The following is a 115,343-nucleotide window of genomic DNA, read 5'->3' as shown; positions in this document are numbered from 1 at the left end:
TAAATCTAACACTTCTGTATAAGGTTTCATCCATTGATAGCCAACTGCTTTTTCTGCCTCTCCCCAAAGCCAAGCTGTTTCCTCAATAGATTTATTATAAAAAGTTTCATAGTCTTCATATCCCAATGATTTCATCCAACTATATAAACGTGTTTTTTCCTTGTACTCTTCTGTTGGAAACCAAACTGCTTGTTTCAATATTTTCCCCTCCTTAACTTTTTGAGCAAGAAAGCCCTAAATAGGGCTTTTAAACTGGATATACAGGATGTTTACGATCCGTGAATACTTGATATTTACTCATATACATTTCGAAACGTCCTTTTAACTCTTCACGTAAATTGTTTGGATGAACAATACCATCAATCACCATCTCTGATGCTAAGTGGTATATATCAATATCTTTCTTATACTCTTCACGTTTTTCAGCAATAAAGCTAGCACGCTCTTCTTCTGGTAAAGCTGCAATTTTATTTGCATATACAGCATTGACCGCAGCTTCTGGACCCATTACCGCAATAGAGGCTGTCGGTAATGCCAGGCAGCAATCTGGTTCAAATGCTGGACCTGCCATCGCATATAAACCAGCACCATATGCTTTACGAACAACGATAGAAATCTTCGGTACAGTTGCTTCACTCATTGCAGAAATCATTTTTGCACCGTGGCGAATAATACCAGCACGCTCTACTTTTGTACCGATCATAAATCCTGGTACATCCGCAAGGAATAATAATGGAATATGATATGCGTCGCATAAATTAATAAACTTAGCAGCTTTATCAGCTGAATCATGGAATAATACGCCGCCCTTCATACGCGGCTGATTTGCAATAATACCAACAGGCTTACCATCAATACGTGCTAAGCCTGTAATTAGCTCTTGAGCAAATAATTTTTTTACTTCATAGAATGAACCTTCATCAATAACTCTATTAATGAGATCTTTCATATTGAAAGGAGCATTTTGATTTTCTGGAATGATTTGTTCTAACGTTTTATCGAATTGTTTCGGTTCTTGAGGTGTAACCAATGGAGTCTTTTCTAAGTAGTTATTTGGAAAATATGAAATGTATTGTCTTGCTTGTGTAATCGCATCTTCTTCTGTCTTACATAAAACATCTCCGCATCCTGATACAGAGCAATGCATACGAGCTCCGCCCATCTCTTCTAAAGTTACCTTCTCACCGATAACCATCTCAGCCATACGAGGAGATCCTAAATACATAGATGCATTTCCTTCTACCATCATTACAACGTCGCAAAAGGCTGGAATATAGGCACCACCAGCTGCAGAAGGTCCAAATAATAAGCATACTTGAGGAACTTTACCTGATAATTTCACTTGATTATAGAAGATTCTTCCTGCACCACGGCGCCCTGGGAACATTTCTACTTGATCTGTAATACGTGCTCCAGCAGAGTCGACTAAATAAAATAACGGAACACGTAGTTTTTCAGCTGTTTCTTGAATACGTAAAATCTTTTCAACTGTGCGTGATCCCCACGATCCAGCTTTTACAGTAGAATCATTGGCCATTACACATGCAGTACGACCATGTATTTTACCCGTTGCCGTTACAACGCCGTCCGCAGGTAAGCCTGTTTGTTCACAGTTAGCAAATAATGCATCTTCTACATATTCGCCATTATCAAATAGAAGCGCTAAACGATCTCGAACAAATAATTTTCCTTTTGCTTTATTTTGTTCATGATATTTTGGTGCGCCGCCTTGTTTAATCGTTTCAACTCGTTCTTCAAATGTATTTGATTGTTGTTTTTGATCTAACATATTTACTCCCCCTTATACGTTGGTGTGCGTTTTTCCTTGAATGCTTGTAATCCTTCTAATCTATCTTTCGTATGGATTACACCTTCATACGCTTGTTTTTCCATTTGTAATCCGGTATGTAAATCAACTTGAATACCGTTTGAAATCGCTTCTTTTGCTAATCGAACAGCAATAGGTCCATTACTAGCAATTTTCTCTGCTATTTCAATCGCTTTCTCTTCAAGTAAATTAGCTGGTACAACAAATTCTACTAAACCATATTCTTTTGCTTCTTGCGCTGAAATACGTCTACCTGTATAAATTAATTCTTTCGCTCTACCAACTCCAATTAATCTCGGTAAGCGCTGTGTACCACCTGCTCCTGGTATAATTGCAAGTGTCGTTTCAGTAAGACCAAGACTTGCACATTCAGCAGCAATTCTAAAATCACAAGCTAAACTTAATTCCGTACCACCACCAAGTGCGATTCCATTTATTGCAGCAATAACTGGCTGTGGTAATTGTTCAACCATCTCCATAGTAGTGCGAATCATACTAACAGCATGGCGAACTTGTTCTTCATTCATATCGGCACGCTCTTTTAAATCTGCACCAGCACAAAATGCTTTTTCACCAGCACCAGTCAAAATAACTACACGTGCGTTTGAATCTTCACTTATTTGAGTTAATATAGTTTGTAATTCATCTAATAATGCCAAAGATAATGAGTTTGCTTGTCTTTCACGATTTAACGAAATCTTTACTACGTGAGGTGTTACGTAATCAACGGAAATGTTTTGTAATTGTAGCATCTACTCACCTACTTATCGTTTTATGTTGAAGCGCTCTATACACATGACTCGGTAATTGGATATTTAATTTACTTTGAATAAATTGACTTGCTCTCAATAACTTCTCTTCATCAATATTCGTTTGGACTCCTAACTTATGGAGCATATGTACTAGGTCATCAGTAGCAACATTACCTGATGCTCCTGGTGCATAAGGGCAGCCCCCGAGTCCACCACAAGAACTATCAAACGTTGTAATACCGTATTCTAATGATTTAACTACATTCGCTAGAGCCATTCCATACGTATTATGAAAATGCATTGCAAACTGCGAAGCATCATACTTCTTTAATAGATGTTCTAATACTTGTTCTACTTGTAATGGATTCGCTACACCGATTGTATCCCCAAGAGAAACTTCATAAATGCCGTATGAAAATAATTGATTACATAATTCGTCAACTGCTGTAACACTTATATCCCCTTCATAAGGACATCCAAATACAGTAGAAACATAGCCTCTTACCTTTTTCCCTTCGAATAATGCCTGTTTTGTTATATCTTCAATTACAACTAATGCTTCTTTAATCGATTTATTAATATTACTTTTATTATGAGATTCACTTGCTGATAAAAAAACATTCACCTCATCTACATTTTGCAAAAAAGCTCGTTCCAAACCATTTTGATTCGGAACAAGCGCAGCATATGTAACATTTGGATCCCTTTTCAGCTCAGAAAATACATCATTTGCATCTGCTAATGCAGGGACCCATTTTGGGTGAACGAATGAGGAAACTTCAACATACGACAATCCTGCTTCTGTAAGTAGTTGAATCCATTTTACTTTATCTTTTGTGCCAACAATCTTTTTTTCATTTTGTAAGCCATCACGTGGCCCGACTTCTTTAATGACAGCAAAATTAGGTAGTTTCAATTCGCTTCCCCCTATATCTCCCTATTCAATTTCTAATAATACATCTCCTTCATTTACAAAATCGCCTTCTTGCACATTAATTTTCATAACTGTGCCAGCTTCTTCTGAAATGATTGGAATTTCCATTTTCATAGATTCCAAAATGACGACATCCTGCTCTTCCTCTACTGTATCTCCTACTCCTACAACAATCTTCCAAACGTTTCCTGCCATCGATGCGTATACTTTCGTCATCATTTTTTCCCCCTTAATATTGTTAAATCTTATTTTTTAACGAGTTGTTTCGTTACAAAACCCGTTGTATAAATACCCTCTTTGAACACTTCGTCTTCCAAAACTTGCAGTAGCATTGGCGTGTTCGTTTTAATACCTTCTACTTTTAATTCTTCTAGAGCATCATGTAATTTCGAAATTGCTTCTTCACGAGTCTCGCCATGTGCAATGACTTTCGCAATCATTGGATCATAGAAAGGTGTAATCGTTACATGATTTTCTAAGAAGTGATCAATCCGTACATTTGACGGTAATGTTAAATCTGTAATTTTCCCAGGTGATGGGAAGAATGTTTTCGGATCCTCTGCATAAATACGAGCTTCAATGGCATGACCACTACGTTTTACATCATCCTGAGTAAATGATAGTTTCTCTCCACTTGCGATAAGGAGTTGCTGTTCTACAAGGTCTAATCCCGTAATTTCTTCTGTCACTGGATGCTCTACTTGTAATCTCGTATTCATCTCTAAGAAATAGAAGTTCTTCTGATCATCTACAAGAAACTCAACTGTACCTGCATTTGTATAGCCAAGTGCTTTGGCAGCTTGTACAGCAACTTCTCCCATCGCCTTTCGTGTACCTTCATCTAAAAATGGTGAAGGTGCTTCTTCGATTACTTTTTGATTTCGGCGCTGTACCGAACATTCACGCTCCCATAAATACACTGTGTTACCATGTGTATCTGCTAAAAGCTGAATTTCAATATGATGCGCATCTGCTATATATCGCTCTAAATACATTTCTCCGTTACCAAAGAAGTTTTGCGCTCTTGTTTTATTACTTTCAAACGCTTTGGTGAGCGTTTGCTCAGTTTCCATCAACTGCATACCAATGCCTCCGCCGCCTGCGGATGCCTTAAGCATTAAGGGATAACCAATTTGTTTTGCAATTTCAATTGCTTCTTCAGCAGTTTCAATATTTGTAGTAATACCTGGGACTACTGGGACATCTGCTGCTTGCATTGCGATACGTGATTCGATTTTACTTCCCATCTTCGTAATGATTTCTTCTGAAGGACCGATAAATACGATTCCTTCTTCTTTGCAACGAACCGGAAAAGACGGATTCTCTGATAATAAACCATAACCCGGATGAATCGCTTCTGCATTTGTCTTCTTAGCTATTTCAATAATTTTTTCAAGGTTTAAATAACTTTCTTGAACACGCGGTCCACCTACTAAGTAAGCTTCATTTGCCATCTTCACATGAAGGGCATTTTCATCTGCTTCAGAATAAATAGCAACAGTGCGTATGCCAAGTTTTTGACAAGTTTTCATAATACGAACAGCAATTTCCCCGCGATTCGCAATTAATATTTTTTGAAACATAGTGATTCCTCCCTTTTATCTACATCCTAAATGTCTAGCAATTACGAGACGTTGAATTTCAGAAGTTCCTTCACCAATTTCTAATAGTTTCGCATCACGAATATGTCGTTCAACTTCATATTCACGCATATAACCATATCCACCATGAATCTGTACTGCTTGATTCGCAATACGGCTTGCTGCTTCCGATGCAAATAGTTTTGCCATTGCCGCTTCTTTGCCGAAAGGTTTATCGTTATCTTTTAACCAAGCTGCTTTATGTACTAAATTGCGTGCTAGCTCTACTTCAGTCGCCATATCAGCTAATTTAAATTGAATCGCTTGGAAATTAGAGATTGACTTTCCAAATTGTTGACGTTCTTTCGCATATTGTAATGCACGTTCAAAGGCTGATTGCGCAATACCAACTGCCAATGCAGCGATTGAAATACGCCCTCCATCAAGTGTATATAAAAATTGTTTAAAGCCTTTATTTACATCACCAAGAATATTTTCTTTCGGTACACGAACACCATCAAGTACGATTTCACAAGTATTAGAAGCGCGAACACCCATCTTATCGTAAGGACTTGAAATCGTTAATCCTTCACTCGTAGTAGGCACGATAAATGCAGAAATACGTTTTCTACCATTCTCTTCAATACCGTTGACAGCGGTTACAATAATTGTATTTGCATACTCTGCGTTTGTAATCCAACACTTCTCACCACTGATTACATACTCATCACCATCTAATACCGCTTTCGTTTGAGTGCCACCTGCATCAGATCCAGCATTCGGCTCCGTTAATCCGAAGGCACCTAATGTTTTACCTGACGCCATTGGAACTAAATACTTTTGTTTTTGTTCTTCTGTACCGAAATAATAAATTGGAGAAGCACCTAATGAAATTGTTGCAGCATAGCTTAAACCGGTGCCACCACAAGCGCGACCAATTTCTTCAACTGCTAACGCATACGATACCGTATCGCCACCTGAACCTCCATACTCTTCTGGGAATGGGATGCCTAATAATCCTAGTTCGCCCATTTTTTGAAATGTTTCATATGGAAACTCTGCAGTTTTGTCATAATATACAGCTTTCGGTGCGATTTCCTTTTCAGCAAAGTCACGTACCATTTCTTTAATCATTTGTTTTTCGCGAGTTAGAGTAAATTCCATTCCGCTACACACCCCTTATCGAATATTGAGTTTCGACAGCGTGCGAGTTTCTACTACAAACATAACAACTTAAAAGACAAGAATATTAGTTAGACAATTGCTACAATTCTGTCATAACTTAATTTTAAAACAGATTCTGTACTAATGCACAAAAAAATTCCTACATTGTTCTACAACAACATAGGAGGTTTTGTGTCGAATTATGTAATTTATTGTTTAATAATCTCTACCTTTTCCGGAATCAGAAATTTCTACTAATGCTTCAGGGTATGGTTCGAAATATGTTTGTCTTAATAAATACTTTTCATCAAATCGAATAGCCCATGATTTTAAAATTGTAAGTAAACTACTAAGTGGTATTTTCTTTTCTGCATACTTTTGTAACAGTTCTATAAAATGATCTTTTTCTTGTTTTTTTAACTTTGTTTTAAAATATCCAAAAATGTGCTCGCATACATTTACATTCGATGTATAACGGGGCGTACGCATAAATAATTCATATAAAGTCTTCTCATAGTTTTCAAATACCACTTCAATCTTTTCATTTTTTTGATTTGCAATTATACGCCCTAATTCCTTTTGTTTCACCTGATTATATGCCATAAATAAATATTTATTGTCCGACTGAAACGATACAAGGTCTTTTATATTTTTATTATGTTTAATCATTTTGTAATATGCGATTGTAAATAGCCTTGTAAAGAAATGCTCTCTAATAATAAAATTCGACAATCTACCTTCCTCTTCTATAGGAAGATGCGAAAATTTTTTTACTACTGCTCCGCCAAATAAGCCCGATCCTTTTCCCTTTGCTGGCGCTTTTTCAAAACCAGAATAAATTTTCACATCACGCGTACCACAACTTGGTGAACGATTCTTTAAAATAAAACCATCCACATCCGATATCGTTTGTAAAAAGTCATTTGAAAACTGCTCCATTTTTTCAGTTACATCTTCTCGTGTCGACGGTTGCACAAGTCTATTCTCACCATTTTCTTCTACAATTCGTATCGTTTCACGAGGAGTCCCCAATCCAATCTCGACTTCTGGACAAACAGGTATAAATGTAACAAATGGCTGCAAATTTCGTATTGTTACATCTGGAATCATCTCTCCATTATAACGACAAGCATCAAATTCTAAACATTTACTTACGACGATTGTTGGTTTTGCAAATTGTCGCATCTCATTACCTCCTTAGTGCTAGCCCGTATAATATAAATTGTACTAAGATTAACATTTTAAGCAAAGTTTGATTCATTTATTTTTATGAGAAATATATATCCAATGATATATTAACAATCATTCAACTCTATTTTCTATAAATGTGCGCCCTATTAATGAGGGTTTAGATATTGTGAAATGAATAATACACACATGCTTCGGAGAAATTAATGATTAAGAAAGGAGGGATTGTTATGAAAAAGAAATTATCATCTATTTTAAGTGTTTTAGCACTATCTATTATGTTTTTAGGTACATCTACGCAAGCTGAATACGATGGAAATAATATGAATAGAGTTAATAACACTGATATTTCAACTCGAGTAAATGACAATAACTTAGACAGAGTTAATAATGATGTAAGAACTCGAAATGTAAATACAACAAATGATTTAAATGATAATCGTGATAAAAATAATAATTGGGCTTGGCTTGGTTTATTAGGACTAGCAGGATTATTAGGTCTTAGAAAAAGAGACAAAGAAACACGCTGATTTAGAATATTTTTAGTAAACAAGTACTTATTTATCAAAAATATATAATGAAAATAAATCGCCTTTTTAAAGGCGATTTATTTTTACTTAAAAGTAATGTATGTAATTCACACTTCGACGATTAAATTCGTGGAGTTAATCCATACAATATAAATTGAATCGTATTTTCAATTTCCATTTCATCATCCCATTTTTCTTCAGGCAATAATAAAAATCTTGTTAAGAGTAAACCTAATACAGCTGATAAAGTAAGACGTAGTACGGAAGATGGTGGTATCTCAATAATTTCCCCTTCTTCTTGAAATTTCACAATCAACTTTTTGAAATGTGAAAACAGTTCTGTTTCTACTAATTGCTGTATTTCATTTTTTAGTTCTGTTTGGAATGGCACCTCTTGAATTAATATTTTTATCATAGGAAAGTGTTTTTGAGCAAATTTAAACCTATTATGAATTACAACCCTTAAAAGTCCTTCGTATGATTCATACTCCGATTTAAATATTTCTTTTGCAAAGGTTTGTACAAAAAATGGTGCAGCGAACTTAGTTAAAGTTGGCATTACGACCGCTAGTAATAAATCTTTTTTCGTCTTATAGTAGCGGAAGATTGTTCCTTCCGCTACACCAGCCCGTTTTGCAATTTCACTTGTTGAAGTTGAAGCGTATCCTTTTTCTCCAAACATATCAACAGCCGCCTCTAATATTCGCATTTGACGTTCATTTCGTTTATCCGTATTAGTTGCAGCTATTAATTCCTCCAGCCAATCCTTCTGCATTTATAAAGCTCCTTTTTGTCATTATTATATTTTGCGATGTTTCTTTAAAGCAAATACATTTCCTACTGCAAATAATATTGAAAAAAGTAATAATACAGTAAGATCTAATGCAATCTCTGTAAACCCTTGATTCCGAATCATCACTTGTCTCATTGCGTCAGCGCCGTATGTGAGCGGAAATAATTTCCCTAACATTTGTAGCCACTTGTTCATAGATTCCATTGGAAACAATCCAGAAAAGAAGATTTGTGGCACAATAACAAGCGGTATAAATTGAATCATTTGAAATTCATTATTTGCGTATGCCGATAAAAACGTACCTAATGTTAGTGCAGTTAAAGAGAGCATACATGTAATAAGTAGCGTTAGCCATATAGAGCCAGCTACATATAAATCTAAAATATAAACGGAAAAACTTACGATAATAATGGATTGTATAAAGGCAAAGATTCCAAAACCAATAATATAACCTGCGACTATTTCCCATCTTCTTACTGGGGTGGATAATAACCTTTCTAGCGTACCACTTAAACGTTCTCTTACGAAGGATACACCTGATAATATAAATACAAAGAAAAATGTAAAGAAACCAATTAATACAGGACCAAGCCCATCAAACATCGTAAAGTCTTTAGAGCCATGTAAATAATTTACTTCAGGTTTCATAATCGATACATCATTCTTCTCTGTGCTTTTTTGCAATACTTGAAGTACAGCACGATTTTTTGACGAATCACTACCTTCCAACAGAAGTTTCATTTTTCCATTCTCTATTCGAAGTATTGCATCTACCTTTTGTTTTTCTAACTCAGAAATCGCGTTTTCTTTACTGTATTCATAAATTGACGCTTCTTGATTTTTCATCACTTTTACTATTTGAGCGGGCATATCAACAACAGCAATTTGCGGTATATAGTCTTTTTGTGTAAACACTAGCGATAATAGCCAAAGTAATAACATTGGTGCCCCAAACATCATCGCTAACGAACGCTTATCTCGAAAAAATTGGCGAATAATACGAATGATTACACCAGTAACTCTCATGATGGCACCACCTCTTCCAACAAAAAGACATCTTCAATCCGTCCAGATGACACGCGTTTTTTTAATTCTTCAGTTGTTCCAACCGCAACTAGTTTCCCTTCTCTAATTAACCCTAGACGCTCACAAAATTCAGCTTCATCCATAATGTGCGTCGTTACTATAATCGTTGTACCTTTCTTTTTAAGTTCATAAAATTTTTCCCAAATCGTTTTTCTAAGAAGCGGATCTATCCCCACTGTAGGCTCATCTAAAATTAATATTTCTGGTTCATGGAGGAGTGCTATTGCTAATGATAAGCGTTTTTTCATTCCACCTGAAAATTGTTGTACTTGCTTTTTCATATACTGTGACAATTGTACAAGTTCAAAAACCTCTGCAATTCTTGTCTTTTTACGTTTTCCCTTTAGTCCATACATCGTTGCTATAAAATCTGCATTTTCATATGCTGACAATTCTTCATATAATGCATCCGCCTGGGCCATATAACCAATTCGTTTCATTTCATTTAAATTAGGCATATTAGTATTATTAACAAGCACTTCACCTTTCGTTGCCTCATTAATACCTGCAATCATTTTAATGAGCGTTGTTTTCCCCGATCCAGAAGGTCCAACAAAACCAAAAATCTCTGCTTTTTCAACTTGCAATGAAAGATTGTGTAACACTTCTTTTTTTCCAAAACTTTTTGATACAGTCCGTAAAATAATTGAAGGTTGTTGCACGTTTCATCCTCCTTTTCCAATAAAAATGAGTGAGTACTCACTTTTATTTTACTCTTGCTTAATTATATGTCAAACTTCGTTGATTAGTATGTATGTTCAATCACCGATATTAAACAATGAAACAGAGTCGACATTAGAATTTCATTTCCTAAAGTCGACTCTGTTTCATTTAAACTATAAATTTCACTTTACGTTTTTAAATTCATATACTTCCGAATTCTAGCAACGTCTAAAGAATATTCAATAACTAATTGCTGTAACGGTAAAATAACTGTGTCAGGATATAAATGTGCATATTGTAATGTTTCTGCATATTTTTCTAACCTTTTTTCTAAATACTTTATTATTTGATCAGGATGACTTACTAATAAACATTTACAATAATAATGGATTTGTTCCTCAATCGCCGTGTATTCTTCAATTTCATATTCTTTATGCATGTGTACACCCCTTTAAGTTTTTTATATGAATTACTTATCACAATTTTCACTCGACAAATTTTAAGTTTTTTGATTATTTACACTATAACAAACACTGAGGGTCAAATTTTGTTACTTTATGTAACGTAGAAAATTTTTAACAAAATTGTAATGTTTACTCCTGCAAAATACAGAAAGCCCCTTTACTCATTTTTGTATAAAAAAAATCGTACAGCTTAATTTAGCTGCACGACTACAATTTCTGGCCTATTCAAAATCCTTTGCGGAATGATACTATTTCCTAATCCTCTACTCACTACCATTGATGTATTTTGTTCTACATATAAACCCGCTGTATATTTAGGTAAAACACCTTGATTTGGCGCAACTAATCCTCCGATAAATGGCAATCTAACTTGCCCTCCATGAGCATGTCCCGATAAAACCAAATCCAACCTCTCATTCGTATATTCCTTTATAAATTCAGGCCGATGGGATAATAATACATTATATTTATCTGGCTGCATTTCAATTTTCGCTTTTTTAATTTCATCTATTATAATATTTCCTTCATCACGGTTTCCAGTAACAAACTCTGGATCATCAATACCTAGCAAGTTTATTTCTTGCTCACCCTTTCGAATGCCTACATGTTCATTCCTTAAAACATTGACATCATATTTCTTCAACTCTTTTTCTAAATTGTTATACTTTCCAGACCATTGTTCATGGTTTCCTGTCACAAAATATACAGGATATTTCTTTACAATTTCTCGTATTAATTGCATACTAACTTCTGCATCGTATGATTTACTGTCAATTAAATCCCCCGTAATCGCAATAATATCTGGGTCTATACTTTTTATTTTTTGAATTAACACATCTTGATTATCGCCAAATTTTTTATTGTGTAAGTCTGAAATTTGTAGAATTTTATACCCTTTAAAAGAGGATGGTATTTTACTAGAGGTTATTTTAACCTCAGTTATACTTATTAAATTGTTCTGTAAATATAAAAAGATACTACAACCTACTAATGTAGCAATAAGTAATATACTTCTTTTAATCTTCTTGCTCATATTCCCTCCTAAAATCTTCATCAATACTACAATTCTCAAAAACATTTCAATAGATTATTCTTTTTATCTAACGGTTCTCTTTTAAAGTGAAATCGATTTAACTACGATAATCAAGTACAAGTTTCTAATTTTAGGAACTGAAGAACTTATATCACTCTGTTGAAGTAAACATGCCCGGTTCTGTTCTAATCGTAACTCTATCATATAACATTAAAGCCGAAATTCCCAAGTTAAGGAATTTCAGCTTTTTGAGTTCGTATGAATATCTTAGTTTTAGTTCTATGTATCTTGCTGTTGTACATCTTAGTACATACCAGTTGTCTCTCTATATGTGGTGAGTTTTTTATCTTTTTCAATAATCAACTATGTATAAAACATTTAACTTAGTTAATACCCTTAATGAATATCATGCTTTTTAAAGTTTCCGCCTTGTACTTCCGCAACATCATATACAGTGACAAAGGCATTTTCATCAATTTCATGAATAAGTTCCTTCATTGTTTCTAAATTTTAAAATTATGTAGCGTCATTCCATTCAGACTTCAATATTGAATATTGATATTCATCAATCCACTGCCCTTTTAGCATGTAATTCTGTAATAAATGACCTTCTCTCCTCAACCCCACTCGTTCTAGTACAGAAATAGACTTATTATTTCGAACGTCCGAAAATGCAATCACTTTATGTTTCCGTAATGAATGAAATATGTAATTCAGTAAGGCACAAACAGCTTCAGTTGCATAGCCTTTCCCCTGATATTCTGGAGAAAGAGTAAATCCAATTTCTACGATGCGAGGTTCATTTACAAGTGTGTGAAGTGCACAATCTCCAATTATTTTGTTATTTTCAGCCAAAGCAATTGCGAACTGGAACCAAGTACCTGGTAGATTAGGATTATTTTTAACTTGTTCATTTACAAACGTTTTAGCCTCATGATATTGATAATTAACCCATGACTGAAATTTAGCCACTTCTGGATTAGAACGATAAAAATGAAAGTAGTTAGTGTCATCCATACTAAACCTTCTCAAAACAAGACAATCTGTTCTCCAAAAGACTTGATTGTCATTCTCCATAACTATTCACCCTCTTTTCTACATTAATTATATCTTTATAATACATAGGTATAAATAGTTTACATGCTTATAAAAAAAGCGATTCTTTTCACATTAAAAAGAATCGCTTTCCAAGTTCTTATTTTTAATTATATTACATAAAGAATTGAAAGATTTTTACTTAAGAGCCTTAACTATAACTTCCGTTGCCTCTGCAATGAGTTGATTATCATAGGTAGCCTCTTTCTCATCTTTACTAGATAAAATTGCGATGATAATTGGTGCTCTATTTGGAGGCCAAACGATAGCAATATCATTTCTTGTCCCGTAACTGCCAGCACCTGATTTATCTCCAACTACCCAGTCAGTTGGTACGCCTGCACGAATAAGTTTGTCCCCTGTAGCATTTCCTTTCATCCACTCTGTAAGAATTTTACGTTTTTCAGCTGGAAGTGCATTTCCGACCGTAAAAGCTTTAAGATTCGTAGCAATTGCTTTCGCTGTACTAGTGTCACGAATGTCTCCTGGAATAGCTTCGTTTAATTCTGTTTCAAAGCGATCAGACATAGTAACCCGATCCCCCATCTTTCTAAGCGCTTTTTCATATCCTTTAGGTCCGCCTATTTTATTAAATAAAATGTTCCCTGCAGTATTATCACTTGAACGAACAGCAGCCTCAGCAATTTCTCCTAGTTTCATTCCAGTATCTACATGTTTCTCTGTAACAGGTGAATAATCCACTAAGTCTTCTTTCGTAAATGTGATTACTTCATTTAATGTATCAATTGAGTTTTGCTGTAGTAATACTCCTGCTGCTAAAGCCTTGTAGGTTGATGCGAAGGCAAATCTTTCGTTAGATCGATAAGAAATTGTTTGATTTGTACCAGTATCAATCGCATATACACCTACCCGAGCATCAAATTTTTTCTCAAGTTGAGAGAACTCTTTATGCGTCGCCTGATTTTTATGTTTCACTTGTCCAGTCTTTTCTTTCGCTTCAACTTGCAGTGCCCCTCCTGTAAAAGCTTCTAGGCTTGTAATACTTAAACCTAATATACCAACGCATATTCCTATTTTTAGCATCCTCTTATTTTTCAAAATCATCATTCCTTCCAAATTTTTAGCACCTTTTTATACGTACACATAATAGACAATCACCGAACCAAATTTGTTCCATAAACTAAAAAAATTATAGCTAGTATGAGAGTTATTAACAAAATAAGAGATAGTAGCTACGACGCCTCTATCTCCTATTTCATATTTCATTTTTTTACTTATAAATGGCTTTATATGAACAGGGTCTTTCCCTGAGAAAAGTACTCTAATTTTGCTTAGAACTACCTGTACTAGTAGCTTCACCATGTATACGTTGCTGTTTTAAATCAAAGTATACATCTAATACTTCCTTTCCGATTATAGAATTAATTCCATTTTTATCATCATGAAGCCATGGAACTACTACGGAAAATGCTACTTCTGGATTATCATATGGAGCATATCCAACTAACGTTAAGTTGTAACATTCCATACGTTCTCCTTTTGCATTTCTACCAATCGGGTCATCTCCACCATATACAGTTTGGGCTGTTCCTGTCTTTCCTGCTGGTTTATATGGCGCGTTTTTGAAATATTTCACGCCAGTTCCATCACCTTCTTGGAATACCCATCTAAACCCTTCTTTTATCCGATCAATATGTTCTTTCTTCATATCAATTCGATTTAATACGACAGGCTCTATGGAACGTATAACTTTGCCAACCTCTTCTTTTATTGATTGTTCTCGTATTTCTTGTACAATTTGAGGTTGCATTCTATAACCACCATTCGCAATCGTTGAAATATATTGCGCTAATTGCAACGGCGTATACGTATCATACTGACCGATAGAAAAATCTAGTAAAAATCCAGGTTGACTATCTACTTTTCTCGTTTGTCCAATTATTTCATTCGGTAAATCAATACCTGTTGGGACACCTAAACCAAATTGCTTGAAATAATAGCGCATCGTATCAAATGCACCTTGTTTAATATCCAATGAGCCATTTGGTACGTAATTAACTCCCGCAATTTTTAAAGCTGTCTGGAACATGTATACATTCGAAGATACTTGTAAAGCCCGTAAATCATTAATATTACCAAATCCGGATACATTCCACGATTTCTTAGCTTGTGTACCTTTAAATTTCATCGGCGCGTCATAAAATTGATCTCCTAGATGTATTGCGCCTGTCTCATATCCAGTTAATAAAGTAGCACCTTTTACAGCTGACCCTAGCTCATACGAAGTTGTCATGTTTCCTAATGCCAAATCCTCAACCTCTATTTTCCCTTCTTTTTCTACAATCTTTTTGCCTGCCATTGATAAAATTTGTCCGTTATTTGGATTCGTCATGACAACAAAAGCTCGATCGAGCAGTGGCTCTGAACTCTTAAAAGCTCTCAAGTTTTTCTCTATACTTTCTTCCACTTTCTTTTGTAATTCCATATCAATCGTTAATGTTAAACTATTACCACTTTTTCCTTTAGAGATTATTTCTGTGCTAACAATGTTTCCTGATTTATCAGTAATATTTTTCACTTCTTCTTTTGTGCCGTGTAATACATCTTCATATCGTTGTTCAATATAACTTTTTCCAACACGATCATTACGGTTATATCCACGTACTAAATAAGAATCTAAATTTTCTTTCGGTAATCCTTCTTCACTACTCGTAATATTTCCTAATACAGAACGAAATAAATTACCGTTTACATAATTACGTTCCCAATCAACAGTTGCATCTACTCCTGGAAAATTCGCAAGATTTTCGCTTATCCGCGCATACTCTTCATCTGTTACATCTTTTTTAATGATTTGTGGTGTTAGTTGATAACCTGAACTCATTTTACTTTTAATAGCTAACACCTTTAAATCTTGTGCTGTTAATTCTGCTAATTCTACCTCTGTAACACGACCTCGTCTTAAGTCTTCTATTTTTTTATCTAACTCTTTTCCCTCTATACCCTTTTCTTTAAACTTTTCTATATCTTTCTTAGTAATCTTTGTCTCCGCACGTTTCGAATTCAACTGCATCCAAAAATCTTTTTTATCGATATCTGTTAATTTATTTATATCTTGTTCAGGCATTTCAAGTACTTTCGCCAAGTCTTTTGCTGTTTTTAAAATATCTTCACTCGTAATTCCCTTCACCCTTGTATACGTAATTGTGCGAAGAGATTTATTATTAACAACTGTTTTCCCTTCTCGATCTAAAATTTGTCCACGTGGAACTGGAATACTAGTTATTGCATTTTGACTACTTTCCACTTGGTTCTTATAAGCCTCTCCCTCAACGATTTGTACCTTTCCTAGCTGCATAATAATAGCTGAGAATAGTACAAATATGCAAAGGAACATTATATTTAATCGAATAGATATATATGTCTTCTGCTTCTTGCCTTTTTGTTCTTTCATAAATCCTCCATTTAATCCTTTCAGAAATTGCTACAAATACTAAAAGCATTCCTTATATATTAGATACCGATAATCGGTTATAAATATCGCCTCAATTTTTTGCTTCATCCTTGTAAGCAACCATTCCTTTTCGTTTAGCTACGGAATTAATAACTCTCCCTTCCTGTTTTCTCTCTATTTTTTTGCCACTTGCATGAGAAGTGCTAAACTGTATAATGACTCTTATTAAACTTACATATAAACTTGCTAGTAAATTTTCATGCTAATTATTCCTTTCTTCATGCTGTAATACTTAATAGACAACCTAAACAATAAAGTTGTTCCACATTTACAAAAAAAATAATTAAATATAAGATGAAATAGGCTACATAAGGGAGGGTTATATGTTACATATAAAAAGATGGAGATTTTTTGCGGTTTTTTCTATCGTAGGTTTGATTTTACTAATTTTATTAAAAATCAACTTCATTTCAATTACTATCGCAACTTCTTCAGCTGAAAGAGGAAAGATTTTTGATCAAAATGGTGTAATACTAGCTACAAATAAGAAAGTTAAGTCTCTATATTGCACTTCTAATGACGAAAAGCTATCGAAACAAGATACATCAAACACATTAGCTTTTTTTAATCAATTTTCAAGCGAGTTTCAACATGATATTTCTACAGAGAACCTAAAATCTCAATTACAACAATCTTGTAAAAAGCAGACTATGAATGATATACCGTTATACTCTGATATAACTGAGAATGAACTTGCATTCATAAACAAAAACAAACCCAATAATGTAATAATTAAAGATGAATGGATTCGATATTATCCTAAACACGAAATTGGTTCACAAGTAATTGGGTATGTAGAAAATGACCTTAATTCAAAGCATAAGGCTGTTGGAAAAAGCGGGATTGAGCTGCAATATGAAAATGATTTAAAAGGAAAACCAGGTAAAACTCTTATTTTTAAATTGAATAATAAAAAATTCTTATGGAATATTCAAAAAGTACAAAAAGGTAAAGATGTACGGCTAGCTTTAGACTCTGAGTTGCAGCAAAAGGCAGAAGAAGCATTAAGATCTCAAATTAAGAAAACACCTGATGCTAAAGCTGGTTATGCTGTAGTAAGCGATGCAAAAACTGGCGCAATTTTAACTATGGCCAACACGGCAGTTTTTGATCCAAATATATTAAATACACGTGTATCTTCTAGAAAAGAAAACATTAACTCTCTTTCGCAAAATAAAGCAATTCAAAAATTAAAGTATGGTGAATCTTATGTAAATATGGCTTCTACTATAAAACCACTCACTATTTTAATTGGATTAAACGAAAAACTTTTTCAACCCGAAGATACTTATTTAGATAAAGGTACTTTTCAGTATGATAGTCAAAATAACATTACGAATGCACCTGGAACACCAACAGGTGAGATTACACCGAGGCAGGCTATCATTAATTCATCTAACACATTTATGACAGCAAAAGTAGCTCTGCCCTTATTCAACCAAAATAATGGAAATATAGAAAAAGTAGCACATATATGGACAGATTATTTAATGCAATTCGGCCTACGTTCTAAAACCGGGATTGATTTGCCCTTTGAAGAAGACGGACAATATGAATTCCATCCATCTAATAAATTTGAAAATGGGATTTCCGCTTTATTAAATGCCTCTTGGGGAGGAAATGAAGTGCATACTCCTCTTCAACTCGCTCAATATGCAGCAACATTGGCAAGTAAAGGTGATAAATATAAACCTCAAATCGTAAGTGCCATTATTGGTCAAGATGGTAAGGAAACAAAAAAGTTTAAACCCATTTTAGAAAGTTCAAATCGTTACCCGATGAACTTTTGGAGTGTCGTGCAAGGTGGAATGAGTCAAAATATAGAGGAAATTAAAAAGTTGCCCTTTGACGTCGCAGGTAAAACAGGTATTACAGGTTTTCCAAATGAGCAAGAAAGAATGATAAATCATTCTCTTTTCATTGCTTATGCTCCTACTGAAGATCCACAAATTGCCGTTTCTGTCGTTATTCCTGGTAGTAATTCAGAAAAAAACATCGCTGCTCTCGTTACATCAGAAGTTTTAAAGTCTTGGAATATACTTCAAAAGAAGGATAAAGATAAAGAGGAAGGTTCATTAAAGTGAACCTTCCTCTTTTACCATATAGATTCTATATTCGTTATTTCCCATATACCTTCATGATTCTTTTCAAACATGAAAGAATATTTAATATCAGTTAAAATATACTTTTTTTGTACATATCCAGTAGTATCACCGTTAATAGTCGATATTTTTATATATCCATCATTCTGCACTTTTTCCGGGATCCAAGCTTTTACCATTTCATTAGATACTTCATATAAAACTTTTGATTCTCGGTTTGGTTCAGCTAAAATTTTCGTTTTGTTTCCAGTAACAGTTGCATATATAAAGTGTTCTTGCTTTAATTGATTACTTTCTGTCATTCCACTTGGCACTTTGTAAACTTTCTTCTTATCATTTACAAATTCTCCCCCCATTGCAAGGGCGACTTGCAACTCATGAAAAATATCTTCATCAAGCTTCAATTCATCCTTCTTATAACTCTTCCCTTTAAATAGAACTTCATCATTTAACGCTTTGTACAAGTCATTTTCATTTTTTGAGTTCGTACTTTGATATAGTTCATTCATAAATTGTTTTAGTGATGGATCTTGAGCAGACTCATCTTTTGTTTTAGGCTTAATTTGAGTACTACTTTGTACTGGTGATTTATTATCATCAGGCCAAGGTTGTTGAACAATGAAAAATAACATTGTACAAACTAAAACAACTACAATAGGTAATGCTTTTTTACGAAATGGTCTTTTATGTTTTACAAAATCCACTTCATTATTTTCGTATATAGACTGCTTTATTTTAGAAATAAATTCTTCTTCATCTTTACGATTCTCCATTGGGCCTTTTTTTATCTTTCTATACCAGTCAGGATTTTGTTTATTGTTCATCACTACTACCCTCCCCTATTAATTTTGAAACCTTACTTCTTGCTCTACTTAATCTCGATTTTACAGTTCCAATGGATACTCCTAATGTTTCAGCCATTTCTTCATAAGATAATTCATATTTTGCGTCCAATATAATTATTTCACGGTGCTTTTTAGGTAGTTTTAATACAACCTTCCACACATCATTCATTTCTTCTTGGTTAAAAAATTCTTGTTCTGCTGACAGGGATTGCTTATCGTCACTAAAAAATCCTATTAAAGATATCCTTTTAAAATAAGAGGATTTCAAATAGTTTATTGCCGTATTTCTTGTGATTTTTAATATCCACGTTTTAATAGATGACTCCTTTCGAAATGAATTCCAATTTTTAAACACCTTTATAAATACATCTTGCGTGATATCATCTGATAAGTGTGGATCTTTCGTAATAATAAATGAATAATTCCATACATCTTGCCAATAGTCTTTTATAACATAGTCCAGCTCATCATGATTACACTTTTCAATAAACGTCTGTTCCATTTCCACACCTCAAACTTATTTGAATAAACATAAAAACTGCCCTCACTTTTATTATGGTTTCAATATATAGACAAGATACAAGTTTCATTTGTTCCATTGTTTATCTTTTTTCAAGCAGAATAATACTACTAAAAAACAAGTAAAGCATACAATGATAAAATTCTACTCATGAAAATCTGTTTTTTGAATTTAACGTAACACTCCACTTGTCCATTTCAATTTGCTATACTCTTCTATTTACCATTAGCAATGCCAACTTTTTAGAAATGAAAATTAAGATAAGGTATTAACTTTCTAGAGTCGCAGCAAAAAAGCATTCTCGATTAGAAAGAATGCTTTTTTGAAATTTAATTGTTCTATATTTTCCCCAATTTATATCTTTGAGTTAAGCAAACATGTAATAAATTTAGTCAAAAAATTCACCTTATAATTAAGTATTATTTCTGAAATACATGTTTTACTTTTTCACCTGGAACGTTACTTCCTCCTCTTCCTTTTACATCTTCAATCATCATTGTAACAATCATGTCTGGCGCATTTGCATCGAAAGCTGCGAACCATCCCAGTTCTTTTCCGTCTGCTTCTTTCGACTCTTTCAGTTCTGCTGTACCAGTTTTACCAGCAAGCGTTACACCATCAACCTTTGCAATTCTCCCTGCACCATCAGGGTCATTAATGACTTTGATTAATGCACTCTTTAATATCTCTTGATTCTTTTTAGAAACCACATTTTCTTTCCAATTCCCTGCTACTTTTGCTTCTTTTAAAAGATGTGGCGACGGAATATTCCCTTCATTCACAATCGGTGCATATGTTAATGCTAAATGAAGTGGCGTCATTAATACTTGTCCTTGTCCATAGCCCGTGTCTGCTAGTTGAATATCGTTTTTTATCCCATCTTTTGCAATGATTGAAATAGGAAATTCGTATTCGATTGGTAATTTTTCATGAAATCCGTACTTTTTAAATTCCTTTACATACTGATCTTTTCCCATTTTCAAAGCTTGTTGAGCAAAATAAATATTATCAGAGTACTTCATTGCCTTATCAAAATCAATTGGACTTGCATCCTTTACACGCGTTACATAGTAATTTCCCCAAGACGAATCTTTTGTCCACTTCAATCCTTGAATTTTAAATTCTTCCTTCGGATTTATTGTGTTTGTTTCCAAACCAATTGCACCTGTGATCGTTTTAAATACGGAACCTGGTACAAAAGCTTGTGTAAAGCGATTCGTCATTGGTAGTTTCGAGTCGTTACTCCATGCTTCTCGTTGGGCTTTCGATGCTCCTCTAACTATTATATTTGGATTATAAGCAGGGCTACTTACAAGTGCGATTGTTTCACCTGTTTTAGGATTGACCGCTGCACTAGACCCTGCTTCATTTTTCATCTCATTAAAGATTTTTTCTTGAATTGCAGCATCAATTGTTAACGTAACATTTTCTCCTTCTTTTGCTTCTTTTTTTGCTACGTTTTTAATCTCTTTCCCATTCTCATCTTCTATAAATACGCGTCCACCCTTTTCACCACGCAATTTATTTTCTAACACTTTCTCTAAACCGGTCTTACCTACTAAATCATCCGCTTGATAACCTTGTTTTTGAAGTGATTTTAACTCCTCCGCATTCACCTTTCCTATATATCCAGTTAAGTGTGCCGCTGCTTCACCTAATGGATACGTACGAATATTTACTGGGAGAGATGAAACTCCTTCTAATTCAATATAATCATTCTGTCTAGTTCCCTCTTTTAAAATACCAATTGGTACAAAGGAGTCTGGTTTTATCCATTTTGCTGTGAGCTTTTGTTCGACCTCTTCTATAGACATATCAAGTAATTGTGCTACTATTTCTTTCGTTTGCGCTGCTGTTTCGCCTAGTTTCTCTGGAATAATTCCAACCTCAGTTGCTTTACCATTCGTTGCAAGCCCTTTTCCATTGCGATCATATATTTCTCCGCGTTTTCCTTGCTCTATTTGCATACGTACTTTGTAATCTTTTTTCATACCTGGGAAAATGAAGTCTGGTGTCCAATCTATTTTCCAAGACTCTTTATCTTTCACAAGTTTTGCTTCGTGGATGAATGAAACTGGTCCTACATCCGTATCCATCTTAACTTCAAAAAGAAAAAGCTCTTTATCTTTCGTATTCTCTCCTTTCATTTTAACTTTTAAATTCTTAGCTCCAATCCCCTCATAGATTTTTTGATATTTTTCTGTGAATTCTTTTTTAGAAATCGATTTTTTTGCATGATCTGATAAATGATCATACATATTTGCAAATTTTTTATCATTCCATAAATTGATATATTCTTCAAATGCTTGTTTTGGCGGTTCGTTTTTATTACATCCTACCAACATAACTGCAACACAAACGAAAAGCAGCATCCATAATTTTTTCAATTCAATCTTCTCCCTTATTTAAAAATGATGATTCCTTTCTTAATTTATTTAATAAAAAATGTTTTAACGCTTAATAGACAGTGTAAGTAATGACATTGTTCCATATTTTAAAAAAATAGACCTAATTGGAATTCATCAGAAATTAATAGATACAAAAAAACGCCATACTTTCTGTAAATTTCTACAAAAAGAATAGCGTTTTCTTATTTTATCTTTCTATATATGCTATACCGTGAGCTCCTTGATTTACAGAAGGATCTGCATTTCGATCTCCTGGATCAACTTCAATGGTATGAACATTCTTGTAATTAACTAAATCTAATACACTTATTGTCCCTGATCTAAGGTTAGAAACAAATCCAACCGTTCCGTCCGTAGAAGAACGCATTGTAATTGGGAGTAAATCTACTTCTATTGTACCTAACACATTTAACGATTCTCCATCAAGAACAGAAACATACCCTGGTGCTGGAGAAAACATATTTCTTGTTCTCTCTCCATTCTTATTCTGAAAACGCGTATGTCCTACCAATACTTTCCCATCATTCGTTACATGAACCGGAGTAATTAAATCTGAAAATGATTTTGTCTTTATAATTTTATCGGTTTCTGTATTAATGATGCTAAGTGTAGGTTGCTCCTCTTTGTAGTCTCCAAGTAAACATGGTGAAGGGATGTAAACTCGATTACCTTTAGGAGAAATAGCTAGTTCTTCACTACCATAGGGCATAGATACTTTTCCAATTAACTCCTTATCATGTGTATCTAAAACCGATATAAAGGGCGCCTCTTTATTAGAGGAATATCCTTTTGTACCATCTGGATTCGTTACAAACCAATGTGGACCTGCTGCTTCTGTAGAGATTCTATCTAGCACTTTTCTCGTGTTAGGATTAATAATTAAAATTCCTCCTTCACCAGATTCAACACTTACATACAATAAGTCTTTTTTTTCATTATAAACTAAACCATGTGGTGCAAATTCCGGCGAGATATCAATGATATCAATTACTTTAAATTGATCAATATCGATAACTAAAATTTCATGGCTTTTTTCCGGATTATTTCTATAAAAACCTGAGCGATAAGTAATACTTACATATAACAATTGACGCTTAGAATCGAAACATAATTCATGAGGTTCTGTAACTGGAGAATCTATAACCCCTATTCTTTCAAAATTTTTCGCATTGAAGAAATGGATTTGATTACCGCTGGAGCTAACGACCGCCAATATAGGATTATTTTCTTTAGAAATATTCATTAATTAAACCCTCCTTGTTATTTGTTCCAAATTTCTTAAGCTCCATAGAAATCAGCATATTTAAGTAATTTGTATTATTACTAAGACAAATTATAAACAATTTTCACCTCCTTTCATTTAAATTAGTTTAACTTATAATAAGCTAGACTAACTTTTATTCCGTAAAAATAAGTTGAATTTAATAATCCAACGTATTTATCTACCTTCTCCAACTTTAGCTTTTATACTTACATGTATTTTATTTAATAACCTTCCAATACTTTACTCCTAAATTAATGATGCACAAAAAGCACAGAAAGTAAGTAATTAGCGAAATACCATTTCTTTGTCTCGTGCATTATCAGATACTCATAACATAAGTAAATCAAGCTTAGCTACCATTGAATCAGTTTCCTTTGCTGCCGTTTTTTTTTAATTCATTCTGCGTACAGCTCTATTCTTTGGGGAATCTTTCTATAGATTGACAAATTTGCTTCAGATTCTTGTTTTTTATTGCTCTATTCCTGTGTTGAAAAACTAATTATAATTAGTTAGCTTAACTAACTATAATTATAAATACATTCACATTTTATCGCAAGAGTTTTAAGAATCTTCGAATAAATGAATAGAGAGATAGAATTATTTTCATCCTAAGATACATAATCTTAAGTTGATAGTGATGCATAACGAGAATTTCGTACGTTAAGAAAAAAACTTGCTACATATGTATGTAAATTTTAATTGCCTACTAAAAAATAACGTATTTACAGGATGTATGAAAATTATACAAAAAGTAATAATTCATCGTTTACCCAACAATAGATAATATGGATAAAGAAAAAATACTAGAGAATATCACAGTGTAGTAGTCTCCTAGTATCTTTTCATAGTATTTTAACGGCTATGCAAATGAGGAGGGATAAAAAAAGACCTCTTACGGAAAGATAAGAGGTCATCAAGAAGATAAAAATGTTGTATTTGAAACACGCGAGTTTCTAATTCACATCATAACACAATATATTTATATATTCAATATATACATAAAACAAAGGATATATGTTCAAAAAACACACGGAATATTAATTTGGAACAGTATGTTTTATTCTTTTAACCTATTTCTTCTACAATGCCGTAATTGTAACAATGGATGGTCTCCTCTATATACTGATGAGCAATTGTAGCAAGTTTTTCTAAATTCTCTTCCGTTACCTCATGAATAAACAGAACAAAATTTCTGTAGGATTCGGAGTCTGTTGAAATGGAACCATCGATCCGTTATGAAATGTTGAGCTTGCATCTCCTAGATTCCATGTAAATATTCGCTAATTCCAATCCCCTTTCGTGTCTATTTTATGTTTAATATAGTCTCGTACCGTACAAACGGGAAATGTTGTTAATTTGAAAAGAGAGCGGAATAAAATTTCTTTATCGCCTCTGTTCTTTCTTTTGTATGATAGAAAAAACGGAGAAAGATGGAATTTTATCTATCCTCATAACTTGTTAGAAAATTCTAATTTGATTAAATTGAAAGAAAATGATATATTGATTTTAGAATAATAATCCAATTAATGGATGACAACCTAATACCTGTAAGTGGACTATGACAATGTCAGATAAACGGGAGGAATTTAATATGAAAAAATTATGTTCATTTGCTTTAATCGGTGCCTTAACCTTTTCGGGTTTTATCGTTTTAGACAGTACGCTACCTGATAAAGCGCGCGCTGAAGTAAATACGATTAAGCAAGCTTCAGCTGTTGTGGATGATTGGCCATGGCAGACGTATTTCTTATTGCATCACAACGTGGACTATCTACAAGAATTAGCCCCTGGTACGTTAAAACAAGGTGATACGTTTGATACGACGGTATATATAGGCGGAAAAGATGTAGGTGTTGTAAAGATTTATCGATTGAACGGAGAAGGTAAATTGCAACGCTACAAAACCATTTCTGCAGGTGAGGCTGGACACCACTACTATTCTAGGTTCAAAACACCAATTACAACGGTTTACACACCAGGTACATATGTGGCAGTACTAAAAGTAGACAATTCATATTATTATGGTGGCTCCTTCCAAATTACAAAGTAAAACATATAGGTATTATTTGTCTGAAACGCACTGGGTTACGGTGCGTTTTTGTTATCTAACGAATAAATGATCACGCGGAAAGTCAAAGCATATTATCGAAACAGAGCTGAATGTGATGAAAATTGTAACAGTTAATGCGGATGCAACAATCCATGTTGGTATTTTAAAAGGGATGACAGGATGTGTTACTAGTTATGATGCGGATACTGGGATGGCCGAAATCTAATTGGATCCATTTACAACGGTTATAATTAGGTCTGTATTTCTAACGCAATAAGGTTTGTATAGGATTCTTTAGAAAATTAATATTTGATTTTTATAGTGACTCAATACATTCTATGATTAAAACTAAGTTACATATTTTAAAATCATCACCAGGAGAATCTGCAAATTTACGGGTTCTTATTTAAAACATAATGCCAGAAAAGCTGAGGTGAATAAAGTGCAAAGTTTAAAATCTTTAAAACGTGACGTATACATTTTTCTTCCATTGTCTATTTATTTTTCCTCCATTTTTATTTCATTCTATATTATAGAGAATACATTCAACTTGCTAAGTTTTTTACCAGCACTTGGAACCCTGTATGTCTGGCTAACTAGTGTGATAGACATTAAAAATAAAAATTACAAAATAAAATAAAAAAGCATCTGAACTAGATGCTTTGCTCTTAATGTTATAGAATATTGACGCCCATGACCATACAGCTACCAAAAACAATACATACCAAACCTAAAAATATTAAAAACTCTGGCAGATCAAAATGTTCGAGTAACGCGCCTATTAATAATAAAAAGGGATATACTAGAATTTCAATCCAGGTTACGCCCCCTGCTTTCTTTATTTCTCGGTAAGATACAACGCTGACAAGTAAAACGCCTACTACAATCAACCCTATTCCTAACATCATCCATTCACCCTTTTGAAAATTTAGTATTTCACTTTCATATACTGCTCTTTTACGAGCACCAATAATTCCCTCAGTTTCTTCTCTACAGGATGTTCTTGATTTTCTGGTACTTCTCTCCCGTATGATGAGAAGCTTTGTGAGCAAGCACTAGTTGTAACTGCCAATTTCGCGTATGAGAATGTATGCTCATTTTCTTTACCAATGTTTTCAGTAGTGCCTCCATTTGAACCAACGCGTATACAGCTTTCATCAAGTTTGGTGCGCTTACCTTCCTTGTTAACCGTGTAATACGTGTCATTGACTTCCCCATATTTCATATCGGCTGTAGATGTAACTGCGGTCCCGTCTGCAGAAAAAGTGACGACACGAAATCCATCTTCTTCTGGCAACAACTCAGCTCCTGGAACATTGTATATAACCAAAAGGTCTCCTTCGTATGCTTCAGGAATGAGATAGATTGTATCTGTAATGTCTTTTCCGAATCGGATACAACCGCTTAAAAGAATCATAATAAAGATCCCGCAATACATTATAACTTTTCTCATAGAGTCTCTCCCGTTATGTGTAAGAATGTATAGTATGTATTATATAATTCAATATATTTCCTTGGATAGAATAAGTTTCTAGTTTGAAGGCGATTTTACTATTGTCATATAAAAGAGTTATGTCAGTGGATGATTAGCACAAAGAGAAATGGAGTGAATTGATGAGCAGACGTTTTGCATTAACATATGAAAATAAGATTTTGAGAAAGATAATAATTACCGTAAGTATTGTCATACTCGTTTTCATTGCAACAGGGTGTGATTCTGTCCAAAATGAGGCAAAGGATGTAACGGATATTCCACTTAACAGCAAACTAGATTCCCTTATTTCAGAAAGTATCATTGCCTGGAATCAAGACAAATTAAATCATACAGAAAAACAATTTGAGACGCATGTAATCTATGGAACTGAGATGAAGGATGAAAAAATGTATGTCTACCTCCATTCCCTCATGCAAGGATATAACCGCGAAACACAGACAGTTCCTCAAGCAGGACATTTACTTCCAGTCCGTGTGACAGTCACAAAAAATGGGGATGATTACATCATTGAAGATTACCGTGAACCAGGAGATGGTGCTGAAAATGAACCTACTTTGCGCAACATGTTCCCGAATAAGTATGCGGATCAAGCACTTGCTATATCAATTAAAATAATACAATCATTAGAATCTCGTATGCAAGAATCCGTTTCTAAGTGGCTGGAAGAAACAAATAATGAGAGACAAGAAAGATAACAAATATACTATTTATAATCGAATACAAAACAAAAAAGGAGAGAAATAATCTCTCCTTTTTCGACTTTATACCTAGCATTATTTGTTATATCCACCAAGTTGCTGTTCTGCCATAGCAACGAGACGTTTTGTGATTTCTCCACCTACAGAGCCGTTCGCTCTTGCAGTTGAATCCGCACCTAATTGTACGCCGAATTCTTGTGCAATTTCATATTTCATTTGATCCAGTGCGCTTTCTGCACCTGCAACCACTAAAGAGTTGTTACGATTGTTTGCCATCACATATCACCTCCTGTACGTTTAATATGCTACGAAACAAAGAAAATATTATTGGTAAATAAATCCATTTATAACGTGTACTTTCAACCATTTTACTTTTCCATTACAATTTCAGCATAATAACAGTACCAGTTTTCTTTATTTGCATGAGTTTACAGAATGTGAAATATGATTATGAAGAGTTTTATTTTACAAAAAAATTTATCGATGTAGTTGTATTGCAAGTTCTTCTAAAATATTGACAGATAATATGCCGTGTATTAAATTCAAAATATTTAAATATTAAGGAGATGAGTGACAGATGTCAGTTAATAAGATAGAAGAATATTGGTATATGTACTCTAAAGAAAATGAGTTAAACATGAGTGTTCCAGATGCATGGATGTTTGGAGATGGTTCCAAAGAAATGGGAGATGAATTAGGAAGTTTAGTAGTTAAAGGAATCAAAACAGGAACATGCGCTGCACATTGTGTTTATGAGCTTGAAGGGGAAGAAATTCAAAAAGTTGGTCAGTACGATATTGTATTGGATGGAGACAATAATCCATTAGCAATTATAAAATATACAAAGATCGATTTACTAAAAATGAATGAAGTAACAAGTAATTTTGCAAGATCTGAGGGTGAAGGCGATTTAAGCTATGATTATTGGTATAGTGAGCACGTTAAATTTTTCACTTGGGAATTAAGTCGGTATGGACTTACTTTTACTCCAGACTTAATGCTCGTTTGTCAAACGTTTAAAGTAATGGATGTTTATAAAAATTAAACATGAATGAAAATCAAACATGTTTATTTTATATTATGTTTTTAAGCATTTCGTCATGTAAAAAAACAAAATCCCCTTAATACAGGGGTTTTGTAATCTATACTGTTCATAATCCTTAGTAAACCGCTGATACTTTTTGGATAGTTCATACTCAATTTTATCGTACGCCATTGTACCTGCTAATTCTTTACGTGTCTATTCTTCAATATATCAAAATAATATAATCAATTCCATCATCTTAACGCCTCGCTATTTGGTTCAAAACTAGAGCCATTCGTGGATAAAACAGAACAATATGCCATACTTATCCTTTATTGTTCCTTTATACCTTTAGTAATTGTGTATCGGTAAGGCTTATCGCCTTCTCATACAACTTTGGATGAAGTGAATAGCTGAAAATAAAAGGAACTCTCAGAATAAAGTTTTTAATCAAGTGCGTTCCTTTTATTACTTACTATTTAGCCTACGTACATATTACATAGTGTATTTTTTATCCAATAAATTGGATTAAAACCTGGTTAAACTTTTCCCGCTCTTCCCAGAATGTGCCGTGACCACTGAATTGAAAAGGTACAAGTTGTGCATTTCCCAATAATTTTTGCGTCTCTTCTCCCTTAGTAAATGGAACAATTTTATCGTGAATACCGTGAATAATTAGCGTCTGTACGTTTATTTTACCAAGATCGCTATACACATTTTCATCTCTCAATGTTCTCATAATCGCAGCTGTCGACCAACTAGCCGCTTCCAATCCTAACTGTAGAAACCATTCGAAAAATGGTCCAGTGATTTTCTGAAAGAAAAATTGATCTGTTACACCCTGCAACATATTAGGGCGATCGTTCAGTGTGTCTGTAATGAACTTATTCGCAATCCCTTTTTCCACACTAGTTGGAGATGCAGCACCAATTAGGACTAATTTGGATACTCCAAATCCTTGATAACGAGCCATATAACGAATTGAAATTGCACCACCTGTGGAGTGTCCTGCTAGTGTGACATCTTTAAGCTGTAACGCTTTAATTACTACTGCTATATCATCTGCCAATCTATCAAAATTGTATCCACTGTATGGTTTGTCTGAATTGCCGTACCCCCTCCAATCAATGCCTATACATCGATATCCCATTGCTGGAAGTACATTGTACTGATATTCGAATTGCTTATGGTTTAATGGCCAACCATGTATAAAAAGTATTGTTTTCTTACCTTTCGGATTTATATCTTCTACAAAAATTCTTACATCAGATTCAACAGGTATTAAGTATCCCATGCAGACTCCCCCATGTAATAAAGATTCCCTCTACAATAAGATATTCAGTTTAAGAGAATCTATGCTGTTTCAAGTCTACTCTACATTGCCCTAAGGACCAGTTCGACTACAAATAATGATTCATGAAATTCGCGTTACGTATACAATCGCAACAGTTGTGTTAGAGAGAGATCCTACTTTCAATTCCTTCATTTGTAAATAAGGTGTTGAAAGTTTTCTACGTACTAAATTTAAATTTACATCTAAATCTTGGACAAATGCGATTTGCGGACCCACAATATTGTATTCAATTTCTGCTTTTGAAATATCTCTTTTTTCTTTCTTTGACACATTTACTAACAAACAATTTAATTTATCTGTATTGAACTGAATAAGTATATAGCCATTTAAAATACTATCCTGAATATCTTCCATTTGATTTGTTATTTTTGAATTCTCAAAGGGTAATACAGACTGAATATCTTGTAACGAATCGAAGCTCTTCTCTTTTATATAAGTCAAAACCTCTTCATGAAATATATTTACATCGATTAATGTTCTAAAATATGAAATGACTATAGCGGAATTATTAGAAGCAATTTCCAACGTTATAAAATCTTTAGATTTTTTAGTAATTTCATTAAATCCTGCAAAGATTCTATAGAGTAAACAGATATTCTTTCATGTGGTTTCAATTGATAAATACCCTTCCTTTCAAAAAGAACCTATATATAGTTTTTAGAAATTTCTATTTTAAAAATGAGGGATATTTATATGTCAATATGCTCATTAAAAATAATGCCTTTTTAACTAACTTAACCAAAATTAGTTAAAAAATGTATTACAAGTAAAAATTTGAAATGTCTCCAAGAAAAATTACAATATTAAAAACATCCTTTCTTTTGGTTCTAAAGAAAGGATGTTTTTATAACAGGCTTTTTCAAGTGTCTATTCTATAGGGTACATTTACCAGTGTTCTTCTCTTTATTATTTCATTAAGTAACATTGGCATTACATTCTGTATGGTTTCTTAAAAAATTTCAGTAAGAGAATATCTTAATTTTGAAGTGTACAAATAGGGAGAGTGACTTCAACTGTAGTCCCCTTATTCATTTCACTCTTAATAAATATCTTTCCCTGATGTGTTTCAATGATTTTATAACAGATCATTAATCCTAAGCCAATCCCCTCTTCTTTAATACTATAAAAAGGTTCTCCGAGGTATGGTATACGTTCTTTTGGAATCCCACACCCTTGATCGATAAAACGAATGCTTACTTGATTATTATCAAGTATATTTATTTGAATCAGAATTTCCCCTCCCATCGGCATAGATTCAATTGCATTTTTTAATATATTAACAAATACTTGTTTTAATTGATTTCCTTCACATGAAATCAATGGAATACCAGGGTTAAGATCGATTCTAAATTTTATATTATGCATCATTGCTTGAGGTTGTAGTAGCATTAAAACTTGATCCATTAGCACACTAATGTTATTAGGTTGCATTTTTACTACCTGTGGTTTGGCTACCGCCATAAATTCAGTTGTTATGCTCTCTATACGCTCAATCTCTGATGATACTATATTAATATAACCCTGATTATTCTCATTTTCCGTTGATTTTAGTAATTGCATGAACCCTTTCATTGCAGTTAATGGATTATTAATCTCATGAGCCATTACAGTCGCTAATTGTCCTACAACAGCAAGTTTTTCAGATTTTCGTAATAATTCTTCTGTTTTTAGCCGTTCAGTGATATCACGAGAAATACTTAGAAAAACTTTTTTACCATTTAAGTTAAAAACACGAACACTAAACTCAGTTGTTATTACTTTTCCTGTTGGAAAAACATATTCATCTTGCAAAGTGAAGAAAGTTTGTCCTTTTTTAATTTTTTCTAATAACCTTACGATTATTTGAGAATCTTGTGGTACTATATTTGAAAATGATAATGAGAGCAACTCTTCTCTACTATATCCAAATCTTCTACACCCAACAGGGTTTACCTCAATAAATCGACTTGGAGCATTATCTTCATTCAGCTCTACTACATATACCGCATCAGTTGCTTGTTCGATTAGTGCACGGTACTTCATTTCACTATCTCTTAGTTGCTGGTGTAATCGATGCCGTTCTCTTTCTGCTTGTTTTCTTTCAGAGATGTCTCTACATATTGCTGATAAAGCTATCACATTTCCTCTTACATCTAGTATAGGAGAAACTGTCAGACTGATATCAAGAAGACTCCCATCACTCCGTTGTCTAACAGTTTCTAATCTAGTAACCACCGATTCACCTGTTAGAATTTTCTGAATATTTTTGAGCGATTCTTCCATTAAAAAATCTGGTACACAAGGTAATCTCTTACCTATGATTTCTTGTGATGACCACCCAAATATCTTTTCATAAGCTTTATTGGCTTGTAAAATATGCCCTTCTCGATCAGAAATGGTAATAGCATCTAGATTGTGCTTTATAAATGATTCTAATAATTCTTTGGTAGCGCTTAATTCTGATTCTACCTTTTTCCTTTCGGTTATATCAACTGTAGAACCAACAACTTCAATAACTTGTCCATTTCTTTTAATCGGCCTAAGCGCAATAAGAATAATAGTTTTATCATTTGGCCAAGGTAATTCAAATATAATTTCTTTTCCTTCCCATGCCTTAAGATAGTACTTCATCAATTGTGGAACTAAATGTGGAGGAACAATAGAAGCATCAATAGTACGTAAGCTTTTTCCTACCACCTGTTCAGAATAAAATCCGTTTTGATAATAAAACTGTCCATCACATAAAGTGTGTATAAAGTGCTTACCCACTTTTTTAAATTTAAAAATTCCTCCTTGAAGCTCATGTACGGTATCTGTAAGTTCTTGCTTCGATTTTTTTAATTCTCGATTCATTTTAGATAAGTCCCGTGTTAAATAATACAATCTCTGGTAGGCTTCCATAAGAAATAGCCCAATTAAAAGTCCTAACGCTATATATAATAAGCCTCCTTTGTAAAGTAATGTAATATTAAATAATACGCCAACTAACCACTTTATTCCAATAAAAACAGAAAAATATAAAGATGCACTTTTAAAAGGATGTAGTTTTTTAAAATAAGTTTTAAAATTAGAAAATAGAATTCCCATACATAAATAAGCAATCACAGGAGGTTCCCAATACCCTCCAATGTAAAATATACGCATTAAAATTATGCTAATTAACGTAATCCAACCAGCAATACGGCCAAAGTAAATAAAAGATAGAATAAGAGGAACAATTCGAAGATCGTAGGAAAATCCCATGTATGGAAAAGAAAAGAACATTAACGTAACTGCAATAATCCCTCCATAGAGCTTTTCGAAATATCGACTAGAATTAATTGTAAACACTTGAATAAATATTGCTGCGCTAACTAATAAAGAAAAAATAGAAAGATTGATGAAATAATCTTTAATAATCATGTAATGTCCCTCCTTGCATTAAGTGTATTCGACAAAAAAACTAAAAATCCTACAAATAGTATAAACAGTTCAAATGCATAAAATTTAAACTAGGATAAAATCTAGAAAAGAAAATAAGGCGAACAGCAGATGAGATATTTTAATGAAAAATAGTTCAAAAAAGATAATAGTAACCGTTGACTACTATTATCTTTTTTCTTTAAGTTATCGTAATATGTCTGAAACTCTAAGGGACGTGGTATGTCATTTCATCGAACAATGATTATATGCCGAGTCATAAATATAGAAATTTCAGCCGTAATTTTTAAAAAATAACACAAAAAACAAATCTATCTTTGAAAATGGAAAAAACCTATATAAATGTCAACTAATCTATGTACAAAAACGTTCACTTAATTTTGCATAAAATTACTCCACTTAGGAAGCGAAGTAGTTCTTCAGGGTCGATAAGAACACCTGTAGATGCTTCAGGATAACTACATAATTGTATGCGTAATGTACTTGAAACCGTTCGGTAAAACCATACACATAATACAACTAACTCCATGGTTCAATATTTACTTTTTCGTTGAACAAATTCTTTTTCTTGAGCAAAGTATTCTAGGATTTAAGGAGATTTTCAAATTAACTTGATGTCTAGTTTATTGTCCAGCTTTAATTACTTCGTTACTTTTCAGATTCAGTTCATTATATTTTGTACTTTGTCTTTATATACAACATATTCTTTACCATCCACTACTGCTACTACCGCAAATTCATCATTTGGATTGAATGAAAGCCAATCAGCCCACATGTTAGTATTAGCCCCTCCACTCCACATATTATGAACAGTGTTTTTAGTTAAATTCATAACTTTATAAGACGCATTTGGCGCATTTGTTCCAGTCTTTATTTCAAAAGTGTATGCGTTATGAATTTTTTTATAAAAGTAGAAAACGTTTGATGGACGAAGCTGATTCAAAAAATCCTGTTCTTTTTTCTCTGCAATTTTTATCCCTTCTTGCAAAGTGACAACATCTGTTTTTAATGTTTTCCAACTGTTTTTCGCTGCATTCAAGCTAGGGGTTAAGAATTTATATTTATTTTGATCAGCTTTTTGATCAGCTTTATCAATATGTCCCAGTACACCCGAATATTGAGAATCTAAATCCTCCCATTGCGTAGACATATAAGTAAGAGCAGTGATAGCACTATCAAGCATACTATGCATATCACTAATATTATGAAATGCAACTCCAACTACACGATTCAATGTTATTTTATAATCTACAGTCTGACGCAATTTTGCTAATTCAGGTTCTAGCCAACCTAACTTACCTCTTGCATCACCTATCATGATGCCACCAGCAATCAAGGTTGGAATAAAGGGGATTTTCACCATGTCTAATCCCTTAGATTCTATGTCTTTCTGATATTTTACTTGTCCTAAAAGGTCCTCTAGACGCTTTTGGTCAGCCTCCACATCAGCACCTTGGTTTTTTAAAATCGATTGCAATGTCTCTTTATGACTTCCAAATGTTCTAACATCTTCTCCAATAGCATTTTTTAATTGAATTAATTCTTCTATTAATGCTTTTGCAGACTTTTGATTTTGTTGAATTCCCCCCTGTAAATCTGTAATCCCTTTTTTTAAAGTATCTCCATTTCCATTATTAATCGCCTCTACTAATGTTTCATAATAATTTTCAAATTTTGTATCGTATTCTATAATGCCTGTCAATGTATCAAAAAGCTGTTTTTTTACTTGTGTATTCCATGTAACAGCATGTGCTCTTGCATTCTTTTGATCTTGTACAATTTTACTAGGTAAATCTGCATTTCCATTAATAGTTATTCCTTCAAAACTCACATCTGGATTATTAATTAGCAAATAAGAATATTCATTCATAGCTTTTGCAAATAAACCAGCATCTTGCAAAGCTTTTTTCATCTGTTCTTCATTTGCTGAAAGAGATATATTTTCATTGTTCGTTTGTTCAATTTCAATCGCAAAAGTTTCTAGTGGTATGACTGCATAAGTAGTTGTTATAGTTAAAAACGCTGATACAGCGAGTAGTTTATTAGGGATTTTTTTCATCATTTCGTATTCCTCCTATATAAGGTATGGTTTCAAGTTCTAATCTTATTAAAAAGCGATGTCTTTCAAAATGAGTTCTACATCTTTTATCAGTATCGTTTGAACTTTCTTTAGCAGCCTTCAAATCATTAAGTATTAAAGAAAATGTATATAATCTGCTTCAAATTAACCGATTCTGTTGCAAATTTTAAAAAAGCAATTAAACTACAAGGTTATTTTTTATTCGAATCATACTTATATATAATTGAAAGGCGAAGTCTTTAATGAGACTCCGCCTTTCTGTTATATAAGGATTTATTAATTATTACTTTTCTGTTTAACAGTGTAATCATAGACTTTCTATGTTTTAGTTCACTTTACAACAGAATTAATATTTCCCTATTTTTGTGGAGTAACTGTTTCCACTTTTAATTCCTTTATTCCTTCTTTTAATGTAACGGCATCTGTTCGTAATGTTTTCCAACTATCTTTCGCTGCATTTAAATTAGGTTTTAAGAATTTAAATTTATTTTGATCCGCTTTTTGAGCTGCATTCTCAATATGCCCTAGAACGCCCGAATATTGAGAATCTAAATCATGCCACTGCGTTGACATATAAGTAAGAGCGTTAATAGCATCATCAAGTGCCTTGTGCATTTCATTAATATTACTATAAGCAACTCCAACTACACGATTTAATGTTACTTTATAATCCACGGTCTGACGTAATTCTGCTAATAAAGGCTCTAACTTACCTAAGTTGTCTCTTGCTACTCCCACTATAATACCGCCAATTATTGGTAGACCCAAAATAGCACCCTTCATTACATTAAACCCATCAGATTCTAATTGTTTATAATAGTTTACTGATCCTAATACTTCTTCTAGACGCTTTTGATCTGCATCAACATCTGCACCTTGGTTTTTTAGAATCGATTGCAAAAGATCTTTATTGCCTCCAAATGCTCTAACATCTTGTCCAATAGAGTCTCTTAATTTAGTTAATTCTTCTATTAATTGTTGTGCGTACTTTTGGTTTTGTTGAATTTCACCTCGTAAATCTGTAATTCCTTCTTTTAAAGTTTCTCCATCCCCTGTATTAATCGCCTCAACCAATGTTTCATAATAATTGTCGAACGTGGTATCATATTCAACAATACCAGTCAATGTATCTAAAAGCTGTTTTTTTACTTTCGTGTCCCAAGTAACAGCATGTGCTCTTGCATTCTTTTGATCTTGTACGATTCTACCAGGTAAATCTACATATCCATTAATAGTAATTCCTTCAAAATTTACATCAGGATTCTTAATTAACATATAAGAATAGGCATTCATAGATTTTGCAAATAATCCAGCCTTTTGCAAGGTCTCTTTCATTCTCGCTTCATTTGCAGAAAGAGCCGTATCTCCATTGTTCGTTTGTTCAATTTCACTTGCAAAAGTTGCTACTGGTGAGACTACAGAAGTTGCTGTCATAGTTAAAAGAGCCGATGCGACGATTAGTTTGTACGGGATATTTTTCATCATTTTATATTCCTCCAATATAATTTTTCATTTTCAGTTCTATTCCTGTTTAAAAGCAATGTCTTTTGAAATGAATTCTGCATCTTTATGAATATCATTCCAACTTTCTTTAGCAGCTTTTAAATCATCCGGTATTAAAGAGAATTTGTGGTCTTGCATAGAATCGATATTATCCAGTAAATCTGTATAATTTGCGCCCATTGTATTCCATTGCTTTTGAATATTTGTTAGAGACAATATCGCTTGATCTACAGTCTGGTACAGATATGCCAATGTTTCTTTCGCGTTAGTAAGCGAAAGAACTGCTTGATTAGCACGATCTGCTTTCATACTTAATTCTCCGATTTTGTTAGAAATTTCGTTATAGGAGTCCATATGCTTAGATGCCGTGACACCAGCCGCAGTTCCTAGACCGATACCAGCTGCTCCAAGAGCTGAAAGTCCACCAACAACAGCCGGTGTTGCTGTACCACCAGTTACAACAATTACAACCGCTCCTCCAATAGCTGCAATAACTAAAATAGCTGCTCCCAATCCACCACCAATTGACCATGCTAATACATCATCAAAATGTTTTTTCTGAGTAGAACGAAGTTGCTCAATTTCAGCTTGAAGTTGTGGGATCGTTGCCTGTTGACCTGCTAATATTGCAGTTAATCCACCTTTCCCATCTGGACCACCAACATTATTTTTAAAATCTGTAGAATTTTGATATAGTTTCCCTTTGAAGTCTTGTAGCATCTTAATCACATCTGTAACTTCTTTTGAATTTGTATTGATTGTAGTAATTAAATCATTTATACCCTCTTTTAGACCTGCCTTATCTTTCTTTTGTACAGTTTCTACTAATGTGTCGTAATAATTTTGAAATTGTTCATCGTAATTTACAATATTACGAGCAGTTTTTTGAATCTGTGGCTTCGCTGTATCTAACCAGTAATTCGCATTGATTCGTGATAGCTCTTGATTAAGGTGAATATTTTTGAGCAACTCTCCCCCCTCTGAGCCTAAATCAATATTAGATAAATTTACATTTGGTTGCTTAATCATTGTTTTTGCGTATAAATCCATTACTAGAATATGAGATCCTGTTTCAGCTAATGCTTTCTTCAGTCCTTCGGGGCCTAATGCATAATTGCCTACTTTTTGTTCTTGAGCGGTCGTTTCTTGTGCAAATGCATGAATAGTGTTACCGGTAGTAGCAGTTATAACAGTTGCTAATGTAGCTAAAGTTAGTACTTTGAATGGAAATTTTTTCATGACTATTCTCCTTCTTTCGCTAAATGCTTATAATCTTTATGAATTCCGAAAAAACGCAATATTAAAATTTATATACTTGTTCTTCAAGGTAACTTATTACATTTTTTAATTGTCTTAATGTATCTTTTTGAGACTGCTCGCTAGTTGTATCAACATTAGTAGATAATTTTGTAATGCTATTTTTTATTAGATTTAAATCTTCTTTATAGCGCTTTAGTAGATCAAGTTCTACATCTACTTGATTTGCAAACGTATGCAAATCATTTTGTGTAAGAAGAAGCATTGATTTTTGTAAATCAGCTATTGATAGTTTCGTTGTTAAATCATATATTTTTTGATTTTGTTTCTCTAAATCATCTAAATATGCTCGCTGTTCTGCTGTTAATTTATTTACTTCAGCAAAAACGCCAAATGTTTTCTTAATCTTTTCGGTATCAATGACCTTCATCAGGTCATACTCTTGTGTTTTTGCTGCGGCTGCGGCTGCTATTTCACCTTGTTTGCTTTTCTCAATTGCTTCACGAGCTGCTTTTTTTGCTGATTCAATCTCTAGAGCAGTTTTACCTTGCTCTGTTGCTTCTTGCACTGCTTTTTTCTCTGCTTCTAGAATAGAGTTGTTAATTTCTTTTCCTTTGTTATACGCTGCCACCCCTGCTTGAGCAGCTGGTTCAATAATTTCTTTTGAAAGACTATAAACTTCTTTGAATATAGCAAATCCCTGTTCATTTAAAGCCCCTGGTATTAAGGCAATTTGCTGTAAATCATTTTGAATTGCTTTTTTGGTATTTAATATTTCATTTTTTAACTGGTCTATTTTTCCTGTTCCATCTGTACTTAGTATGCCTTGAGCAGTTGCCACATTGGTATCAAAATCTTTTAATTTTTTATCAAGCTGTAATTTAAGATCTGTTAATTCATTGATTTGCCGTTGCGTATTTTCTTGATTCGTCATAGCCATTTCTTGAAGTACTTCAAGTCTATCCGAAAACCCTTCTCTATCTTCTTTATTGTCTACAAACGATTTTAATGTCGGGTAATAGCTATTAAATTTTGTTACAAATCCTTTACTTTTTGAATTTAATAGAATTAACTGTGGATAGAGTTCCGATGACCATTCCTTCATATCTTGTTTGATTAGGAATTGATTTGTATTTAAAGCTGTGACTTCCTCTAACTGTACATTAGGACTCATTAAAGATTGATCAATATACGTTTGGATTAATTTAGATTGCGCACCTAATTTTCGTAATGAAGAGGAAATATCCATGCCTTCCTGTTGAGTTTCCGCTTGAACGATTGGTGTTGCGAGAGTATTGATAGGAATATTTCCTCCAGTTACAATGGATGTGACTAATAATCCTGTAATTATTTTAGTTTTCATTCCGTACACTCCTTTACCATTGTTTTTATAACTTAATTCATATAACTTGTATGACCTCTCTCGTTGTAAACTGATTAAGAAGGAGAAATCTTTCAGATAGGATAATATCGTTATTTTTTACTTCTAATAGAATGTAAGGATTTTACTTACCTCTCACTTCGATACTCTATTTTTTCAAATATAAATAACAAAAATTTATTAACTATATTTGAATCAAGCACCCTATGAATAGTAAATGTGTAATTCTTCCCTAGAATTGCGGTTTAACTTACAGAACCGCGAGAATCAATAAACCAATGCTTACAGTTAATCTTGCCATAACATTGTTTAATTTAAATTTAATAATATTACTCTTAGTTTTATCAGCAAACTCCTTACTAGACTACAAAAGGTAAAATTATACTGTACATCGCTTATACTTTTATTGCGGAATAACTTCACTTTTGTTATGCAGAAACTTAGAACACGTTTATTACAAATTTGATTCTTGACCTCTTGTTAATAAATTTACTATTTAGAATATTATTAACGACATAATGTTACTTACAACTTCACTATAATTCCTATTAGCGTAACCTTCTCCTTTCTATCTGGTCATACCAGTTATGTTGTTCATTAAAACATTAAATTTTTAATGCGTAAATAGAAAAATTTTGTCGATTAAGCTCGATAATTTACTGTTAAATAAAAATATGCCCCGGAAAAAATTATATAAATATAGTTATTCATAAATTTCATTTCTGTAATTGTAATGATTACAAATTAATGTGTATACGGTTAAAAATAACTATTTTCGCTCAACCAAGAAATTTTATTTTAGAAAAAATACTTATAGAATAATATAATAGGTCTTTTTATACTTTTTTACCTTTATTTAGTTATGTATAATTGCATAAAATGTAGATATATTTAGTAATATATGTTATATTGTTGATCTTTTTACAAAAAAACATCCTAATATCATTATTAATAAATATATAATATGAAGATATTAGTCTATAAACTTATCTTCGTTATAAACGTAGGTTTTAAATGACAAAAAAGCTACAAAGTTTCCTTGGAGCACTTTGCAGCCTTCTATCTTTTTGTTTCCTTTAGCAAAATAATGGTTAGTGAATTTTCATTTTTTGGGATACTTATACCCATGTTTAAGTCTTTACATTGGAGACAGCAGATAACAAGCTTATATTACTGTATATTTTTCACGGTACTGCCTGGGAGTCATGCTAGTGATTTTTTTGAAAACTCTTATAAAATAACTTTGGTCATTAAAGTTAAGCCACGCACAGATATCTGATAACGAATAAGTAGTGAGTGTTAATAATTTTTTTGCTTCTTCCACTCGTTCCCTTTGAATATATTCGCTTAAAGTAATTCCCATTTCTTTTTTAAATAGTTTAGACAGATAAGTAGGCGTAATTTCTAAATGATTAGCAAGTTCATTCAGAGATATTCCATCGTAAACATTTTTATTAATATGTTTTATACATGTAGTAACTGCGTAAGAATACTTTTTTGCATTGTATTCTTTCACACGATCTGCAAAAGTACGTAAAGCATCCCCTGACAATCGCTTTACAGATTCTACATTATCTAATTGTTCCAGGGTTTGTATATATAAAATACTATGAGCAAAAGCAATATCTGGTGGCAGGTTTCCTTCTATTGCATATCGAGTGGCTAAGGTAATCGCAATAATTCCAAGGTTTTTTTGATTCCTGAGCGGATCCTCTATTAGCATAAGTTCAACATCTTCTTGCGAAACCGCATACATATACTGTATTAACTTTTTTTTATTGCCTTCTTTAATAGTCGAAAAGAAATCATTTACTAATGCCATATTGTGCGTTTTAGGTTTGTTTTGTCGGCGTTTTAAAATATATAAATCAGGTTTCACATTTTTATTAGGAATTTCCTCTAGTACTTTATTTTTTTCCAAGACAATATCTACATCTAACTTTTCATTGAAAATCATGTAATGTAATAAAATTCCCATATCAATTAATGTAGTTTTTTTAATCTCAGATAAACACTGATAATAGGCAAGTCTTTCTTGAATGTTATCATTTGATTTAAATTCTTTCTGAAATTTTATGATCATATCATCTGAATCTTTTGGATGTATAGTAGGACCGATTATAATAGTCCCTTTAATATCATCATGATTTTCTATATGAATTAGAACAAAATTTTCAAGATAGTTGTTACTTCGAAAAAGTGGCAAGTTAAAGGGATCGTTTTCTTGATAAATATCACTAAGATGTTCTTCTTTTGAAGAATAAAAAGGACTACAAACATTATCAGATGTAGAATGATATAAAATTTTTCTGTCTGCAGATAAAATATGTACAGGGGCATTAAATGCTTTATGTGCAAGATCACACAAGTGTTGTATATCGATAGAAGTATTCATTACATTCTCCTTTATAGATCCATAAAATATATTCTGTTAGATATAATTCACGACAAATAATACTATAAAATATCAAATTAGTACAATTCACAACAAAATATTACTATATCTTTTTTATAAAAATCATATATTATTTAATTGTAGTTAGCATCTAAACATCAGAGTAGATAAGTAAATGAAATAAGTTAAGTTCTTTTCTTAATTCTACAAGATATAATTATTGAACTTGAGAAAACAGTGAAGTACTACAAAATACAGTGGTAGTCAATGCGAGGACCAAGCTGGAAAAAGATTTAAAATACAGCGAAAGTAACAGGAGATACTGTACCACCGCAAGAAACAACAGTCAAAGTTCCAATTCAATCACTTATACAAATTGAATTCAAAAAAATAAATACTGCTAATTTAAATATGAAACTGAAAAACTATTTTGCTCCAAATTTTAAAAAAAGATAATAAAGAAGTTGTGAAATTGGAAACAGATGAAAGCGATACGGTTATTTTTGAAGCACTATGCTTTGAAAAGTACAAGGTGGAGGAAATTCAAGTACTCAACTAAACATAAAAAAACGAATGGAATATTCAAAAAAATGACACTATATTACTGGTCGCAACATTAGTTTTACTTTCCACAAAAGAGGAAAATATATAGACTTTACAAATACTAAAAATAGCAAATTAGATAGTTTTATTACCTCATCACATAAAGTGAACCTTTAATCAGTGGGGGTTTTGTTCATCCCCACTGATTATTAGCCCACACCAATCTGGCTTTTACGGACAGTTGATCCCCCACCTAACTTCTTTGCTTCCGCTGAATTTTGAGGTGGGGGTCTTACTGCCCAGCAAACAGCGAGATAAACTTATTATTAATTTCCAAATACAATAGTTGTTAATCAACAAAAAACTTCAATAACCAAGGTGCACAGTAAATTGACCTCAAAACAATAATTACTACAATATCAGGTTTTGCTTATTCTATAAAAAAGAAATATCACTTAAAAACTATTCCTTTATATCGATTTAGACATAAAACATTTTATTATATCGGCTTAAGTATTATGGAATTAAAATTGTGAATAACACCAAAACTCTTTTAAGGGCTCATACATCGTTCTTATTGAATTAATTATCTTTCGATACCTATGTCATTAACACAACTAAAAAAGGTTATTACAAGGGAATTTGAGAGGTTTTTTTCAATTCCAAAAATTTATTTTTGTAAATTAAAGGAAAAATAATCCGTATATATATACGGATTATTTTCTTAGAGTATACAATACTTTATTTTTAAATTTCTATAACTTTAAAAAGTGATTACTACTAGAATAATAAAAACCAAACCTTTCTCAACATTAAATTGAGGAAGGTATGGTTTTAAAGCACATAATACTTACAATTAGCATTATAAGCAAGATCCACAAATTGCATCAATTAACTCACCAGTTATCCAACGACTGTCTGATGATGAAAGAAAACCTCTAAAAACTAGTTGATAATCTTTTAGAATTTAACTTTCCTATAATACTCTTTGCTATGTCTTCAATATTTTCATTTAGAAAGAAATGACTACCTTCAAAAGAATGAAAAGTACACGTTTTACTTGTATATTGCTTCCATTTTATTACTTGATCATATGTAGTAAATTCATCATTTTTCCCATTAAATATAAAAAAATCAATATCACATGGTTGTATATTATTATCATGAATGTATGTCTCGACAATCTTAAAATCTGCTCTTAAAATAGGGAGAAAAATCTCCATTAATTCTTCTGATTGAAGTACCCCAGATGGTGTACCTCCCATTGCAATAACTTCTCTTTTAAATTGTTCATTAGGAAGATTATATCGGATATTTTTTATTTTACTATTTGGATGGTTTCTACCGGACAAAACAAGAAATTCAGGTAATTCGTTATTAGAATCCTGTATTTTCCTGGCTACTTCATAGGCAATCAAACTCCCCATGCTATGCCCGAATAGAATGTACGGCGAAGCATCTATTTGCTTAACTATACTAGTGTAGGCATCATTTACGGCCTCTTCCATACCTTGGTACAAGCTTTCTTCAATTCTATATCCTCTGCCAGCTAATTCTATCGGGACTACTTCAATATATGGATTAAAGTAATTTTTCCATTTTGCGTAGTTAAACGCAGATCCCCCAGCATGTGGAAAGCAAAAAAGTTTAGTCTTCTGCATTGATTTTCTCCTTACTTTCAAATTTGTATATAGTTTGGCAAATTGTATAAATGTCTTTAATTATTATCTCTTGCGGAAATTCATCTCTTGTTGCACAAGCAGAGAACTTATAATTTGGATCAATGTTATATTGTTTAAAGTAAAAGTTTTTAGGTATATGCTTGTATGAAATTGAAGTTCGTGATTCTTTTTTTATAGAGAATGAATTTAATGGGGTATAAAGCCCTTTTCCAATCGTTTTTATATAGCTTTCTTTTAATGTCCATAAATCATAAAAATAATTAATTTGTTCATCAGAATTCATATTAGATATATCATAAAATTCTTCCGCTGAAAAAAATTCTTTTGCTAATTTAAAAGCCTCTATTTCTGAAACTTTTTCTATATCAATACCCACATTAAAATTAGCAGTAGTACAAACCACCCATTCTCCTGAATGAGACACATTAAAATGAAAGTCAGAAAAGTTTTCAACAAAAGGTTTTCCATACTCATTATATATAAATCTAATTTCTTCATTATTAATTTTATACTTTTGGCAGATTAGAGATCGGATTAGTAAATCCCCTATCAGGGTCCTATTAATGTCGCATGAATTTAATAATCGCTTCATTCGCTCTTTCTTCCCATTTGAAACCAAGTTACTAAGTTTCTTAAACAAATGACTTTCAATATTCTTTGGTATTTTCACAGCGTGAATTTGTATGATAAATCACGTCCTTTTTTAAAGAATGGCTTCATATATGAACGTTACAGAAACTCAAATTAACTTTATTAAATTGCATATACAATAGAAAAGGTGCATATTTACATATCAATGAAAATATGCACCTTCCCTCAGTAATATCATCAGGCATTCGCTTCTATTACAAAGATTTCTATGTCTCTACCAATTACTTTTTACATTATCCCCTTAAAAAGTAATGCTCTTAATATATTCATTATTCCCTACACTTGATATGCAGGTATTGGTCTCCCCTTTTCGTTCATTGCTTTGCATCTTTTATACTCTCTACTTTTCCGTTAATAAAATGGACTTCTCTTTTATTCCTTCAAATTCATTTAGTAGATACATAGCTATTTTTTCAACTGCAGGTGAATCTACTATTTCCTCATGTGATCCAGGGACTGAATACCTATTTACTCTACCTTTTAATAAAGGTCCCCAATCTGTAAACAACTCTTTTCCTTCCTCAGCACTAAAGTAGAGAACTTCTCCAGAGTATGGTATTAAATCATGCTCTGCCATTAAGTTCAGGCATTTCCTATGAGCATTGATAACTTGCTTCAAATTCATAAGATCTGCATCAGGCGGGAGTACTCCCTCCATAATTAATCGCTCCACAAGCATATCTTGTTTATGGATGAGGCCTTCTTCCTGCTCAGTAAAATCTCTAGGAATGAAATGCTCATATATATATGAGAGCATTTCTTCTCTTGTTTTATAGTCCTGCTCTGAAGGTACTTTAGTATCCATTAGTATCAACAACTCAACTTCCTCACCTTGATTCTTTAGTACAGTTGCGATTTTATAAGCAATTGCACCGCCTAAAGACCATCCTCCAAGACGATATGGACCTTCTGGCTGAACACGTTTTATTTCTTCGATGTAAAGTTGAATTACTTCCGGCAAAGTTAACTCGTCAATTTCTTTCTTTTCTATAAGAGGATTCTGTAAACCATAAAATGAACAATGGTTCTTAAGCAATCTTGCTAGTTGAATGTAACAGAATACATTCCCCATAAACGGATGAACGCAGAAGAAAGGTCTTTTCTCTGATTCTTGTAGTGGAACTAGCGCTACTACTGATTTCGTCATATCATGCTTATCACGAATAAGGCATGCGATTCCTTCCACTGTTGGATTCTTAATCAATGTAGACACCTTAATCTCTTTTCCAAACTTCTCCTTAATTTTTGAAACTAATTTAATTACAAGGAGAGAGTGTCCTCCTCTATTAAAGAAATCATCATTTACATAGACATCTTCTATCTGTAACACATCCTGCCAGATTTCAATCAACTGATATTCAATTTCATCCCTTGGAATGATTGGTGTAGAGAAGTTATTTTCTCTATGAATAGTTAAATTGTTCAATGCCTTTCGATCAACTTTGCCATTTGTTGTAAGAGGAATCTCGTCTACCTTAATAAAGTGAGCGGGAACCATATAATTTGGTACTTGTGTCTTGAGATATTCACGCCACTCATGCATACTACCATCTCCAACTACATAAGCAACCAATCTCTGCTCTCCTAATTTATCCTCTGTTACCAAAACTACTGCTTCTTTTACCAATGGATGCCTCTCTATACTCGCTTCAATCTCTTCAAGTTCAATACGAAAGCCCCTAATTTTCACTTGATTATCAATTCTTCTCAAGTAATCTAAATTACCATCAGGTAAATAACGAACCAAATCTCCCGTACGATATAAACGTTCTTCTTCATTAAATGGATGACGGATAAATCGCTCTGCTGTTAATTCTGGGCGATTCAAGTATCCTCTCGCTATACCTGCACCCCCAATATATAGCTCACCTGTTACACCAACTGGAACAGGTAACAAATTTTTATCCAATACATAAGTTTGAACGTTCGGCAACGGACGTCCAATTGTTACTCTCTTACTATCTTTTTTGATATAATAACACGTTGCATCAACCGTACATTCTGTAGGACCGTATACGTTATAAAAATCAATTTTTTCGGTCTCTACTAGCTGTTCCCATAATGACGGCATGATTGCTTCACCACCGACTAATATCTTACTTGGTACATGAACATCAGCACTTATTTCTAGCAATCCTCCATCTATAAGTAATTGAAGTAATGAAGGTGTCATATCAAACATTTCCAATTTATTCTCCCTAATATAGGACACAAATTGTTCCGGATTAGTGCGAACTTCACTTGGGATAATATATAAACTTGAACCATAAAGCAACATTTGTAATTGCTGAATAGATACATCAAAGGCAATTGACGCATTCAAACCGACGCGCATATTACTAGGTATGTCATGTGAGAAAACTTCTTTTTGTAAACCATAGGATAGGTTTATTACAGAATGGTGCTGTACTAAAGCCCCCTTTGGATTCCCTGTCGAACCAGAAGTATAGATAACATACGCTAAGTTTTCCCCTGTTACCTCACATATTGGTGAAAGTTTGCTTTCTTGAGAAAGCATTACTTGGTCCCTATCTAGGCAAACTGTCTTGATGTCTTTAGGTATCCATCCTAGTAATACCTCATTTGTAACTAACACTTTAATTCCCGTGTCTTGTAAAATATATTGCAGGCGGCTTTCTGGATTCGATGGATCCAATGGAACATAGGCTGCTCCAGCCTTCCAAATTCCCATGAGACCAACAATCATCTCAACTGATCGATCAAAGCAGAGGCCAACTAATGACTCTGTCCCAATTCCACATTTCTGTAAATGATGGGCTAATTGATTAGCTCTTTCATTCAGCTCTCGATACGTTAGTTGCTGTTTTTCATCTACCACTGCCACCGCGTCAGGTGTACGATTTACTTGCTCTTCGAATAGTTGATGAATTACATTCTCACGTGGATAGGATATAGCATTATTATTCCATTCTTCCAATAGCTTTCTTTGTTCAGCCTCCGTAATATATACTAGCTCCGATAGATTTTGATCAATGTTTTTGAGCATTTGCATTAACACTTTGTGTAAATGACCCAGCATTCGTTCAATGGTTAATCTATTAAACTTACTACGGTCATACATTAACTTTAACGATAACTGGATTCCTGGAACTACAGCCAATCCTAATGGGTAGTGGGTTTGTTCTTCCCCTTTCAATTCACCAATTTCCAGATTTTCTGAAGATTCTTCTTTCACTGGATAATTTTCAAACACATATAAACAATTGAACAGCGGTGTACCTCTAGGAACCTCACTCCACCCCTGAATCTCTGTCAAAGAAGCATACTCATATTGTCTTCTTTCTAACTCTTCCTCTTGTAACTTCTGCAACCAATCTATTACTTTTATATCATCAATCAATTGAATTCGCGTCGGTGACGTTGTAATGAAAGGACCTACGATGTTTTCAACACCAATAATCTCCGTAGAACGCCCTGAGCTTGTTACACCAAAGACAATGTCATTTTCTCCACTATATCGGCTCATGAGATATGCCCATGCACCTTGAATTACTGTACTTAAAGTAAGTTTATTTCGTTTCGCCCATCCTTGTAACTCTTGAGTCTGCTCTTCTGATAAATACGTAACCTTCTCTGTGTAACCTTTTTCTTCCTCTTTACTTTCTAAGCCCAGTAAAGTTGGTGCAGTAAAACCTTTTAGCTTCTCTCTCCAAAATTGTTCCGCCTGCTCCTTATCTTGTTCTCTGAGCCATTGGATATATTTCTTATATGGTGAGGATTTAGGTAACTTTACAGCTTCTCCATTCATTCTCTTCTGATAGACTGTAAGTAATTCATTAAAGACCAATGGTAAACTCCATCCATCCAGTAAAATATGGTGATGTGTCCAAACAATCCGATATTCTTCCTCACCTTCTTGAATGACAGTTACCCGCATCAATGGTGCTTTATCAAATTGGAAGGCTTGTTTTCGATCTAATTCCAAAAAGACTTTTCTTTTTTCTTCTATCTCTTCACTTGTCATTGTACTCCAGTCTTCTTTGTTCACTTTAAATGGGATATTTTCATACACCACTTGTACAGGCTCTTCAATTTCGTCCCAAACAAATGCTGTACGAAAAATTTCATGCCGCTGAATTACAGATTTCCACGCCTGCTCAAAAGTAGGAATATCCATTTCCCCTTGAATCATAAAACTCAATTGCACTATATACGGTGCAACATGTTCATCCCCTTGATCATGCAATGTGTGGAAGATCATACCTTCTTGCAAAGGTGATAGTGGATATAAATCAGTAATCTGATTGTTCTTTCCACGATGCATTTTATTTAGTACATTTGTCAAACCTTGTTGGCTAAGATTAGCCATTGCAAAATCCGAAATGGTCAGTGCAGATTCTCTATCTGAAGATTGAATCAATCTACTCAGTTGATATAGCATATTCTGTGCAATACTTTGAATCGTTGATTTGGCAAATTGTCCAACATTGTATACCCAAGTGAACTGAAGTTTTCCATCCGTTACAACCCCAATTACATCAATTACATGCGATCGCTTGGAACCGGCAGCATGATCTAAACGCTTAAATTCGTTCTCTGGAATAAACATTGCATCGCTAGAAAACATTTGGTCAAATTGTCCAAGATAGTTAAAACTAATAGACGGTGTATATTGGGAGCTTAATGGCTCACACATTGTTGTGTTCATGTAACGCAACACCCCATAATCAACACCCTTATTAGGAATTTTGCGAACTTGTTCTTTAACTGCTTTTAATGCTGCAATTGGCGTATTAGCATTAGTAATATTTAAATGAACTGGGTAAATACTTGTAAACCATCCCACGGTTCTCGATAAATCAACATCTTCAATAATCTCTTCTCGACCATGTCCCTCTAAATCTACGCTTAATATCGGCTGCCCCGTACATGCTGCTTTAGCTTGTACCAATGCTGCTAATAATACTTCATTGATTTGGACACGGTGAGTGCTTAAAGTCTCTTGCAATAACATACGGGTCTCATTCTCGTTTAACACCACAGTAATTTCCTCAGTTACTGCGCTTACTGGATTACTTATAGTACCATCTACTGGCAGTATAACTACGTCTTGTTCAACCTGCTGCTCCCAGTAATGTAGCACTTCTTTTGATATTCCAGTTTGAGCGTAATGTTGCAATTTCTCCGACCATTCTTTAAAAGATGTACTCTTCATAGGTAATTGAATTTTTTGCCCTTGGACCGCTTGCGTATATGCTGTTTGCAAATCTTCCAATAAAATTCGCCAAGAAACACCATCCACGGCTAAGTGATGAATTGTCCAAAATAATCGACCAGTCTCCTCACCTTCATCAAAATACACCATTCTCATTAAAGGACCATCATGTAAATTCAATCTTTCTTGTGCAACATTAATCTCTTTTTGAATAACTTCATGCCAATCCGCTTCCGGCACTTCGTCTAATGAAATGACAGTCAGCATCAATTGTTCTTCAATTCCTTCATTCCACTGTTCCCAAGTCCCATTAGGTAAACGTTCATATCTTAAACGCAGGGCATCATGATGAAGTAGAAGGTTACGCGCTGCCTTTTCCAGTGATCCTATGTCCAATTTTTCTTTCGTTCTAAAGAACATGGATTGATTCCAATGATGTGGATTAGGATGATTTTGTGCAAAAAACCTTTGCTGAATAGGTGTAAGTATCGTCTCTCCAGTTATAATTCCTTGTTCAGCTTGTACACCTTGTTCTTCTTTGACTACTTTCGCTAACTCAGCAATCGTTTGGTGTTCAAATAGTTGTTTTGGTGTCAACTGTAAACCAGCTTGCTTTGCGCGAGAGACAATCTGAATGCTAAGAATTGAATCTCCACCAATTTCAAAAAAGTTATCATAAATACCAATACGTTTTGAACCTAGCACACGTTCCCAAATGATAGAAAGCTTATGTTCACGTTCATTTCTTGGGGCCGCGTAGCCTTCTTGTATTCCTTGATAATCTGGTATAGGTAACGATTTCCGATCAACCTTTCCATTTATGGTTAGCGGTAATTCTTTCATTTCGACAAAGTAGGAAGGTATCATATGGATTGGCAGTTTTGTTTTAAGATACTCTCGCCATTCTTCTACACTACCTTCGCCCACTACATAAGCTACTAACCTCTTATCTCCCGACTGATTTTCCCTAACTATTACAACTACCTCTTTTACCAAGTCATGCTCTTGTAAAGTCGACTCAATCTCCCCAAGCTCGATTCGAAATCCTCTAATCTTCACTTGATTATCCATTCTTCCTAAGTAGTCTATATTACCATCAGGAAGATATCTCACAAGATCGCCTGTTCTATATAACCTCTCGCCTTCTTTGAATGGATGAGAAATAAATCGTTCGGATGTTAACTCTGGACGATTCAAGTACCCCTTTGCTAGACCTACTCCTCCGATATAAAGTTCCCCCATCACACCAACTGGAACTGGCAACCTATTACTATCTAATACATAAGTTTGGACGTTAGGCAATGGACGCCCAATTGTTACTCTCTTACTATCTTTTTTGATATGATAGCATGTTGCATCAACCGTACATTCTGTAGGACCATATACATTATAAAACTGTATTTTATCAGTCTCTACTAGCTGTTCCCATAATGACGGCATAATCGCTTCACCACCAACCAGTACCTTACTTGGAACATGAACGCCATCGCACGTTTCTAACAATCCGGCATCTATAAGTAATTGAAGCAATGAAGGTGTTATATCAAAGATTTCTAACTTGTTCTCCCTAATATAAGCTACAAACTGCTCCGGATCACTTCGTACTTCATTCGGAATAATATACAAACTTGAACCATAAAGCAGCATTTGTAATTGCTGGATAGATGCATCAAAGGCAATTGACGCATTTAAACCGACATGCATGTTAGATGGTATCTCATGTTCGAAAACCTCTTTTTGTAAACCATGCGACAAGTTTAGTACAGAATGATGCTGTATCAAGACACCCTTTGGATTCCCCGTTGATCCTGAAGTATAGATAACATACGCTAAGTTTTCTCCTGTTACTTCACATTTTGGTGAAAGAATGCTTTCTTGTGAAATCATTGCTTGATCCCTATCTAGACAAACTATCTTGATTTCTTTAGGTATCCAGTCTTCCAATGACTCGTTCGTAACTAATACTTGAATTCCAGTGTCCTCCAAAATATATCGTAGACGACTCTCTGGATATGATGGGTCTAATGGAACATAGGCTGCTCCAGCCTTCCAAATCCCCATAATACTAACAATCATCTCAACTGAACGCTCAAAGCAAAGTCCAACCAATGATTCATTCCCAATCCCGCATTGCTGAAGATAGTGGGCCAATTGATTAGCTTTTTCATTCAGCTCTCGATACGTTAACTTCTGTTTTTCATCTACCACTGCTACCGCATCAGGTGTACGATTTACTTGCTCTTTAAACAGCTGATGAATCGTACTTTCCTGTGGATATGCTACAGCATCATTATTCCACTCCTCCAACTGTTTTTGCTGTAATCCTGACAATATAGGCAACTTAGCTAATGATTTATCAGGATTCTCCACGATTACATTCAACCAGTTCCCAAAATGTTCAGCCAGGGATTCAATAGTTAAACTGTCAAATAAATCAGTTCTATAAACAAAAGTAAGTAATAAACCCTCTTCCACTTCTGCAGCAGTTAAACTTAAATCAAACTTAGCGATAGGAGCATTACTTTCCATTACTTCTATATTTCTTCCATGTAGTTCTGGTAGCTTCTGTCCCGTATTTTGCAAAGTAAACATGGTTTGGAAAATCGGAGAATGGCTTGTATTTCGTTCAGGTTGGATAACCTCTACAATTTTCTCAAACGGAACATCTTGATACTCATACGCCTTCAATGCTTTTATCCTCACTTGAGACAACAACTCTTGAAATGCCGGTGCATTACTTAAATCAGCTCGATAAACCAATGTATTGACAAAGAAACCAATCAGCCCTTCAATTTCTCGATAATTTCGATTTGCAATTGGGCTGCCAACAATAATATCCGTTTGTCCCGTATAACGAGCAAGGAAACTTTGATACGATGCCAATAAGGTCATGAAAAGTGTGGCCCCTTCTTGACGACTTAGTTCGTTTAATTTATCCAGTAATGAGCGCGATAACAAAACATTATGAGTTAATCCATGGTGGGTTTGCACTGGCGGACGCGGACGATCCATTGGCAACATTAAGACTGGTAACTCACCGGATAATTCTTCCTTCCAATACGCAAGTTGTTGATATAGTACTTCATCTTTCAACCATTCTCTTTGCCACTGAGCAAAATCGGCATATTGAACTGGTAGTGGTTCCAGCTCTGCTTGTTTTTCACCAATCGCATTCTCATAAAATGCCATCCATTCTTGAAGCAAGATTTCCATCGACCATCCATCTGAGATAATATGATGCATATTACATAGAAGAATCCATTCTTCTTCTGAAATTCTTATGAGTTTCCCACGGAACAATGGCCCTTTTTCTAAATCAAATGGAGATTCGACTTCAGTTTGAATCCATTGCTCCAACTTTCTTTCTCGCTCCTCTAATGAAAGCTTAGTTAAGTCCATTTGCAGAAGCGGACGGAAAACGTACGGTTGAATCTGCTGCATAGGATGGCCATCCTCTTCATAAAATACAGTCCGCAAAGATTCATGACGCTCTATCAACTGATTCCATCCCAACTCCAATGCCTCAGGTAACCAATTCCCTGTAAGACGGCATGCCATTGGCATATTATAAAGTGCACTATTAGGTGCAAATTGATCAATAAACCATAAGCGCTGTTGGGCATAAGACAGTGGAATATTTCCCCCTCGTTCCATCGGCATCAATGGTGGAATTTCTCGTTTTTCGCTCCCCTTACGTAACTGATCTATTCGTTTCGATAATGCCTCGACCGTTGAATATTCGAACAGTTCACGTACTGGCAATTTGCTTTGAAAGACTTCCTGTAAGCGTGAGACCACTTGTGTAGCAAGTAGAGAGTGACCACCAAGCTCAAAGAAAGAATCCTGAACATCAATGTCTCTTATTCCTAGCACTTGACTCCATACTGAAGCAATAAGTTCTTCCAGCGGAGTTCTTGGGTATACAGTATTTTCAGCGGATTGTTCACTAAGTATAGGCAATGCCTTCAAATCAAGCTTTCCATTCGGTGTAAGTGGTAAAAATTCCATCTCAATAAAGTTTGTTGGAACCATGTAATTAGGTAAATGTGTTTGTAGATGTTCTCGCCATTCATGGACACTTCCTTCACCAACTACATAAGCTACTAATCTCTTATCACCTTGATTATCCTCTCGCGCCAATACAACAGCTTCTTTCACAGAAGAATGCGCCTGCAAAACAGCTTCTATTTCTCCCAATTCAATCCGGAAACCACGAATTTTCACTTGGTCATCTATACGTCCATGGAACTGGAGATTACCATCAGAAAGATAACTTGCTTTGTCTCCTGTATAATAGAGACGTTCTCCTGACTTGAAAGGATGTGGAATAAATTTTTCCTTTGTAAGATCCGGACGATTAGCATATCCACGTGCAAGGCTCTTCCCTCCAATATAGAGATCTCCAATTACACCAATTGGTACTAGCTGAAGATGAGAATCTAACACATAAACTTCTGTATTCGCAATCGGTCGACCAATCGATGGCGTACCTGTTGTCACTCCTACAGGTACGTAACAATCTGTGGTAACAACGGTATTTTCCGATGGACCATACTGATTAATTACCGCAAAAGGAATATTGTTAGATGGATACTGCGTTAATTGATCCCCACCAGTAATGATAAAACGAAGCTCCGTTTTATCTGGCCAAGATAATTTCAATAGTCTTTCCAGAATAGGCGTAGGTGCAAAACTAACTGTTATTTGTGAATCGATGAGCCAGTCCCTTAGCGCTTCTGGATTAATTCTCAGTTCCTCTGTTGACAAGTAGAGTGCTGCGCCAGCAGTTAGATACGGCCAAATCTCCTGGACAGCCGAATCAAAAGCAACCCCTGCAATCTGAGTCGCACGATCCTCTGCTGAAATATGATAAACTTCTTGATGCCAAGAAACCATATTCATTAATGAGCGATTTTCAACCATGACCCCCTTCGGTTTTCCTGTAGAACCAGAGGTATAAACAATATAGGCTAAGTTCTCTGGATTTATTTGACGTGTAGGTGCGATTACGCTTTCCACTGTTAGTTCTTCTAACCTCACCATTTCGATGTGTGCGAAATGTCCTTCTTGTCCTTCCGCCGTCACTACAAATTGAATTCCTGCATCTTCAATCATGTATTCTAACCTTGATTTTGGATATAACGGATCTAAAACAACATAAGCTCCACCAGCTTTTAAAATGCCTAGTAAACTTGCCATTAGCTCAGCTGACCTCGGAAGATAAACTCCTACCACTGACTCTGGGGCTACTCCCTTTCGCCGTAAAACATTTGCCAACTGATTTGCTTGTGTATCCAGTTCACCATAAGTCCACTGTTTTGTTTGATCAACTACCGCAATCGCATCCGGACGCCTTGCTACTTGCTCCTCAAATCTGTCGCAAATAAGACCCTGATGAGACATTTCCATTACAGTGTCATTCCATGTTTCTAATAACAAAGTACGTTCGGGTTCTGATAGCATGCTCAGGTCATGCAACGGATTTTGTGGGCGATGAGAAACTTCATGTAGCCATTTCTCAAAGTGTCCTGCCATCCGTTCAATAGTAGTAGCATTGAATAAATCCTTATTGTACTCAAAAGTAAAAAGTAATCCCTCTTCCGTCTCAGTTGCCATTACACTTAAATCAAACTTTGCAATTGGACTATGGCTTTCTATCATTTCAATACTTCTACTAGATAACATCGGAAACTCTTGTTTCATATTTTGCAAGATGAACATAGTCTGGAAGATTGGCGAATGACTTGTACTTCGTTCCGGTTGCACAACTTCTACAATTTTTTCAAATGGAATATCTTGATATTCATACGCCTTCAATGCCTTTTGACGAACCTGATATAGTACATCTTGAAATGTCGGTCTACCACTTAAATTAGCTCGATAAACCAGCGTGTTAACGAAGAAACCAATTAGTCCTTCAATTTCTCTATAATTCCGATTCGCAATTGGGCTTCCGACCAGGATATCTTCTTGTCCCGTATAACGAGATAGAAAACTTTGATATGCAGCTAAAAGCGTCATGAAGAGTGTAGCCCCTTCTTTTCGACTAAGTTCATTCAATTTATCATGTAGCGTGCCTGGCAGAACCAGAGTGTATGTCGACCCGTGATGAGTTTGTATTGCGGGACGCGGGCGATCCATAGGAAGTTGGAGTACAGGAAGCTCCCCAGACAATTCTTCCCTCCAATATTGGAGTTGTTGATCAAGCACCTCCTCCTTTAGCCATCCTTTTTGCCACTGAGCAAAGTCAGCATATTGAACCGGTAATGGTTCAAGTTCCGCTACCTTTCCATCCGTTGCTTTCTCATAAAATGCCATCCATTCTTCAAGTAGGATTCCCATTGACCATCCATCTGAAATGATATGATGTAGAGTACAAAGGAGTATCCATTCTTCCTCTCCCACATGCAAAATACTTGTCCTGATTAATGGACCTTCTGTTAAATCAAATGGCACTTCTGTTTCTTGTTGAATTAAACGTTTAACTTCTTCTTCTTGATCTTCAGAAGAAAGCATAGTTAAATCCGTTTTCGGAATTGATTGAAAAGCATACGGTTCAATTTGCTGTACGGGTTGACCGTTCACTTCGTGAAAGACCGTCCGCAGTGATTCATGACGTTCTATTAGTTGATTCCATCCCGTTTCCAATGCTTCAAGTAGCCAATTCCCTGTAAGGCGGCATACCATTGGCATATTGTAAAGGGCACTATTAGGTGTAAATTGATCAATGAACCATAAGCGTTGTTGGGCATAAGATAGTGGGATAGCTTCTCCTCGTTTCATTGGTATTAGCGGCGGAATCTCTCGTTTTTTATCTCCTTTACGTAACTGATCTAGTCGCTTTGCCAGTGACTCCACCGTTGTATATTCAAATAGTTCACGTACTGGTAATTCGATTTGAAAAATTCCCTGTAAACGTGAAACTACTTGAGTAGCTAGTAGTGAATGACCACCGATTTCAAAAAAGGAATCCTGAACATTAATATTTTTTATTCCTAACACTTGGCTCCAAACGGAAACGATAAGCTCCTCCACTGGTGTTCGTGATGAAGTAATATCTTCACTTATGAACTGTTCTTCTAATTCCAGTAAGGCTTTCCGATTCACCTTACCATTTGGAGTGAGTGGCATACCTTCAATTTTGAAAAAGTATGCCGGAACCATATAATGTGGCAGTTGCTTCTTGAGATATTCACGCCACTCCCCAGTATCGCCTTCACCCACTACATAAGCTATTAACTGCTTATCTCCTGGTCGATCTTCCTTCACCAACACGACTGCCTCTTTTACAGATGAGTGATCATGTAAAGCTGCTTCAATTTCTCCCAATTCAATTCGGAATCCTCTAATTTTAACTTGGTTATCTATTCTTCCAATATATTCTAAGTTACGATCATTCATATATCTCACCAAGTCACCCGTTCGATATAATCGTTCCCCGTCCTTAAAGGGATGCGGAATAAAACGTTCAGTAGTTAAATCCGGTCGATTGAAGTAGCCACGTGCTAATCCTACTCCTCCAAGGTAAAGTTCCCCTGCCACACCAATCGGGACCACTTGTTGATATTGATCTAACACATACAACTCTGTATTATTAATCGGACGACCAATCGGAATAAGCATTGGTTCTTTTTCTAAATCACAATCGTAATAAGTCACATCCACAGTTGCTTCAGTAGGACCATACAAGTTAATTAACTTTGTTTGCTGAGCATTGTAAAGGATCCCCTTAAACCGGCGAACCTGCTCAGTGTTTAACGCTTCTCCACTAGTAAAAACTTGAATTAAAGACGAGACATCCCTTTTCGAATTATATAGTTCCATATAATCTAAGAAAGTAGATAACATCGACGGAACAAAGTGCATGGTGGATACACGGTATCGTTCAATATACTCCTCAATCACCGCAGGATCTTTCTCTCCTCCTGGTGGAAGTAAACAAACACGTGCTCCTACAAATGACCACCAAAATAATTCCCAGACAGAAACATCAAACGAAAACGGTGTCTTTTGTAGGATTGTATCCTCCTCAGACAATGGGTATTTTTTCTGCATCCACTGTAGGCGATTGATAACAGAATGATGTTCAATCATTACCCCCTTTGGATTTCCCGTCGAACCCGAAGTGTATATAATATAGGCTAAGTTATTTGCTGTTACTCCACTTACCGGAGTTAAATTACTCTCTTTAGAAATCATCACTTGATCCCGGTCTAAACAAATTGCTTGAATATCTTTAGGTAACCAGTCCTGTAGTGCCTCTTTTGTTAACAGCACTTGAATTTGTGAATTCTCCAAAATATATCTTAGGCGGTTTTCGGGATAACTTGGGTCCAGTGGGACATAAGCCCCACCTGCCTTCAAAATCCCAAAGAGACCAATAATCATATCAGGAGAACGTTCAATACATATACCAACCAATGATTCAGGTCCGATACCTCGTTTTTGTAGAAAATGTGCCAATTGATTCGATTTTTCATTCAGTTCTTGATACGTTAGCTTTCCACCCTCATAAACTACCGCCACTGCATCAGGTGTCCGTGCAACTTGCTGCTCAAATAGCTCATGAATCATACGATCATGACCATAAACTACGTCCGTATCATTCCATTCTTCTAGGAGTTGTTTTTGCTCAGTATCCGATAACATTGACAGCTTTGTATATGATTCATCTGGATGATACGTGATTTCATTTAGCCAGTTCTCAAAATGTACTGCCATACGTGCAATGGTACTACTATCAAATAAATCCGTGTTGTATTCAAATGAGACGAATAGACCTTCTTCCACTTCATAGGCAGTTAAGCTCAAATCAAATTTAGCAATAGACATATTACTTTCTACCATTTCAATACTTCTATCAGGCAAATCTAGTCGTTCTTGTTTTATATTCTGTAGCGTAAACATGGTCTGAAATATAGGGGAATGACTCATGCTTCGTTCAGGTTGCACAGCTTCTACCACTTTTTCAAATGGGATATCTTGATATTCGTATGCTTTTAACGCCTTTTTCTTTGTTTGGTTCAAAATCTCCCGAAAAGTAGGGGTGCCACTCAAATCTGATCGATAAACCAACGTATTAACAAAGAAACCAATTAATCCTTCTACTCCCTTATGGTTCCGATTTGCAATCGGGCTACCAACTAGAATATCTTTTTGTCCCGTATAACGAGCAAGAAAGCTCTGGTATGCGGCCATTAAAGTCATAAATAAAGTAGATCCTTCTTGTCGACTTATATCCTTCAATTGACTGAGCAATTTATAAGGAAAAATCACATGATGCGTAGCCCCAGAGTAAGTCTGCTTAACCGGCCGAGGTCGATCCACTGGCAGTTGTAAGATAGGAAGCTCCCCAGACAATTCTTCCTGCCAATACGTAAGCTGACGATTTAGCACATCACCTTGCAACCACTCCTTTTGCCACTTCGCAAAGTCTGCATATTGAATGGATAATGAACTTAATTTAGCAGGATTTCCACCCATTTCTTCTTCATAGAAAGCAAGTAATTCATTAATGAATATACCAATGGACCAAGCATCAGAAATAATATGATGCATCGTACACAGTAATAACCATTCATCCTTCTCTAATTGAACAAGCTGATTACGAATTAAAGGACCATTCATTAAATCAAATGGTTCTTGCGCTTCTCTCGCAATTAAACTATCTACCTCTTTTTCTTTTACTTCTGGAGGAAGTTGAGAGTAATCTCTTACAGGTAATGCTCTAGGAAGGAATTCGGCAATTTGTTGCACAGGTTGTTCTCCTACTTCTTTAAAAACAGTTCGTAATGATTCATGGCGTTCAATGAGTCGATTGAATCCCTTTTCTAATGCTTCAGGTATCCAATTTCCTTTTAGATGCCATACTGTTGGAATATTATATAAAGAACTGTTTGGGTTAAATCTGTCCATAAACCACAAACGTTGTTGTGCATAAGACAACGGGAGTGCTTCTTTATTCTCCTTTTTTTGCATTTGCTTCTGAAGCCATGCTCTCTTCTCAGGAGAAAGTGAACTCAGCTTTGCAAGTAAATCACTTCTCATTTTTTTACCCCTTCCTCAATCAAATTACTCTCGAATATCCCTTGTGCTTCTTCCTCTGATAGCTCCTCTAATTGCTTAAGTAGTTCCAGTAATTCTTCATCATTACTCACTTCTGCTTCTTTTTGAACATAGTCTTGAAGACTTACATTCTCCTTACTATCATTCTGCATTTCTTGATTTTTGTTATCGAGCAATTGATCAATCTGTTCTGCCAATTGCTGCACCGTATGAAACATAAATAAATCATGCAATGGTATCTCGATTTCAAAAGCCTCTTTAAGATTGGAAACAGCTTGCGTAGCGAGTAGTGAATGGCCACCAATTTCAAAAAACGAATCTTGAATTCCGATGTTTTCCATACCTAAAACTTCATGCCATATTGAAACGATTGTTTTTTCCGTAGACGTACGAGGAGCAATATAACCACTTGCTATCTCCTGTTTCTCTGGTGCTGGTAAAGCCTTCCTATCAATTTTCCCATTAGGAGTGAGTGGAAATGCATTTAATCCAACAAAATAGGCTGGGATCATATAATTTGGTAGTTGACCCTTGAGATAATCACGCCACTTTTGAGCATCTCCGTCTCCTACAACATAGGCAATCAAACGCAGATCGCCAGGATAATCTTCCCGCACCATCACAATAGCTTCGTTAACTAGTGTATGCCTTTGTAATGTCGCTTCAATTTCTCCTAGTTCAATCCGGAACCCACGAATTTTTACTTGATGATCGATTCGTCCAACATACTCCAAATTTCCATCCGGCAAATACCTTACTAAATCTCCAGTCCGGTATATTCGCTCTCCTTCTTTAAACGGATGCGGTATAAAACGATTTTTCGTTAAGTCAGGGCGCTTTAAATATCCACGTGCTAATCCTGATCCACCAATGTACAACTCACCAACTACACCAATTGGAACCATTTTTTGTTCAGCACTTAGTACATATACTTCTGTATTGAATATTGGTTTACCAATCGGTGGAACCCTATGCATGACACCCTTTTCTAATTCCATATACGTGGAATACGTAGTATCTTCGGAAGGTCCATATAGGTTGTACACCTTTTCAATCGTATTTCTCTCGTATAAATCTTGAACAAGCGAATATGGCAATGGTTCTCCAGCCAAATTCATCACCTTTACCGAAGAAGGTATTGTTTTTGCTCGAACCAGTTCCTTTGCTGCCGATGGCACAGTATTAACCAAAGTCACACCTTTGGAAGACAACTTCTCTAGATGTAGCGCATTTTCAGTGACAATCACCTTACCACCCATCGTTAAGGGAACAAATACTTCAAAAACGGATAAATCAAAAGATAGCGAAGTTGAAGCTAACACTCCCGCTAATTCCTTTCGGGAATACGTGTGATGCGCCCAATGAATCATTGTTACTGTATTCCTGTGCTCAATCATTACTCCCTTTGGATTTCCAGTGGAACCTGAAGTATAAATAATATAGGCTAAGTTATCGCCCGTCACTTCACTCGTACATACCGTAGTTACTTCTTGTTCTATTTCTGCTCGATTACGATCAATACAAATCACGTTGACGAATTTAGGTATAGCCATTTTTTGTTGTAACTTTTCCTGTGTCACCAGTACCTTTATTTGAGCATCTTCTAAAATGTACTGCAGTCGACTTTCCGGATACGCTGGATCAATTGGGACATATGCTCCTCCCGCCTTCATAATTCCTAAGAGACCGACAATCATCTCGGATGAACGTGTAACGCAAATGCCAACTAATGATTCGCATGTTACACCATTTTTTTGTAAATAATGTGCCAACTGATTCGAGCGTTCATCCAACTCTCGATATGTTAGTTCTTCATCTTCGCACACTACTGCAATTGCTTCTGGTGTTTTTTTCACCTGTTCTTCAAACATTGTATGAATCGTACTTTCTTCCATATCTATAACACGCGATTTATTCCATTCCTCTAGTAGTTGCTTATATTCTACTTTCGATAACATATTCAGTTCTGATAGTACACATTTTGGATGAGAGACAATTTGATTTAACCAATGTTTAAAATGACTTGCCATACGTTCAATGGTTGTATCATTAAACAAATCAGTATTATATTCAAAGGTTAGTGATAATCCTTCTTCCGTCTCAGAAGCAAATAAACTCAAATCAAATTTGGCAACAGAAGCATGGCTTTCCATGAGTTCCATTTGTCTTTCAGATAGCTGAAGAAACTCTTGTTTCGTATTCTGTAAAGTAAACATAGTTTGGAATATTGGTGAATGACTTGTATTCCGTTCAGGTTTTACGGATTCTACCACTTTCTCAAATGGGATGTCCTGATACTCGTATGCTTTTAGCGCTTTTTTTCTTACCTGCGACAAAAGTTCTTGGAACGTCGGATTTTCACTGAAATCAGCTCGATAAACCAACGTATTTGCAAAGAATCCAATTAATCCCTCAATCTCTTTCACATTTCGATTAGCGATTGGGCTTCCAACTATAATGTCGTCCTGTCCTGTATAACGAGAAAGGAAGCTTTGATACGCTGCCATCAATGTCATAAATAAAGTGCACCCTTCTTGCAAACTTAAATCTTTGAGCTTTTCCTGTAGGGAATTCGCCACTATTAAGGACTGACTTGCACCACGATGGGTTTGAACTGCAGATCGAGGACGATCCATCGGTAATTGTAAAACCGGTAGTTCCCCAGATAATTCTTCCTTCCAATATTGAAGGTGCTGATTCAAATTCTCCTCTTTTTGCCATTCCTTCTGCCACATGACAAAATCTGCATATTGGATAGATAACTCCTTCAATTCCACTGGTTTTCCGGTTAGTGCTCCTTCATAAAAAGCCATCCATTCTTCAAGTAAGATTCCCATTGACCATCCATCTGAAATAATATGATGCATCGTACAAATGAGAACCCATTCTTCCCTGTCCACTTTCAATATTCGTGTTCGAATCAGAGGATCTTGTCCAAAATGAAATGGTTCCTCAGCTTCGTTTTGAATGAGCCGTTTCATTTCTCTTTCCCTATCTTCCAAAGAAAGATCTGTTAGATTCGTTTGAGGAATATGTCTGAACACATGAGATTGAACCTGTTGAAAAGGTTCACCCTCTTGTTCTAGAATTGTAGTCCTTAATGATTCATGACGCTCCAACAATTGATTCCATCCGACCTCCAATGCTTGAATTGACCATTTACCTGTTAAGCGACACGCTGCATGAATATTGTACATAGCACTATTTGGCATTAATTGATCAATAAACCATAGACGTTTCTGCGCATAGGAAAGTGGGATAACTTCTTCTCGTTTCATAGGTACAAGAGGAGCAACCTCTCGTTTTTTATCTTCTTTTCGTAACTGATCCACTCGTTTCGCCAATGCTTCCACTGTATCGTGCTTGAAAAGTTCACGTAATGGAATTTTAATTTGGAACAGTTCTTGCAATCTAGAGACGATTTGAGTAGCAAGTAGTGAGTGCCCACCACGTTCAAAGAAGGAATCCTGAATACCAATATTTTCTGTTCCTAACACTTGACTCCAAACCGAGGCAATAAGCTCTTCCGATGGCGTCCGGGGTAGCACATTTAAATCTTCAATAGCTTGCTCATCAGGTGCTGGCAAGGCCTTTCGATCAATTTTCCCATTCGGAGTAAGCGGGAAGTGTTCTAACTCTATAAAGTGCGCTGGAATCATATGATTTGGTAATTGGTTTTGTAAATACTCTCTCCACTCTTGGGTATTTCCATCGCTTATTACATATGCAACCAATCGTTGATCACCTGGACGATCTTCTCTAACTAATACAACAGCCTCTTTAATAAACGAACATTTTTCTAAAATGGCTTCAATTTCTCCTAATTCAATCCTAAAACCACGCATTTTGACTTGATGGTCCATTCTACCTATAAATTCTATATTTCCATCAGTTAGATATCTTACTGAATCTCCTGTTCGATATAGTCGTTCTCCCAATTGGAATGGATGCGAAACGAATTTTTCAGCAGTAAGATTCGGACGATTTAAGTATCCACGTGCTAAACCAGCACCACCAATATATAACTCACCCTCAATTCCTATTGATTGCAAGCGTTGATTTTGGTCTAATACATATAATTGCGTGTTCTGTATTGGCTGCCCAATAGAAACAAATTCTTGATTAGGCTGAATATCAAATGCATTGACATAAATAGTGGCTTCAGTTGGCCCATAAAAGTTGGTTAATTTCACTTGTCCACTATAATTCCATTTTTGTTGAAAACGTCTAACTAACCCTGAACTTAGTTCTTCTCCACCAGAAAATACATGGCGTACGGACGAACAATTCATGTTCAATTCAATATGATTGAAGTAATCTAAGAAAACAGATAACATCGAAGGTACAAATTGAACTATAGTAACCTGATGTTGTTTAATCACTTCAGCTATAATAGAAGGATCTTTTTCTCCACCTGGAGGTAGGAAAGATACACTTGCACCAACGTGAATGCCCCAAAACAATTCCCAAACAGAGACATCAAATGAGAATGGTGTTTTCTGCAAGACCACATCTTTTTCAGAAAGCGGATATTTATGTTGCATCCATTCTAGATAATTAATTACTGAATGATGCTCAATCATTACTCCCTTTGGATTCCCTGTAGATCCTGAAGTATACATAACATACGCTAAATTTTCTCCTGTTACACCACTTATACATGGGGTTGTTTCTTCTTTTTCAATTGCAGTGTAATCTTTATTCATACAAATCGTTTCTATATTTTCAGATACAAACAAATTTTTAGAATTCTCTTCCGTCACTAGTACTTCGATTCCAGCATCCTCTAATATATATCGAAGTCGACTCTCTGGATAAGTAGGGTCAAGTGGAACATACGCTGCTCCTGATTTTAGAATACCTAATAACGCTATCATCATTTGTAATGAACGTTCCATATATACCCCAACTAGAGACTCTGGGCCTACACCATGCTTTTGTAAATAATGAGCTAACTGATTTGCACGCTTCTCCAACTCTTTATAGGTAATTTGTTCATTTTCGTAACTAGCCGCGATTGCTTCCGGTGTTTTTTTTACTTGCTCCTCAAACATCGTATGAATCATGCCTTCAGCCGAATAATTAACTTGAGTATGATTCCATTCCTCTAGTAACTGTATTTGTTCTTCTTCTGTTAAATGAGTAATTTCAAATAGTTTTGAATCTAAGCTCTTCGTCATCTGAATTAATATTTGCAATAAGTGATTCTGAATCCGATTTATTGCTTCTTCATTAAAATAGCTTCGATCATACATCAACTTTAAAGTAATTTTCTTACCGGGCATTACAATGAGTGTTAAAGGATAATTTGTTTGTTCCGTGCTTTTAACATCTAGTAATCTTAAATCATCATTTCTCTCATCTTGAATTGGATAATTTTCAAACACATACAAGGTATGAAATAAGGAGCAATTTCGCGGAACCTCACTCCAGCCTTGAACATCTATCAACGAATTATACTCATACTGTCTTCGTTCCATTTCTTTCATTTGTATTTTACGAAGCCAATCTACTACTGATGTATTATCCGTTAATCGAATTCTGGTAGGTAATGTGTTAATAAATAGCCCCACCATATTCTCTGCTCCTATTAAATCAGTAGGACGTCCAGCGCTAGTTACGCCAAATACGACGTCACTGTCACCGCTATACCTACTCATCAAATAAGCCCATGCACCTTGTACTAACGTATTCAACGTTAATCGATTATTTCGTACCCACTTTTGTAAACTCTCAGTAAGTTCCTCAGATACTTGATAAGCACACTCTCCATAACCCTTCTCTTGTCCTTCATCCTTTCTTTCCATTGCTAATGGAGTAGGTGCATAGAACCCTTTTAATTCTTCTTTCCAAAATTCCTCTGCTTGACTTTGATCTTGTTTATTTATCCATTGAATATATTTTTTATAAGGAAGAGATTTAGGAAGATTCAACAATTCTCCCTTTATCATCTTGAGATAAACTTCCATCACTTCACTAAGGATCAATGACACACTCCATCCATCTAGCAAAATATGATGATGTGTCCAGATAATTCTCGTTTCCTCTTTTGCTTCTTTAATCGCAGTGACTCTCATCAATGGTGCTTCATCCAATAAAAATCCTTTCCTACGATCTGCAGTCAAAAACTGTTGTAATTTCTTCTCGTTCTCCTCATGCGAATAGGTACTCCAATCCTCTTGATGAATAGTAAAAGGAAGACGTTCGTAAACTGCTTGTAGAGGTTTTTCTACTTCTTCCCAAACAAATACTGAGCGCAGAACCTCATGTCGTTGAATAACATATTCCCAAGCTTTTTCAAAAGTAGCAACATCCAATTGCCCCCCGAGCAAGAAACCTACTTGTACAATATAGGAAAAAGAATGTTCATCATCTTGATCGTATAAAGTATGAAACAGTATTCCTTTTTGCAAAGGTGATAAACCATATATATCAATAACGTCTCCCATTTTTACACCCTCTTCTTTGTTAATTTAAGTAATACTTTGCTTAAGCTTTCTTCCGTAAGATCCTCTGCATCAGCAAAATCTGATACCGTAAAAGCAGACTCTGTTGTTGGTTTATTTATAAGTTGACGGAGATGCCTTAACATACCATCTGCTATCACTTGAATTTTTAATTTAGAAAACTGTTCCCTACTATACATCCAAATAAAATGTAACTTTTCATCTTTCACCATTCCGATAACTTCAATTAGATGAGATGGTTTGGAATCTGGAGCATGATCTAAAAATGTAAACCCTGCCTCTTGCACAAACAAAGATTCCTTTGAAAACACCTGATCAAATTGGCCCAAATAGTTAAAGCTTATTGAAGGCTTTTGCTGATAAAACGGAAGTATTTCTTTATTCAAGTAACGTAAAATACCATAGTCAACTCCGCGATTTGGAATTCGACGTAATTGTTCTTTGACAGCCTTTAACCCTTCAATAGGTGTCTGAGTTCCTTGAAAATTGAGATGAACGGGATAAATACTCGTGAACCAGCCCACTGTCCTTGATAAATCAATACCTTCAATCATCTCTTCTCTTCCGTGTCCTTCTAGATGAATAGAAACAGTTTGCTGATTTATACAATCAACGATAGCTTGTCCTAATGCCGTTAATAGTACCTCATCAATCCTTGTCTTATGAGTGACTAGAACTTCGTGTAACAATGTTTGTGTTTCTTCTATTCCTAGAGTCCTCGTCACTTGATCAATCGATTCTTCTGTTGTTTCTTGTATTGGATAGTCCATTGGAATTTTCATCGTTTCTTTTTCTACTTGTTCATTCCAATAATTTTGTACTTCTTTTGAAATACCCGAATCACTGTATGTCTGGAGTCGTTCAGACCACTCTTTAAAAGATGTACTTTTCGCAGGTAAGCGAACTTCTTGACCTTGTTTCATCTGGTTATATACCACCTGTAAATCTTCCAATAGAATCCTCCATGACACTCCATCTACTACTAAATGATGAATCACCCAGAATATTCGATCATTTCCAGTCAAGTTATCTTCAAAGTACACTACTCTCATTAACGGACCAGTAACTAAATTGAAACTAGCTTGATTAATGTTCATCTCTTCTTGTATTATTTTATTCCACTCTTTTTCATTAACTTGATTACGTTTTACAACATGGAGTACTGACAGCTCATCAGTCCCTTCATTTCTCTGCCTCCACGTTCCGTTTGGTAACTGTTCGTACCGGAAACGTAAAGCATCATGATGTTTCAGTAAATTTAATATCGCTCCCTCTAGTAATTTCACATTCAATCTTTCTTTTACTCTTAAAAGCATTGATTGATTCCAATGCTCTATATGTGGATGTTCTTGCTCGAAGAACCAGCACTGAATTGGAGTAAGAGGCACATCACCTATCACAATTCCCTGCTCCGCTTGTACTCCCTGCGTTTCTATAGCCACTTGTGCCAGCTCAGCGATAGTTGGGCATTCAAACATTTGCTTTGGAGTAAGTTTTAACCCCACTTGACTTGCTTGAGATATGATTTGAATACTGAGAATCGAGTCGCCACCAATTTCAAAGAAATTATCATAGATTCCCACCTTTTTAACACCTAATACTCGCTTCCAAATGGTAGTCAGTATCTGTTCGTTACTATTCCGAGGGCCAACACATTCACTATTAATCTGCTTTTCCTCTGGCATAGGTAAGGCCTCACGATCAACTTTACCGTTAGCTGTAAGTGGAATAGCTTCCATCGCCACAAATCCCGAAGGAACCATATAACTTGGTAGTTTCGCTTTAAGATACTCTCTCCACGCATCTACATTTCCATCTCCTACAACATATGCTACTAATCTTTTATCGCCCGGCTGATCTTCTCTTACAATTACAACTGCCTCTGTTACAGATGCATATGTATTTAAAGTAGACTCAATTTCCCCAATCTCAATTCTGAAACCACGTATTTTAACCTGATGATCAATTCTTCCACGATAATCTAGATTCCCATCTGGCAAATACCTAGCTAAGTCTCCTGTCCGGTATAATCTTGCTTTCGGATTACTACTAAATGGATGAGATATAAAACGCTCTGCTGTTAATTCAGGTCTATTTAAATATCCACGTGCCAATCCTGCTCCACCAATATAAAGTTCACCATCAACACCTATAGGAACAGGTTGTTGATAAGCGTCTAGTATATACACTTCTAAATCGGGAATCCGTTTTCCAATATTACTTCTTGAAGCATGCTGCACATCATCTAGAGTAATTGGATAATATGTAACATGAACTGTAGTTTCGGTAATTCCATACATATTAATTAACTGTGGTTTTTTCTCCCCATACCTTTGAAACCACGGTAACAAGCCAATAGGTTCTAACGCTTCTCCGCCAAATATCACGTAACGCAGCTGCAAATTTTTATTCTTATCTTCTTGTTCACACACTCGTATTAATTGGCGGAATGCGGAAGGTGTCTGATTTAGAACTGTGACTTCTTCCTCCACCAATAATTGATAAAAATCCTTAGGTGATCGACTAATCCAGTACGGAACAACAACTAATTTCCCACCATATAATAACGCTCCCCAAATTTCCCATACTGAGAAATCAAATGCATACGAATGAAAAAGCGTCCAAGTATCTTTTTCATTAAACTGATACAAACAATCCGTCGATTTAAATAACCGTATAACATTGTGATGCTCTATCATAACGCCTTTTGGATTTCCCGTTGATCCCGAAGTATAGATCACATATGCCAGATTTTGGGGACCGACACTAGAAACCGGCAAAGTCTTACTTTCTTTCCCAATCTCATCTTGATCACGATCCAGGCAAATCGACTCAACATTTTCTGGTAACCAGTTCAATTCTTTTAAACTTTCTTGCGTTACGAATAACTGAATGCTAGCATCTTCTAAAATATATTGAAGTCGCTGCTCTGGATATGTTGGATCAAGTGGAACATAAGCCCCACCAGCCTTCAAAATTCCTAAAATACCTACAATCATTTCGAGGGAACGTTTAACGCACAGTCCAACTAAAGTATCAGGTCCTACTCCCTTTTTCTGCAGATAATGAGCTAACTGGTTTGCACGTTCATTAAGCTCCTTATAAGTAATTTTTTCTTTTTCATACGTAACTGCAATAGCATTTGGATAAATCATCGCTTGCCGTTCGAACATTTCATGAATAGTTACTTGAGGCGGGACATCCAGTTTAGGATTGTTGAACTCAACTAAACTTTTTCTTTTATCTTCCTCAGAAATGATTTCTATTTCAGCCACCTTCTGCTTTGGGTTTTCAAAAATATTTTCCAGTATCACTAGCATAACGTTAAAGAATCGTTCTATCTCTTCCTTAGAAAATAGCTCCTCACGATAATCAATATGTACATGTAAAGAGTCTATATCAATTAGATTTTCAATATGAACTGCAAAATCTTGTACTTCTTCACGGTTTGGAATCCATAGTGAGTCACCACTTTCATCACGATCCCTATAATCAATCGTAGTTCCGAAAAGTCTCACATTACTGTTATTCTCTTTATTAATCTGCTTTAATAACAAATCAAATGGATATTTCTGGTGTCTTAATGATTTACTTTGTTTTCTGGACACTCTACTAATAAATGAAAGTACTTCTTCTTCTGGATCAATATCCATTCTTAAAGGAACTGTACTCACCATCATTCCAATCAATTTTCGTTCCATTTTACTCATACGGTTGCCGTAAGCCATTCCTAAACCAATATCAAGCGATGAGGTCCACCGATACATGGACAACGAAAAAGCAGCAACAAAAAGAGTATATAAACTATTTTTGTAATATTCAGAAAATTTTTCTATCTTTCTCTTCAAATGTTCCGTTAATATAAACGTCTCACGTGATGCTTTTGTACTAACTTGGTACGTATTATAAGGCTTCAATCCAGTCACAGATGGCAGTGTTTTAAATTCCTCTAACCAAAATTTTTGATCTTTTTGAAAGCGACTACTATTCAAGTATGTTTGTTCGTTGGTCAGAAATTGAACATATGAATTTTTAATTTCGCCTTCCTCATTCTCGTTATGCATGTCATAATAATATTTTGCAATCTGCTCAGTAAATATTTGAATTGATAAACCATCCATAATAATATGATGAACATTTCCAAAGACTGCACATTCATTATCGTTTAATTTTATTAAAGCGAAATAGTATAAATTTGAATTAAATAATGTAAACGTTTCTTTTGTTTTCTGCTCAATCCATTCCTCAAGCAAATTTGTATTCTCCACATTACTGAAATCAAAAAACTCAAATTCTTGTTCTTCATGTTTAGTAAAATATTGTTTCGGTTCCTGATGCCCATTTTCTTTTAACCTAATGCACAGACCGTCATTTTCACTGATAACGCGATTCACAACTTGGTTTAATTTTGAATAATTCATTTTTCGATGAAGTTTAAATAAAAATCTTAAATTACATATTCCTTTATCAGAATGAACGACTTCTGTATACCATATTCTTCGCTGCGGATGGCTTAATGGATAGCATTCCTCATTGGTCATAAAAATCTTCCCTTCAAAAATTATTTGCTCTTATAGGTTCGTGTTTATGTTTAGCCCATAAATATTTCTGCAGTGAAACTCCAATTACTCCAATAATAACAAGCCCAATCCCTCCATAAACATAGAGTTGAGTTACTCCAAACAAATGCACTAATGGACCACTCATAGCAGGAGAAATAATTAGAACTGCGTTTGTTAAACTGCTTTGTATACCAAATACTCTTCCTACTTGATCTTGATCGGATTCTATTTGTAAAATGACTTGATTAGATACAAGCATCAGCCCACTTCCGATACCAGCGATAAAACTAATTAAATAAGCTAAAACGAAGACCGTACCGGGCGTTATCAAACCAATCCCCCCAAAACCAATTCCCATTAAAACCATACCTCCACATACTACCCAGCCATATTGAAATTGTTTTAATTTCTGAGTTAGTAATGCACCAAGTATTCCACCAAGACCAATAATAGAAATGATATATCCCATTTTACTTTTATCATGTGGGAATAAGCTCTTAAATAAAGTTGGGAATTGTGAGTCTACTAATTGTAATACTGCCATGGCTATTGTAACGAAAATCATGGTTGATAATATTATCCGATTAGATAACACATAACCCCACCCTTGTACCCAAGCAGTCCAAGTACTTTGTTTTTGCTTTTCAACAAATTCTTTCGATATAGTTTCTTTAAATTTTATTGTGGGTATCAGAACTAAGGTAGCTAATAAACAACTTATAGCTCTTATAATGAGGCAGAACTCTGGTTGAAACCAGCTCAGCAACATGCCCCCTATAAGTGGGCCTACTATCTTTGTACCCTGCTCTACTATTCCGTTGATACTTACTGCTTTAGTAAGCAAGTCCGGGGATACAATCTGTCTTGTTAGTGTTTGCTGTGCAGGATAATAGAAAACAATAAAAATGGAACGAATCATTAATGCCACTAAGAGCCAGTGGATATCTTGTACAAATAAAAGAGCAATTGTTATTAGACCAACCATTAGATTACAGAACATCATAATTGGAATTTTTCTAAAACGATCCGCAATAACACCTGCCCATGAGCCAAAAATAATTCCAGGAAGTGCATATGCAACAGGAATCAATCCAATCATAGTAGGATCTACTTCCCATTCAAACCCAACTATAGTCATAATCGCTAACATATCAATAAAAACACCAAGCATAAGCAATGAATAGGCAGAGAAAACTTGTAAATAAACCCCATTTCCTAATAGGCCTTTTGAATCAGTAGTTTTCATAAAAGCAAGCTCCTTAGGTTACTAATATAAACGCTTTTGCGTATAAGGTACCTCTTTATTAAACCTAATTAATCATTATTGACATCTCACCTAGAATTTAACTTCGTCAAAACTCAAACCGGTATTATTTTTCGTATATTTAAAATAGTCAGACAAACGAAAGCGTACCTATTCCTTCATTTTTATATCAACTGTTACAAAATATATCTTTACCTTACACTAATAACAGCTAAACGTTGCCTTAATATAACCCTTTACAGTCGTTTACACATTCAATTCACATCCTTTTTAAAGTTGGCTTTTTTCTATCTCAAATACTATCACACAAATATTTCACCTACTATATTCATAAAGTTGAAATATTTGAATCAGAAAATTCGGATAAAAAACCAAATCCACAAATCATAACAAACTATTATTTAGTTATATTTTCATTTTATAGTTAGCTTTAACCATAAGGGTATTAAGAATTAAGTTTTTTAATTTTATTAACATAATAGTTTAAAGAGACCGTAAATCCAACTAAACAAAAAAAATATACAATAAAGTATATTTTTTCTAATCCTACATATTTTCTATGCAAATTAATTCCAATAACTAAAGTTGATAACAAAAATATAATATTACCAATCACTAATGTACTCATAACAAGAATTGAATAATATAGTATTAATACTTCTGCACCTACTACCTATTCTATTTATTGGATATTTATACTTCAAAAAAATTACACATCATTCACAATTAAGATACATACCCAAAATATGATTTGAACGTTTTATTATATTTTAAGATAATATAAAATCAGTTTTTCTATAAGAGAACTTAATTTTTATGTAGTACGAAACTGTTAGTAATACAGTATATACTAATTTAGTTATAAAAACATTTAAAGACCACCTATTTCCATAAGTGATCTTTCTTTGTGATTCTGTATTTGTGCACTACTGTAGAAATATATCGTAGAAACGCTTTGTTTGCTAAATGTTTAGTTCTTTCCATTTACTAAAAAACATAACTTCATACACTTAATATCATATTCGTTAAATTGCAAACTATTATTTTGCCTTCTGTACAGGCAAACTACTAAAAATTAATTCAGCAACTTTTACATATCCTTTTGAGTTTGGATGAATTAAATCCTTAGACCAAAGCGTATTATCATTAACTAAATGATGATTCCAAAAATCAACATGATGAAGCTTATACTCTCTGCTCAGTGAATGTATAACTTCATTTGCCTCTAATAATTGTTCTTTTATTACTTGTTTTTTTTTAGAAGCAAAAGGAAGCCTAACTGTAAAATCTGGAAGGTTTGCTATAATAATATCAGCCCCTGCTTTACTTAATGTATTTATCATAAATTCCATATCGTTCTTATATGCATCGTGATTCCAACGTCCTTTTAAAACATCGTTTGCCCCTGCAATGAGACTAACCAAATCTGGATTAAAAGTTAGCGCTTTTTCCAATTGCTGCGAGCGAATTTCTTTAGTTACTAACCCACGCTTTGCAAAATTGGCATATTCTATATCGTTTTCACACAGTTGAACAAAATGATCTACCCAGCTTTTTAATGCAATTCCCTCAACTTCATCCCCTATCCCCTCTGTAAAACTATCGCCAATTGCTACAAATCGCTTCCACATATGTATTCCCCCTTTATTATTAACCATATCTATACTATACAATAGCTCACACCGTAATTGTTATTTCTAAGTGGTTTTCGATTTCAATTATATTCCACTTTACTATATTTATATTTAGAATCCAAAATTGACCGATTCCTAAGTATACTTAAGAATCGGTCATATTCATATATTTACTAAAGAGATAAAATCTATCTAGAAATTATACTTTTTTCAAAAAATTTATTGTTCTTTGTTTTGCCCAGTTGATACATTTCTTTTCGATTAAATGATATGAAACTATAGAAAAAAGTAGTGTCATTGCAATGCACAAAGTAAGAAGGAAAAAGATAGGTATCTTTGTATACAAAAGTTTAAATAATACCATCATGATTGGAAAATGACACAAATAGATACTGTATGAAATTTCTCCTAAATATACAAATACACTCTTATTTAAAAATGCTTTTACTTTTAGGTTACTCATAGCCATTATAATAAATATACTAACCCCCATTACGACACCCCAATCTTTTAATAAGAAAGTTGTATCATTACGGGAAAAACCATAAATTAAAATGGAATATAAATATAGAATAATCCCTAATGCAATAAGAAATCCTTTTTTAAATTTTTTCATGTTCCTATATGAGTAGATAAGTTTTTCCTGATACTTAAAAAGTAACATTCCAACCATAAACATAGATGTAAAATGCAGTGTATCAGCATAACCATTATAAAATCCTTCAGCTTTCCCAATATGCAACATATTAAGAACAACACTAATTAAAGAAAAGCTCAATGCAAATAGTATCGTTTTCTTCCAATTCAGTTTATAAAAAAGAAGGAATAACAAAGGAAACACAATAGATATACGCATTTCTTGAGCCAATGACCAAATAACTGGATTATAATTTTCCGTAAAAAAGTTATTAAGAAGCACAAAGTGGTTTAGAATATCTAATTTTGTTATAGACCCTTGCCACCTATCATAGAACCAATCCCGTAATCCTACCACTTCATACGACGAAAATAAAATAAATAAAACAAAGGTAACGATTATCCAAAAATAATAAGGAATATAGATTCTTACAAATCTCTTAATTAAATATCCCCAATAATTTGTTTTTGAATGATAAAGTGCCATAGATAACACAAAACCACTTAGTACATAAAAAACGATAACAGCTTCCCCACCCGCCCATAAAAACCTAAGCGGGGAAAATTTAATAGAATTAGGCAACGATGGTAGCATTAAGCAAAAATGTCCAAATACCACAGTAAGTGCCGCTAACCCTCGTATGGAATCTAATTCTTTTATTCTCTTACTCATAAAATGTTCTCCTTGTAAATTGTAAATTTTGCTGTTCATAAAGGCCAATATAAGAATGTAGTGGGAGAATTGTACATATTCTTTCTTTAAATTCCTAATATAAGCAGTATAAAGTTAATTTGACCTCCATTTCTTTATATACATAATGTAAAACAAAATATTTAATACAAAGAAAAGATTTTATTAAATTTTTATAAAGTGAAACATTTAGTTGTATCCTATAAAATTAGCTTTTTACTATATCAATCGCACTATCCCACATACCACTAAAAAAAGATCCTGTTTTACGTATAAAACGTGTAAACCAATTTGCTTGTTCCACATCAGATTTTGTTACAAGGTCTATTTGTAATGATTTACCTGATAAGAACCCAGGATCTGTAGTATCTTTAGGCGAGATAATCATTTTACTAATTGTTACACCTTTTTTAATAGGCACTTCTTGTTTTTTATTCAATACTTTAAATTCTTTTTTATAAATGTCTTTATTGCCCTTCGGCATTGGAAGTGAAACAGCTTGCTTCGTTTGAACTACTACATCTTTGTCTTTTGCATTTGCTACTCGCACTGTTTCATGCCCTTTTACTACTGAATCTTTTCTGTAGACATTCTTCACTTCAAAATTCGCAAATCCATAATCGTATAATTTCTTTGTTTCATCAAAACGTGCCGTATGAGATTTTGCTTTTATCACTACAGAAATTAGGCGCATACCATTTCTTTCTACTGTACCAGTGAAACAATCTCCCGCTTCTGGAGTCGTTCCTGTTTTCAAACCATCTACACCTTCATATTGCTTAATTAAACCTTTTAACATCCAGTTAAAGTTCGCCATATCAATTGGATATTTACCACCCTCTTGGAATGTTTTTTTAGGAATTTTTGCTGTATTTAATATTTGGGGGAAATCTTGAATAAGACGTTGTGCTAAAATTGCACAATCCCTTGCAGACATTTTATTTTTCTCGTCTAGAGTTGTCCCTTCTGGATGATATCCTTTTAAATCGTGATTTGTTAAGCCTGTAGAGTTTACAAATTTATAATCTTTCATTCCAAATTCTTTCGACTTATCGTTCATCATTTTTACAAAGTTGACTTCTTTACCAGCAATCTCTTCAACTAAAGCAATTGTTGCACCGTTTGCAGAGTAAATTGCCATTGCCTCATATAACTCTTTTACCGTATAAGAGCCACCATTTTCTAATGGAACGTTTGATAATGAGCGATCTTGCGAAATCTTATGTGCATATTCAGAGATTTTAACTTTTTGATCCCATTTAAGTTTTCCTTTATCCACCGCTTCATGAACTAAGTATTCGCTCATCATTTTTGTCATACTAGCAATTGCCAATGATTCATCTGCATTTTTTTCATATAAAATTTTCCCGGAATTTGCTTCTATTAAAATTGCTGATCCTGCTTCAACCTCTATAGCAGAAACTGTTTCCGCTGCTGCTCTTCCAAATGTAACGAACATGCTACAAAATAGTGTAAGCACTGTTACTATTGCAATAAATCTCTTGCAAAACATACCTTTCACTTCTGTTACCTCCAATATTTTTATACTCAAAAAAAGCGTTATTCTAACATAATCTCAAAAAATAGACAGTGTTCTCAAATTGTATATACATATAAGACATTAGAATCGCTTTCATATAGACCATCTCATCCGACACTTTTAGGTACCCTAATACTTTGTATTCCCACACATATCACTATTTTTAATCCCCTTATATTTTTCAAAATGATTCGTACTTTCATATTTTTTAGGATTACAATTAATAGACAATCTAAATAATACATTTGTTCCACATTTACAAAAAATAAAGTGAAACTTTAATCAGTTGTGGTCTTACTGCCCGTTAATGCTTTATTAGCTATCAAGGATTTTAATTACTCAATTCAGCTATTTGCTAGACTTATATTAGAGATGAATTTTCTTTAGTCTAAACTATTAGTTTTTTGTAATAAAAAAACTACACCCTATACTGGATGTAGTTTTTCTAACAGATTTATTTATTTTTCACTTCATTTTTATAAAAAGCAAATAATGGTTCGATGGATGGACTAGATAACAGCGGAATTGCCTTCTCAATCAATTTCCTATCCCAATCAAACCAACGCATTTCCATTAACATGTTTATTTCTGTATCAGTGAATCGTTTCTTTATTTCCTTAGCAGGATTTCCACCAACTATTGTATACGGCGGAACATCTTTACTTACGACAGATCCTGCAGCAACAATTGCCCCTTCACCAATAGTAACGCCAGGCATTATTATAGCATTCATTCCAATCCAAGCATCACTTTTTATGACTGTATCACCCTTAGGTTCATATGATTGTTCAATTTGCTCAGCGAATGGATATACTGTAATCCATTCTGAGTGATGATTATGGTTACCACCCATTAAAATGACTACTCCACTTGCAATGCAAACATAATTCCCAATAATGAGTTTATCAAGATGCCATCCCATCTGTTCAATTGGATTAAAAAGTGCTTGAGACTTAGCATCCCCCCACAAATACCTTACACAGCCATCTTCAAAATTTTGATGACTATAATAGCCTGAATAATAGGAGTACTCTCCCACTTCAATGAGTGGATTTGTTACTATATCTTTTATATACTTTGTTTCTGACCAATGATTAAATAATGGATACTTCATAACTTTATTCCTCGCTTCTAAGTATTATATATTTTGCTATTTACTTAGAAGCTTACTACGACAGCTACATTTTTTAGCTTTCTCAAACGACGAATCATTATCTTCAAGCCTTTCTTTTATACTAAAAAAAGCATAACGCAATACATTACACTAGTCAAATTGTGTAATTTTGAACACATCTTAAACAGCGTAATACTGCAATAAGAACATGAAAACACTCTAACTTTGATCCAAATAATATATTGATTACATTCAGTTTATATTTTGTAAAAAAATTTTAATTGCCATGACAAAGCAAACAATAACCACTATTGGTCGTATTAATGCCGTCCCTTTTGTAAGCACCATCTTCGCCCCAATATATGATCCTATAATTTGACCAAGCATCATAATCAATCCAATTGTCCAATCGATTTGGCCAAAAATAATAAAATACAACAAAGCAGCGAAATTACTTGTAAAATTCAAAATCTTAGCATTTGCAGTTGCCCGTGTAGCACTATATCCACATAAGAGAATGAACGCTAAAGCAATCAAGCTACCTGTTCCAGGGCCGAAGAAACCATCATAAAATCCAAGTAACGGAGCCACTGTTAACGCAAACAACAACATACTTATTTTTCTCGGTCGATCTTCGTTTGCTATATTTGGAGATAATAGAAAATAAAGACCAATAATAATAAGTAAAAAAGGTAATATCATAATTAGATATTCTGCCCGTATCTGTAAAACAAGCCATCCACCGAAAACGGATCCCAAAAAGGTCATTAAGATGGACAAACGCATATCTTTGAGATTAATTTCTTTCTTCTTAATAAAAATCATTGTTGCCATGAGGGTTCCGCTACTCCCTTGTAGTTTATTAGTTGCTATCGCTACAGAAGGAGACATACCTACTAATAACATTATCGGGATAGTTATCATACCACCGCCCCCAGCAATTGTATCTATCCATCCTGCTAATACAGCTACTAAAAATAGTAGTATGAGTAATTCAATAGTAAAATCCATACAAAGAATAGGGGCAGGCTTGAGCTATTATAACCCAAACCTCCCCATCGCCCCTCCTCTCTTTAAACTAGTTAATGATATCTGTAAAGTAACTTTCTTTCTGATCACGTAATCGGCTGGAAACGTACTGCCTGCAAACAATTCTTCTTCCGTACTTATTATCTCCAATCGGGATTTTATATTCTTCCTCAGATAACCTTTCCCTACCATGAGTTACATTTGCTTGTTTATCATAGTATGAATTTGGAATAATTAATAAATCTTCAGATGTAAGTGGAACCTTATAAGTGGGCGTTGTTCGTAAGAGTTCTAAAAATATGTCAAATTTCAATTTTTCTTCTTCACTTTCTCCCACATAAATCAATCTATTTTCTGCTCCATTCAAACAAGTTGCAATAATATCACCATTATCATCCAAAAATATAATTTGGTTTATTTCCCCTACAAATCCAGATATTTCACCATCCGCCATTCCTGCAATATGAGCAATAGGCATTTTACTTATCGCCAATATATCATCTTTACTGAAGTGATTTTCTTCAAGATGCTTTTGAAGTAATTTTGGCGTTCCAATATGAGTTTGAGTTTTTAAATTTAACACTCCTTTTAATAAAAGAGCATCAACTCTAGTAAATTTTCCACAAGTAATTTCAGACACTATTTGTTCCACGGATTTATTAAGTCTATTTGATACAATTTCTAAATTCGTATTGAATGTTTTCAATCTTGCTTCAATATCTGATTGGTCTTTCATATCTGTATACACTGTGGCATCGTTATGTTGATAAAAGTTCCCACCACCGGTGCTTGCACCGACATTTCGCAAAACTTCATCGTTGTTCAAAGGGGAAATGAGGTGAAATCTATTTTTCCCTGCATGTTCGGATGGGTGAATTAAAGCATCATAATTAAAAAGTGTGGCGAATAGCCATGTGACCCATTCTGCATAAAAATATTTTTTCATTCTATCGTCTTCGTCTTCACCATAATTAAAACCTTTGCGATTCTCCCCAGGTAATAGGGTTTCCATAGGATCACATGGAATATTTTTAATAAGAGTAGGTGGTACGTTCCCACCACAATTCGCAACTTTTATCATATGTAGTAGTTTTTTCATGTCTGAATTCGAAGTTTTCTTTAAATAATCAATCAAACAATTAAGCCACTCTCTTGAAAAGCTTGCAGCTATTTCTTGATCACAAGTATAAGGATTATGAGTTTTTAATTCATGGTCTATTAGATTCTTCATTTTATCCTTCAATACATTAGGAATGCTAATTTCTTCGATTTCTGTAATCTGCAGTGTTCCTTTATTCATTATAAAACCTCCGTTGTTTTATTTTTTCACACCATATCTTCTATTGAATGAACTACCTACTTCTTTTTTGCTCCTTTGCTTTTCTTCAAAGCTATTAGAACTACCAATTTACAAATAAAAAACGTGGAGTATAAGAGATTTCTTCTTAGTCACATTTCCCCCACGAATCTCCGTTAAATTGGCAAATTTAATTTGAAAATCTGATTCATTTTCTAAAGTTTTCCTGAGTTTAAAATCAGAATTTTCAAGATAAATATATTAACACTAAAAATATAACACGAAACCAAAAAATGTAAATAAATAGTTTTTTTATAAAAAATAGTCAGACTATTCATAAGGTAATTCGTATTTCATTGAACCAACTACGGCCTCTCAATTTTATTGATAACAATAAAAAGGTCCCCTAAATGGTGATAGAGGACCTTTTTCCAAGTATATTCTATTTTAAATTTCTTACTTATCTTTTATTTTAAAAGATATTGCTGTAACTTCTTTATTAACAGTTCCATCCCGTTTGGACTTACAATAATCTTCCCATTCGCTAACGAAATATTGCTGTCTGAAATATCCCCTGTAAGTGCACAAGCTCTTGGTGATTGATATTTTCGTAAAATAATCTGGTCCTCTTCTATAAACATTTCAAGAGAATCTTTTTCTACAATTCCTAAACTCCGTCTTATTTCCATTGGAATAACAATACGCCCCATGCTATCTGCTTTACGAGTAATTCCTCTTGATTTCATAAAATGCCACCCTTTATATTTATCTAATATTACGGTATTTATTTTAGCAATAAATAACAATTAGGAATAGTTCGTATTACAGTACTTTTTTTAGGAATAAATACCAATTAGGAATAACTTATGTTAGAATTATTTCTTGTTTATTCTTGATTTTTAATATATTTATCCTTGATCATTTTTATATATTGTTTTCTTTCTGTTAATTCAAATATAAATAATGCCTTTTTTATGTATGTTAAACCAACTTCATTAGAGTGCTGAACTTTTAATAAAATTGCACCTTTTTCAAAAAACAATTCACCTAATAAGTATAAAGTATTCATATTTATAGCTAATTTTATGCCTATTTCACTATACTTTATTGCTTCTTCATATTGATTTGCAAGGTGTAAACATTTTGTTAACGTATGAATGAGTCTTAATTTGATTTCTTTTTCTCTAGGGAATTCTATCTTATTAAAATTAATTAAACTTTGTTTTAATATATTTATGCTTTTCTCATAGTCTTCATTTTCTGCATGTATTATAGCAATTGAATTCATTATGCTTATTTCTTTTTCTGATAAAAAGTTACTACTACTTAGGGTTTGTTTTAGTGCTCTATTTAAAATGTCAAAAGCATTAATTGTTGCTCCATTTACATAATATATAGCAATCGCTTCATGCCATAATAGAAATTGTTTATCTTCTTTTGAGTGGAAATTATTTTCGTTTTTCTCTTTTTTCACTATTTCGTAAAGCTCATTATATTCTTTTTGTTTCACACAATCTCTCATTACACATTTTACATTTTCAATATATTTTATTTTTTTGTTTTTCGTTAGCGCAAATATATAATTTGGATCAATACCAAGTCTTTCAGATAATTGATACAACAATATGCTAGATGGATAAATAATACCTTTTTCTATCTTACTAATTTGGCTTTGTGAACATATTCCATGACATAATTCAGATTGTGACATGTTTTTTTTCTTTCTAAGTTCTTTAATAATAATACCAAGATTGTAGAATTCCATCTTTCCTCCCTCAAATGTAACACTTTATGAGTATAAGAATATTTTCCAACTTTTAATGTAATGTAAAATTAATATAGTTACAATTACTAATTATATGGATTTATAGTTTCTTTTACAAACTTGTATCACAATACGAGAAATTATTAAAATATGGTTCACTAATAATCAATGGGAGTTTTATTCATCATCACTGATTATTAGTCCACTCCAGGTAGGCTTTTACAGGGAGTCCGACTTCTTTGCCACATCTAAATTTTGAGGTGGGAGTCTTACTACCCGCAAATAGCCAGATTAAAATAAATATGGTTTTTCACCTTTATTTCTTTTAATAGTTTCTTTTGATTTTTATATAGATAATTTCGAAGGAGCGTATTTTATGAAAAGAATGTTGACCGAAAGAGAGTTAGAAGTGGCTATTTATGTAGCAAAAGGATTTACAGATGTAGAAATTTCAAAAAAAATATATGTTACCCCTCGAAGAATTTCAACGATAATTAATCATATTAAAGAAAAATGGCATATTAATTCTAGAGTGGAATTAGGTATTTTAGTTTATCATTATGGTTTTATAGATGCACCCTTATTTTCAAATAAAGAAAATCATTTATTCGAAAAGGTTGCACAATAATTGGCCAAGTATAATGTGTTCATTTACAAATAAAAACAGAAAAGTCGCTGAACTTTTATTATTTAAGGTAATTCTGAAGCTGATGGGCATGTATGGCTTGCTAAAAGAAAAAATATAGATTGTATTTAGATATTTTAGTAAGAATGATTGTACCAGAAACTTTTAAAACCCCAATAATAGAGGACTCTTTGGATGTTTTATTGAAGGGATTCAAACGACTTTTAAAAGGTAAAAACATACCTTTAGACAATGTTTCTTCTTCAACAGCAAGTATAGCTTTTAATGTAGAAAATCCATCCATTTTGATTAAGCTTTTTTCAAAAAGGGTGGGTTTCTTCAGTTTATAGGAAAGGTATACTTAACTCATAAAAATTACAATAAAATAGGTAAAAATACCATCGCATCTTTACCTATCCTATAGATAAACAGGTTTTCATAAGAAATAGAAAACTCCACTGAACACTATAAATATATTATTTTAAATTAATTGGTTGTTGTTGAGTAATACAATGGATCATACCACCATTTTTATAAAGCTCTCTTACATCAATCCCCACAACTTTACGATCAGGATAAAGTTTTTGAATCATCTCATTTGCTATTTTATCATTAGGATCATTATAGTTAGGAACTAAGATAACTTGATTCGCTATATAATAATTAATATATGAACCTTTATAATCAAGCTGCTTCCCATTTTCTAATGTAACATTATTCTTGCTTAGCGGCAGATATACATACTTGTACTTATTCCCCTCAGCATCTTTTGCCTGCAACAACTTGTTAATATCTTTATCAGACGTTCCCCATTCAGCTAAATCTTTTTTGTTTAATGTTATAATAGTAGATTTATCGTGGAATTTTGCAAATCCATCAATATGAAAATCAGTAATATCTAAGTTAGGTACTCCATCTAACCAAATAAAATTTGTTACCCCAAGGTCACTAATATATTTTCCAATATCTTTTTCTGACAATTTTGCATTTCTATTTTTATTCGTCACAGCACTTCTAGTTAGTAAAGCAGTTCCATTACCATCTAATTCAAATGCGCCACCTTCAAGAACAAATTTATTCCAATCAATTCTTTCAATTCCTAACTGTTTACTAAGATTCTCACGAAGACGAGCATCTTTCTTATATGGTGTTTTCTTTCCCCATCCGTTAAATCCTGGGTCTAATATCTTTAGATTTTTGTCATTATCATAAACAAAAATTGGTCCAGTATCTCTCGCCCATACATCGTCAGTAGGTGCGATAAAGAAATCAATTTTCTCCATATTTACCCCGTGATCTATTAAAACCTCAGTAATTCTTTCTTTTTCTTCTTGATCAAATGCAACAATATGAACTTTTTCGCCTTTACTTAAAGCATTTGTCATTTGAATCCAAATTGGCTCTACTTCTTTCTGATATTTTTGCCCATATGTAAATTCATGAGGCCATTGTAGCCATGTTCCTTCATGTTTGTTTTTTTCATCTGGCATTGTATACTTTCCTACTTGTTTTCGCACCTCTACTTTCTTCATATCTTTTCTTTGCGTTTTTTCAATTTCCTTCGCCTGAACTTTCTCAATCCCCTTCCCTAGAGCATAACCACTGAAAATAGATGTGGTTAGTATAGCACTTATACACAAATTCGTTATTTTTTTCATTTCTTAACCTCCTTTTCTGTCTTACTGTAAACCTTTACATAGTGTGAAGGTCAAGCTTTTCCGTTTGAATTATTTAAATATTTTAAATGTGAAGTGTAATTTGAATCGAACTTTATACAAAACAAGTAAGAATCAACTATTTCTACTATAATCATCATTTTTTCATAAAATCTTACACTCTTTTCTTATGTTATTCTTTTTATACTATGTACTGTATTATTTTCGAAAATAATACAGTACATGAAATTTCATATTAAATACATATTCATTTATTTATTGATTTGTTTATTCAGTTTATATTTAACTATTCAAAAGCAGTTACAATTCTCTCTTTCATTTTCTGTAATACTTCACTGCTCAATACTTTTTGACCAGCAGGAAGTTTTAATATGGCAGCGGCACCTTTACTAAGGTATATTTCTTGATCATTATTTTGATTTACTACCAATATTCCTTGTCCTTCAAATTCGAAATAACTAATATCTTTTGTTTCATTTGTATTATTCTTTATTGCTGTATATAATCCATATAAATCTTTACTTCTATTTTCTCCGCCCGTTCGAATCGGTTCAATATCATTCGCAACAATTAGTCCTTCTGGCTGCTCACCCTTCATAATAAACCACAACTTTTCATTTGTTGGTAATAGTAAATGCTTAAATTCAGAGCTATTTAAAATTTGCTGTGCTGGAATTGTTTCATAGATTGGTAACGAAAATGGAGATGTTGTTATTTTTTCAAAGCTTAAATTTTCAGAAGAACTTCCCTTACTATATTGATAATCTTTTAATGCGATCGATTGTACCGATTCACTTTTATTTTTTGATGCATAACTAATTTTACTAGCGAAAATAATAACGGTCATTAAACACATGCACGGTATCACAAGCTTAAGTAGTTTTCCCATTTATGAACCCCCGCTTTTAATATTATTAGTTTGCATGGATATTATAAACAGTTTCACTCCACCAAAAATTATTATTGTTATGGAACGTACTGAAATTATGATTATAATGATCACCATACCAAGGGTCCATGTACGTTATATAATCTGTTCCATTTGTCCCTTTATAAAATCCATCAAGTACTACAAAGTGTCCGATGTTAGCTCCATTTTGCCACATAATGAGTGCAATCATCGGCTGATTACTATTAATTTGACTTTTGAGCCAATCATACGATTTTGCTCCAGAACTTATAGCTGAGCTAACACCATATCCCGATAATCCATATTGTATTTCACGTGAAGTTGCAGGATTATTATATGATCCACCCTTAACATACCTAACGTACTGATCTTGTGAAGGAGTTTTCCCAAAATAATTTAAAACTGAAACCGAAGTGCCTGCCCAACACCAATTTGATCTTTCTTGTAATATGTTAGGTACAGATAATTTACGATCTATTGATGTATTTGGAGGATTTCCATTAATATACGCTGACGTTACATATACTTTTTTTCCATCTTTAAAATAATAAAACCAACGATTATCTGAATTTCCTGTCCAGTAATCTTTAACCGCTTCACCATACTCCCATCCTTTAAAAGATACTTTTGTATTTCCGGGAATCACATCTACAATATTTGCATTCAAACTTTTTGCCTCTCTAACATTTACATTCAATGGAGCTGTTGTTCCTGTAAATTCAACTTCCTCTGCTATTATTTTCTGAACACCAATAAAACTAAATGTGAAGAACAATAAAAACATACAAACAATAAAATGCTTTCTTCCCTTCATTTCTCCACCCCTTCATCAGTACTAAAAAACATCAACAATTCATCCTTATTAATTGTTCAAGCTTAATATTACATACTAACGAAAAATGACTTCTCATAAAGTGAAACTTTGATCAGTAGTGGTTTTATTCATCCCCCACTGATTGTTAGTTAAACCAATCGGGCTGCTCTGCAAATAGCGGGATAAATTCCAATACAAAAAAGGAGCCTATAAATTTTTATAGGCTCCTTTTTATTTCGTCGTTATTACTTAGCTAATTCTTTTGTACCCTTCATTACATCAATGAAGAATCCCCAGTTATTCACTACAGAAGAGATACTGATATGTTCATCTGGAGTGTGGACGTTAAAAATGTCTGGTCCGAATGAAATTGCATCTAATTCAGGCATTTTTTGAACGAATGCGCTACACTCAATCCCCGCATGCACAGCGAAGATTTCAATTTCTTTATTGTATTTTTCTTGATGCACTTTTTCAAATAAATTACGAATTTGTGAGTTTGGATTGTATGGCCATTCTGGATACTCTGACTCTATTTCAAATGTAGCACCAACTAATTCAGCAATATATTTGATTTCTTCTGCAACATGTTGTTTTAAACTACTTACAGAACTTCGCACTTCGTTACGTAATTTAATTTCATCTTGCAACGTTTCAATAACGCCTAAATTTGTTGAGCTTTCTACAAGACCTTTAATATCCATGCTCATACTTTGAATGCCATTTGGAATTAAGAATAATGATGAAATAAGCTGCTTTTGTGTCTCTTTAGCAAATACTTTTTCAACTTTTTCATCCAATTTTGTCAGTGTAACATGAACATCTGGATCAACAGCACGCATTTCTTCTTGTAATACACGTGTCCATGATTCTAGTTTTTCTTCTACTTGTCCTACATCTTCTGTACGAATTAAAATTGTAGCTACACTTTCACGCGGAATTGCATTCGTTTTTAATCCGCCGTGAACTTCACTTATGTTAAACTCCGTATGTGCTGATAAATCACGTAATACTCGTCCTAATACTTTGTTCGCATTACCGCGTTGTTTATCAATTTCCATACCAGAATGTCCGCCTTTTAGACCACCAACATATAGACGGTATGCATCCATATTCGCTGGCGTTTCATCCCAAATTACGGGAATTGTTTCAACAGCTTTCGCACCACCTGCACTACTTACAAGTAATTTATGATCTTCTTCAGAATCAATATTTATAAATATCTTTCCTTCAAAATGATTTGGATCAATAGCAAAAGCCCCGCCCATTGTCGTTTCTTCTTCAGTAGTGATAACGACTTCAAGTGCTGGATGCGTAACTTCTTTTGAATCTAATAAAGCTAATGCATACGCAACTGCAATACCATTATCAGCACCTAAAGTTGTTTGATTTGCATATAACATATCCCCAATGATTCTTAATTCAATTGGATCTTTTTCAAAATCATGTACTGTTGCTTGATTTTTTTCGCAAACCATATCCATATGACCTTGAATAATAATAGCTGGTACATTTTCATAACCAGCTGTTGCTTCTTTTTTAATAATGACATTTAATGCTTCATCTTGAATGACTTCTAAGTTACGCTCTTTTGCAAAGCCCACTAAATAATCACTAATTTCCTTTTCATTACCTGATCCTCTAGGAATCTTTGAAATTTCTGCAAAATGATAAAATACAGGGTGCTTTGTTAATTGTTCTAAAGTAGAATACATTTTTCAAGCTCCTTTCAAAATGAAAAAATAGTATGTAAGTCTTTTATCATTATACCATGATTCATTATTTTACCTTTCTTTTAACTTTTATTGTTCATTTTATGTAAAACACTCTTACAACATTGTAAGGGCATTGTAATCTATATCGATTTTTCTCATTTAATAATAGCCGTATACTTTTTAAAGAAACACATTAAAGGAGATAAAGAAAATGAAAAAGTTTTTAGCAATTATTACACTATGTTTATCATTTTCTAGTTTTACTATTGGCTGTGAGAGAGCGTCACTAAATAGAATTGGTAAAGATGTATATTACATGCAGATAAAAGGCGAAGGAACTATCGAAAAGGTAGATGGTAGAAACTTACGAAACTATACGCTGCCCGCATATGATGAAGATGGCGTCAAAAAACAAATTACATTTAGAAGTACAAAAAAAGAAAACAATCATAAATTAAATGCAGACGCGTTTTTACGCCTTTATGTAGATCAAGATGATAATAATAAAAATGAAATATCATCAATTGAAGTAAAGTCCTATGAAGAGATTCAGAAAGCAGATTTGCCTGAAAAAATAAGAGAAAAGTTTACTATTAAATAAAAAAACAAAAGAAAATGCTCTATGCATTTTCTTTTGTTCTTTTCACCTGTATATATTTTGAACTACTATTATTCATCAGTTTCTCTAACCGATTTATATTCTCCGTTAATGCACCTTTCACAAGAGAGAAATCTGTATTGGATTCTTCTTTTTTTTCTTTAAAAAACGAAGACTTTTGTACATTGACTTCAGCCATCTCTTCTCCCCCTTTTCAAAAAGATACAACCTTTTATTTATATTATATAGCAAATGTAGAAAGAGTGTACACTTATGATTTTCTTTTTAATTCTTCTTCTAATTCTTCTACTTGCTGCAACGTATCCCCTTTTATTAAAGAGAAATCTGTTGTATCTTCGTTATCTTCTTTAAAAAAATCATTGTCATAATCTTTTACCACTACAATCACCTCTACATGCTAGTGTAGGAATGATTGTCCAATTTTATTCAACTTTGTCGGATTTTGTTTTTAATTTATGTATAGAAGAAAAGGACAGAAAAAGATTCTGTCCTTATTTACTAAAATAACTATGATGTATTGTTAAATTATATACATTTTCAAAATCCCGATCTTGCAGGTTATTTTTCTTTCCATCAATAACAATGAAAACGTCACTTACTATTTTTGCTGGTATAATCCCGACATTTTCTACTTGCACCGCTTTCTGCTCATTCAATTGCTCGATATGTTCTAACGGAACGATAATACTAAATTGCGAGCGAATACCACGAAAGTTTGTATTTAACTCTTTCGCGGCTTCAAAAACAACAATTTTCGCGCCAATCTTTTCCCCATATGAATCTAAAAATGCATTTAAGCTCTTTGTATATTCCTCTTCCGTATGCCATTCCATCGTACCGAATACTGATGGATTAACATTTTGAATAATTGTCGTGTATATTTCTCCTCTCGCTTTAGATGCAATTAATGATCGTTTTATCGATTGAACTGTCTTGCCAATATCACTAAATTTCGCACCCCATATTTCTGAAATATTAGGTGTTAAAATGAACGCAATATCAACAAAAATAACCATCGCAGTAAACATCAAAAGATTTTTCCAGAGGGTTAAATCGATTCCTTTTATCATGAAATACACAGTGACAGATATGATAAACAAACCATACCAAGTCTTTCTAATACGTTGCTTTTTCTCCTCGTACAACTCCTCATTTTTCCAAAAAAAGAAAACAAGGACTACAAAGACAATCGCTAAAACAAATAAGCCAATTCGAATGTTAGAGATCATTAATCACATCACCCTCCATTCAAAAAATACTCACGATATCATTACATGCGCAAGTTGCTCTCTTTATGACAAAAGACGTGGACAAGCTTCTAAAATTAGCTACATCGCATATATATTAGAAGGTACCACGTCTTTTATCCTGCTATTTGTGGGCAGTAAGACCCCCACTGATTAAAGTTTTACTTTACCATGAGTCTATATTGTATATGTAGACAAGCATTCATTTCAAATTTTCGTATTAAAAAGAAATATGTTTCGGAATTTCCCCTTCAGGTACTTCTCCATCCATACTTAAATAATAATGACGAATCGGACGTAAGTTTTCGTCTAATTCATAAACAAGCGGAATGCTAGTGGGAATATTTAATGAAACTACACCATCACTTGAAAGGTTGTCTAAATATTTTACTAGCGAGCGAATTGTGTTACCGTGTGATGAAATAATTACTTTATTACCACTTTTTAATGTCGGCGCAATTTCTGAATGCCAATAAGTAAGTACTCTCTTCTCCGTATCCTCTAAACATTCAGTTAATGGAAATTCACCTTTTTTGAGTGTTTTATATCTTGGATCATTCGCTTCATATCGAGGATCGTCTTCAGTAAGAGCCGGTGGTCTTACATCAACACTTCTTCTCCAAATATGAACTTGCTCCTCACCATATTTTTGTGCAGTTTCATCTTTATTCAGCCCTTGCAATGCACCATAATGTCTTTCATTTAGCTTCCAAGATTTATGTATTGGGACCCAAGTAAGATCCATCTCATGAAGTACAATCCATAACGTCCGAATTGCGCGTTTTAATACAGATGTATAAGCCACATCAAAAGTATATCCGTTTTTCTTTAATATTGCTCCTGCTTCTCTCGCTTCACTTAATCCATTCTCTGATAGATCAACATCTGTCCATCCAGTAAAGCGATTTTCAAGATTCCATAAGCTTTGTCCGTGACGAATAAGTACAAGTTTTATCATTATAATTCCCCTTTCGGAAATGTGAATTTTATTGTTCCATTGCGTACACGTATAAAGTATCTAGTAATGTATCTTTTTATCCATTCACTCTATGACCACATCATAGTTGCCAAATGTATGGATAAAATTTGTTCTTTTTCAAACGATAAAAACAGAAGTTTTTTCATTATTTTTGATCGACTGGTAGTTCACGTTTCGTTATCCAAGCATCAAAACCTGATCGGCTATTTGCCATTTCATTCATAACTTGGTGCCAATTGTCCTCACATGATTCACCAAATTTTGAAAAAATAGCACCCATTTGTTGTCTTTGTACATCACTCAGTTTTTTCTCTAAATCTGTACCTTTTTCTGTTAAAGACAACTGTTTCACACGTCGATCATGCATAGCTTCATTACTCTCAATTAAGCCCTTTTCCACAAGTTGACGTAGCGGTCCGTGGAGAGCTTGTTTACTTATTTCTAATAGTGATAATAACTCATTTACACTTATCCCTGGAAAACGTGCGATAAAAAATAAAATTCGATGATGTACTCGTTGAATGCCATATTCTTTTATAATTTCATCTGGCTTTTCAGTAAATGTTTTATATGCAAAATAAAATAATGCTAATGCCTCATTCATCTGTTCTTCTTTATGTTGTGTCATCTACTTTCCCCCTGTATGTAAATTATACCACAATCTAGTAATGAATATTTTAATCAACGCATTAGAACTTATTTAGTCTATTGAAACATTCATTGCATAATTAGGAGATGATTCATTTGAAAAAACAATATACTGTAAGTACATATTTATTGGATAGACTACATGAATTAGGAATTGAACATATATTTGGGGTTCCTGGTGATTATAATCTTGCCTTTTTAGATGATGTGGTAGCACATGAAAATTTAAAGTGGATTGGCAATTGTAACGAATTAAATGCTGCATATGCAGCAGATGGGTACGCTCGCATAAAAGGAATCGCTGCTCTTATTACTACTTTCGGAGTTGGAGAATTAAGCGCTATTAACGGTATTGCTGGCTCATATGCGGAAAACGTGCCAGTTATAAAAATCACGGGTACGCCACCAACAAAAGTTATGGAAAATGGAGCAATCGTCCATCATACGTTAGGAGATGGAAAGTTCGATCACTTTTCCAATATGTATCGAGAAATCACTGTGGCACAAACAAATGTAAAACCTGAGCATGCTGCTGAGGAAATTGACCGTGTTTTACGTGCATGTTGGAATGAAAAACGCCCGGTTCATATTAATTTGCCGATTGATGTATATAATAAACCAATTAATAAACCTACAGAACCAATTTTATATAAACCGATTTTAAGTAATAAAGAAGCGTTGGATAAAATGCTACTACATGCCACTTCAATAATAAATAACGCCAAAAAACCTGTAATTTTAGCTGATTTTGAAGTAGATCGATTTCACGCTAAAGAAAATTTACATCAATTTGTAGAAAAAACTGGGTTTCCCATCGCGACGTTAAGTATGGGAAAAGGAATATTCCCAGAAAAACACCCTCAATTTATAGGGATTTATACTGGTGATGTAAGTTCTCCGTACTTGAGAAAAAGAATTGATGAATCTGATTGTATTATTAGTATTGGTGTGAAGTTAACTGATACTATTACAGGCGGCTTCACACAAGGTTTTACAAAAGAACAAGTTATAGAAATCCATCCCTACACTGTGAAAATTATAGATAAAAAATACGGTCCAGTTGTAATGCAGGATGTTTTACAACATTTAAGTGATTCAATTGAGCATCGTAATAAAGATACCCTTGACGTTAAGCCATTTATTTTAGAATCATCACCTTTTACTGAAGAGTTCATTCCAAAAGCACAAATGGTCACACAAAAACGTTTTTGGCAGCAAATGTACCATTTCTTACAAGAAAACGACGTCTTAATTGTAGAGCAAGGAACACCTTTCTTTGGTAGTGCTGCTATCCCTCTACCTAATAACACTGCATATGTAGGACAACCGTTATGGGGATCTATCGGATATACACTGCCCGCTCTACTTGGTACACAGCTCGCCAATTTATCACGGCGCAACATTTTAATTATTGGTGATGGTTCTTTCCAAGTAACTGCCCAAGAGTTATCAACTATACTACGTCAAAATTTAAAACCGATTATATTTTTAATCAATAACAACGGATACACCGTTGAACGTGCCATTCACGGCCAAAACCAACCTTATAATGATATACAAATGTGGGATTACAATAAACTATCAATGGTATTTGGGTCAGAAGAAAAAAGTCTAACATTTAAAGTAGAAAATGAAGCAGAATTAGCAGAAGTCTTAACAAATATAACTTTTAATAAGAATCAACTTATCTTTATTGAAGTTATAATGAGCCAAAGCGATCAACCTGAATTGTTAGCTAAACTCGGGAAAAGATTTGGTCAGCAAAATTCTTAATATAAAAGCATAACCTAATTATACAATTGGTAGTGTAAAACTTGTTTTGAGAATAGTTTCGACACTCAAAATACATAAGGAAAAGGATGGAAAGCACCATCCTTTTCTATTTTAAGAGCATTCTTCGACTAACGCCCCGTATGACAAGCAAAAATTCTTAATCCATCTTTAACTTTATAGCTTTTGTCGCAATAAATGTTTTAATATGCTTATCTAATATCCTTGTTCCACCAAAATCATCCTCAAAAAAACCTGTTATAACAAAACCAGCTTCAATTTGGCCTTGGATTTGGTCTTCTAAAGTATGCGCATATTCTATTGTTTGATTTGAATCGATGTAATCTTGAACTTCATCCTCTGGTAAATAATCCAATGTTGATGAAGGAATTGAATGTTTAACATCAAGAATACCTTTTTGCTCTTGGTTATCATCAAAAATCCATAGTAACGGATTTGTAAATCCAGCAATAAGAATACCTTTATTCTTTAAAACCCTAGAAACTTCATCCCATACAAGATGAACATCTTTTACAAACAAATTAGAAACAGGATTTATAACAATATCAAAATATTCATCCTCAAAATCACCAAGGTCTGACATATCTCCTTGTACTGTTTTCAAAGTCAAACCATCCCGTTTTGCTACCTTTTCATCTTGTTCCAATTGCTTCTTAGATATATCAGTAACTGTTACATCTGCTCCAGCAGCAGCTAGAACAGGTGCTTGTTGTCCGCCACCTGATGCTAAGCAAAGTATCTTTAATCCATCTAATGACTTTGGAAACCACTTTCTAGGAACTGATTTTTCCGTAGTGACTGTAATCTCCCATTCACCTGATTTGCTTTTCTCAATAACCTCGCTACTTACAGCCTGCGTGTATCTAGAACCTTCTTCAACCTTCTTATCCCATGCATTACTGTTTTGTTGTGTAATATCCATTGCGATTAGTCCTCCTAACGATCTAGTTGGATTTTAAGTGTAAACTTATTAACTATTTATGCTTTCCTTTTTCTATTAACCCGCCTGATAGTTCATACATAGTTGTCTATATTTATATTAACAGATAAACACTAATAATTACTAAAAATTCTAAAAAGACACAAAAAAAGCATTCCAAATCTGTTGACAATTGGAACGCTTTTTTATGTTATTTAGTTTTTCAAGCTTTTAACTAAATCCATTAAACAAATAAGCTATGCTTTTTCTTTTTTATTCAGCAAGAGTTAACTGCCAAGATACACCATACTTATCATTTAACCAGCCAAACTTTTTACTAAACGGATAAGAACCTAAAGGCATGAGAATTGCTCCATCCTGCGCTAGTTTATGAAAGACCGTTTCAATTTCTTCTTCTGTCTCACAAGTTACATAAAGAGACATAGCTGGAGTGAATGTAAAATTATGATTTACATAACTATCAATACACATAAACTCTTGGCCATTTAGCGTAAAAGTTGCATGAATTACAGTTCCCTCTTTACCAGGTCCATTTTCATCGTAGCGAGAAATACTTACAATTTCCGATTGATCAAATAGCGACGTATAAAAATTCATTGCTTCTTCAGCTTTGCCCTCAAACATTAAAAACGTAGTAATTTTTTGATTTGCGTTACTCATATGGAGACAGCCCCTTGTTATGTATTTATGTAAAACATACGTCACTCAAAAACCGAACGTATATTCCTATTAATATATTGTCTATAAAAACGATGAGTTTGTCAATTATCTACTTTATTATTTCTTCTTAAATAATGCTGTCCAAAGAAATGATTCTCCAAACATTTCATTCGGTTGTTTCATTTGTTTCATCCTTCTAATCTCAATTACCTCAAATTCTTTAAATATCTCTCTTAACTTTTCTTCCGAGTATGCAAGACCACCTTGTAGACTCCATTCTCTATATACGTCCCAATCTGTTATTTCTGATCCATTTCGCTCATCTAAATCGCCTGCTGCAAAACATGTTAATCCGAAATAACCACCCGATTTTAATGAGTTTTTAATTAAATCCACATAATTTATTCTTCTATGCGGTGGAATGTGATGCAAACAGCCCGAATCATATACAAAATCAAATTCGTTTTGAACCTCTAAATTAAAAATTGAATCACAAATAAAATGAATTTCTACCCCTTTTGCCAATGCCCTCTCTTTTGCCCAGTTAATGCCTTCTACAGATAAATCCACTGCTGTTACATCAAATCCTTCATTCGCTAGATAAATTGCATTTCTACCCGGACCACATCCAAGTTCTAATACTTTCCCTTTTAAAACTCTCTCTTTTTGTATATAAGAAACTAGATTCTCATCTGGAACATTTTCAAAAAACGGAACATCCTTTTCTCTATTCTCATAAAACTCATTCCAAAAGGGTTCAGCAGGTCTTAATAATGAATCAAGCATTTTTAAAATATCTTCTTGTGTGTGTAACGTTTCACTTTTCATTTGTACCCTCCATATTTCAATAGTCAGAAAATCATTATATAACTATCCGAACATTCGTACAAATTAAAGCTCCACATTTTATTTTTTCTTTATTTTTTAATTACTTTAAATACGGTAAATGAAATTACAAACTTTACTCTTATGGTGCAAATGCATACCAACCTAATCTTAAAATACAAAAAGAGCCACAAATTTTGTGACTCCTTCTGCATTAATAATTGTATCAGGATTTTTTATTATATATATCGATTTCTCTATTAACAAACGATATAACTCTTCATCCCAATTACCACTTCATACTTTAACGACCACGTCTTTGCTGACCTTGCTTTGTACTACCTTTTTTATTACTTGGCTTATTAAATGATCGGTTATTTTCATTTCTAGAACTATTTCTCGAACTATTTCTTGAATCACTTCTCGAGCTATTTCTCGAATCACGTCTTGATTCACTTCTTGAACCTTCGCGGCTATCTCTTTGACGATTTTGACCTGATTTCTTCGGAGCCGGCTTTGGTACCGGTTTTCCATTTTCATCTACACGTTTTATCTTCGGTTGTTCGATTATTTCTCTTTGTATTGGTGCACCAAGCGTTTTTTCAATTTCTTCTAAATGTTTTTCATCTTTCGCTGCAACGAACGTAATTGCAAGACCTGATCCACCTGCACGTCCTGTTCGGCCAATGCGGTGAATGTAACTTTCTACATCTTCAGGGATATCAAAATTAAATACGTGCGTTACACCATCTACATCAAGTCCACGAGCTGCTACATCCGTTGCGATTAAGTACTGAATTTTAGCTTCGCGGAAACTCTTCATAACTCTTTCACGTTTCGCTTGAGGTATATCACCATGAAGTTCAGCACAATTATAACCTAGTCCTTTTAAATTATCATAAAGCTTACTTGCTCTAACCTTTGTACGACAGAAAATAACTGCTAAAAATGGCTGATCACGATCCATAACAAAACGAAGTGCATCTGGCTTTGCACGATCTGTTGTCTCAATGACACGCTGTTCAATTGTATCTACCGTTACTTCTTCACTTTGTACTTGAATCATTTGCGGCTCATCCATATAACGTTTCGCCAATTTTTTAATATCTTTTGGCATCGTTGCTGAGAATAACATCGTTTGTTTACTACCAGGTGTCTCATCTAAAATATCTTCAATATCATATAAGAAACCGAAATAAAGCATTTGATCCGCTTCATCTAGTACAATCGTTGAAAGATTACTTAAATCAATTGTTTCACGTCGTATATGATCTAATAATCGTCCTGGTGTCGCTACAACAATATGTGTATTACCTTTTAATTTTCTCAATTGTTGTGCTACATCTTGTCCGCCATATATCGCTAGTACATTAATATCTTCTCTTTGAACAAGCATTTTTTTAATTTCAGTTGTAATTTGCAGGGCTAATTCCCTTGTTGGTGCAACAATTAAAGCCTGAACATCACTAGACGCTGGATCGATTTTTTCTAAAATCGGTAACACGAATGCTAACGTTTTACCCGTTCCTGTTTTCGCCTGCCCAATAATATCTTTACCTGACAGAATAACAGGAATTGCCTTCTCTTGAATTGGTGTTGCTTCTGTAATTCCATTTTCACGTAATGTATGATTAAAAGTTTCACTAATTCCTAATTCTAAAAAGTTTTTCAAATAGACCACTTCTTTTCCTTATTTTTCACATTAGCTTTCATTGTACCATTTGTTTCGCCAAATATGAAAAATAAAAAAATTCTTATCTTCTTTTTTTATATTCATCCTGTACTAGATGAACAAATTCTTTTTGCTTTTTCTCAGATTTTATTAATGCTTCCATGTTAGTAGAAGACAAAATGAACTTCTTAATTTTTCTATTACTCCAAATTAAACTTGTATACTTCGGATCTTCATGTAGATTTCGAAACCACTCTAATTCACTTAATTTTGCAATATGGTGTTTCAATTTCATGTCATTTCGAGGATAAAATAAAATGATATCTGCTATTACATCAAATAACGAACCCATCTTCTCCCCCCCTATACATATATATTTCAAATTTACGGAAACATAGTTAAAGGGTGATGGAATTGAACACTACATTCATAAAGATATTTTTCATATTTTTCTTACTATATTTTCAGTCGACCTCAATTATTATGGCAAAATCTCGAACAAATGTGATAAGTGAATTTAAACAAGCTTTACTCAAAAATGATAAAAAATTAATGCAGTCATATGTAACAGCAGGAGTTGAACTACCTACTTTCCAAAAGGAAAAACCTATTCATGAAATTAAAATAGTACCATCTCCAAAAGAAGATACTACAATTCTTATTTCTTATTTCAAAGGCACTAATGATGAATTTACTGTCGGTTTCATTTTAGAAATAGTAACAAAAAATAATAAAATATCTCAAATCAATCAAATTTATGATGGGAATCCACTTATGAAAGAAGCTACTATCGTAAAAGAATATGAAATGAAGTGTAAGGAACATATACTTACTCCTACAAAATTCCCGTTCGAAATTCACGAATTTCAAGGGTACATTTATAACGATTACTTAAACCTCCAATACTACAATGAAGATATTAATGAGATTTTTAAAATCACTGTTTCACCAGTTCAAAACAAATTAGGCTTCTATGTACCTAGTGGAGCTAAGTTCTACAGCTTAAAAAATAATATAAAAGCATTATATAATCCTCATTTTGATTCAGCATATGAGCTTATCTTTCAGCAGAATGGTTTTCAATATACAATTGCAATTGGTAACAAACGCTATATACAAGGTAAATATAACGTAAAGGATTTAATTCAAATTGCAGAATCTATGAATTAAAAAACCAATCTTTTCTATATCAAAAAGATTGGTTTTTTATTATTTTATACAGTAAGCTTTCCTCCATGATAGCAATAATACTGTGCTGCTTTAAAACTTTTAATCCTATTTAAAGACTGTTCCGCCCTTTCTATATCTAAACAAAAATTCGGATTAGCTATAACTAATTCTCGATTCTCTTGAACCGCTGCATCTCCTGTAATTACACAGTCTAAATTCGGAAAATATAATGAAATATGCCCCGAGGTATGTCCTGGCGTTGCCACTACTTGACATTCATTATTCAAAATCATTTGACCATCATGTACTTTTTCATCGACGGAAATATGTTTTATATTTTTTAACTGTTGTATAAACCATTTGCCAAATTCTTTTTCTTCATTTGGCATACGTTCTAACATTTCTTCAGCTTGAACTAACCTCTCTGATTTTATATCACCACTAATATAGTTAGATTCAATTTCACTAGCAATAACATTAATATTTGGATATTTCACTTTAAAATCATATACAGCCCCTATATGATCATCATCATAATGGGTAATAATTATATTCTTTAAGTTTTTCATCTCATATCCATGTTTTAATATTGCATTTTCAATTAAAGGTAAAAAACTTGGATATCCTGTATCGACTAACGTTAATTCATTATGTAATATAATTAAACTTGGATAAATACATTGTTTTTGCCCGTTAAATTCGAATTCAATTGGTAGTTCTATTATTTTCATTTTTCTTCCCCCATACCGCTTATAAAATGCATAATAATAACTAAATCATTCACATACATCTTACAATATATATACTATGTAGCGGAACACTGTGAATCGTTACATAATCCACATTATATTATTTTGAACAGGTATTCCCCTATTTTTATGGAAATATATAATTAAGAAAAACAATAAAATTGATTAATCTCTCTCTTCTTTGTCCATCCTTTTAAAAAATCTATGTTTTTGTAAAAGGAGTGTTTATATGGAGAAACAGACCCTTTGGAAAAAGTTCAAAAAAAGCTCTGTAAACCTCGGTAAATCCAGCGTATATGAAAGTATTATTTTATTCTACACAATGAAAAAGAAAGAATTACCTACTAAAGCGAAATTCATAATATTAGCCACTTTATCTTATTACGTATTAGCAATTGATTTCATTCCAGATATAGCTGCTATTATTGGGATCGGCTTATTAGATGATGTTTTAGCAATCGCTGTAGCGCATAAATATGTGATGCGCCATGCAGATGCTGAAATTCGAGAGAAGAGCAAAGTAAAGATGGAGTCATTATTTACTTCAGCACAAGCATAATTAAACTATCTAGTCATTTACCATGAGAGCATTGCAGAATAAATTCCTAAACAGTAAAAGAATTTCTCTTAGTCCTCAAACCGTAAACAAATAGGGTGTCAGCACTTATTCCTAAGTTCTGGCACCCTTTTATTTGTTCTTATTTCTATCTGTTATACAGTTGCATGTGTCCCCTTATACAAAACTGCTATTGCCGCGACTATAAGGATCACACCCATAAAAGCAGGTGCAGCATGACCAAGCGATACATAGATTTGCCCTCCAATAATAGGACCAATCATTCTTGCTAAAGCTTGAATAGATTGGCTTCCACCTTGAATCCTTCCTTGTTCACTAGAACTAACAGACTTTGAAAGCATCCCGTTGAATGAAGGTCCGAAAATTGAATCCCCAAAACCATACATCAGCATCCCAACGATAAGTAGTGGATAGAGTGAAAACAAAGCTGATGCCGCAATAGAACTGTATCCTATAATCTCCGAAACCATCCCAAGAATTGCTATTTGTTTATCACTAAGCTTGATCAAAAGCTTTGGCATGATAAAACTTTGTGAAACAATGTCTTGAAAGCCCAAAATTGAAAACATAAGTCCGATTAATGCAGGTTTCCAACTGAAAGTATCCATTGTAAATTGCGTGAAAATTGCTTGTAAAGATCCGTTAGGTATCCAAAGTAAAAACGCTGAGACAAGTAACCACTTTAAATTTTTCATGGAAAGTATGTTTGCTAGCTGTGCAAAAGGATTTAACCTTACAAAAGTAATCTCTTTCAACCTATTATTTTTTTCAAGGCTCTCAGGCATATATTTGATTCCATATACAACATTTATTAACGTTATGATTGCACCAAAATACATAGGTACAGTATCACCAAACTTGGCAAGTATCCCCCCAATGGTTGGGCCAATGATAGTTCCCGCACCTACAACTGCACTCACCCATCCAAAGTATTTCGTTCTCTGCTCTTTTGGAATAATGTCTGCAAAATATGCGAAGATAGTACTTATGCTCCCGCCTGTTATTCCTTCTATTATGCGTCCAGCAAATAGTACCCATAAAGCTCCTCCTATACCAAAAACTAAGTACCCAATTGCAGAACCAAATAAGCATATTAAAAGTAATGGACGACGCCCATATTTATCGCTTAAAGCTCCGAGTACTGGGGCAGCTAAAAACACGCAAGCCGCATATACGGAAGTTAGTAGTGTAACAACTAATGTTTGTTCTTCTGGATTACTTATATATGGCTGTACTAAGAATGGAACTACAGGCATGATGATACTGAAACCTATACCACAAAGAAATACAGAAATAAGTCCGAATAGTAAAGCATGTTTATCTATGTTTTTTTCAGTTTCCCTTTCATTTTGTGATCTAAATATAGACATTTAACTTCTCTCCTTAAAACATTTTTGTTGCTGCGTCAACAAAATGATAACCCCGTTTTGTTGATTAGTCAACAAAAATAACATAATAAAAAAGCAGCCTATTCTCATTAGAGTAAGGCTGCCTTTTCATTATTAAAATGTATTACGATTTAATATGTATACCTTGTTTCTTTATTTCTGCATCCAAATGTCTACTATACTTTTCCACAAAGCTAATTATACTGTTGAATTCTTCTTCAGTTACTTGCTCAAATACAGCTTTATCCCGCTCTTGAAACTCTTTATGCAAATTTTCATGGATTTTATAAATTTCTTTCCCTTGTTCGGTAAGCCTAAAATAAATTTCTTTCTTATTTTCTGACTTTTGGTAGCTTTCAACAAGGCCTTTTTGTATGAGCTTCTTAGTCATTCTACTTATAGCACCGCGAGTCACATAAAAAGCCTCTGCGAGTTGTGTCACGTTAGAATCTGCATTGTTTTCAATATATTCAATGCAGTGGACTTCAGAAGACTTAAAACCTTTAAGACCTTCTTCCATCTTATCTTTATTAAGCCAAACCAGCTTATTATATAATTCCCTGAAACCGTTCATGACCTGTTCTTCTTTATTCATGACCTGCCCTCCTCACCGCTCATTAGCATATTAAAACTATTATATTAAATTTCTGCTTATGTTTCGACAATATTGAAATAATTATTGTAACATTCAAGATATGTGTAAAAATTGGCGCTTAAATAAAACAATTCATTAAACAGCAAATTTATTGCTACTTACAGTAAACGGTAGACAAAAAGTAAGAGCTAAGATCATTTCTCTTAGCTCTTCTTTTATAAAACTATTTCACTTCATTAGCGACAAAAAAGTGCTCACATACACTTGATATGCGCTGTAAGTCCACGTTCCCACCGGATATAACAGCTACTACTTTTTTCCCTTTTATATAACTATCAACTTTTCCTGCAAGAAGTGCAGCAGTTGCTAATGCACCTGCACCTTCTACAACAGCTTTCCCACGTTGTAATAAATCTTTCATCGCTACTTCCAGTTCTTTTTCTGATACAGTTACAATATCATCTACTAATTCTTTTACAATTTCAAATGTTAATTCCCCTGGTATTTTAACTGCGCAACCATCTGCAATAGTAGGTGCCTCATAATGTTTTACGATTGCTCCTTTATCGTAAGATGCCTTCATTCCATGAACATTATCTGCTTGGACACCAATTATATTAATCGATGGATTAAAAGATTTTAATGCTACAGAAATACCAGAAATAATTCCGCCTCCACCTATTGGTACAATAACAGTATCTACATCCCACATATCATCAAGAATATCTAATCCAATTGTACCTTGACCAGCCATTACCTCTACATCATCATATGGATGTAAGTATGTCTCACCTGTTTCCCTTATAATTTCTTCACATTTTGCCTTTGCATCATCAAAGGTTTCACCATGTAAAATCACTTCAGATCCATATCCTCTAGTTGCTTCAACTTTCGCCTGCGGTGCAGAAATTGGCATAACAATTTTACTCTTAATACCGAGTAAATGAGCAGATAATGCAACTCCTTGTGCATGATTACCTGCTGAACATGCAATTACACCTTTTTCTTTTTCTTGATCCGTGAGCCGCGACATTTTATTAAATGCGCCACGAAATTTAAAAGAACCCGTTAATTGCATATTTTCTAATTTCAAATGAATTTCTCCGCCCGTTTTACTAGTCAAGTAAAAAGATTTTACTAATGGCGTTTTACGAGCATTTCTATCTAGAATCTTGTGAGCTTTTTTAATATCGTCTATATGTAATGGTAGTTTTCTAGTTATCATACTTACACCTCTTCCAATGTTCTATTCCTAAGTTTTCGTAAGTCGTAGCTCCTTTATACGAAAAGAAAAAGTCTTTATATATGTACCCCACTCTGAAATAAACACATTTGCAAACAATTTAACATCCTCTTCATATCACGTTCTTTATAATGATTCAGGCATGCAATTTGGATCCAGTTATTCTTTTGTAAATACGCTGATTCATAATGGACAATATATCCTTGTAAAGCTAACGCATCACCTACCGTTTTAGAAGACTGACCTTCGCTTAATTGAATTGTAAATATAATTTTCGCGGCATGTTCTTTAGGTGAAACAAGCTTTAACCCCATATCAGTAATAACTTCTTCAATATACTCGTATGTCTCTTTAATTTTTACAAATACCTTTTCATCTTCAAATCTCTTCAACGCTTCTTGCAATGCATAAATTAAATTCCATGATTGTGAGTATGGAATGCTTTCATTTTCTTCATACATACCAATGTCCATATAGGCCGGCACAGCCTCGTTTATTTTTACAATGTGGTTATGAAAAACGAAAGAAATTCCTGTATATGATTTAATCGCTTTACCGCTAACACCACTTGCAAAATACACATCCTTTAAGTCTAATGGTATTGCTCCAATTGAGCTTATGCAATCTACACATAGTTTTATTTGATTCTCGTTACAAAGAGTGTTTAGCTCGTTTAAATCGTTTAACATTCCAGTAGATGTTTCATGATGAACAAACCAAAGCCATTCATAATTTCCAGTTGTCATGATTTCTTCTAATTCGGTATAAATAAATGGATCTCCCATTTCCTTTTTATAAGTATCAAAATGTAACTGTGCTCGTTTTGCATGTCCAACTAATCTATTACCAAATTCCCCATTTGTTAATACTAGTCCTTTCCCTTTTAAAGAACGTAACTGTAAAGCGATCGCATCATTTGCTAACGTCCCTGTTCCTAACATAAGCTGTACATGTTTTGCTTTTGTCATGTAAAGTAACCGTTTTTTCACATTGTCCATCATCACTTGAAATGACTTAGAGCGATGCGAAATAGGCCGCGTAGAAAATGCCTTTCGAACGTTCTCTTCAATATCTACTGGACCAGGTAAAAACGTATATTCTTTCGTCATAATCCCCCCAACGCTCGATTCTTCAAACATAGCAGGGGTAACATACATTGGCTGGAAGGCCGCTTCTTCTGTACCAACTAACGTATGGAAAACTTTGAATCCCATTTGCTCATATAAAGCTAGTTCACGTGTTGTTGCAGAAATGAGTGCTAATTCATATCCATTTAGAAGCAAATAACGATGTAGAAAACGGATTAATCCTAACAACGCTCTTCCATTCCTATATTCACGTTCTACTGAAAGTAAACGAATTTCATACACTTTTTCTCCATGCTCTTGCAAATAAACATCTAAATTTGAAATTTTATAATCTAACGAGAATGGTCGTTTTCCCCGCACCGCGACCATACCTACTAATCTATCCTCATCTAAACAAATTAAATATGTATTTTCTTCATGAAACCGATCTATACGAAACCGGTCTTTCGTTTCTTCATGTTGCGGAATCTCTTCTACAAAAGTTTTATAATTTAATTTATGTATACTTTCAAATTCCCAATCTTGATCAGCAACTTTATAAATTAACCCCATGCCTTATCTCCTTTATCTATTTAATAAAAAATGATAAGTGGAGATTATCCCCACTTATTAAACATTTATTTTATTCTCGATTTACATATAGAATAAGTACAATAATCATTCCACTTAAAATAGTCGTAACAACAGAATAAGAATAAAGAATCATACAAATTGGTAAACAAGCAATCGTAATTAGTCCTGGCTTCGTAAATCCTTTGAATATTAAATAAAATACAATAAAAATGCCTATGAGGGTAAGCGCTATCAAATAATCAAATGCAATTAATCCTCCAATAAATGTTGAAATACCTTTACCGCCCTTACCTTTAAATAAAACTGGGTAAATATGTCCAATAATAACGGCCAATAATGTTAACATTACGAATGTAGGGTCTTCAAACAGATATTTTGCAACAGTAGCAACGATTGCCCCTTTAATCGCATCCCCAAAAAATGTAGCGATGAAATACCCTTTTCCATATACGCGCCCCATATTTCTTGCGCCAGGATTTCCGCTTCCTTCATCCCTAATATCAACGTTATGTCTCAATTTTGTTACTATATAAGCGGTCAATATGTTTCCAATTAAATAAGAAGCCACCAAATATAAAAACTGCATACTATTAATCATGTAATCATTCACTTTCTAAATAGGAATACATATACAATATTCAATTACTACGTATATTGTACGTTTTTAACATACATCCCTTTATACATTTTAACATCATATTTTTACAAATCATACAAAAATTCTCATGCGCTATTTTTAAAAATATATATCCCTCATTAAATAATATGTTCCTTTCACTGCCATTTCTGCTTGTGATACGAATGTAATTTCTTTCATACTTTCTTCACAGCATTTCTTAAATACAGCAAATATTTCAGGAACTAAACGCAATATACTGCCACTTACTGCAATTGGAGTTGAGCGCTTAAATTGCATCTTGTTATAAACATCTACCGTAATTCTTGCTAATTCCTTTCCAGCTTGCATCATAATTTCATGCGCATCATCATTGCCATCTCTCGCTTCCTGAATAACTAATGGGGCGATTGCTGCAATTTTATCTTTAGAAGAAGTATATATTAAGCTTTTTATATGAGACGGTGTCAAAAGTTGAAACTGCCTTTGAATATTCAAACTCAATGGACAAAGACTGATTCCTTGATCGAACTGAATTGCCATTTTCTTTAAAGCTTGTAATGCAATCCAATATCCGCTCCCCTCATCTCCTAAAATATGTCCCCATCCACCGCTATACTGATATACTTCTCCTTTTTTTCCTATACAAATTGCACCTGTACCACCTATAGTTAATATTCCATCCTTACCTTTTAAAGCAGCTGCATGTGCGATCATTGCATCATTAAAAATTTCAATTTTTGTTCCGTATTTCTTTTTTAAACGTAATGTTAATTCATTTGTATTCGCTCCGCTTATACCAGCTAATCCTAAACAAACACAAATACAATGCCCATTTATTAAACTCTTCTGGCATTGATTAATTGCTTCCATAATATGCACAAGAGCTTCTTCAAAATCTATTAATATGTTTCCAAAACCACTGGTAGCTCTTACAAGTTCATTTCCGTCTTTATCAAATGCAATTGCCTCGGTCTTCGTTCCCCCGCCATCTACTCCAATCATATACTTCATATGTTCGCCTCATTTTCATCTGCGTATGGAGGGAATGTTATATTCCCTAAAATTATGGAATTCTTAGCACCTGTTGCGCTCGGCACATTACTCGGATTACGATGATACGTTTCGTTTGCTAAAATAGCAAATGCAATTGCTTCTTTCGCTGCTGAAGAATGACCAATATCTTCTTGTATACATATGCTACATTTCTCTTCTCTTAATCCATTCCGTAACATTTCAACAAGTGTATTATTATAACTTCCACCACCACCTAAAATCACCTCATCAATTTCATAATACGGCAAAATAAACGCCTTATAATGATGAACAATTGAACATGCTGTAAACATCGTGACAGTTGCCAATATATTTTCTTTACTATGCTTTTTAAATCGATTCAATAATTCAGTCACAAACGCTTCTCCAAACTGTTCTCTACCTGTTGATTTTGGTGGTTTCATGTTCAAAAATGGATGGTTCATACAGTATGTTAAAATTTCATCTACAACTACCCCCTGCTTTGCAATCCAACCATTTTGATCATATGGTACATGAAATAATCTTTGACATACTTCATCGGTTACCATGTTGCCTGGTCCAGTATCAAAAGCAATAACACTCTCTTTACTTCGTTTACTTGGAACCACTGTAACATTACCAATCCCACCAATATTTTGTAGTAGTCTATTTTTAGTTTGATGCCGATATAAAATAATCTCTGAATATGGTACAAGTGGTGCACCTTGTCCCCCTGCCGCCATGTCCATCGTTCGGAAATTCGAGATAACCGTCGTGTTCGTTTCATATGCTATTACTGCTGGTTCCCCAATTTGCAATGTTGAAGAAATAATATTCCCTTCTTGCTTTGGCTGATGATAAATCGTTTGTCCGTGAGAGCCTATTAAATCTAATTGTCTCAAAGGAAAATTGGCCTCTTTACAAACTTCCTTTACAGCATTGGCGAAGCATAAACCAAGTTTAAAATTTAAACTACATATAAGTTGGACATTCGAAGTTTCAATTGATAACGCTTGTTGGATCTCATTTTTCATATCATTACAAAATGGAACAGTAGTAAAATGGATGAGTTGGATTTTAGAATCTACACCACTTCCTTCTATATGAACGAGCGCTACATCTATTCCATCTAATGAAGTACCAGACATTACCCCTGTAATATACATAACGTGCATGACCTCCTATTTACTAAAAAACAATCATGTAAGTAACGAACGTACAACAAATCGAAAACAATATAAATCTAAAAAACAACTGAGCTTTTGATGCAAACGATCCATCAATGAAAGAAACAACTACCGTAAGCAAAACGCTTGCCGCAATACTTGTAACAAGCCAGATACTATGCATTTGTGATAGATTTAGCATGCCTAATAAAGGGACAAAAAGTAAATTTGCACAAATCACTCCAAATAATAATAAAAATACGCCTTTATAACTAAATTTTATATTCATTCTATTTCCCCCTTTCTAGTTTTAATGTGAAAGAAGTGATAGACAAAAAGTCTATCACTCAAAATAACAGCGTGCAGATTAAGGATTAACAGATTCCCCGTCACCATTTTTTTCAATTTCAAGCATATTTTTGTCGTACATTTTAAAGAATGGTAAATAAATAAGGAACGATATTGCTATATTTATAAAAACTAATACAATCGCACGCCAATCTCCACCTGTTGCTAAATATGCACCAATTGGAGCAGGTAGTGTCCATGGCGGCATAATATGCGTTGGTGTTACAAATCCCATCGCAGTTGCTGAATATGCAACAGTTGCTGTTACCAGTGGTGTAATGATAAATGGGATAATTAAAATTGGATTTAGTACAATCGGTAATCCGAATATGACTGGTTCATTGATATTAAAAATACCTGGAACAATACAAGTTCTTGATAATGCTTTCGAATATTTCGATCGACCAAATATAATCATAGCTAATACAAGCCCTAACGTCGCACCAGAACCGCCAATCCATATAAACCATTGATATAACGGCTCTGGTGAAATAAATGGCAACTGATCTGCTCCACTAGCAACTGCTTCACCATTTTTCCCTAGGTATACTTCCCATAATGGCCTAGCAACAGTTCCAACAACCGACACACCATGGATTCCGAATGACCAAAAAAACGTAATTAAAAACACTGGAATCATTACACCGAAGTAACTATCCCCAGCTTTTACTAATGGTGCTGCTAATTTATCAACAACATGGTGTAAATCAATGCTAAAAACGACAGTTACTAGACTCATTATAATAATAACGAATGCTGCAGGTATAAGTGCTTCAAATGAACGCGATACAGATGGCGGTACTTGTTCTGGCATTTTAATCATTACATTTTTCTTCTTACAAAATCTTAAAATCTCTACGGATAAAATAGAAACAATCATCGTCACAAATAATCCATGACCTCCGAGATTTGTCATCGGAAGCATGAATCCTTTTTTATCAATTAACTCAGGCGTTAATGTTAAAAGTAGTGAACATACTGCGAGCTGTGCTCCTGATAAAGCATCTAATTTATAACTTTTCGCTAAATTATATCCTATTCCAAATGCGATATATAAAGACATAATAAACATGGTTAAACGATATGGTATCAATATACTTGTTTGATTCTTTAATGCCCAAACTGATATGAAACTATCTTTCGGCAGTGGTGGAAATGCTACTATTAAAAAGAAGCTTCCTACTATAATAAATGGTAACGCCGAAATAACTCCATCACGGATTGCTTGTAAATGTCTCTGCTCAGAAAGCCTTGCCATCGGTCCAGATAAGTTTTTATCAAGAAACGTGACAAACTTATTCATAACGTTTCCCCCTAACTTATTAATTCATTTACAGTTTTTAATAAAGTCGGGCCACCAAGCGGTGTGTATGCTTGCGGCGGTATGATGCCACACGGAATAGATTCCTCCTCTGCAAATTTTTTTACAGAGTCAAATCGGTGTCTTATTTGAGGTGCCACCATTACGACATCCCAGCCATTCTTTACTTCTTCCTCTACCTCATTCGTTCCAATTGCATGCACTTCCATGTTCACACCATTTTTCTCCGCTTCTTTTTTTAAAGCGTTTACAACAATTGCACTGGACATTCCTCCAGAACAGACGAACAAAACTTTCATTTATTAATCCTCCTATACTTATAATTTATTACCCTTCAAATGAAAGGAAGTTTCACTTTACTAACAAGCATATGAAGTAGTAAATGAATTTAGTTATAATGAAAGTAAATTTCATTAAAAATATTTTTCCTATTAAATTAATGTTTCAATATGCAATTTTCTCTATTGCAAAGTCAACCTCGCCTCATATATTATTTTAAATAATCATATGATAGGGAGGCGTATAAATGATCGTTAAACGTTTATTAATGATATGTTGTATCGTCATCTTGTTCATCCCTTTCTCTTTCATTCCCCCTCACTTTACTTATGCTGAAGTAAATACTACGTACAAAAAACATGAATTACGTGCTGTATGGATTGCATCTGTTCTGAATATTGATTGGCCCTCAAAAACTGGCTTACCCATTGAAAAACAGAAACAAGAATTTATAAGATTATTAGACAATGTAAAAAGCACTGGTATGAATGCAGTTGTTGTACAAATTAAACCAACCGCTGATGCTTTCTATCCTTCAAATTACGGTCCTTGGTCTGAATACATTACAGGAACACAAGGAAAAGATCCTGGTTATGACCCGCTCGCATTTATGATTGAAGAAACTCATAAAAGAAATATAGAATTCCACGCTTGGATTAACCCATACCGAATAACGATGAATCACACCGATATAAATCGATTATCAAATAATCACCCTGCAAGGCAACATCCCGATTGGGTTGTCACTTATGGCGGAAAGTTATATTACAATCCCGGTATTCCGGAAGTGAAAAAATTTATAACAGAAGGCGCTTTAGAAATCGTACAAAATTACGATATTGATGCGCTGCATATGGATGATTATTTTTACCCATATAAAGTAGCCGGTGAAGAATTTCCAGATCAGAAAACATACGAAACATATAATAATGGTAGATTTACAAATATAGAAGATTGGCGACGTAATAATGTAAATGAACTTGTAAAAGATTTAAATACTGCTATAAAACAAGAAAAATCATATGTAAAGTTTGGCATTAGTCCGTTCGGCGTATGGCGAAATATAGCTGACGATCCCACTGGCTCTAACACAACCGCAGGCCAAAGAAACTATGATGACCTTTATGCTGACACACGTGAGTGGATACAAAAAGGATATATTGACTACATTACACCGCAAATATATTGGAATATAGGTTTCACCCCAGCTGCATATGACATATTAGTAGATTGGTGGGTTAAAGAAACAAATAACAAACCGCTTCACCTATACATCGGTCAAGCGGCCTATAAAATTAATAATAACTCCGTCCCTGCTTGGTCTGATCCAGAAGAATATCCAAAACAAATTGCATTAAACCGGCTATATCCTGATATAAAAGGTAGTATGCATTTTAGCTTAAAAGATATTAATAACAATCCACTCGGAGTTAAAGATAGACTTTCAAAAAACATATATAAACATCCTGCATTAATCCCGCCTATGCCTTGGCTTGATCATGATCCACCAAAACAACCGACTTTAAAAGGCGCCATTCCAAGAGATGAAGGTATTGCAATCGGTATCATTGACAATAGAGATAATGATTCTGCTTATTACGCTATTTACCGCGTGAATGGGAAAAATGAAGTGGATATACAAAACCCAAAAAATTTACTTACTACTGTAAGAAAAACAAAACTTGGAGAAATTTATGTAGATAAAACCGCTATTTCTGGAGAAACGTATACGTATGTCGTAACTGCAGTTGATCGATTGCATAATGAAAGTGTGGCTTCTAGTCATACTACCGTTAGAGCAAAATAAAATCTCATAAAAAAAGCGCCTTAAAGCTGTGATACTTAGCTTTTAAGGCGCTTTTTGTTATTTATTCTTAAACTTCTCAGTCGCTGCCCTCATCTTCACATTTAAATCGTGATCAATCGAGTCGCGAATATCTCGCTCTACTACTTCCATTTCTTTTTTGAAATTTTCCAAGTAGATCTTCAGTTCTTCTTCCTTCTCTGGTCTTTGTGAAGGTGGTAATTGTACTACCAACGATAACATGGCCGTTAAATCTTTCATTAAGAATGTTTCAAGTTTATGTTGTTGTTCAAACATGCGTTGCTCTTGATAGTACGGAAGTGCATTTAATACCGAAATTGTAATATCATCAACCGTTCTTTGTAATGAAGGATTTATTGAGCGTTTATACGCTTGAATTGTATTTAATGCGTCTGGATAACGGTCATAAAAATACAATTTGTAAAATGATAAGTCTGTCGGTTTTACAGTTTGCTGCGTTTCTTGTCTTAAGAAATCTTTCACTTTCATCGCAGCCACATCAATATCTTCATTCGTAAGCTTTTTCGTAGTTTTTGCCATTACATGCACTTTTTTCTGCTTTTCTTTCGGTAACATCGAGAAGACTTGCTCTCTCGTCCGTTGACCTGATGCACAAAATAGAGTATTTAATGTATTTTGTTCTTTCTTTCCTTCGGTGCGAATCCAGCGATAAAACAGTGGATGTTGTGTAAATTCTTGTAGAAACGGTATTGATTTGTTTGATATCTTATCTAAAGAATCTTGCGCTCTTTTATATGGCTTCGTCCATGAAAAATACAGTTTCCGCCCGAAGTATACGACTAAAACAACGACAGTAAATGCTATTAAAAGCAATGTACCGAGTAGTAATAGTACTGTTTGAATGAAACTCATTTGTTCACCTCCTCTAATAATCCGTTATTTCCTTGGACGCTGAATGAGTTTCTGCTTCATCTCATCATTAAATGTGTCTAGTTCAATAACGAACTTCTTGCTTGACTCAATAATACGTTCTGACGATTTTTCAGATGCTTCAATTGCAGCGAACACATTTTGGAATGATTCACGTAATTTATCCATGCTAATAGCAGGGTTTTCAAGCAATTTCGTCGTTTCTTCTGTATTTTGTTTTAACGCTTGAGAATTACTTAATACCATCGATTCAATTGCTTCATTCGTCGCATTTACGGCATCAATTGTTTTCCGTTGATTCGTTAATGCAAGCTGAATAGCAGCTGAAACTGTTACAACGTTTTGTGTCATCGTAATCGCATTACGTATCGCCTCTGTTAATTTTTCATTATTTTTCTTAATGATGTCTACAGAAGCTATAGATTGTAATAATACACTTTTCGCTTGCTGCATATTACGTGTACGTACAAGTATCTTTTCTAATGCATCGTTAATTAATGGAATATCCCTTTGACGCTCTGGGTTTTGTTTCTCAGCTTCAAGCATGCCAGCAAGCTTTTTCCCTAAGTATACTTGTTTATCAAGAGCATGAATTTTATCGTGCGATTGTTCTTTTAACATTTCAAGACCAACTGTATCCTCTTGTAAGTTATCACGACCAATTAGAAGGGATCTAATAATTTCCTCAATTTGCTTATCTATAGATTGATATTTATGCACGTATGTTTCAAGTGGATTTTTCTTAAATACTTTAAACATAATTTTCTTCATACCACTTGCTTTTAATGAATTCGGATCAAGCTCTGATACTACTTTGCGTAATTCTAACAATGTATTTGGAATTTCTTCATTCTTTCCATTCATCATCGCTGTGACAGGACGTTTTAAAGCTGATAACGTTTGTCCTGCTGCTTGTTGCTCTTTATCCCCTAAATCTCCTAGCTGAGACAATACTTTTGATAAATCTGTATTTTGCTCGCTATTTAACTTTTGTACATAAAGATCAGCTTCTTTATTTAGTTCCTCTAATTCTGCATCTTTTATAACTGTATCAACTACTACTTCTACATTATTATCTTTCACAATGGATACAGGTTCTTTTTTCTCGAGTTCAGTCAACAAAATCGCTCCTTTATATATATGTGCGAATTTATATGCACTATATTTCATCTAATATATTGTATTTCATTTGCAAACAGCCTATATGAAATCAATTTTCAAGAAATACCTGCTTATGCAGTCATTCCCTGTTTCTTACTATAAGTATACCTGTAAACAACATAATTTTCCTCAGACTTAAGACCTAGAGGCCGACATGCTGAAGGCGGATTCTTCGTATGTTACGTATATAAATTACGTCCTTCCCATACTACTGCACGCAACCTTTTGACATACACCCTTTTTCAATGTGATAATTATATTACACTCAATCCTATTTCTTCTTACGCGCTACAAATGCACCCTTTTGAAATGCCAATAATACTGTTTCAAACATTTCATCTTCTTCAATCATTTTTATAAACTCAACTAATTCACTCGCATGAGAAGTAGCATTATCGACAACAAGAAGACCTTGTGGTTGTAAAATGCGTTTTATATGTTCAAGCCACCACATGTATTGCGTACGCTCTGAATCTAGGAAAATAAAATCAAATGAATCATCTAGTTGTGAATCTAAAAATGCCCCTGCTTCTTGATTGTGAACATCAATCCTTTGTAAAAGGTTTGCCTTTTCAAAATTGACAAGTGCCTCTCCAACTCGTTCTGAAGAAAGCTCTACAGTTGTTACATTTCCATTTGTTTCTTCTACCGCATTAGCCAACCACAATGTAGAATAACCATTAGAAGTTCCAATTTCTAAGATATTTTTTGCATTACACCCTTTTACTAAAATTGATAAAAATTGCCCCATCTCACGAGAAACATTCCGTAATTTTTCTTCCCGTATTTTTTTATTCCGATCATGCTCTTCTCCATATTGTTCAAGTTGAAGTAATAATGAATCTAACGTATCCATTCTTTTCATCGCCTTTCCAAGCAATATGATGAAAAAGCTCTTGCTGCCCGTCTACTTTTATTATATGCGAAACGAAATCCTTTTTCCCGTTATATGACAAAGATTTATAATTTTTTATAGCATATTGTTTCGTTTTTTGGTAAAGTTAATTTCTACGTGCAATTATTCCATTCATATTATTTCATATTAAAATTGCAGTTATTAAATTATATAAACCCCATTTAAATGAATCGGTATTTCAAATTCAATTAAGCGCCCTTTTCGGACGCATTTTCTTTGTTTATATATTTCCAGAAGAAAGGATGCTTACAAATGAACGTGATTAGCTTAGATGCTGCTCGAAAACGAAAGCAGCATAAAAAATTAATGATTACTATACCGATTATTACACGTATTTATGAAGAAGACGGGGAAATTAAATTTGAGGTAGCTGGCGAAAAAGATGTACCTCTTGAAATGTTAGAAAAATAATAAAAAAACGCATTTCTAAAGAAATGCGCTTTTTTATATTTTTACATTTAAATGCATAAGTTTTTCAGGATTAACCATCATATAAATATTTGAAATCTTCTCATCCTCAAATGCAAACGAAAGAACATACGTTACTTTATTATTTATTGTAACTATAACTCCTGGTATACCATTTACCATTTTAAAATCAACAGTGTACTCTTCTGTCAATCGTTGTGCAATCCCAAAGAACAAGCGAATAATTCGATCTGCAGAATAAATCGGATTGATCGCAGTTGTAACTTTACCGCCACCATCAGCTTTGAATATAGCATCTGTTTTTAATACTTCCAACATACCTTCCGTATCCCCACACTGTAATGATGCTACAAACTTTTCAACATAAGAAGCCATTTTCTCCGTGCTTAATTTT

At 34.0% G+C, this 115,343-nt stretch carries 86 protein-coding genes and 3 pseudogenes (2 of these 89 running past the window's edge); 13 read left to right on the top strand and 76 right to left on the bottom strand.

Annotated features, from left to right (window positions below; genetic code table 11):
* The 8 genes from AC3EMB_RS12445 to AC3EMB_RS12410 all read right to left on the bottom strand — a co-directional run.
* Positions 1–198, bottom strand: partial view of an AMP-binding protein gene (locus AC3EMB_RS12445; protein WP_071730016.1) — the beginning only. 1,743 nt of this gene lie to the left of the window's left edge; only the first 198 of its 1,941 coding nucleotides appear in the window; it begins with the start codon at positions 196–198; the stop codon falls past the left edge of the window.
* Between the two features lie 49 nt (positions 199–247).
* The gene (locus AC3EMB_RS12440) at positions 248–1,789 is read right to left on the bottom strand and encodes an acyl-CoA carboxylase subunit beta (RefSeq protein WP_000886755.1); all 1,542 of its coding nucleotides are present in this window, start codon (positions 1,787–1,789) and stop codon (positions 248–250) included.
* Between the two features lie 2 nt (positions 1,790–1,791).
* On the bottom strand, positions 1,792–2,580 hold the full coding sequence (locus AC3EMB_RS12435) for an enoyl-CoA hydratase (protein ID WP_488517716.1): 789 nt from the start codon (positions 2,578–2,580) through the stop codon (positions 1,792–1,794).
* Positions 2,581–2,584: 4 nt separating this feature from the next.
* Positions 2,585–3,496, bottom strand: coding sequence for a hydroxymethylglutaryl-CoA lyase (gene mvaB, locus AC3EMB_RS12430; RefSeq protein ID WP_000775436.1), 912 nt, complete (start codon positions 3,494–3,496; stop codon positions 2,585–2,587).
* Positions 3,497–3,517: 21 nt separating this feature from the next.
* Complete coding sequence (locus AC3EMB_RS12425; protein WP_001987345.1) at positions 3,518–3,733, bottom strand: acetyl-CoA carboxylase biotin carboxyl carrier protein subunit; 216 nt, start codon at positions 3,731–3,733, stop codon at positions 3,518–3,520.
* Positions 3,734–3,759: 26 nt separating this feature from the next.
* Positions 3,760–5,097, bottom strand: a complete 1,338-nt coding sequence (locus tag AC3EMB_RS12420; RefSeq protein WP_000486742.1) for an acetyl-CoA carboxylase biotin carboxylase subunit — start codon at positions 5,095–5,097, stop codon at positions 3,760–3,762.
* A gap of 15 nt (positions 5,098–5,112) precedes the next feature.
* Positions 5,113–6,258 carry an acyl-CoA dehydrogenase gene (locus AC3EMB_RS12415; protein ID WP_000397279.1) on the bottom strand — a complete coding sequence of 382 codons (1,146 nt, stop codon included), beginning with the start codon at positions 6,256–6,258 and terminating at the stop codon, positions 5,113–5,115.
* A gap of 216 nt (positions 6,259–6,474) precedes the next feature.
* The gene (locus tag AC3EMB_RS12410; RefSeq protein WP_088021974.1) at positions 6,475–7,443 is read right to left on the bottom strand and encodes a YbgA family protein; all 969 of its coding nucleotides are present in this window, start codon (positions 7,441–7,443) and stop codon (positions 6,475–6,477) included.
* 233 nt (positions 7,444–7,676) lie between these two features.
* Here AC3EMB_RS12410 and AC3EMB_RS12405 point away from each other — a divergent pair, with 233 nt between their 5' ends.
* On the top strand, positions 7,677–7,976 hold the full coding sequence (locus tag AC3EMB_RS12405) for a WGxxGxxG family protein (protein ID WP_000728156.1): 300 nt from the start codon (positions 7,677–7,679) through the stop codon (positions 7,974–7,976).
* Between the two features lie 121 nt (positions 7,977–8,097).
* Here AC3EMB_RS12405 and AC3EMB_RS12400 read toward each other — a convergent pair whose 3' ends face one another.
* The 9 genes and pseudogenes from AC3EMB_RS12400 to AC3EMB_RS12360 form a co-directional block, all read right to left on the bottom strand.
* The gene (locus AC3EMB_RS12400) at positions 8,098–8,751 is read right to left on the bottom strand and encodes a TetR/AcrR family transcriptional regulator (RefSeq protein ID WP_088021973.1); all 654 of its coding nucleotides are present in this window, start codon (positions 8,749–8,751) and stop codon (positions 8,098–8,100) included.
* 24 nt (positions 8,752–8,775) lie between these two features.
* Entirely contained in the window at positions 8,776–9,795 is a 1,020-nt protein-coding gene (locus tag AC3EMB_RS12395; protein WP_088021972.1) for an ABC transporter permease, read from the bottom strand.
* Positions 9,792–10,517, bottom strand: coding sequence for an ABC transporter ATP-binding protein (locus AC3EMB_RS12390; RefSeq protein WP_088021971.1), 726 nt, complete (start codon positions 10,515–10,517; stop codon positions 9,792–9,794). The genes AC3EMB_RS12395 and AC3EMB_RS12390 overlap by 4 nt, the downstream gene beginning before the upstream one ends.
* Positions 10,518–10,705: 188 nt before the next feature.
* Positions 10,706–10,957, bottom strand: coding sequence for a hypothetical protein (locus AC3EMB_RS12385; RefSeq protein ID WP_000548621.1), 252 nt, complete (start codon positions 10,955–10,957; stop codon positions 10,706–10,708).
* A 215-nt stretch (positions 10,958–11,172) separates the two neighbouring features.
* Positions 11,173–12,015, bottom strand: coding sequence for a metallophosphoesterase (locus tag AC3EMB_RS12380; RefSeq protein ID WP_053564455.1), 843 nt, complete (start codon positions 12,013–12,015; stop codon positions 11,173–11,175).
* A gap of 396 nt (positions 12,016–12,411) precedes the next feature.
* Positions 12,412–12,513, bottom strand: a pseudogene (locus tag AC3EMB_RS12375) (DUF2179 domain-containing protein); the annotation flags it as partial.
* Positions 12,514–12,531: 18 nt separating this feature from the next.
* Positions 12,532–13,092: a GNAT family N-acetyltransferase gene (locus AC3EMB_RS12370; protein WP_048656286.1), complete on the bottom strand. Its 561-nt coding sequence runs from the start codon at positions 13,090–13,092 to the stop codon at positions 12,532–12,534.
* Positions 13,093–13,248: 156 nt separating this feature from the next.
* Positions 13,249–14,175 (bottom strand): class A beta-lactamase Bla1, encoded by a 927-nt coding sequence (gene bla, locus AC3EMB_RS12365; protein ID WP_016512811.1) that lies wholly within the window; start codon positions 14,173–14,175, stop codon positions 13,249–13,251.
* Positions 14,176–14,392: 217 nt separating this feature from the next.
* On the bottom strand, positions 14,393–16,525 hold the full coding sequence (locus AC3EMB_RS12360; RefSeq protein ID WP_327895352.1) for a peptidoglycan D,D-transpeptidase FtsI family protein: 2,133 nt from the start codon (positions 16,523–16,525) through the stop codon (positions 14,393–14,395).
* A 383-nt stretch (positions 16,526–16,908) separates the two neighbouring features.
* On the opposite strand from AC3EMB_RS12360, the gene AC3EMB_RS12355 reads away from it, so the two are divergent.
* Entirely contained in the window at positions 16,909–18,669 is a 1,761-nt protein-coding gene (locus AC3EMB_RS12355) for a peptidoglycan D,D-transpeptidase FtsI family protein (RefSeq protein WP_089171042.1), read from the top strand.
* A gap of 11 nt (positions 18,670–18,680) precedes the next feature.
* Here AC3EMB_RS12355 and AC3EMB_RS12350 read toward each other — a convergent pair whose 3' ends face one another.
* The 4 genes from AC3EMB_RS12350 to AC3EMB_RS12335 form a co-directional block, all read right to left on the bottom strand.
* Positions 18,681–19,511 carry an SH3 domain-containing protein gene (locus tag AC3EMB_RS12350; protein WP_366986392.1) on the bottom strand — a complete coding sequence of 277 codons (831 nt, stop codon included), beginning with the start codon at positions 19,509–19,511 and terminating at the stop codon, positions 18,681–18,683.
* Positions 19,501–20,034, bottom strand: a complete 534-nt coding sequence (locus AC3EMB_RS12345) for an RNA polymerase sigma factor (protein WP_141544860.1) — start codon at positions 20,032–20,034, stop codon at positions 19,501–19,503. The genes AC3EMB_RS12350 and AC3EMB_RS12345 overlap by 11 nt, the downstream gene beginning before the upstream one ends.
* A 437-nt stretch (positions 20,035–20,471) precedes the next feature.
* Positions 20,472–22,439 (bottom strand): penicillin-binding transpeptidase domain-containing protein, encoded by a 1,968-nt coding sequence (locus tag AC3EMB_RS12340; RefSeq protein ID WP_423099039.1) that lies wholly within the window; start codon positions 22,437–22,439, stop codon positions 20,472–20,474.
* 208 nt (positions 22,440–22,647) lie between these two features.
* Positions 22,648–23,703 carry a YncE family protein gene (locus AC3EMB_RS12335; protein WP_423099037.1) on the bottom strand — a complete coding sequence of 352 codons (1,056 nt, stop codon included), beginning with the start codon at positions 23,701–23,703 and terminating at the stop codon, positions 22,648–22,650.
* A 1,612-nt stretch (positions 23,704–25,315) separates the two neighbouring features.
* Between AC3EMB_RS12335 and AC3EMB_RS12330 the strand changes: the two genes are divergently transcribed.
* Entirely contained in the window at positions 25,316–25,774 is a 459-nt protein-coding gene (locus tag AC3EMB_RS12330; RefSeq protein WP_023521971.1) for a DUF5065 family protein, read from the top strand.
* A 674-nt stretch (positions 25,775–26,448) separates the two neighbouring features.
* Here AC3EMB_RS12330 and AC3EMB_RS12325 read toward each other — a convergent pair.
* Entirely contained in the window at positions 26,449–26,682 is a 234-nt protein-coding gene (locus tag AC3EMB_RS12325) for a hypothetical protein (RefSeq protein ID WP_002152897.1), read from the bottom strand.
* A 20-nt stretch (positions 26,683–26,702) separates the two neighbouring features.
* Entirely contained in the window at positions 26,703–27,227 is a 525-nt protein-coding gene (locus AC3EMB_RS12320) for a DUF6843 domain-containing protein (RefSeq protein ID WP_001233337.1), read from the bottom strand.
* A gap of 161 nt (positions 27,228–27,388) precedes the next feature.
* On the opposite strand from AC3EMB_RS12320, the gene AC3EMB_RS12315 reads away from it, so the two are divergent.
* Complete coding sequence (locus tag AC3EMB_RS12315) at positions 27,389–27,964, top strand: peptidase M56 (protein WP_242806454.1); 576 nt, start codon at positions 27,389–27,391, stop codon at positions 27,962–27,964.
* 78 nt (positions 27,965–28,042) lie between these two features.
* On the opposite strand, the gene AC3EMB_RS12310 is transcribed toward AC3EMB_RS12315, so the two are convergent.
* Entirely contained in the window at positions 28,043–28,243 is a 201-nt protein-coding gene (locus AC3EMB_RS12310; protein ID WP_000002881.1) for an alpha/beta-type small acid-soluble spore protein, read from the bottom strand.
* Positions 28,244–28,544: 301 nt separating this feature from the next.
* Here AC3EMB_RS12310 and AC3EMB_RS12305 point away from each other — a divergent pair, with 301 nt between their 5' ends.
* On the top strand, positions 28,545–29,012 hold the full coding sequence (locus AC3EMB_RS12305; RefSeq protein ID WP_025118480.1) for an ASCH domain-containing protein: 468 nt from the start codon (positions 28,545–28,547) through the stop codon (positions 29,010–29,012).
* A 490-nt stretch (positions 29,013–29,502) separates the two neighbouring features.
* Here AC3EMB_RS12305 and AC3EMB_RS12300 read toward each other — a convergent pair whose 3' ends face one another.
* The 8 genes and pseudogenes from AC3EMB_RS12300 to AC3EMB_RS12265 all read right to left on the bottom strand — a co-directional run bounded on the left by AC3EMB_RS12300 (position 29,503) and on the right by AC3EMB_RS12265 (position 42,360).
* The gene (locus AC3EMB_RS12300) at positions 29,503–30,285 is read right to left on the bottom strand and encodes an alpha/beta fold hydrolase (RefSeq protein ID WP_000540875.1); all 783 of its coding nucleotides are present in this window, start codon (positions 30,283–30,285) and stop codon (positions 29,503–29,505) included.
* Between the two features lie 126 nt (positions 30,286–30,411).
* A pseudogene (locus AC3EMB_RS12295) lies at positions 30,412–30,959 on the bottom strand (spore germination protein); the annotation flags it as partial.
* 361 nt (positions 30,960–31,320) lie between these two features.
* Complete coding sequence (locus AC3EMB_RS12290; RefSeq protein WP_053564470.1) at positions 31,321–33,726, bottom strand: PAS domain S-box protein; 2,406 nt, start codon at positions 33,724–33,726, stop codon at positions 31,321–31,323.
* Between the two features lie 679 nt (positions 33,727–34,405).
* Positions 34,406–35,806 (bottom strand): hemolysin BL regulatory component HblB, encoded by a 1,401-nt coding sequence (hblB, locus tag AC3EMB_RS12285; RefSeq protein WP_063547312.1) that lies wholly within the window; start codon positions 35,804–35,806, stop codon positions 34,406–34,408.
* A 375-nt stretch (positions 35,807–36,181) separates the two neighbouring features.
* The gene (gene hblA / locus AC3EMB_RS12280) at positions 36,182–37,309 is read right to left on the bottom strand and encodes a hemolysin BL binding component B (protein WP_000977258.1); all 1,128 of its coding nucleotides are present in this window, start codon (positions 37,307–37,309) and stop codon (positions 36,182–36,184) included.
* Positions 37,310–37,345: 36 nt separating this feature from the next.
* On the bottom strand, positions 37,346–38,566 hold the full coding sequence (gene hblD / locus AC3EMB_RS12275) for a hemolytic enterotoxin HBL lytic component L1 (protein ID WP_000714435.1): 1,221 nt from the start codon (positions 38,564–38,566) through the stop codon (positions 37,346–37,348).
* Positions 38,567–38,627: 61 nt separating this feature from the next.
* Positions 38,628–39,947 carry a hemolytic enterotoxin HBL lytic component L2 gene (hblC, locus tag AC3EMB_RS12270; RefSeq protein ID WP_078401515.1) on the bottom strand — a complete coding sequence of 440 codons (1,320 nt, stop codon included), beginning with the start codon at positions 39,945–39,947 and terminating at the stop codon, positions 38,628–38,630.
* Between the two features lie 1,183 nt (positions 39,948–41,130).
* A complete protein-coding gene (locus AC3EMB_RS12265; protein WP_023521964.1) occupies positions 41,131–42,360 on the bottom strand; it encodes a helix-turn-helix domain-containing protein in 1,230 nt (409 codons plus the stop codon).
* A gap of 430 nt (positions 42,361–42,790) precedes the next feature.
* On the opposite strand from AC3EMB_RS12265, the gene AC3EMB_RS12260 reads away from it, so the two are divergent.
* The gene (locus AC3EMB_RS12260; RefSeq protein ID WP_003270913.1) at positions 42,791–42,919 is read left to right on the top strand and encodes a hypothetical protein; all 129 of its coding nucleotides are present in this window, start codon (positions 42,791–42,793) and stop codon (positions 42,917–42,919) included.
* A gap of 846 nt (positions 42,920–43,765) precedes the next feature.
* On the opposite strand, the pseudogene AC3EMB_RS12255 reads toward AC3EMB_RS12260, so the two are convergent.
* From AC3EMB_RS12255 to AC3EMB_RS12185, 15 genes and pseudogenes are all read right to left on the bottom strand, one after another.
* Positions 43,766–43,840: pseudogene (locus AC3EMB_RS12255) on the bottom strand (short-chain dehydrogenase); the annotation flags it as partial.
* 1 nt (position 43,841) lies between these two features.
* On the bottom strand, positions 43,842–44,564 hold the full coding sequence (locus tag AC3EMB_RS12250) for a thioesterase II family protein (RefSeq protein WP_488517715.1): 723 nt from the start codon (positions 44,562–44,564) through the stop codon (positions 43,842–43,844).
* The gene (locus AC3EMB_RS12245) at positions 44,551–45,255 is read right to left on the bottom strand and encodes a 4'-phosphopantetheinyl transferase family protein (RefSeq protein ID WP_488517714.1); all 705 of its coding nucleotides are present in this window, start codon (positions 45,253–45,255) and stop codon (positions 44,551–44,553) included. Before AC3EMB_RS12245 ends, AC3EMB_RS12250 begins: the two co-directional genes overlap by 14 nt.
* A 321-nt stretch (positions 45,256–45,576) precedes the next feature.
* Positions 45,577–60,459: a non-ribosomal peptide synthetase gene (locus tag AC3EMB_RS12240; RefSeq protein ID WP_488517713.1), complete on the bottom strand. Its 14,883-nt coding sequence runs from the start codon at positions 60,457–60,459 to the stop codon at positions 45,577–45,579.
* Positions 60,456–66,926, bottom strand: a complete 6,471-nt coding sequence (locus tag AC3EMB_RS12235; protein WP_488517712.1) for an amino acid adenylation domain-containing protein — start codon at positions 66,924–66,926, stop codon at positions 60,456–60,458. The genes AC3EMB_RS12240 and AC3EMB_RS12235 overlap by 4 nt, the downstream gene beginning before the upstream one ends.
* Before the next feature lie 2 nt (positions 66,927–66,928).
* On the bottom strand, positions 66,929–71,485 hold the full coding sequence (locus tag AC3EMB_RS12230) for an amino acid adenylation domain-containing protein (protein WP_423099019.1): 4,557 nt from the start codon (positions 71,483–71,485) through the stop codon (positions 66,929–66,931).
* A gap of 13 nt (positions 71,486–71,498) precedes the next feature.
* Positions 71,499–72,752: an MFS transporter gene (locus AC3EMB_RS12225; protein WP_423099018.1), complete on the bottom strand. Its 1,254-nt coding sequence runs from the start codon at positions 72,750–72,752 to the stop codon at positions 71,499–71,501.
* Positions 72,753–73,810: 1,058 nt separating this feature from the next.
* Positions 73,811–74,401 (bottom strand): SGNH/GDSL hydrolase family protein, encoded by a 591-nt coding sequence (locus tag AC3EMB_RS12220; protein WP_423099017.1) that lies wholly within the window; start codon positions 74,399–74,401, stop codon positions 73,811–73,813.
* Between the two features lie 202 nt (positions 74,402–74,603).
* Positions 74,604–75,752 carry an acyltransferase family protein gene (locus tag AC3EMB_RS12215; RefSeq protein WP_088024106.1) on the bottom strand — a complete coding sequence of 383 codons (1,149 nt, stop codon included), beginning with the start codon at positions 75,750–75,752 and terminating at the stop codon, positions 74,604–74,606.
* 187 nt (positions 75,753–75,939) lie between these two features.
* Positions 75,940–77,253, bottom strand: coding sequence for a D-alanyl-D-alanine carboxypeptidase family protein (locus AC3EMB_RS12210; RefSeq protein ID WP_071729962.1), 1,314 nt, complete (start codon positions 77,251–77,253; stop codon positions 75,940–75,942).
* 472 nt (positions 77,254–77,725) lie between these two features.
* A complete protein-coding gene (locus tag AC3EMB_RS12205; protein ID WP_000876934.1) occupies positions 77,726–78,385 on the bottom strand; it encodes a CatB-related O-acetyltransferase in 660 nt (219 codons plus the stop codon).
* A 252-nt stretch (positions 78,386–78,637) separates the two neighbouring features.
* Positions 78,638–79,396, bottom strand: coding sequence for a TSUP family transporter (locus AC3EMB_RS12200; RefSeq protein WP_029442323.1), 759 nt, complete (start codon positions 79,394–79,396; stop codon positions 78,638–78,640).
* A 67-nt stretch (positions 79,397–79,463) separates the two neighbouring features.
* Positions 79,464–80,714: a hypothetical protein gene (locus tag AC3EMB_RS12195; RefSeq protein ID WP_075718933.1), complete on the bottom strand. Its 1,251-nt coding sequence runs from the start codon at positions 80,712–80,714 to the stop codon at positions 79,464–79,466.
* 464 nt (positions 80,715–81,178) lie between these two features.
* A complete protein-coding gene (locus AC3EMB_RS12190) occupies positions 81,179–81,457 on the bottom strand; it encodes an AbrB/MazE/SpoVT family DNA-binding domain-containing protein (protein WP_000842216.1) in 279 nt (92 codons plus the stop codon).
* A 140-nt stretch (positions 81,458–81,597) separates the two neighbouring features.
* On the bottom strand, positions 81,598–82,476 hold the full coding sequence (locus AC3EMB_RS12185; RefSeq protein ID WP_416474256.1) for a helix-turn-helix domain-containing protein: 879 nt from the start codon (positions 82,474–82,476) through the stop codon (positions 81,598–81,600).
* A gap of 376 nt (positions 82,477–82,852) precedes the next feature.
* Here AC3EMB_RS12185 and AC3EMB_RS12180 point away from each other — a divergent pair, with 376 nt between their 5' ends.
* Complete coding sequence (locus AC3EMB_RS12180) at positions 82,853–83,104, top strand: response regulator transcription factor (RefSeq protein ID WP_000827555.1); 252 nt, start codon at positions 82,853–82,855, stop codon at positions 83,102–83,104.
* A gap of 473 nt (positions 83,105–83,577) precedes the next feature.
* Here the strand turns inward: AC3EMB_RS12180 and AC3EMB_RS12175 are convergent, their stop codons facing one another.
* The 4 genes from AC3EMB_RS12175 to pepD form a co-directional block, all read right to left on the bottom strand.
* The gene (locus tag AC3EMB_RS12175; protein ID WP_488517711.1) at positions 83,578–84,759 is read right to left on the bottom strand and encodes an agmatine deiminase family protein; all 1,182 of its coding nucleotides are present in this window, start codon (positions 84,757–84,759) and stop codon (positions 83,578–83,580) included.
* A 304-nt stretch (positions 84,760–85,063) separates the two neighbouring features.
* On the bottom strand, positions 85,064–85,666 hold the full coding sequence (locus tag AC3EMB_RS12170) for a hypothetical protein (protein WP_071729953.1): 603 nt from the start codon (positions 85,664–85,666) through the stop codon (positions 85,064–85,066).
* A gap of 25 nt (positions 85,667–85,691) precedes the next feature.
* Positions 85,692–86,501, bottom strand: a complete 810-nt coding sequence (locus AC3EMB_RS12165) for a C39 family peptidase (protein WP_197241721.1) — start codon at positions 86,499–86,501, stop codon at positions 85,692–85,694.
* A 245-nt stretch (positions 86,502–86,746) separates the two neighbouring features.
* Complete coding sequence (gene pepD, locus AC3EMB_RS12160; RefSeq protein ID WP_366987610.1) at positions 86,747–88,216, bottom strand: beta-Ala-His dipeptidase; 1,470 nt, start codon at positions 88,214–88,216, stop codon at positions 86,747–86,749.
* Positions 88,217–88,427: 211 nt separating this feature from the next.
* Here pepD and AC3EMB_RS12155 point away from each other — a divergent pair, with 211 nt between their 5' ends.
* Positions 88,428–88,817 carry a YxeA family protein gene (locus AC3EMB_RS12155; RefSeq protein WP_109737368.1) on the top strand — a complete coding sequence of 130 codons (390 nt, stop codon included), beginning with the start codon at positions 88,428–88,430 and terminating at the stop codon, positions 88,815–88,817.
* A gap of 19 nt (positions 88,818–88,836) precedes the next feature.
* Here the strand turns inward: AC3EMB_RS12155 and spoIISB are convergent, their stop codons facing one another.
* The 5 genes from spoIISB to AC3EMB_RS12130 all read right to left on the bottom strand — a co-directional run bounded on the left by spoIISB (position 88,837) and on the right by AC3EMB_RS12130 (position 91,689).
* On the bottom strand, positions 88,837–89,013 hold the full coding sequence (gene spoIISB / locus AC3EMB_RS12150) for a stage II sporulation protein SB (RefSeq protein ID WP_000852629.1): 177 nt from the start codon (positions 89,011–89,013) through the stop codon (positions 88,837–88,839).
* 72 nt (positions 89,014–89,085) lie between these two features.
* Entirely contained in the window at positions 89,086–89,214 is a 129-nt protein-coding gene (locus tag AC3EMB_RS12145; RefSeq protein ID WP_000237818.1) for a hypothetical protein, read from the bottom strand.
* A 112-nt stretch (positions 89,215–89,326) separates the two neighbouring features.
* Positions 89,327–90,064, bottom strand: a complete 738-nt coding sequence (locus tag AC3EMB_RS12140) for a type II toxin-antitoxin system SpoIISA family toxin (protein ID WP_053564491.1) — start codon at positions 90,062–90,064, stop codon at positions 89,327–89,329.
* A gap of 238 nt (positions 90,065–90,302) precedes the next feature.
* Positions 90,303–91,040, bottom strand: coding sequence for a 2,3-diphosphoglycerate-dependent phosphoglycerate mutase (gpmA, locus tag AC3EMB_RS12135; protein WP_053564492.1), 738 nt, complete (start codon positions 91,038–91,040; stop codon positions 90,303–90,305).
* A gap of 166 nt (positions 91,041–91,206) precedes the next feature.
* Positions 91,207–91,689: a MarR family winged helix-turn-helix transcriptional regulator gene (locus AC3EMB_RS12130; RefSeq protein WP_000191889.1), complete on the bottom strand. Its 483-nt coding sequence runs from the start codon at positions 91,687–91,689 to the stop codon at positions 91,207–91,209.
* Between the two features lie 107 nt (positions 91,690–91,796).
* Between AC3EMB_RS12130 and AC3EMB_RS12125 the strand changes: the two genes are divergently transcribed.
* On the top strand, positions 91,797–93,482 hold the full coding sequence (locus AC3EMB_RS12125; protein WP_078401833.1) for an alpha-keto acid decarboxylase family protein: 1,686 nt from the start codon (positions 91,797–91,799) through the stop codon (positions 93,480–93,482).
* A 157-nt stretch (positions 93,483–93,639) separates the two neighbouring features.
* On the opposite strand, the gene AC3EMB_RS12120 is transcribed toward AC3EMB_RS12125, so the two are convergent.
* From AC3EMB_RS12120 to AC3EMB_RS12100, 5 genes are all read right to left on the bottom strand, one after another.
* Positions 93,640–94,422 carry a class I SAM-dependent methyltransferase gene (locus AC3EMB_RS12120; RefSeq protein WP_423099003.1) on the bottom strand — a complete coding sequence of 261 codons (783 nt, stop codon included), beginning with the start codon at positions 94,420–94,422 and terminating at the stop codon, positions 93,640–93,642.
* A gap of 270 nt (positions 94,423–94,692) precedes the next feature.
* Positions 94,693–95,100 carry a VOC family protein gene (locus tag AC3EMB_RS12115; protein ID WP_000063589.1) on the bottom strand — a complete coding sequence of 136 codons (408 nt, stop codon included), beginning with the start codon at positions 95,098–95,100 and terminating at the stop codon, positions 94,693–94,695.
* A gap of 117 nt (positions 95,101–95,217) precedes the next feature.
* The gene (locus AC3EMB_RS12110) at positions 95,218–95,928 is read right to left on the bottom strand and encodes a class I SAM-dependent methyltransferase (RefSeq protein ID WP_053564497.1); all 711 of its coding nucleotides are present in this window, start codon (positions 95,926–95,928) and stop codon (positions 95,218–95,220) included.
* 301 nt (positions 95,929–96,229) lie between these two features.
* Positions 96,230–97,606: a DEAD/DEAH box helicase gene (locus tag AC3EMB_RS12105; protein WP_090976572.1), complete on the bottom strand. Its 1,377-nt coding sequence runs from the start codon at positions 97,604–97,606 to the stop codon at positions 96,230–96,232.
* 73 nt (positions 97,607–97,679) lie between these two features.
* Positions 97,680–97,949, bottom strand: coding sequence for a hypothetical protein (locus tag AC3EMB_RS12100; protein WP_197241730.1), 270 nt, complete (start codon positions 97,947–97,949; stop codon positions 97,680–97,682).
* A 56-nt stretch (positions 97,950–98,005) separates the two neighbouring features.
* Here AC3EMB_RS12100 and AC3EMB_RS12095 point away from each other — a divergent pair, with 56 nt between their 5' ends.
* Positions 98,006–98,767: a hypothetical protein gene (locus AC3EMB_RS12095; RefSeq protein WP_423099544.1), complete on the top strand. Its 762-nt coding sequence runs from the start codon at positions 98,006–98,008 to the stop codon at positions 98,765–98,767.
* A gap of 44 nt (positions 98,768–98,811) precedes the next feature.
* Here AC3EMB_RS12095 and AC3EMB_RS12090 read toward each other — a convergent pair whose 3' ends face one another.
* Positions 98,812–99,498 carry an MBL fold metallo-hydrolase gene (locus AC3EMB_RS12090; protein WP_197241731.1) on the bottom strand — a complete coding sequence of 229 codons (687 nt, stop codon included), beginning with the start codon at positions 99,496–99,498 and terminating at the stop codon, positions 98,812–98,814.
* A 247-nt stretch (positions 99,499–99,745) separates the two neighbouring features.
* Between AC3EMB_RS12090 and AC3EMB_RS12085 the strand changes: the two genes are divergently transcribed.
* Positions 99,746–100,075, top strand: a complete 330-nt coding sequence (locus tag AC3EMB_RS12085) for a YkvA family protein (RefSeq protein ID WP_078401247.1) — start codon at positions 99,746–99,748, stop codon at positions 100,073–100,075.
* 152 nt (positions 100,076–100,227) lie between these two features.
* On the opposite strand, the gene AC3EMB_RS12080 is transcribed toward AC3EMB_RS12085, so the two are convergent.
* The 10 genes from AC3EMB_RS12080 to AC3EMB_RS12035 form a co-directional block, all read right to left on the bottom strand.
* Positions 100,228–101,463, bottom strand: a complete 1,236-nt coding sequence (locus tag AC3EMB_RS12080) for an MFS transporter (RefSeq protein ID WP_423099000.1) — start codon at positions 101,461–101,463, stop codon at positions 100,228–100,230.
* A gap of 142 nt (positions 101,464–101,605) precedes the next feature.
* Positions 101,606–102,076 (bottom strand): MarR family transcriptional regulator, encoded by a 471-nt coding sequence (locus AC3EMB_RS12075; protein ID WP_001030904.1) that lies wholly within the window; start codon positions 102,074–102,076, stop codon positions 101,606–101,608.
* 223 nt (positions 102,077–102,299) lie between these two features.
* A complete protein-coding gene (tdcB, locus tag AC3EMB_RS12070) occupies positions 102,300–103,301 on the bottom strand; it encodes a bifunctional threonine ammonia-lyase/L-serine ammonia-lyase TdcB (RefSeq protein WP_488517710.1) in 1,002 nt (333 codons plus the stop codon).
* 74 nt (positions 103,302–103,375) lie between these two features.
* Entirely contained in the window at positions 103,376–104,959 is a 1,584-nt protein-coding gene (locus AC3EMB_RS12065) for an aminotransferase class V-fold PLP-dependent enzyme (protein ID WP_226605546.1), read from the bottom strand.
* Between the two features lie 70 nt (positions 104,960–105,029).
* Positions 105,030–105,578 carry a glycerol-3-phosphate 1-O-acyltransferase PlsY gene (gene plsY, locus AC3EMB_RS12060; protein ID WP_071729933.1) on the bottom strand — a complete coding sequence of 183 codons (549 nt, stop codon included), beginning with the start codon at positions 105,576–105,578 and terminating at the stop codon, positions 105,030–105,032.
* Positions 105,579–105,716: 138 nt separating this feature from the next.
* Positions 105,717–106,610: a BadF/BadG/BcrA/BcrD ATPase family protein gene (locus AC3EMB_RS12055; RefSeq protein ID WP_098679860.1), complete on the bottom strand. Its 894-nt coding sequence runs from the start codon at positions 106,608–106,610 to the stop codon at positions 105,717–105,719.
* Positions 106,607–107,779, bottom strand: coding sequence for an anhydro-N-acetylmuramic acid kinase AnmK (anmK, locus tag AC3EMB_RS12050; RefSeq protein WP_423098995.1), 1,173 nt, complete (start codon positions 107,777–107,779; stop codon positions 106,607–106,609). The genes AC3EMB_RS12055 and anmK overlap by 4 nt, the downstream gene beginning before the upstream one ends.
* Positions 107,780–107,801: 22 nt before the next feature.
* Positions 107,802–108,068: a hypothetical protein gene (locus tag AC3EMB_RS12045; RefSeq protein WP_001021962.1), complete on the bottom strand. Its 267-nt coding sequence runs from the start codon at positions 108,066–108,068 to the stop codon at positions 107,802–107,804.
* 78 nt (positions 108,069–108,146) lie between these two features.
* Positions 108,147–109,430 carry a PTS sugar transporter subunit IIC gene (locus tag AC3EMB_RS12040; RefSeq protein WP_001032277.1) on the bottom strand — a complete coding sequence of 428 codons (1,284 nt, stop codon included), beginning with the start codon at positions 109,428–109,430 and terminating at the stop codon, positions 108,147–108,149.
* A gap of 11 nt (positions 109,431–109,441) precedes the next feature.
* Positions 109,442–109,747: a PTS sugar transporter subunit IIB gene (locus tag AC3EMB_RS12035; protein ID WP_000865907.1), complete on the bottom strand. Its 306-nt coding sequence runs from the start codon at positions 109,745–109,747 to the stop codon at positions 109,442–109,444.
* 227 nt (positions 109,748–109,974) lie between these two features.
* Between AC3EMB_RS12035 and AC3EMB_RS12030 the strand changes: the two genes are divergently transcribed.
* Positions 109,975–111,534 carry a glycoside hydrolase family 10-like protein gene (locus AC3EMB_RS12030; RefSeq protein ID WP_075677015.1) on the top strand — a complete coding sequence of 520 codons (1,560 nt, stop codon included), beginning with the start codon at positions 109,975–109,977 and terminating at the stop codon, positions 111,532–111,534.
* A gap of 57 nt (positions 111,535–111,591) precedes the next feature.
* Here the strand turns inward: AC3EMB_RS12030 and AC3EMB_RS12025 are convergent, their stop codons facing one another.
* From AC3EMB_RS12025 to AC3EMB_RS12015, 3 genes are all read right to left on the bottom strand, one after another.
* Positions 111,592–112,425 carry a DUF3974 domain-containing protein gene (locus AC3EMB_RS12025; protein WP_000008372.1) on the bottom strand — a complete coding sequence of 278 codons (834 nt, stop codon included), beginning with the start codon at positions 112,423–112,425 and terminating at the stop codon, positions 111,592–111,594.
* 24 nt (positions 112,426–112,449) lie between these two features.
* The gene (locus AC3EMB_RS12020) at positions 112,450–113,562 is read right to left on the bottom strand and encodes a toxic anion resistance protein (protein ID WP_000137396.1); all 1,113 of its coding nucleotides are present in this window, start codon (positions 113,560–113,562) and stop codon (positions 112,450–112,452) included.
* 313 nt (positions 113,563–113,875) lie between these two features.
* Positions 113,876–114,469, bottom strand: coding sequence for an O-methyltransferase (locus tag AC3EMB_RS12015; protein ID WP_098679868.1), 594 nt, complete (start codon positions 114,467–114,469; stop codon positions 113,876–113,878).
* A gap of 303 nt (positions 114,470–114,772) precedes the next feature.
* On the opposite strand from AC3EMB_RS12015, the gene AC3EMB_RS12010 reads away from it, so the two are divergent.
* A complete protein-coding gene (locus AC3EMB_RS12010; RefSeq protein ID WP_001100984.1) occupies positions 114,773–114,931 on the top strand; it encodes a hypothetical protein in 159 nt (52 codons plus the stop codon).
* Between the two features lie 33 nt (positions 114,932–114,964).
* On the opposite strand, the gene AC3EMB_RS12005 is transcribed toward AC3EMB_RS12010, so the two are convergent.
* Positions 114,965–115,343 carry the end of a sigma-70 family RNA polymerase sigma factor gene (locus AC3EMB_RS12005; protein WP_000447147.1) on the bottom strand. It continues 491 nt past the right edge of the window, so the window shows 379 of its 870 coding nt (coding positions 492–870); its start codon lies beyond the right edge, outside the window; the stop codon is at positions 114,965–114,967.

The organism is Bacillus sp. LQ16 (genome assembly GCF_057784645.1).
Note: the sequence above shows the minus strand (reverse complement) of the source record. Positions and strands in the feature narration are given on the sequence as shown.

Coding starts and splice junctions, on each gene's coding strand:
- AC3EMB_RS12440 (WP_000886755.1), bottom strand. CDS start 1,789: ATGTTAGATCAAAAACAACAATCAAATACATTTGAAGAACGAGTTGAA.
- AC3EMB_RS12435 (WP_488517716.1), bottom strand. CDS start 2,580: ATGCTACAATTACAAAACATTTCCGTTGATTACGTAACACCTCACGTA.
- AC3EMB_RS12425 (WP_001987345.1), bottom strand. CDS start 3,733: ATGATGACGAAAGTATACGCATCGATGGCAGGAAACGTTTGGAAGATT.
- AC3EMB_RS12420 (WP_000486742.1), bottom strand. CDS start 5,097: ATGTTTCAAAAAATATTAATTGCGAATCGCGGGGAAATTGCTGTTCGT.
- AC3EMB_RS12415 (WP_000397279.1), bottom strand. CDS start 6,258: ATGGAATTTACTCTAACTCGCGAAAAACAAATGATTAAAGAAATGGTA.
- AC3EMB_RS12410 (WP_088021974.1), bottom strand. CDS start 7,443: ATGCGACAATTTGCAAAACCAACAATCGTCGTAAGTAAATGTTTAGAA.
- AC3EMB_RS12405 (WP_000728156.1), top strand. CDS start 7,677: ATGAAAAAGAAATTATCATCTATTTTAAGTGTTTTAGCACTATCTATT.
- AC3EMB_RS12400 (WP_088021973.1), bottom strand. CDS start 8,751: ATGCAGAAGGATTGGCTGGAGGAATTAATAGCTGCAACTAATACGGAT.
- AC3EMB_RS12395 (WP_088021972.1), bottom strand. CDS start 9,795: ATGAGAGTTACTGGTGTAATCATTCGTATTATTCGCCAATTTTTTCGA.
- AC3EMB_RS12385 (WP_000548621.1), bottom strand. CDS start 10,957: ATGCATAAAGAATATGAAATTGAAGAATACACGGCGATTGAGGAACAA.
- AC3EMB_RS12380 (WP_053564455.1), bottom strand. CDS start 12,015: ATGAGCAAGAAGATTAAAAGAAGTATATTACTTATTGCTACATTAGTA.
- AC3EMB_RS12370 (WP_048656286.1), bottom strand. CDS start 13,092: ATGGAGAATGACAATCAAGTCTTTTGGAGAACAGATTGTCTTGTTTTG.
- bla (WP_016512811.1), bottom strand. CDS start 14,175: ATGATTTTGAAAAATAAGAGGATGCTAAAAATAGGAATATGCGTTGGT.
- AC3EMB_RS12360 (WP_327895352.1), bottom strand. CDS start 16,525: ATGAAAGAACAAAAAGGCAAGAAGCAGAAGACATATATATCTATTCGA.
- AC3EMB_RS12355 (WP_089171042.1), top strand. CDS start 16,909: ATGTTACATATAAAAAGATGGAGATTTTTTGCGGTTTTTTCTATCGTA.
- AC3EMB_RS12350 (WP_366986392.1), bottom strand. CDS start 19,511: ATGAACAATAAACAAAATCCTGACTGGTATAGAAAGATAAAAAAAGGC.
- AC3EMB_RS12345 (WP_141544860.1), bottom strand. CDS start 20,034: ATGGAACAGACGTTTATTGAAAAGTGTAATCATGATGAGCTGGACTAT.
- AC3EMB_RS12335 (WP_423099037.1), bottom strand. CDS start 23,703: ATGAATATTTCTAAAGAAAATAATCCTATATTGGCGGTCGTTAGCTCC.
- AC3EMB_RS12330 (WP_023521971.1), top strand. CDS start 25,316: ATGAAAAAATTATGTTCATTTGCTTTAATCGGTGCCTTAACCTTTTCG.
- AC3EMB_RS12325 (WP_002152897.1), bottom strand. CDS start 26,682: ATGATGTTAGGAATAGGGTTGATTGTAGTAGGCGTTTTACTTGTCAGC.
- AC3EMB_RS12320 (WP_001233337.1), bottom strand. CDS start 27,227: ATGAGAAAAGTTATAATGTATTGCGGGATCTTTATTATGATTCTTTTA.
- AC3EMB_RS12315 (WP_242806454.1), top strand. CDS start 27,389: ATGAGCAGACGTTTTGCATTAACATATGAAAATAAGATTTTGAGAAAG.
- AC3EMB_RS12310 (WP_000002881.1), bottom strand. CDS start 28,243: ATGGCAAACAATCGTAACAACTCTTTAGTGGTTGCAGGTGCAGAAAGC.
- AC3EMB_RS12305 (WP_025118480.1), top strand. CDS start 28,545: ATGTCAGTTAATAAGATAGAAGAATATTGGTATATGTACTCTAAAGAA.
- AC3EMB_RS12300 (WP_000540875.1), bottom strand. CDS start 30,285: ATGGGATACTTAATACCTGTTGAATCTGATGTAAGAATTTTTGTAGAA.
- AC3EMB_RS12290 (WP_053564470.1), bottom strand. CDS start 33,726: ATGATTATTAAAGATTATTTCATCAATCTTTCTATTTTTTCTTTATTA.
- hblB (WP_063547312.1), bottom strand. CDS start 35,806: ATGATGAAAAAAATCCCTAATAAACTACTCGCTGTATCAGCGTTTTTA.
- hblA (WP_000977258.1), bottom strand. CDS start 37,309: ATGATGAAAAATATCCCGTACAAACTAATCGTCGCATCGGCTCTTTTA.
- hblD (WP_000714435.1), bottom strand. CDS start 38,566: ATGAAAAAATTTCCATTCAAAGTACTAACTTTAGCTACATTAGCAACT.
- hblC (WP_078401515.1), bottom strand. CDS start 39,947: ATGAAAACTAAAATAATTACAGGATTATTAGTCACATCCATTGTAACT.
- AC3EMB_RS12265 (WP_023521964.1), bottom strand. CDS start 42,360: ATGAATACTTCTATCGATATACAACACTTGTGTGATCTTGCACATAAA.
- AC3EMB_RS12250 (WP_488517715.1), bottom strand. CDS start 44,564: ATGCAGAAGACTAAACTTTTTTGCTTTCCACATGCTGGGGGATCTGCG.
- AC3EMB_RS12240 (WP_488517713.1), bottom strand. CDS start 60,459: ATGAGAAGTGATTTACTTGCAAAGCTGAGTTCACTTTCTCCTGAGAAG.
- AC3EMB_RS12235 (WP_488517712.1), bottom strand. CDS start 66,926: ATGGGAGACGTTATTGATATATATGGTTTATCACCTTTGCAAAAAGGA.
- AC3EMB_RS12230 (WP_423099019.1), bottom strand. CDS start 71,485: ATGACCAATGAGGAATGCTATCCATTAAGCCATCCGCAGCGAAGAATA.
- AC3EMB_RS12225 (WP_423099018.1), bottom strand. CDS start 72,752: ATGAAAACTACTGATTCAAAAGGCCTATTAGGAAATGGGGTTTATTTA.
- AC3EMB_RS12220 (WP_423099017.1), bottom strand. CDS start 74,401: ATGTGGAAGCGATTTGTAGCAATTGGCGATAGTTTTACAGAGGGGATA.
- AC3EMB_RS12215 (WP_088024106.1), bottom strand. CDS start 75,752: ATGAACAGCAAAATTTACAATTTACAAGGAGAACATTTTATGAGTAAG.
- AC3EMB_RS12205 (WP_000876934.1), bottom strand. CDS start 78,385: ATGAAGTATCCATTATTTAATCATTGGTCAGAAACAAAGTATATAAAA.
- AC3EMB_RS12200 (WP_029442323.1), bottom strand. CDS start 79,396: ATGGATTTTACTATTGAATTACTCATACTACTATTTTTAGTAGCTGTA.
- AC3EMB_RS12195 (WP_075718933.1), bottom strand. CDS start 80,714: ATGAATAAAGGAACACTGCAGATTACAGAAATCGAAGAAATTAGCATT.
- AC3EMB_RS12190 (WP_000842216.1), bottom strand. CDS start 81,457: ATGAAATCAAGAGGAATTACTCGTAAAGCAGATAGCATGGGGCGTATT.
- AC3EMB_RS12185 (WP_416474256.1), bottom strand. CDS start 82,476: ATGGAATTCTACAATCTTGGTATTATTATTAAAGAACTTAGAAAGAAA.
- AC3EMB_RS12180 (WP_000827555.1), top strand. CDS start 82,853: ATGAAAAGAATGTTGACCGAAAGAGAGTTAGAAGTGGCTATTTATGTA.
- AC3EMB_RS12175 (WP_488517711.1), bottom strand. CDS start 84,759: ATGAAAAAAATAACGAATTTGTGTATAAGTGCTATACTAACCACATCT.
- AC3EMB_RS12170 (WP_071729953.1), bottom strand. CDS start 85,666: ATGGGAAAACTACTTAAGCTTGTGATACCGTGCATGTGTTTAATGACC.
- AC3EMB_RS12165 (WP_197241721.1), bottom strand. CDS start 86,501: ATGAAGGGAAGAAAGCATTTTATTGTTTGTATGTTTTTATTGTTCTTC.
- pepD (WP_366987610.1), bottom strand. CDS start 88,216: ATGTATTCTACTTTAGAACAATTAACAAAGCACCCTGTATTTTATCAT.
- AC3EMB_RS12155 (WP_109737368.1), top strand. CDS start 88,428: ATGAAAAAGTTTTTAGCAATTATTACACTATGTTTATCATTTTCTAGT.
- spoIISB (WP_000852629.1), bottom strand. CDS start 89,013: ATGGCTGAAGTCAATGTACAAAAGTCTTCGTTTTTTAAAGAAAAAAAA.
- AC3EMB_RS12140 (WP_053564491.1), bottom strand. CDS start 90,064: ATGATCTCTAACATTCGAATTGGCTTATTTGTTTTAGCGATTGTCTTT.
- gpmA (WP_053564492.1), bottom strand. CDS start 91,040: ATGATAAAACTTGTACTTATTCGTCACGGACAAAGCTTATGGAATCTT.
- AC3EMB_RS12130 (WP_000191889.1), bottom strand. CDS start 91,689: ATGACACAACATAAAGAAGAACAGATGAATGAGGCATTAGCATTATTT.
- AC3EMB_RS12125 (WP_078401833.1), top strand. CDS start 91,797: ATGATTCATTTGAAAAAACAATATACTGTAAGTACATATTTATTGGAT.
- AC3EMB_RS12120 (WP_423099003.1), bottom strand. CDS start 94,422: ATGGATATTACACAACAAAACAGTAATGCATGGGATAAGAAGGTTGAA.
- AC3EMB_RS12115 (WP_000063589.1), bottom strand. CDS start 95,100: ATGAGTAACGCAAATCAAAAAATTACTACGTTTTTAATGTTTGAGGGC.
- AC3EMB_RS12110 (WP_053564497.1), bottom strand. CDS start 95,928: ATGAAAAGTGAAACGTTACACACACAAGAAGATATTTTAAAAATGCTT.
- AC3EMB_RS12100 (WP_197241730.1), bottom strand. CDS start 97,949: ATGGGTTCGTTATTTGATGTAATAGCAGATATCATTTTATTTTATCCT.
- AC3EMB_RS12095 (WP_423099544.1), top strand. CDS start 98,006: ATGGAATTGAACACTACATTCATAAAGATATTTTTCATATTTTTCTTA.
- AC3EMB_RS12090 (WP_197241731.1), bottom strand. CDS start 99,498: ATGAAAATAATAGAACTACCAATTGAATTCGAATTTAACGGGCAAAAA.
- AC3EMB_RS12085 (WP_078401247.1), top strand. CDS start 99,746: ATGGAGAAACAGACCCTTTGGAAAAAGTTCAAAAAAAGCTCTGTAAAC.
- AC3EMB_RS12080 (WP_423099000.1), bottom strand. CDS start 101,463: ATGTCTATATTTAGATCACAAAATGAAAGGGAAACTGAAAAAAACATA.
- AC3EMB_RS12075 (WP_001030904.1), bottom strand. CDS start 102,076: ATGAATAAAGAAGAACAGGTCATGAACGGTTTCAGGGAATTATATAAT.
- tdcB (WP_488517710.1), bottom strand. CDS start 103,301: ATGATAACTAGAAAACTACCATTACATATAGACGATATTAAAAAAGCT.
- AC3EMB_RS12065 (WP_226605546.1), bottom strand. CDS start 104,959: ATGGGGTTAATTTATAAAGTTGCTGATCAAGATTGGGAATTTGAAAGT.
- plsY (WP_071729933.1), bottom strand. CDS start 105,578: ATGATTAATAGTATGCAGTTTTTATATTTGGTGGCTTCTTATTTAATT.
- AC3EMB_RS12055 (WP_098679860.1), bottom strand. CDS start 106,610: ATGAAGTATATGATTGGAGTAGATGGCGGGGGAACGAAGACCGAGGCA.
- anmK (WP_423098995.1), bottom strand. CDS start 107,779: ATGTATATTACAGGGGTAATGTCTGGTACTTCATTAGATGGAATAGAT.
- AC3EMB_RS12045 (WP_001021962.1), bottom strand. CDS start 108,068: ATGAATATAAAATTTAGTTATAAAGGCGTATTTTTATTATTATTTGGA.
- AC3EMB_RS12040 (WP_001032277.1), bottom strand. CDS start 109,430: ATGAATAAGTTTGTCACGTTTCTTGATAAAAACTTATCTGGACCGATG.
- AC3EMB_RS12035 (WP_000865907.1), bottom strand. CDS start 109,747: ATGAAAGTTTTGTTCGTCTGTTCTGGAGGAATGTCCAGTGCAATTGTT.
- AC3EMB_RS12030 (WP_075677015.1), top strand. CDS start 109,975: ATGATCGTTAAACGTTTATTAATGATATGTTGTATCGTCATCTTGTTC.
- AC3EMB_RS12025 (WP_000008372.1), bottom strand. CDS start 112,425: ATGAGTTTCATTCAAACAGTACTATTACTACTCGGTACATTGCTTTTA.
- AC3EMB_RS12015 (WP_098679868.1), bottom strand. CDS start 114,469: ATGAAAAGAATGGATACGTTAGATTCATTATTACTTCAACTTGAACAA.
- AC3EMB_RS12010 (WP_001100984.1), top strand. CDS start 114,773: ATGAACGTGATTAGCTTAGATGCTGCTCGAAAACGAAAGCAGCATAAA.